Source organism: Phytobacter sp. RSE-02, assembly GCF_040578655.1.
Taxonomy (GTDB): domain Bacteria; phylum Pseudomonadota; class Gammaproteobacteria; order Enterobacterales; family Enterobacteriaceae; genus Phytobacter; species Phytobacter diazotrophicus.
The window spans coordinates 344,249-457,948 of sequence record NZ_JBEULY010000004.1; the positions used below are offsets into that span (position 1 = coordinate 344,249).

Annotated in this window: 105 protein-coding genes and 7 pseudogenes (1 of these 112 running past the window's edge); 67 read left to right on the forward strand and 45 right to left on the reverse strand. The window is 51.5% G+C overall.

Features of this window, described 5'->3' with window-relative positions; translation table 11 throughout:
* From ABU190_RS11795 to ABU190_RS11805, 3 genes are all read left to right on the forward strand, one after another.
* Nucleotides 1-141 carry the 3' portion of a nuclear transport factor 2 family protein gene (locus tag ABU190_RS11795; protein ID WP_354691390.1) on the forward strand. Its footprint begins 186 nt before the window's first position, so only the last 141 of its 327 coding nucleotides appear in the window; the start codon falls outside the window, past its left edge; it ends in the stop codon at nt 139-141.
* Complete coding sequence (locus tag ABU190_RS11800; RefSeq protein WP_354691481.1) at nt 141-920, forward strand: SDR family oxidoreductase; 780 nt, start codon at nt 141-143, stop codon at nt 918-920. Before ABU190_RS11795 ends, ABU190_RS11800 begins: the two co-directional genes overlap by 1 nt.
* A gap of 452 nt (nt 921-1,372) precedes the next feature.
* A complete protein-coding gene (locus ABU190_RS11805) occupies nt 1,373-2,062 on the forward strand; it encodes a VIT family protein (protein WP_296414649.1) in 690 nt (229 codons plus the stop codon).
* Nucleotides 2,063-2,296: 234 nt separating this feature from the next.
* On the opposite strand, the gene ABU190_RS11810 is transcribed toward ABU190_RS11805, so the two are convergent.
* From ABU190_RS11810 to gstA, 3 genes are read right to left on the reverse strand one after another with little or no spacing between them, the layout of a single operon-like run.
* Nucleotides 2,297-2,773, reverse strand: a complete 477-nt coding sequence (locus ABU190_RS11810; RefSeq protein ID WP_125124461.1) for a nuclear transport factor 2 family protein — start codon at nt 2,771-2,773, stop codon at nt 2,297-2,299.
* 51 nt (nt 2,774-2,824) lie between these two features.
* Complete coding sequence (locus ABU190_RS11815) at nt 2,825-3,400, reverse strand: TetR family transcriptional regulator (protein WP_354691391.1); 576 nt, start codon at nt 3,398-3,400, stop codon at nt 2,825-2,827.
* Nucleotides 3,401-3,452: 52 nt separating this feature from the next.
* A complete protein-coding gene (gstA, locus tag ABU190_RS11820) occupies nt 3,453-4,058 on the reverse strand; it encodes a glutathione transferase GstA (RefSeq protein WP_354691392.1) in 606 nt (201 codons plus the stop codon).
* A gap of 113 nt (nt 4,059-4,171) precedes the next feature.
* Between gstA and ABU190_RS11825 the strand changes: the two genes are divergently transcribed.
* From ABU190_RS11825 to ABU190_RS11845, 5 genes and pseudogenes are all read left to right on the forward strand, one after another.
* Entirely contained in the window at nt 4,172-5,050 is an 879-nt protein-coding gene (locus ABU190_RS11825) for a LysR family transcriptional regulator (RefSeq protein WP_354691393.1), read from the forward strand.
* A 244-nt stretch (nt 5,051-5,294) separates the two neighbouring features.
* Nucleotides 5,295-8,344, forward strand: a pseudogene (gene fdnG, locus ABU190_RS11830) (formate dehydrogenase-N subunit alpha).
* A 12-nt stretch (nt 8,345-8,356) separates the two neighbouring features.
* Complete coding sequence (gene fdxH, locus ABU190_RS11835) at nt 8,357-9,244, forward strand: formate dehydrogenase subunit beta (protein ID WP_271848899.1); 888 nt, start codon at nt 8,357-8,359, stop codon at nt 9,242-9,244.
* Nucleotides 9,237-9,890 carry a formate dehydrogenase-N subunit gamma gene (fdnI, locus tag ABU190_RS11840; protein WP_296414657.1) on the forward strand — a complete coding sequence of 218 codons (654 nt, stop codon included), beginning with the start codon at nt 9,237-9,239 and terminating at the stop codon, nt 9,888-9,890. Before fdxH ends, fdnI begins: the two co-directional genes overlap by 8 nt.
* A 191-nt stretch (nt 9,891-10,081) precedes the next feature.
* On the forward strand, nt 10,082-10,996 hold the full coding sequence (locus ABU190_RS11845; protein ID WP_354691394.1) for an ATP-grasp fold amidoligase family protein: 915 nt from the start codon (nt 10,082-10,084) through the stop codon (nt 10,994-10,996).
* A 10-nt stretch (nt 10,997-11,006) separates the two neighbouring features.
* On the opposite strand, the gene ABU190_RS11850 is transcribed toward ABU190_RS11845, so the two are convergent.
* Nucleotides 11,007-12,083, reverse strand: coding sequence for a HAMP domain-containing sensor histidine kinase (locus ABU190_RS11850; protein WP_354691395.1), 1,077 nt, complete (start codon nt 12,081-12,083; stop codon nt 11,007-11,009).
* On the reverse strand, nt 12,080-12,784 hold the full coding sequence (locus tag ABU190_RS11855) for a response regulator (protein WP_354691396.1): 705 nt from the start codon (nt 12,782-12,784) through the stop codon (nt 12,080-12,082). Before ABU190_RS11855 ends, ABU190_RS11850 begins: the two co-directional genes overlap by 4 nt.
* 376 nt (nt 12,785-13,160) lie before the next feature.
* Here ABU190_RS11855 and ABU190_RS11860 point away from each other — a divergent pair, with 376 nt between their 5' ends.
* Nucleotides 13,161-13,568 carry a transporter gene (locus tag ABU190_RS11860; protein WP_354691397.1) on the forward strand — a complete coding sequence of 136 codons (408 nt, stop codon included), beginning with the start codon at nt 13,161-13,163 and terminating at the stop codon, nt 13,566-13,568.
* Between the two features lie 194 nt (nt 13,569-13,762).
* The gene (locus ABU190_RS11865) at nt 13,763-16,879 is read left to right on the forward strand and encodes a multidrug efflux RND transporter permease subunit (protein WP_354691398.1); all 3,117 of its coding nucleotides are present in this window, start codon (nt 13,763-13,765) and stop codon (nt 16,877-16,879) included.
* A 20-nt stretch (nt 16,880-16,899) separates the two neighbouring features.
* On the opposite strand, the gene ABU190_RS11870 is transcribed toward ABU190_RS11865, so the two are convergent.
* Together ABU190_RS11870 and ABU190_RS11875 are read right to left on the reverse strand one after the other, a co-directional pair.
* Nucleotides 16,900-17,250 (reverse strand): DUF1304 domain-containing protein, encoded by a 351-nt coding sequence (locus ABU190_RS11870; protein ID WP_041851479.1) that lies wholly within the window; start codon nt 17,248-17,250, stop codon nt 16,900-16,902.
* A gap of 128 nt (nt 17,251-17,378) precedes the next feature.
* Nucleotides 17,379-17,984 carry a glutathione S-transferase gene (locus ABU190_RS11875; RefSeq protein ID WP_110295513.1) on the reverse strand — a complete coding sequence of 202 codons (606 nt, stop codon included), beginning with the start codon at nt 17,982-17,984 and terminating at the stop codon, nt 17,379-17,381.
* Nucleotides 17,985-18,269: 285 nt separating this feature from the next.
* Between ABU190_RS11875 and ABU190_RS11880 the strand changes: the two genes are divergently transcribed.
* Nucleotides 18,270-19,160 carry a LysR substrate-binding domain-containing protein gene (locus ABU190_RS11880; protein ID WP_354691399.1) on the forward strand — a complete coding sequence of 297 codons (891 nt, stop codon included), beginning with the start codon at nt 18,270-18,272 and terminating at the stop codon, nt 19,158-19,160.
* A gap of 68 nt (nt 19,161-19,228) precedes the next feature.
* Complete coding sequence (locus tag ABU190_RS11885) at nt 19,229-19,927, forward strand: RluA family pseudouridine synthase (protein WP_354691400.1); 699 nt, start codon at nt 19,229-19,231, stop codon at nt 19,925-19,927.
* 84 nt (nt 19,928-20,011) lie between these two features.
* Here the strand turns inward: ABU190_RS11885 and ABU190_RS11890 are convergent, their stop codons facing one another.
* The gene (locus tag ABU190_RS11890) at nt 20,012-20,551 is read right to left on the reverse strand and encodes a DUF2058 domain-containing protein (protein ID WP_354691401.1); all 540 of its coding nucleotides are present in this window, start codon (nt 20,549-20,551) and stop codon (nt 20,012-20,014) included.
* Between the two features lie 327 nt (nt 20,552-20,878).
* Here ABU190_RS11890 and ABU190_RS11895 point away from each other — a divergent pair, with 327 nt between their 5' ends.
* Both ABU190_RS11895 and ABU190_RS11900 read left to right on the forward strand, forming a co-directional pair.
* Nucleotides 20,879-22,090, forward strand: coding sequence for an MFS transporter (locus ABU190_RS11895; RefSeq protein ID WP_354691402.1), 1,212 nt, complete (start codon nt 20,879-20,881; stop codon nt 22,088-22,090).
* A gap of 38 nt (nt 22,091-22,128) precedes the next feature.
* Nucleotides 22,129-22,671: a GNAT family protein gene (locus ABU190_RS11900; RefSeq protein ID WP_354691403.1), complete on the forward strand. Its 543-nt coding sequence runs from the start codon at nt 22,129-22,131 to the stop codon at nt 22,669-22,671.
* Nucleotides 22,672-22,810: 139 nt separating this feature from the next.
* Here ABU190_RS11900 and ABU190_RS11905 read toward each other — a convergent pair whose 3' ends face one another.
* Complete coding sequence (locus ABU190_RS11905; RefSeq protein ID WP_354691404.1) at nt 22,811-24,373, reverse strand: methyl-accepting chemotaxis protein; 1,563 nt, start codon at nt 24,371-24,373, stop codon at nt 22,811-22,813.
* A gap of 908 nt (nt 24,374-25,281) precedes the next feature.
* Between ABU190_RS11905 and ABU190_RS11910 the strand changes: the two genes are divergently transcribed.
* Nucleotides 25,282-26,175: a PhzF family phenazine biosynthesis protein gene (locus ABU190_RS11910; protein WP_354691405.1), complete on the forward strand. Its 894-nt coding sequence runs from the start codon at nt 25,282-25,284 to the stop codon at nt 26,173-26,175.
* 98 nt (nt 26,176-26,273) lie between these two features.
* Here ABU190_RS11910 and ABU190_RS11915 read toward each other — a convergent pair whose 3' ends face one another.
* The 3 genes from ABU190_RS11915 to ABU190_RS11925 all read right to left on the reverse strand — a co-directional run bounded on the left by ABU190_RS11915 (nt 26,274) and on the right by ABU190_RS11925 (nt 27,967).
* Nucleotides 26,274-26,519 (reverse strand): YmjA family protein, encoded by a 246-nt coding sequence (locus tag ABU190_RS11915; protein WP_296414688.1) that lies wholly within the window; start codon nt 26,517-26,519, stop codon nt 26,274-26,276.
* Nucleotides 26,520-26,702: 183 nt separating this feature from the next.
* Nucleotides 26,703-27,185, reverse strand: a complete 483-nt coding sequence (locus ABU190_RS11920) for a cold shock domain-containing protein (RefSeq protein ID WP_041851468.1) — start codon at nt 27,183-27,185, stop codon at nt 26,703-26,705.
* A 224-nt stretch (nt 27,186-27,409) separates the two neighbouring features.
* Nucleotides 27,410-27,967 carry a hypothetical protein gene (locus tag ABU190_RS11925; RefSeq protein ID WP_354691406.1) on the reverse strand — a complete coding sequence of 186 codons (558 nt, stop codon included), beginning with the start codon at nt 27,965-27,967 and terminating at the stop codon, nt 27,410-27,412.
* 632 nt (nt 27,968-28,599) lie between these two features.
* Between ABU190_RS11925 and ABU190_RS11930 the strand changes: the two genes are divergently transcribed.
* Complete coding sequence (locus tag ABU190_RS11930) at nt 28,600-30,435, forward strand: M48 family metalloprotease (protein ID WP_354691407.1); 1,836 nt, start codon at nt 28,600-28,602, stop codon at nt 30,433-30,435.
* Nucleotides 30,436-30,547: 112 nt separating this feature from the next.
* On the opposite strand, the gene ABU190_RS11935 is transcribed toward ABU190_RS11930, so the two are convergent.
* Complete coding sequence (locus ABU190_RS11935; protein ID WP_354691408.1) at nt 30,548-31,297, reverse strand: SDR family oxidoreductase; 750 nt, start codon at nt 31,295-31,297, stop codon at nt 30,548-30,550.
* 349 nt (nt 31,298-31,646) lie between these two features.
* Here ABU190_RS11935 and ABU190_RS11940 point away from each other — a divergent pair, with 349 nt between their 5' ends.
* On the forward strand, nt 31,647-31,958 hold the full coding sequence (locus tag ABU190_RS11940) for a hypothetical protein (RefSeq protein WP_193793567.1): 312 nt from the start codon (nt 31,647-31,649) through the stop codon (nt 31,956-31,958).
* Between the two features lie 216 nt (nt 31,959-32,174).
* Here the strand turns inward: ABU190_RS11940 and ABU190_RS11945 are convergent, their stop codons facing one another.
* A complete protein-coding gene (locus tag ABU190_RS11945) occupies nt 32,175-32,999 on the reverse strand; it encodes a helix-turn-helix transcriptional regulator (protein ID WP_354691409.1) in 825 nt (274 codons plus the stop codon).
* A gap of 291 nt (nt 33,000-33,290) precedes the next feature.
* Between ABU190_RS11945 and ABU190_RS11950 the strand changes: the two genes are divergently transcribed.
* Nucleotides 33,291-34,469, forward strand: a complete 1,179-nt coding sequence (locus ABU190_RS11950; protein WP_354691410.1) for an alpha/beta hydrolase — start codon at nt 33,291-33,293, stop codon at nt 34,467-34,469.
* A 216-nt stretch (nt 34,470-34,685) separates the two neighbouring features.
* Here ABU190_RS11950 and ABU190_RS11955 read toward each other — a convergent pair whose 3' ends face one another.
* The gene (locus ABU190_RS11955) at nt 34,686-35,594 is read right to left on the reverse strand and encodes a LysR family transcriptional regulator (RefSeq protein ID WP_354691411.1); all 909 of its coding nucleotides are present in this window, start codon (nt 35,592-35,594) and stop codon (nt 34,686-34,688) included.
* Nucleotides 35,595-35,741: 147 nt separating this feature from the next.
* Here ABU190_RS11955 and ABU190_RS11960 point away from each other — a divergent pair, with 147 nt between their 5' ends.
* Both ABU190_RS11960 and ABU190_RS11965 read left to right on the forward strand, forming a co-directional pair.
* Nucleotides 35,742-36,749 carry an MBL fold metallo-hydrolase gene (locus ABU190_RS11960; protein WP_354691412.1) on the forward strand — a complete coding sequence of 336 codons (1,008 nt, stop codon included), beginning with the start codon at nt 35,742-35,744 and terminating at the stop codon, nt 36,747-36,749.
* Between the two features lie 499 nt (nt 36,750-37,248).
* Nucleotides 37,249-37,575 carry a hypothetical protein gene (locus ABU190_RS11965; RefSeq protein ID WP_354691413.1) on the forward strand — a complete coding sequence of 109 codons (327 nt, stop codon included), beginning with the start codon at nt 37,249-37,251 and terminating at the stop codon, nt 37,573-37,575.
* Nucleotides 37,576-37,677: 102 nt separating this feature from the next.
* Here ABU190_RS11965 and ABU190_RS11970 read toward each other — a convergent pair whose 3' ends face one another.
* On the reverse strand, nt 37,678-37,923 hold the full coding sequence (locus ABU190_RS11970) for an Imm74 family immunity protein (protein WP_354691414.1): 246 nt from the start codon (nt 37,921-37,923) through the stop codon (nt 37,678-37,680).
* A gap of 194 nt (nt 37,924-38,117) precedes the next feature.
* Here ABU190_RS11970 and ABU190_RS11975 point away from each other — a divergent pair, with 194 nt between their 5' ends.
* Nucleotides 38,118-38,498 carry a hypothetical protein gene (locus ABU190_RS11975; RefSeq protein WP_335255101.1) on the forward strand — a complete coding sequence of 127 codons (381 nt, stop codon included), beginning with the start codon at nt 38,118-38,120 and terminating at the stop codon, nt 38,496-38,498.
* A 406-nt stretch (nt 38,499-38,904) separates the two neighbouring features.
* Here ABU190_RS11975 and ABU190_RS11980 read toward each other — a convergent pair whose 3' ends face one another.
* A complete protein-coding gene (locus ABU190_RS11980) occupies nt 38,905-39,450 on the reverse strand; it encodes a hypothetical protein (RefSeq protein WP_354691490.1) in 546 nt (181 codons plus the stop codon).
* A 616-nt stretch (nt 39,451-40,066) separates the two neighbouring features.
* Between ABU190_RS11980 and ABU190_RS11985 the strand changes: the two genes are divergently transcribed.
* Together ABU190_RS11985 and ABU190_RS11990 are read left to right on the forward strand one after the other, a co-directional pair.
* Nucleotides 40,067-40,762, forward strand: a complete 696-nt coding sequence (locus tag ABU190_RS11985) for a hypothetical protein (RefSeq protein WP_354691415.1) — start codon at nt 40,067-40,069, stop codon at nt 40,760-40,762.
* 325 nt (nt 40,763-41,087) lie between these two features.
* Nucleotides 41,088-41,540, forward strand: coding sequence for a GNAT family N-acetyltransferase (locus tag ABU190_RS11990; RefSeq protein ID WP_165158480.1), 453 nt, complete (start codon nt 41,088-41,090; stop codon nt 41,538-41,540).
* Between the two features lie 114 nt (nt 41,541-41,654).
* On the opposite strand, the gene ABU190_RS11995 is transcribed toward ABU190_RS11990, so the two are convergent.
* Genes ABU190_RS11995 through ABU190_RS12015 form a run of 5 tightly spaced genes read right to left on the reverse strand, consistent with a single transcriptional unit; the run spans nt 41,655 to nt 46,585 of the window.
* A complete protein-coding gene (locus tag ABU190_RS11995) occupies nt 41,655-41,858 on the reverse strand; it encodes a hypothetical protein (protein WP_354691416.1) in 204 nt (67 codons plus the stop codon).
* A gap of 3 nt (nt 41,859-41,861) precedes the next feature.
* A complete protein-coding gene (locus ABU190_RS12000) occupies nt 41,862-43,328 on the reverse strand; it encodes an MdtP family multidrug efflux transporter outer membrane subunit (protein WP_354691417.1) in 1,467 nt (488 codons plus the stop codon).
* The gene (locus ABU190_RS12005; protein WP_354691418.1) at nt 43,325-45,268 is read right to left on the reverse strand and encodes an FUSC family protein; all 1,944 of its coding nucleotides are present in this window, start codon (nt 45,266-45,268) and stop codon (nt 43,325-43,327) included. The genes ABU190_RS12000 and ABU190_RS12005 overlap by 4 nt, the downstream gene beginning before the upstream one ends.
* Nucleotides 45,269-45,277: 9 nt before the next feature.
* Nucleotides 45,278-46,306: a multidrug transporter subunit MdtN gene (mdtN, locus tag ABU190_RS12010; protein WP_354691419.1), complete on the reverse strand. Its 1,029-nt coding sequence runs from the start codon at nt 46,304-46,306 to the stop codon at nt 45,278-45,280.
* A gap of 6 nt (nt 46,307-46,312) precedes the next feature.
* A complete protein-coding gene (locus ABU190_RS12015; RefSeq protein WP_041851459.1) occupies nt 46,313-46,585 on the reverse strand; it encodes a YtcA family lipoprotein in 273 nt (90 codons plus the stop codon).
* 255 nt (nt 46,586-46,840) lie between these two features.
* Here ABU190_RS12015 and ABU190_RS12020 point away from each other — a divergent pair, with 255 nt between their 5' ends.
* The 6 genes from ABU190_RS12020 to ABU190_RS12045 all read left to right on the forward strand — a co-directional run bounded on the left by ABU190_RS12020 (nt 46,841) and on the right by ABU190_RS12045 (nt 52,225).
* Nucleotides 46,841-47,761 (forward strand): alpha/beta fold hydrolase, encoded by a 921-nt coding sequence (locus ABU190_RS12020; RefSeq protein ID WP_354691420.1) that lies wholly within the window; start codon nt 46,841-46,843, stop codon nt 47,759-47,761.
* A 42-nt stretch (nt 47,762-47,803) separates the two neighbouring features.
* Complete coding sequence (locus ABU190_RS12025; RefSeq protein WP_354691421.1) at nt 47,804-48,013, forward strand: DUF6434 domain-containing protein; 210 nt, start codon at nt 47,804-47,806, stop codon at nt 48,011-48,013.
* Nucleotides 48,014-48,089: 76 nt separating this feature from the next.
* Complete coding sequence (locus ABU190_RS12030; protein WP_354691422.1) at nt 48,090-48,827, forward strand: ankyrin repeat domain-containing protein; 738 nt, start codon at nt 48,090-48,092, stop codon at nt 48,825-48,827.
* 666 nt (nt 48,828-49,493) lie between these two features.
* Nucleotides 49,494-50,513, forward strand: coding sequence for an iron-containing redox enzyme family protein (locus ABU190_RS12035; protein ID WP_354691482.1), 1,020 nt, complete (start codon nt 49,494-49,496; stop codon nt 50,511-50,513).
* Nucleotides 50,514-50,573: 60 nt separating this feature from the next.
* On the forward strand, nt 50,574-51,497 hold the full coding sequence (locus tag ABU190_RS12040; RefSeq protein WP_354691423.1) for a DMT family transporter: 924 nt from the start codon (nt 50,574-50,576) through the stop codon (nt 51,495-51,497).
* 191 nt (nt 51,498-51,688) lie between these two features.
* Nucleotides 51,689-52,225: a GNAT family N-acetyltransferase gene (locus ABU190_RS12045; RefSeq protein WP_354691424.1), complete on the forward strand. Its 537-nt coding sequence runs from the start codon at nt 51,689-51,691 to the stop codon at nt 52,223-52,225.
* Nucleotides 52,226-52,384: 159 nt separating this feature from the next.
* Here ABU190_RS12045 and galK read toward each other — a convergent pair whose 3' ends face one another.
* The 3 genes from galK to ugpC (ABU190_RS12060) form a co-directional block, all read right to left on the reverse strand.
* Entirely contained in the window at nt 52,385-53,533 is a 1,149-nt protein-coding gene (gene galK / locus ABU190_RS12050) for a galactokinase (protein ID WP_354691425.1), read from the reverse strand.
* A 2-nt stretch (nt 53,534-53,535) separates the two neighbouring features.
* Complete coding sequence (gene galT, locus ABU190_RS12055) at nt 53,536-54,582, reverse strand: galactose-1-phosphate uridylyltransferase (RefSeq protein WP_354691426.1); 1,047 nt, start codon at nt 54,580-54,582, stop codon at nt 53,536-53,538.
* 65 nt (nt 54,583-54,647) lie between these two features.
* Complete coding sequence (gene ugpC / locus ABU190_RS12060) at nt 54,648-55,757, reverse strand: sn-glycerol-3-phosphate ABC transporter ATP-binding protein UgpC (protein WP_354691427.1); 1,110 nt, start codon at nt 55,755-55,757, stop codon at nt 54,648-54,650.
* 353 nt (nt 55,758-56,110) lie between these two features.
* On the opposite strand from ugpC (ABU190_RS12060), the gene ABU190_RS12065 reads away from it, so the two are divergent.
* From ABU190_RS12065 to ABU190_RS12090, 6 genes are all read left to right on the forward strand, one after another.
* A complete protein-coding gene (locus ABU190_RS12065) occupies nt 56,111-57,346 on the forward strand; it encodes an extracellular solute-binding protein (RefSeq protein WP_354691428.1) in 1,236 nt (411 codons plus the stop codon).
* Nucleotides 57,347-57,402: 56 nt separating this feature from the next.
* Nucleotides 57,403-58,710: a sugar ABC transporter permease gene (locus ABU190_RS12070; protein WP_039078788.1), complete on the forward strand. Its 1,308-nt coding sequence runs from the start codon at nt 57,403-57,405 to the stop codon at nt 58,708-58,710.
* Between the two features lie 10 nt (nt 58,711-58,720).
* A complete protein-coding gene (locus tag ABU190_RS12075) occupies nt 58,721-59,572 on the forward strand; it encodes a sugar ABC transporter permease (protein ID WP_039078789.1) in 852 nt (283 codons plus the stop codon).
* A gap of 4 nt (nt 59,573-59,576) precedes the next feature.
* Entirely contained in the window at nt 59,577-60,776 is a 1,200-nt protein-coding gene (locus ABU190_RS12080; RefSeq protein WP_354035928.1) for an arabinogalactan endo-beta-1,4-galactanase, read from the forward strand.
* A gap of 31 nt (nt 60,777-60,807) precedes the next feature.
* Nucleotides 60,808-62,865 carry a beta-galactosidase gene (locus ABU190_RS12085; RefSeq protein WP_354691429.1) on the forward strand — a complete coding sequence of 686 codons (2,058 nt, stop codon included), beginning with the start codon at nt 60,808-60,810 and terminating at the stop codon, nt 62,863-62,865.
* Nucleotides 62,866-62,932: 67 nt separating this feature from the next.
* Nucleotides 62,933-63,253, forward strand: coding sequence for a PTS transporter subunit EIIB (locus ABU190_RS12090; RefSeq protein WP_354691483.1), 321 nt, complete (start codon nt 62,933-62,935; stop codon nt 63,251-63,253).
* A 246-nt stretch (nt 63,254-63,499) separates the two neighbouring features.
* Here the strand turns inward: ABU190_RS12090 and ABU190_RS12095 are convergent, their stop codons facing one another.
* Nucleotides 63,500-64,765: a maltoporin gene (locus ABU190_RS12095; protein ID WP_039078793.1), complete on the reverse strand. Its 1,266-nt coding sequence runs from the start codon at nt 64,763-64,765 to the stop codon at nt 63,500-63,502.
* Between the two features lie 268 nt (nt 64,766-65,033).
* On the opposite strand from ABU190_RS12095, the gene ABU190_RS12100 reads away from it, so the two are divergent.
* Nucleotides 65,034-66,107, forward strand: coding sequence for a LacI family DNA-binding transcriptional regulator (locus tag ABU190_RS12100; RefSeq protein ID WP_354691430.1), 1,074 nt, complete (start codon nt 65,034-65,036; stop codon nt 66,105-66,107).
* Nucleotides 66,108-66,603: 496 nt separating this feature from the next.
* Complete coding sequence (locus ABU190_RS12105; RefSeq protein ID WP_354691431.1) at nt 66,604-68,310, forward strand: penicillin-binding transpeptidase domain-containing protein; 1,707 nt, start codon at nt 66,604-66,606, stop codon at nt 68,308-68,310.
* A 156-nt stretch (nt 68,311-68,466) separates the two neighbouring features.
* On the opposite strand, the gene ABU190_RS12110 is transcribed toward ABU190_RS12105, so the two are convergent.
* A complete protein-coding gene (locus tag ABU190_RS12110) occupies nt 68,467-68,703 on the reverse strand; it encodes a tautomerase family protein (RefSeq protein WP_354691432.1) in 237 nt (78 codons plus the stop codon).
* 61 nt (nt 68,704-68,764) lie between these two features.
* Between ABU190_RS12110 and ABU190_RS12115 the strand changes: the two genes are divergently transcribed.
* On the forward strand, nt 68,765-69,223 hold the full coding sequence (locus ABU190_RS12115; RefSeq protein WP_354691433.1) for a helix-turn-helix domain-containing protein: 459 nt from the start codon (nt 68,765-68,767) through the stop codon (nt 69,221-69,223).
* 155 nt (nt 69,224-69,378) lie between these two features.
* On the opposite strand, the gene ABU190_RS12120 is transcribed toward ABU190_RS12115, so the two are convergent.
* A complete protein-coding gene (locus ABU190_RS12120; protein ID WP_354691434.1) occupies nt 69,379-70,287 on the reverse strand; it encodes a LysR family transcriptional regulator in 909 nt (302 codons plus the stop codon).
* A gap of 94 nt (nt 70,288-70,381) precedes the next feature.
* Here ABU190_RS12120 and ABU190_RS12125 point away from each other — a divergent pair, with 94 nt between their 5' ends.
* Nucleotides 70,382-71,365: an NAD-dependent epimerase/dehydratase family protein gene (locus ABU190_RS12125; protein ID WP_354691435.1), complete on the forward strand. Its 984-nt coding sequence runs from the start codon at nt 70,382-70,384 to the stop codon at nt 71,363-71,365.
* 133 nt (nt 71,366-71,498) lie between these two features.
* Here the strand turns inward: ABU190_RS12125 and ABU190_RS12130 are convergent, their stop codons facing one another.
* The 3 genes from ABU190_RS12130 to ABU190_RS12140 form a co-directional block, all read right to left on the reverse strand.
* The gene (locus ABU190_RS12130) at nt 71,499-72,044 is read right to left on the reverse strand and encodes a dihydrofolate reductase family protein (RefSeq protein WP_354691436.1); all 546 of its coding nucleotides are present in this window, start codon (nt 72,042-72,044) and stop codon (nt 71,499-71,501) included.
* A 351-nt stretch (nt 72,045-72,395) separates the two neighbouring features.
* Entirely contained in the window at nt 72,396-73,649 is a 1,254-nt protein-coding gene (locus ABU190_RS12135; RefSeq protein WP_354691437.1) for a HAMP domain-containing sensor histidine kinase, read from the reverse strand.
* Nucleotides 73,650-73,671: 22 nt separating this feature from the next.
* The gene (locus tag ABU190_RS12140; protein WP_354691438.1) at nt 73,672-74,367 is read right to left on the reverse strand and encodes a response regulator transcription factor; all 696 of its coding nucleotides are present in this window, start codon (nt 74,365-74,367) and stop codon (nt 73,672-73,674) included.
* Between the two features lie 100 nt (nt 74,368-74,467).
* Between ABU190_RS12140 and ABU190_RS12145 the strand changes: the two genes are divergently transcribed.
* Nucleotides 74,468-75,184, forward strand: coding sequence for a phosphoethanolamine transferase domain-containing protein (locus tag ABU190_RS12145; RefSeq protein ID WP_354691439.1), 717 nt, complete (start codon nt 74,468-74,470; stop codon nt 75,182-75,184).
* Nucleotides 75,185-75,294: 110 nt separating this feature from the next.
* Here the strand turns inward: ABU190_RS12145 and codA are convergent, their stop codons facing one another.
* The 5 genes and pseudogenes from codA to ABU190_RS12170 form a co-directional block, all read right to left on the reverse strand.
* A complete protein-coding gene (codA, locus tag ABU190_RS12150; RefSeq protein ID WP_354691440.1) occupies nt 75,295-76,533 on the reverse strand; it encodes a cytosine deaminase in 1,239 nt (412 codons plus the stop codon).
* Complete coding sequence (locus ABU190_RS12155; RefSeq protein ID WP_354691441.1) at nt 76,530-77,765, reverse strand: PucR family transcriptional regulator ligand-binding domain-containing protein; 1,236 nt, start codon at nt 77,763-77,765, stop codon at nt 76,530-76,532. Before ABU190_RS12155 ends, codA begins: the two co-directional genes overlap by 4 nt.
* A gap of 2 nt (nt 77,766-77,767) precedes the next feature.
* Nucleotides 77,768-79,030 carry a cytosine permease gene (gene codB / locus ABU190_RS12160; RefSeq protein ID WP_354691442.1) on the reverse strand — a complete coding sequence of 421 codons (1,263 nt, stop codon included), beginning with the start codon at nt 79,028-79,030 and terminating at the stop codon, nt 77,768-77,770.
* A gap of 391 nt (nt 79,031-79,421) precedes the next feature.
* A pseudogene (locus tag ABU190_RS12165) lies at nt 79,422-80,602 on the reverse strand (MFS transporter).
* 27 nt (nt 80,603-80,629) lie between these two features.
* A complete protein-coding gene (locus ABU190_RS12170) occupies nt 80,630-81,724 on the reverse strand; it encodes an MFS transporter (RefSeq protein ID WP_354691443.1) in 1,095 nt (364 codons plus the stop codon).
* 236 nt (nt 81,725-81,960) lie between these two features.
* On the opposite strand from ABU190_RS12170, the gene ABU190_RS12175 reads away from it, so the two are divergent.
* Nucleotides 81,961-82,548 (forward strand): TetR/AcrR family transcriptional regulator, encoded by a 588-nt coding sequence (locus tag ABU190_RS12175; protein WP_354691444.1) that lies wholly within the window; start codon nt 81,961-81,963, stop codon nt 82,546-82,548.
* A gap of 139 nt (nt 82,549-82,687) precedes the next feature.
* On the opposite strand, the pseudogene ABU190_RS12180 reads toward ABU190_RS12175, so the two are convergent.
* Nucleotides 82,688-82,954, reverse strand: a pseudogene (locus ABU190_RS12180) (MFS transporter); the annotation flags it as partial.
* 10 nt (nt 82,955-82,964) lie between these two features.
* Nucleotides 82,965-83,738 carry a helix-turn-helix transcriptional regulator gene (locus ABU190_RS12185; RefSeq protein ID WP_354691445.1) on the reverse strand — a complete coding sequence of 258 codons (774 nt, stop codon included), beginning with the start codon at nt 83,736-83,738 and terminating at the stop codon, nt 82,965-82,967.
* A 118-nt stretch (nt 83,739-83,856) separates the two neighbouring features.
* On the opposite strand from ABU190_RS12185, the gene ABU190_RS12190 reads away from it, so the two are divergent.
* The gene (locus ABU190_RS12190) at nt 83,857-84,576 is read left to right on the forward strand and encodes a type 1 glutamine amidotransferase (RefSeq protein ID WP_354691446.1); all 720 of its coding nucleotides are present in this window, start codon (nt 83,857-83,859) and stop codon (nt 84,574-84,576) included.
* A gap of 253 nt (nt 84,577-84,829) precedes the next feature.
* Here ABU190_RS12190 and ABU190_RS12195 read toward each other — a convergent pair whose 3' ends face one another.
* A complete protein-coding gene (locus tag ABU190_RS12195; RefSeq protein ID WP_354691447.1) occupies nt 84,830-85,738 on the reverse strand; it encodes a LysR family transcriptional regulator in 909 nt (302 codons plus the stop codon).
* Between the two features lie 103 nt (nt 85,739-85,841).
* Here ABU190_RS12195 and ABU190_RS12200 point away from each other — a divergent pair, with 103 nt between their 5' ends.
* Nucleotides 85,842-87,050, forward strand: coding sequence for an MFS transporter (locus tag ABU190_RS12200; protein WP_354691448.1), 1,209 nt, complete (start codon nt 85,842-85,844; stop codon nt 87,048-87,050).
* A gap of 132 nt (nt 87,051-87,182) precedes the next feature.
* Here ABU190_RS12200 and ABU190_RS12205 read toward each other — a convergent pair whose 3' ends face one another.
* A complete protein-coding gene (locus tag ABU190_RS12205; RefSeq protein WP_354691449.1) occupies nt 87,183-87,665 on the reverse strand; it encodes a glutathione peroxidase in 483 nt (160 codons plus the stop codon).
* Between the two features lie 252 nt (nt 87,666-87,917).
* On the opposite strand from ABU190_RS12205, the gene ABU190_RS12210 reads away from it, so the two are divergent.
* On the forward strand, nt 87,918-88,259 hold the full coding sequence (locus tag ABU190_RS12210; RefSeq protein WP_354691450.1) for a hypothetical protein: 342 nt from the start codon (nt 87,918-87,920) through the stop codon (nt 88,257-88,259).
* Nucleotides 88,260-88,398: 139 nt separating this feature from the next.
* Here ABU190_RS12210 and ABU190_RS12215 read toward each other — a convergent pair whose 3' ends face one another.
* Nucleotides 88,399-89,049 (reverse strand): GntR family transcriptional regulator, encoded by a 651-nt coding sequence (locus ABU190_RS12215; protein WP_354691451.1) that lies wholly within the window; start codon nt 89,047-89,049, stop codon nt 88,399-88,401.
* 85 nt (nt 89,050-89,134) lie between these two features.
* Here ABU190_RS12215 and ABU190_RS12220 point away from each other — a divergent pair, with 85 nt between their 5' ends.
* The gene (locus ABU190_RS12220; protein ID WP_354691452.1) at nt 89,135-90,337 is read left to right on the forward strand and encodes an MFS transporter; all 1,203 of its coding nucleotides are present in this window, start codon (nt 89,135-89,137) and stop codon (nt 90,335-90,337) included.
* A gap of 87 nt (nt 90,338-90,424) precedes the next feature.
* Nucleotides 90,425-90,983: pseudogene (locus ABU190_RS12225) on the forward strand (isochorismatase family cysteine hydrolase).
* 267 nt (nt 90,984-91,250) lie between these two features.
* Here the strand turns inward: ABU190_RS12225 and ABU190_RS12230 are convergent.
* The gene (locus ABU190_RS12230; RefSeq protein ID WP_354691453.1) at nt 91,251-91,559 is read right to left on the reverse strand and encodes an NIPSNAP family protein; all 309 of its coding nucleotides are present in this window, start codon (nt 91,557-91,559) and stop codon (nt 91,251-91,253) included.
* A 227-nt stretch (nt 91,560-91,786) separates the two neighbouring features.
* Here ABU190_RS12230 and ABU190_RS12235 point away from each other — a divergent pair.
* The 4 genes and pseudogenes from ABU190_RS12235 to ABU190_RS12250 all read left to right on the forward strand — a co-directional run.
* Nucleotides 91,787-91,939, forward strand: a pseudogene (locus ABU190_RS12235) (cytochrome b); the annotation flags it as partial.
* Nucleotides 91,940-92,030: 91 nt separating this feature from the next.
* Entirely contained in the window at nt 92,031-92,576 is a 546-nt protein-coding gene (locus ABU190_RS12240) for a tetratricopeptide repeat protein (protein WP_354691454.1), read from the forward strand.
* A 22-nt stretch (nt 92,577-92,598) separates the two neighbouring features.
* Nucleotides 92,599-93,114, forward strand: coding sequence for a sigma-70 family RNA polymerase sigma factor (locus tag ABU190_RS12245; RefSeq protein ID WP_354691484.1), 516 nt, complete (start codon nt 92,599-92,601; stop codon nt 93,112-93,114).
* The gene (locus ABU190_RS12250) at nt 93,111-93,911 is read left to right on the forward strand and encodes a hypothetical protein (RefSeq protein ID WP_354691455.1); all 801 of its coding nucleotides are present in this window, start codon (nt 93,111-93,113) and stop codon (nt 93,909-93,911) included. The genes ABU190_RS12245 and ABU190_RS12250 overlap by 4 nt, the downstream gene beginning before the upstream one ends.
* Nucleotides 93,912-93,956: 45 nt before the next feature.
* On the opposite strand, the gene ABU190_RS12255 is transcribed toward ABU190_RS12250, so the two are convergent.
* Nucleotides 93,957-94,535, reverse strand: coding sequence for a YceI family protein (locus ABU190_RS12255; protein ID WP_354691456.1), 579 nt, complete (start codon nt 94,533-94,535; stop codon nt 93,957-93,959).
* A gap of 282 nt (nt 94,536-94,817) precedes the next feature.
* Between ABU190_RS12255 and ABU190_RS12260 the strand changes: the two genes are divergently transcribed.
* From ABU190_RS12260 to ABU190_RS12315, 12 genes and pseudogenes are all read left to right on the forward strand, one after another.
* Nucleotides 94,818-95,381: a GNAT family protein gene (locus ABU190_RS12260; protein ID WP_354691457.1), complete on the forward strand. Its 564-nt coding sequence runs from the start codon at nt 94,818-94,820 to the stop codon at nt 95,379-95,381.
* A 414-nt stretch (nt 95,382-95,795) separates the two neighbouring features.
* Nucleotides 95,796-96,293: a DUF1003 domain-containing protein gene (locus ABU190_RS12265; protein WP_354691458.1), complete on the forward strand. Its 498-nt coding sequence runs from the start codon at nt 95,796-95,798 to the stop codon at nt 96,291-96,293.
* 91 nt (nt 96,294-96,384) lie between these two features.
* Nucleotides 96,385-96,512: pseudogene (locus tag ABU190_RS12270) on the forward strand (ArsB/NhaD family transporter); the annotation flags it as partial.
* A 7-nt stretch (nt 96,513-96,519) separates the two neighbouring features.
* Complete coding sequence (arsC, locus tag ABU190_RS12275; protein WP_354691459.1) at nt 96,520-96,945, forward strand: glutaredoxin-dependent arsenate reductase; 426 nt, start codon at nt 96,520-96,522, stop codon at nt 96,943-96,945.
* Nucleotides 96,946-97,374: 429 nt separating this feature from the next.
* A pseudogene (locus tag ABU190_RS12280) lies at nt 97,375-97,539 on the forward strand (pentapeptide repeat-containing protein); the annotation flags it as partial.
* An 84-nt stretch (nt 97,540-97,623) separates the two neighbouring features.
* Nucleotides 97,624-98,466, forward strand: a complete 843-nt coding sequence (gene wcaA, locus ABU190_RS12285; RefSeq protein ID WP_354691485.1) for a colanic acid biosynthesis glycosyltransferase WcaA — start codon at nt 97,624-97,626, stop codon at nt 98,464-98,466.
* A 465-nt stretch (nt 98,467-98,931) separates the two neighbouring features.
* The gene (locus ABU190_RS12290; protein WP_354691486.1) at nt 98,932-101,001 is read left to right on the forward strand and encodes a TonB-dependent receptor; all 2,070 of its coding nucleotides are present in this window, start codon (nt 98,932-98,934) and stop codon (nt 100,999-101,001) included.
* 33 nt (nt 101,002-101,034) lie between these two features.
* Nucleotides 101,035-101,946 carry an iron-siderophore ABC transporter substrate-binding protein gene (locus tag ABU190_RS12295; protein ID WP_354691487.1) on the forward strand — a complete coding sequence of 304 codons (912 nt, stop codon included), beginning with the start codon at nt 101,035-101,037 and terminating at the stop codon, nt 101,944-101,946.
* Entirely contained in the window at nt 101,943-102,929 is a 987-nt protein-coding gene (locus ABU190_RS12300; RefSeq protein ID WP_354691460.1) for an iron ABC transporter permease, read from the forward strand. The genes ABU190_RS12295 and ABU190_RS12300 overlap by 4 nt, the downstream gene beginning before the upstream one ends.
* A complete protein-coding gene (locus ABU190_RS12305) occupies nt 102,919-103,950 on the forward strand; it encodes an iron ABC transporter permease (protein WP_354691461.1) in 1,032 nt (343 codons plus the stop codon). The genes ABU190_RS12300 and ABU190_RS12305 overlap by 11 nt, the downstream gene beginning before the upstream one ends.
* A gap of 11 nt (nt 103,951-103,961) precedes the next feature.
* A complete protein-coding gene (locus tag ABU190_RS12310; protein WP_354691488.1) occupies nt 103,962-104,759 on the forward strand; it encodes an ABC transporter ATP-binding protein in 798 nt (265 codons plus the stop codon).
* Nucleotides 104,746-105,498: an IucA/IucC family C-terminal-domain containing protein gene (locus tag ABU190_RS12315; protein ID WP_354691462.1), complete on the forward strand. Its 753-nt coding sequence runs from the start codon at nt 104,746-104,748 to the stop codon at nt 105,496-105,498. The genes ABU190_RS12310 and ABU190_RS12315 overlap by 14 nt, the downstream gene beginning before the upstream one ends.
* A 70-nt stretch (nt 105,499-105,568) precedes the next feature.
* On the opposite strand, the gene ABU190_RS12320 is transcribed toward ABU190_RS12315, so the two are convergent.
* A complete protein-coding gene (locus tag ABU190_RS12320; protein ID WP_354691463.1) occupies nt 105,569-107,221 on the reverse strand; it encodes an EAL domain-containing protein in 1,653 nt (550 codons plus the stop codon).
* 235 nt (nt 107,222-107,456) lie between these two features.
* A complete protein-coding gene (locus ABU190_RS12325; protein WP_296415439.1) occupies nt 107,457-107,738 on the reverse strand; it encodes a flagellar transcriptional regulator FlhD in 282 nt (93 codons plus the stop codon).
* 612 nt (nt 107,739-108,350) lie between these two features.
* Here ABU190_RS12325 and ABU190_RS12330 point away from each other — a divergent pair.
* The 5 genes from ABU190_RS12330 to ugpC (ABU190_RS12350) all read left to right on the forward strand — a co-directional run bounded on the left by ABU190_RS12330 (nt 108,351) and on the right by ugpC (ABU190_RS12350) (nt 113,651).
* Entirely contained in the window at nt 108,351-109,307 is a 957-nt protein-coding gene (locus ABU190_RS12330) for a TauD/TfdA family dioxygenase (protein ID WP_354691464.1), read from the forward strand.
* Nucleotides 109,294-110,622, forward strand: a complete 1,329-nt coding sequence (locus ABU190_RS12335) for an extracellular solute-binding protein (protein ID WP_354691465.1) — start codon at nt 109,294-109,296, stop codon at nt 110,620-110,622. The genes ABU190_RS12330 and ABU190_RS12335 overlap by 14 nt, the downstream gene beginning before the upstream one ends.
* Nucleotides 110,623-110,837: 215 nt before the next feature.
* On the forward strand, nt 110,838-111,740 hold the full coding sequence (locus ABU190_RS12340; RefSeq protein ID WP_354691466.1) for a sugar ABC transporter permease: 903 nt from the start codon (nt 110,838-110,840) through the stop codon (nt 111,738-111,740).
* The gene (locus ABU190_RS12345) at nt 111,718-112,587 is read left to right on the forward strand and encodes a carbohydrate ABC transporter permease (RefSeq protein WP_052249243.1); all 870 of its coding nucleotides are present in this window, start codon (nt 111,718-111,720) and stop codon (nt 112,585-112,587) included. Before ABU190_RS12340 ends, ABU190_RS12345 begins: the two co-directional genes overlap by 23 nt.
* Before the next feature lie 2 nt (nt 112,588-112,589).
* Nucleotides 112,590-113,651: a sn-glycerol-3-phosphate ABC transporter ATP-binding protein UgpC gene (gene ugpC / locus ABU190_RS12350; protein ID WP_110296313.1), complete on the forward strand. Its 1,062-nt coding sequence runs from the start codon at nt 112,590-112,592 to the stop codon at nt 113,649-113,651.
* The last annotated feature ends 49 nt before the right edge of the window (nt 113,652-113,700 follow it).

Consider the following 113,700-nt stretch of genomic DNA (forward strand, 5'->3'; position numbering starts at 1 on the left):
GAGCCGCTTGAAATGCATAGCGAAGGCGAGTGGGTCATTGTCACTTCGAAGGTTGTCGGCAATTTTCCCGGCAGCCCGGTAACGCTCAGGCATGCTTTCGCGCTGCTGGGTGACAAAATCACTACACTGGAGATTGTATGATGGCCTTAGATCTTGATTTCCATGGCAAACGCGTGCTGGTGACCGCAGGCACCAAAGGCGTCGGTAAAGCGGTCGTCGGGCTATTAAAACAGTTGGGTGCCACAGTGTTAACCACCGCGCGTCATGTACCGACGGAATCTGTTGCCGATGCCTTCGTGGCGGCAGATCTCACCACCGTAGAAGGCTGTGCCTGCGTGGCGCAAGCTGTGCAAGTACACCTGGGGGGTGTCGACGTTATCATTCATGTGGCGGGGGGCTCTACGTCACCCGGCGGCGGGTTTGCGGCGCTGGGCGAAGAGGAGTGGCAGCAGGAACTCAACCTTAATCTGCTGCCCGCGGTACGCCTGGATCGGGCTCTGTTACCAGGGATGCTGGCGCAGGGGAGTGGCGTAATCATCCACGTCACCTCTATCCAGCGTGAGCTGCCGTTACCGGAATCGACAACTGGCTACGCGGCGGCCAAAGCGGCGCTCTCGGCGTACAGCAAAAGCCTGTCGAAAGAGGTGTCGCCAAAAGGCATTCGCGTGGTTCGCGTTGCCCCCGGCTGGATTGAAACAGAAGCCTCGGTGGCAATGGCGGAGCGACTGGCGCAGCAGGCGGGAACCGATTACGAAGGCGGAAAGCAGATAATCATGAAGGCACTCGGTGGGATCCCGCTGGGGCGCCCATCAAAGCCCCTTGAAGTGGCGAATCTTATTGCTTTTCTGGCGTCATCGTATGCCGCCGCCATCACCGGCACGGAATATGTGATAGATGGTGGCACCGTTCCGACAGTATAACCCTGGCTTAATCGGCTTGTATTCGAGCCGATTAAGACCATTCGTAAGCCGGACTTTTACGGTGTAAAAGCAAAAATTAAAGGTTCAGCCCGCCCGCGATAGTAAAACGCCGCCGGTGATATCCCTTGCGGATCGGCAAGATAAGTCACCATGGCGACACACTTCTTCGAGTGTGCCAATAAAACTTGCGCTCCTGAAAATAAACCAGCCAGCATCTTTCTAATTAAAAGAATAATTAAAAAGAACCTTTTTGTATAATCACTGAACGACTATGATATCTATTATCATTTCGCCAACAATATCCCGAATAATATGCCCCCTGGATTAACGGATAGCCATTATTCAGCGTTAATACAATCTTAAGATTGAATAGCCACAATCGTGGAATGCGCATTTTTATATATGGGCAATACTGGTGTTATTAATCTGCACATTTACTGGAAAACAGAAACATGCATCTTGAACGACACAGCATTGAAAGCGTCGGATGGTTGAGGGCTGCTGTACTGGGGGCGAATGACGGCATTGTTTCCACTGCCAGTCTTGTGCTTGGGGTGGCGTCTGCAAAGCCTGAGCCTTCAGCGATTTTACTGGCGGGTGTTGCCGGGCTGGTGGCTGGCGCGATGTCGATGGCAACCGGGGAGTATGTTTCCGTCTCCTCTCAGTCTGATACAGAAAACGCGGCGCTCGCCCAGGAAAAAAAGGAACTGGAAACAGATTATCAGGGTGAGGTGCAGGAGCTGACTTCCCTGTATATGCAACGGGGGCTGGAGCCTGTAATCGCCAGGCAGGTTGCAGAGCAGCTTATGAGGAAAGATGCGCTTGATGCCCATGCCAGGGAAGAACTTGGGCTGACAGCTACGAACTCTGCGCGGCCTTTGCAGGCGGCCCTCTTTTCGGCCGGGAGCTTTTCTGCCGGTGCGGCGTTACCCCTCATCGTTGCCTGGCTCGCTCCCGCAGCGCTGATTTCGTTCTTTATTATTCTTTCGACCCTGTTATCACTTGCTGTCCTTGGTTATATATCCTCGGCGGTGAGCAAAGCCAATCCGGTCAGGGCCATCATCAGGATTACCTTCTGGAGCACTATGGCCATGGTTTTGTCGATGGGAATAGGTCATCTTGCCGGGCAAGCCCTGTTTTAGCGCGCTTTTATGCTCTGGAAAGAGAAACAGTGTCAGTGAACCGTTGAAAACAGTTGGCGGGTCGGCAACGTTGCCGGGCAAACGTCAATCATGGGACTTCCCACAACGCGATAAGATAATTCACTTCACTGGACGGGGCTCATGATGTTTATGAACATTTACCGTTCATGTTGAATTGAGAAAAGCCCCGGTTAAAAACCTGACCGGGGTCTTCACATAAGATAAGCGATAACTTTACAGCCCCAGTTCCGAAAGACCTGGGTGATCGTCCGGGCGACGTCCCAATGGCCAGTGGAATTTGCGCTCACTCTCTTTAATCGGCATATCGTTGATACAGGCGAAACGGCGGCGCATCAGGCCATCGGCTTCAAATTCCCAGTTTTCGTTGCCGTAAGAGCGGAACCAGTTACCCGAATCATCATGCCATTCATAGGCGTACCGCACGGCGATACGGTTGTCAGTAAACGCCCATAACTCCTTAATCAGGCGATACTCCAGCTCTTTTTTCCATTTGCGGCTGAGAAATTCTTTGGCCTCTTCACGATTATTGGCAAATTCAGCGCGGTTACGCCATTGCGTATCCAGCGAGTAGGCCAGCGCTACTTTTTCGGCATCGCGGCTGTTCCAGCCATCTTCTGCGAGGCGCACTTTTTCAATCGCCGATTCGCGCGTGAAAGGAGGAAGGGGCGGGCGAGGTTGAATATCGGGCATGCTTACGTCTCCTGCAAATGTGGATATTTCAAAAGAAAGCGTTTTTGTTACTCAGGCCTTATGCAGGGCCTGCTCCAGCAAAAGTTTCGCAACATCCCTTGCATTGTCGGCGGCGCTGTTATCCCCCATCACATAGGCGAGGGTGATGGCGCCTTCCATCAGAATCAGCAGTTGTCTGGCCAGCGCGGCCGGTTGTTCAATGTTTAGTTGTGTAGTGAGTTCGAGTGTGTAATCGAGCAATTTTTGTTTATGCCGTTTTGCTATCTGGCGGACGGGATCGTCAGGGTCACCCACTTCTCCGGCCGTGTTGATAAATGCACAACCGCGAAAACCGTCAGACTCAAACCAGCTCTTGAGCACGCTGAACATATTCAGAATGCGAGCCTGAGGCGTATCGCCTTTATCAGATTCTGTTCTGAACCACTGCATCCAGCGTTCATCACGCGCATTCAACGCGGCGGCTGCCACGTCATCCTTGGTCGCGAAATAGCGATAAATACTTTTCCTTGCTACGCCTGAGGTCTTAACCAGAAGGTCCATGCCGGTGGCGTGGATACCGTTCTGATAGATCAACTGTTCAGCGGTAGTCAGGATTTTTTCTCGGGTAGTGCCTGGCGTCTTGTTCATGTGATAAAGGTAGAACGATCGTTCTACCTGGTCAACACTTATCTGTAAAAAGTTACTGAGCCGCTTCGGCGCGTAAAGCCGCCTGCACGGAAGGCCGCCTTTCAATCCGCACCATAAAGGCTGCCAGCGCAGGCCAACGGTGTAAGTCAATCGAAAAAAGGGCGCACCAGCCCAGTACGGTGAACAGATAAGCATCTGCCACGCAGAAAGCGCGGCCTATCAGGTAGTCTGTTGTACTCAGGCTGGTCTCAAGGTATGCGAAGCGTCTGAACAACTTTTCGTGGATTATCTGCCGGGCATCCTCGGGCAATGCGGCATTGAACAGCGGTGCTGAACCGGCGTGAATTTCGCTGGTGATAAAATTCAGCCACTCCTGCAGGCGCACCCGCGCCCGGCTACCGTTGGCGGGTGTGAGTCCGCTTTCCGGCTTCATATCCGCAAGGTACTGCACGATAACCGGCCCTTCGGTCAGGATTTCCCCGTCGTCCAGTTCCAGTGCCGCGACATACCCCTTGGGGTTAATGGTGAGGAAATCGCGACCATCGGCAGTTCGCTTTGTGGTGTTGTTAACCTTGATGAGTTCGAAGGGCAAATCGAGTTCGCGCAACACGATATGTGGGGACAGCGAGCAGGTATTGGGGGCGTAGTAAAGCTTCATAGCGACTCCGAAACGTTGAAGAATAAGGGGGCGGTAAATCACTGTGCGTGTTGTGCCTGTTTCTGTAAAATTAATGCTTCATTTATTTGCTATTAGCTGAGCTACTGATAACCATGATGAACCTTCTGCACTGGCGGCTGCTGGTTGCCGTCGCCGATGCCAACAATATCTCTCGTGGTGCAGAAAGCGTGGGGATCACGCAATCTGGCGCCAGTCAGGCCATTGCCCAGTTAGAAGCGTCGCTGGGGTTTCTTATATTCAACCGCGAGCGCAGATATATCGGCGTGACGGCGCTGGGTAAGCAGGTGGTTGATCATGCGCGGGTTATGCTGGCGCAACTGGATGCGATACGCACCCTGGCCGATGACAGCCGTGGCCTGAACGGCGGGCGCATCCGCCTGGCGAGCTTTCCTTCCGTTATGTCTGCACTGCTGCCCGCCCTGCTACGGGATTTCCGCCGTTTACATCCGGGAATTGAACTGGTGGCGCTGGAAGGCACGGACGAGGAAGTGGAGGAGTGGCTGGCTGCCGATACCGTCGATCTGGGCGTCGTGCTGAACCCCGCGCCCGAACGCGCCGAGGTAATAGTAGGGCGGGATGCATGGGTTGCCGTGCTGCCCGTCAGCCACCCTCTCGCGCGGCGCGCCACAGCACGTGGCATTACCCTTGAAGCGCTCGCTAACCAGCCCTTTATTCTGGCGACCGGCGGTTGCTCCGTGAACGGTAAAAGTCTGATGGAACAGGCCGGTCTGACACTCACCGATGTGCGGGTGACCGTGCGAGACTGGATGAGTGCCAGTGTACTGGTGCGCGAAGGGATGGGGGTGGCGCTGTTGCCTGAGTCCACCTTACCCGAAGAACAACGCGGCCTGTGCGTATTGCCGCTGATGCCCGCCATCTGGCGCGAATTTGGCCTGGTCTGTTCGCAAGCCGGAGCCGCTTCCCGGCCAACGCAGACGCTGCTTGCCGTGCTGCGCAACGCAGGTCACTGATACCACCCGGCGACGCCTTTCTTTGCCGGGTACAGTCGCTTCCTGCATTGATCTTTTTAAAAAGCGATAAGGCGAAACAGGCGTTTAACCACGCAAATAACCCGTTGCGATCAGTTTCCCTTTTCTTCAATACAATCAAAAAATTGACCTGTATCAATAACCACATAAGAGTAATGGTTTCCCGCTTCGATTGACCCTATAATCTCCGTCCCTTTTCATGTCTTAAGTTTAAGCTGGAGGATACATGGAGCTCAGCCGGAGGCAGTTCTTTCGAATCTGCGCGGGCGGTATGGCAGGAACCACTGTTGCATCTCTCGGATTTTTATCATCTTTTTCCGTTCATGCGGAAACACGTCAATACAAACTCTTAAAAGCAAAAGAGACGCGTAATAACTGTACCTACTGCTCAGTCGGTTGCGGCATGCTGATGTACAGCCTTGGCGATACGGCCAAAAACGTTAAAGAAAGCATTTACCATATTGAAGGCGACCCGGATCACCCGGTAAGCCGGGGTTCATTGTGTCCGAAAGGGGCAGGCGTGCTGGATTATATTCACAGCGAAACGCGCCTGAAATACCCTGAATACCGTGCGCCAGGCTCGGATAAATGGGTGCGTATCAGTTGGGATGACGCCATTAACCGCATTGCGCGGTTAATGAAAGATGACCGTGACGCGAACTTTGTCGAAAAAAATGCGCAGGGGCAGACTGTCAACCGCTGGACCACCACCGGCATGCTCTGCTCCTCGGCCGCCAGTAATGAGACCGGCATTCTCGACGGCAAATTTACCCGCAGCCTCGGGATGGTCGCTATCGATTGCCAGGCGCGTCTGTGCCACGGGCCGACCGTCTCCGCGCTGGCACCCACCTTTGGTCGCGGTGCGATGACCAACAACTGGGTGGATATTAAAAATGCCAACGTGGTGCTGATCATGGGCGGCAACGCCGCCGAGGCTCACCCGGTGGGCTTTAAGTGGGTCGTTGAAGCACAAACGAAAAATGACGCCACCGTGGTGGTGGTCGATCCGCGCTTTAACCGCAGTGCCGCCGTGGCCGATCTCTATGCGCCCATCCGTGCGGGGTCGGACACCGCGTTCCTGTTGGGCGTCATCCGTTATCTGCTGGAAAACGATCGCATTCAACACGACTACGTGCGCCATTACACCAACGCCAGCCTGCTTATCCGCGACGACTATCAGTTTGAAGATGGCGTGTTCAGCGGCTATGACGCGAAAAAACGCCAGTACGATAAATCGAGCTGGTTCTATCAGTTGGATGAAAAAGGCAACCCGCTGCGTGACGAGACGTTAAGCCATCCGCGCTGCGTCTGGAACCTGCTGAAAAAACACGTCGAACGCTACACGCCGGAAATGGTAAACCGCCTGTGCGGCACCTCGCTGGCCGATTTCAACCGCATTTGCGAGATCCTTGCCAGCACCAGCGTGCCGGATCGCACCGCGACCATCCTCTATGCGCTGGGCTGGACACACCACAGCGCCGGGGCGCAAATCATCCGCGCCGCAGCCATGCTACAACTGCTGCTCGGGAATATCGGTATGGCGGGCGGCGGCGTCAACGCGCTACGTGGTCACTCCAACATTCAGGGTTATACCGACCTTGGCCTGCTGTCGACCAATCTTCCCGGCTACATGCCGCTGCCGTCGGAAAAACAGCCGGATTATCAGACCTATATTTCGCAAATCACCCCGCCTGCGCTGGGGGTGAACGAAGTGAACTACTGGCAAAACACACCGAAATTCTTTATCAGCATGATGAAGAGTTTCTGGGGCGAGCATGCGACGGCAGAGAACAACTGGGGTTATGACTGGCTGCCGAAGTGGGATCGCCTCTATGACGTGATGACCCAGGCCGAGCTGATGCTGGAAGGGAAGATTAACGGTTACATTGTGCAGGGTTTTAACCCGCTGGCGGCGTTTCCGGATAAAAACAAATCCTCCCGCGCGCTCTCAAAGCTGAAATACATGGTAGTGATTGACCCGCTGGTAACGGAATCGTCGAATTTCTGGCAGCACCACGGGGAGATGAATGACGTCAATCCTGCGGATATCCAAACGGAAATCTTCCGTCTGCCGTCATCCTGTTTTGCCGAAGAAAACGGTTCGATTGCCAACTCCGGACGCTGGCTACAGTGGCACTGGGCGGCGGCGGAGCCACCAGGCGAAGCGTTGCACGATGGCAAGATCCTCGGGCGTTTGTTTATGCGCCTGCGTGAGCTTTATCAGCAGGAAGGGGGCGCAAACCCGGCACCGCTGATGAACATCAACTGGAACTATAAAGACCCGTACGATCCGCATCCGGAAGAGATTGCCCGTGAAGCGAACGGAATGGCGCTGGCCGATCTTTATGACGACAAGGGGCAACTGATTGCCAAAAAAGGCCAGCAGCTCAGCAGTTTTGCCCAGCTTCGTGACGACGGTACCACCAGCAGCTTTTGCTGGGTGTACTGCGGGTGCTGGACAGAGCAGGGCAACCAGATGGCCAACCGCGACAATAGCGATCCGTATGGCCTTGGCTGTACGCCGGGCTGGGCGTGGTCGTGGCCGGCGAACCGCCGTATCCTCTATAACCGCGCCTCTGCCGACCCGGCAGGGAAACCGTGGGACGCCAAACGTGCATTGCTGCACTGGGATGGCAAAAAGTGGAGCGGGATGGACGTGGCGGATTACAGCCAGGCCGCACCGGGCAGTCATGTCGGGCCGTTTATCATGAACCCGGAAGGGGTGGCGCGCTGTTCTCCCTGGACAAAATGAACGACGGGCCGTTCCCGGAACATTACGAACCGATTGAGTCGCCGATTGGCACTAACCCGCTGCATCCGGCGGTGGTTTCCAGCCCGGTGGCGCGTATTTTCCATGATGATATCGCCAATATGGGCAAAGCGGACGCCTTCCCGTATGTCGCGACTACCTATTCCATTACCGAACTGTTCCGCCACTGGACCAAACACGCGCGTCTCAACGCCATCGCTCAGCCCGATCAGTTCATCGAAATTGGTGAAGCGCTGGCACAGAAAAAAGGCATTGCGGCAGGCGATACGGTGAAAGTGAGTTCGAAACGCGGCTTTATCAAAGCGAAAGCGGTGGTGACGAAACGTCTGCAGACGCTGACCATAGACGGTAAGTCGGTGGATACGATCGGCATACCCTGTCACTGGGGTTTTGAAGGGGCAACGCGCAAAGGTTTCCTTGCCAACACGCTGACGCCATCGGTCGGTGATGCCAACTCGCAAACGCCGGAGTACAAGGCGTTTCTGGTTAACATCGAGCGCGTGTAAAGGAGGGAACCTATGGCTATGCAATCACAAGATGTTATCAAGCGCTCTGCAACCAACGGGCTGACGCCGCCGCCTCAGGCGCGGGACTTCCGCGCGGAAGTGGCAAAACTTATCGATGTCAGCGTCTGTATTGGTTGTAAAGGCTGCCAGGTCGCCTGTTCTGAATGGAACGATATTCGCGACGAGGTGGGCTACTGCAACGGCGTGTATGACAACCCAACCGACCTGAGCGCGAAGTCCTGGACGGTGATGCGTTTTAGCGAAACCACGCAGAACGACAAACTGGAATGGCTTATTCGCAAAGATGGCTGTATGCACTGCGCGGATCCTGGCTGTCTTAAGGCCTGCCCGTCTGCCGGGGCGATCGTTCAGTACGCCAACGGGATTGTGGATTTTCAGTCCGAGCACTGTATTGGCTGCGGCTACTGCATTGCTGGCTGTCCGTTTAACATCCCACGGCTGAACCCGGACGATAACCGTGTCTATAAATGCACACTTTGCGTTGACAGGGTCAGCGTCGGCCAGGAACCGGCGTGCGTGAAAACGTGCCCGACCGGGGCGATTCAGTTTGGCACCAAACAAGAGATGCTGAACGTGGCCGAAAGCCGCGTGGAGCAGCTTAAAAAGCGCGGATACGACAACGCGGGCGTCTATAACCCGCAAGGCGTGGGTGGTACGCACGTGATGTATGTTCTGCATCATGCGGACCAGCCTGCGCTGTATCACAACCTGCCAAACGACCCGCAGATTTCCACACCGGTCAATTTATGGAAAGGCGTTCTCAAACCGCTCTCCGCTGCCGGGTTTATCGCCACCTTTGCCGGGCTGATTTACCACTATGTGGGAATAGGGCCGAACAAAGAGACGGATGACGACGAAGAGGAAAACGGCCATGAGTAAAAGCAAAATGATCCTGCGCACAAAGTTTATTGACCGCGCCTGTCACTGGACGGTGGTGATCAGTTTCTTTCTGGTGTCGCTTTCCGGCATCGCGCTCTTTTTTCCCACCCTGCAATGGTTAACCGAAACCTTCGGGACGCCGCAGGTAGGGCGCATTTTGCATCCCTTCTTCGGCGTACTGATTTTCGTTCTGCTGATGTTTATGTTTGTCCGTTTTGTGCATCACAACATTCCTGATAAGCAGGATATTCCGTGGTTTAAAGGGATTATTGAGGTACTGAAAGGTAACGAGCATAAAGTGGCGGATGTCGGGAAATATAACGCCGGGCAGAAGATGATGTTCTGGAGCATCATGAGCCTGATTTTTGTGCTGCTGATCACTGGCGTTATTATCTGGCGACCCTATTTTGCCCATTATTTCTCCATCACCTTTGTGCGCTGGAGTTTATTAATCCACGCGACGGCCGCGATTGTGCTGATTCACGCCATTCTGATCCATATGTATATGGCATTCTGGGTGAAAGGCTCGATTAAAGGCATGATTGAAGGCAAAGTCAGCCGCCGCTGGGCGAAGAAACATCACCCGCGCTGGTATCGTGACGTTGAAGCGGCCGAAAATAAGGCGCAAGAGGGTAAATCTTTATAATGTCATGGCGACCACTGCGCTGCGGTGGTCGCTGTTGTAAGGCATTGCGTTTGACCTCAGAAAACCCGCAGGTTTTGGCATTTAAATAGACACGTATGATTTATCCCCGCGTGCTCCATACTCTCTCCATTAACTGAACAATATAAATCAATCATCCTCCGACAAAATATCGACTGTGCCCAGGAGGAACCATGAATAAACTTAATTACATTCTCAAATACGCTGAATATTTAATCCGAAAAAGCAGGGTGTTTGTTACTACGGATCTGTACTTTCATACAGCCGCGCTCAACAAAGTTTCCGAACGCCCGTCAAACCTGATGAAGCCCGTGACATTGAGTGAGAAAATTTGTCATCGTCTGGTATTTGATCGCAACCCTCTTTATACATTACTGGCGGATAAACTCGCCGTTAGAGAATATGTCCATGCCAGAACTAAACGGGTTAAAACCATCCCCTTGATTGGCGTCTATCACAGTGTGGAAGATATTGACTTTAGCCAGTTACCCGAACGTTTTGTGTTAAAATGTAATCATGACAGTGGAAGTGCGATAATTTGTACCGATAAAGGCAGTTTTGAGCCTGCGAAAGCATTAAATAAATTGAAACTTGCACTCAATAAAAATATGTATTACACCACCAGAGAATGGCAGTACAAATCTATAACACCGGTTATTCTCTGCGAAGAGTATATCGATATTTTTTTTGGGGCAGTGAAAAAACAGACGCCTGAAATGTTAAGAATACACTGCTTTCATGGTGTGGCTTGTTTTGTTGAAGCCGATTTTACCGATGAAAACGGCAATGAGTACATTAATGTTTATGACAGATCATGGAAGCTACAACCTTTCCAGATGGAATACCCAAACACACCTGATGCCATTGAGGAGCCACCATTATTCTATAACGCTATTATTGCGGCTCAGGAACTGGCAGGAGAGATTGACTATGGTCGTGTCGATTTGATGTTGCAAGGGGATGAAATCTATTTTAGTGAAATAACATTAAGCCCCAGGCGCGGGAAGCTAAAGATCACACCTGCAAGCTGGAACGTAAAATTAGGGGAGATGTGGGATCTGACGCTGTGTAAAAACAGGCTCAATTGAGCCTGCGCGGTTATTTTTGGTCCTGGCTCACCGGCCACGACAGTGTAAAAATTGAGTGATTTTCTGGTGTCAGGGTGTAAGTTGCATTCCCGCCGTGGGCGAGCATGATCGCTCTGACCACCGATAATCCTAAGCCACACCCCTGAGGGTGACTCTTTCTTGCATATTCTCCACGTTGAAAAGGCTGAAATAAGAGACTGTGGAGTTCCTCAGGAATGCCAGGGCCGCTGTCTTCAACGAGGATGACGTTCTCTTTCCCGACAATGCCATTTTTTACCCGTAGCGATCGTGACGATGAGTATTTTAAGGCATTATCAAAAAGCACGGTCAGGCATTGCATAATGCGCATAGGGTCACAGCAACAGCGCTGGTGCTCAAGTTCGGTTGCGATAGTAAAGTGTTCGCGCTGAAATTCCGGCGAAAAGTTATCCAGCACACTGGTAATCGTTACCTCAAGATCGGTCTCACTGAGGGTTAGCGTATATCCGGCTCCGCCGTAAGAACTAACAACCCGCAGATCTTCGATTAAATGCGCCAGGCCTTCGGTTTGCTTAAGCAGGTTTTGGAACAGTACGGGCGCGGGCTCGAACACACCGTCAACCAGTCCTTGCAGCCGTCCTCGCAGAATAGTCACCGGGGTTCTAAGTTCATGAGCGATGGCCGAATTCCATAAATTGCGCTGAATATCCAGTGTCTGCAGTTTTTCTGCCATTTCGTTGAAATCATTGACCAGATTATTCATCTCTCCCAACTGAGAACTCGTACAGGTTGCCCTTGCGTCAAGATTGCCCTGTGAAATCTGTTTCAGGCTATACGCTACCGCATTTAGCGGCGTCAAAATCCTTGAAGAGAGTTTCACCGTAAAGAAGAGAGAAACGACCAGACTGGTCAGCGAAGCAATCATGATCCACAGCCAGTCCACCAGGGTCATCTCATCTTCATTTCCTGTCAGGGCCCCCCCCGGCAGATAGTAAATTAAGAAACTATAAAATAAATAAGAGCCCAGGACGGCGATAGCAATAATAATGAAGGTGAGCGACACCATATAGGTCAATATTTGACGGCTAAGAATAGGGTCTTTTTTCATTTATTCTCACCCAGGCGGTAACCCAGCCCTCTGATACTCTCCGGGATCCCTTTGAGCCCCGCATTCTCAAGCTTTTTGCGCAGCTTACTCATGTGGCTGTCCACGGTTCTGTCCAGTGAATCACCTTCTGGCAGGCAGGCATCAAGTAACTCTTCGCGTGAGCATACCTTGCGTGGATTGCGCGCCAGATAGGTGAGAAGTTTAAATTCCGTCGTCGTCAACACCGGCGTGACGACCTCATCCGTGACGGTTATCTCAACATAAAAATCATCAGGATAAATGGTCAGGCAAGGCGTTCTTATCGGCCTTGTATTTGCAACCTCTGTGTTTACTTTGGTTCTGCGCAGTACAGCTTCAACCCTTGCAATAACCTCCGAAGGGTTAAACGGTTTTATCACATAATCGTCAGCCCCGAGCCGCAGCCCCATCAGTTTATCGACATCCTGATCAAGTGCCGTCACCATGATAACCGGTACGTTACTCTCTTTGCGCAAGGTTGTAAGAACATTCCATCCGTCAAAAACAGGCAGATGGATATCAAGTAAGATGAGGTCTGGCTTGTGCAGGCGAGTAAAATTAATTGCCTGCTCACCATCCCTGGCCCGGAAGGTTTTCATACCCGCGCGTTGTAAATAGCTTATCAGTATGTCGGCAATTTCATCGTCGTCTTCAGCGACAATGATCAGGTTATCTTTGTTCATTTTATCTTCCATCAGTACCGATGATAGAAATTACTCTATCTTAAAAGATCTTATGTCGTAATTGTTTAAAGGTTATTGAATACAATATGCGTAAAGTTTGTATGCCTGATATTACTCCCTGTTAAGAACAATCTGACAGTCGCAATTCGAAAAAGTTTCATTTTCATGTCTTTTTCCGAAAGATCTAGAGTATGTGAGGGCTTCTCCATACTGGCTACACAATCCCGAAATAAACAATCAACAATCTGATGCAATCATTTTCATCTGGAGAAACCCGGCCAGACGCCGATTGCTATTCATTTTCAAAATTTATAACGTCTAAAGCCAGTGCTTTATGCGTAATTTATGCGTGCCAGATTGTGTCAGGGAAAACAATATGAAAGACGTTGAGCGTATTTTTCAAAAGGTAATTTGGGACTCTTTTTTATATTTTCTGGTGTCATGCGTATTGCTGTTTCCATGGTTGTTTGTTGCGCACGCTATTGAAGAAAAAACGGATATGGCGGTTCTCTCGTTACCTCTGGCGCTTGCGTGTGTCGTCATCGCTTTTTTCTTTTTTATCATCCAAAAGAAAACGGGGGCATTAAAGGAGTTAGCCGTCATAACGTTCTATGTCATTGTTGTCTTTATTTATACTATTCTGGTGTTCAATTTACTTCTCAATATCATGCCGGGTCTGGATGATTTTATATTTTATTATGGGTGTTTTTTGAGCGTCTTTTTCTTCGGTACGCCAGTGTATTTATTGATACGGATGATTTGGACTTTTTTCACAATGAAGTAATGGACTAATACATACATGTAGAACAATGTCTGGCTCCACACTTTTTCCATAAACCTGCCATACGTGGTCAATATCAACTTCTTATCATTGGCATACATTTTTGGCAGATGACTTTGCGCCGGGTGGCGTGGAGCAGGCTAGTGAGTCGCTTTATTTTTTATGAACATTATGTCAGTTGACTGGAATTATTTCTGATGCCGCATTTTTTTATTGAAAGACCCATTTTTGCCTGGGTGATCGCGCTGTTTATTGTGCTGACCGGCATATTGTCAATCCCCCGACTGCCCGTCGCACAATATCCGGCGGTCGCACCGCCTGGTATTATCATCTCGCTCAGTTATCCCGGCGCCAGCCCGGATGTCATGAACACCTCTGTCGTTTCGCTTATTGAACGCGAGATCTCAGGGGTGGATAACTTACTCTATTTTGAATCGTCCAGTGATACCACCGGCATGGCTTCGATCACGGTAACATTCAGGCCAGGTACAGACATTAAACTCGCCCAGATGGACCTGCAAAATCAGATAAAGATTGTGGAGCCGCGTTTACCGCAGGCTGTGCGGCAAAATGGTATTAATGTTGAGGCCGCTAATTCCGGGTTTCTGATGATGGTGGGTTTAAAATCCCCCACCGGCGAATATCAGGAAGCGGATTTAAGCGACTATTTCGCCAGAAATTTGACGGATGAACTGCGACGTGTGCCGGGCGTGGGGAAAGTCCAGCTCTTTGGCGGTGAAAAAGCGCTGCGAATCTGGCTTGATCCCATGAAATTACACAGTTACGGGCTCTCTGTTACGGACGTGCTCACCGCCGTGAGTCAGCAAAATGTGATTGTTTCACCCGGCAGAACGGGAGACGAGCCTGCGGTCTCGGGTCAGACCGTTACCTATCCGATCACCGTCAGAGGGCAACTTACCTCGGTTGAGGCGTTTCGTAATATTACTCTTAAGTCGGCGATCTCCGGTGCGCGTCTGACACTGGCCGATATTGCCCGCGTTGAATCCGGGTTACAAAGCTATACCTTTGGTATACGTGAAAATGGCGTACCCGCAACGGCGGCCGCTATCCAGCTTTCACCCGGTGCAAATGCTATTAACACGGCGTCCGGTGTCCGCGCGCGGCTGGCTGAGCTGTCAGGTGTACTGCCTGAGGGAATGGAATTTACGGTTCCTTTTGATACGGCACCTTTCGTTAAACTTTCCATAATGAAGGTGGTGGAGACATTCGTTGAAGCGATGGTTCTGGTCTTCCTCGTCATGCTGCTTTTCCTGCATAAAATCCGCTGCACGCTGATTCCTGCCATCGTGGCACCCGTGGCGCTGCTGGGCACCTTTACGGTGATGCTATTAAGCGGTTATTCCATCAACATTCTGACCATGTTTGGCATGGTGCTGGCTATCGGCATTATCGTTGATGACGCCATTGTCGTGGTCGAGAACGTCGAACGCCTGATGGAAGAAAAGGGGCTCTCCCCGAAGGAAGCCACGCGGCAAGCTATGCATGAAATCACGCCCGCAATCATTGGTATTACCCTGGTGCTTACGGCGGTATTTATCCCGATGGCATTTGCCGGAGGGTCTGTCGGAATTATTTATCGGCAGTTCTGCATCTCTATGGCAGTCTCTATTTTACTGTCCGCCTTTCTGGCCCTGACGCTCACGCCAGCACTCTGCGCAACGATATTAAAGCCCCATCATCAAGCCTCCCGCAAAGGCCGCGCGTTTTCCGCGTGGTTCAACGGTCGGTTTCATGCGCTTACTGCGTTTTACGCATCCGGTCTCGGATTTGCTCTGAAACGGACCGGACGGATGATGGTGCTCTATGCCGCGCTGTGCATGGCGCTTTTTTGGGGTCTCTCTTCATTGCCGTCGTCGTTTTTACCGGATGAAGATCAAGGCTACTTTATGTCGTCCATCCAGCTTCCTTCAGACGCGACGATGCAGCGTACGCTTAAAGTGGTTCAAAAATTTGAAGAGGAAATCGCCAGCCAACCGGCGATTGAAAGCAACATCATGATCCTCGGATTTGGGTTTTCGGGCTCTGGTCAGAACTCGGCGATGGCTTTTACCACACTCAAGGACTGGAAACACCGCGAAGGGACAAGCGCACAGGATGAAGCTGACCATATTCAATCAAGAATGGAGAGTGTGTCCGACGCGGTAACCATGAGTCTGCTTCCTCCGGCTATTTCTGATATGGGGACCTCATCCGGGTTCACTTATTATGTGCAAGACCGGGGAGGGAAGGGCTATCAGGCGCTAAAAAAGGTAGCGGATGAACTCGTCCAGCGCGCCAATAAGAACCCGTATTTGAGCGATGTCTATATTGATGGCCTGCCGGAGGGATCAACACTTGCCCTGAACATTGACAGGGAAAAAGCCGAAGCCATGGGGGTCTCGTTTGATGAAATCAATCAAACCCTTTCTGTCGCAACGGGGTCTAACTATGTCAATGATTACATCAATAATGGGCGGGTTCAGCAGGTCATTGTTCAGGCTGATGCGCCGTTCCGTATGCAGCCGGAACAGCTATTGCGTTTATCGGTTAAAAACCGCCAGGGGGAGATGCTGCCAGTGTCCACGTTTGTGACGCTTGCCTGGCATGTCTCGCCGCAGCAACTGAATCGCTACCAGGGTTATCCTGCCATTCGAATTACCGGAAGTGCATCCTCTGGTGAATCTACAGGCACCGCAATGGTGGCAATGGAGGAACTTGCAAAAAACTTACCGTCGGGTTTTGCGGGCGAGTGGGCAGGCAGTTCATTACAGGAAAAGGCCTCTGCATCGCAGCTTCCGGGGCTCATTGTACTGTCGATGCTAGTGGTATTTATGGTGCTCGCCGCGCTTTATGAAAGCTGGTCTGTTCCCTTCGCGGTTATGCTGGTTGTTCCGCTGGGGCTGCTCGGCGCCGTTCTGGCGGTCATCGTCGCACAGATGACGAACGACGTCTTTTTTAAAGTCGGTCTGATAACCCTGATTGGGCTCTCCGCCAAGAACGCCATTCTAATCATTGAGTTTGCGAGACAATTAATGCACCAGGGCAAAAACGTCATCGAAGCGACCCTCATCGCCTCCGGACAGCGTTTGCGCCCGATACTCATGACCTCTTTAGCGTTCACATTGGGCGTGGTGCCCCTGATGCTTGCCAAAGGGGCAAGTGACAGCACGCAACATGCCATCGGAACAGGGGTGTTCGGCGGAATGATCAGTGCAACGCTACTCGCTGTTTTCTTTGTTCCCGTCTTTTTCGTCGTGATTGTCCGCTTTCTTGAAACGCGAAACCTGGAACACAAGAAGACCCGGAACGATTAATCTCCGCCCTCGTTCGTCCTTTATTGCATCAATAGCGCGACCATCGCGATAAGCGCCGGTAGCGCCTGAACATAGAGGATTTTCTTGCTGGCGGTTGCCGCGCCAAACACCCCGGCGATCAACACGCATGCCAGGAAGAAAAGCTTGACCTGAAACCCGGCATCGCCCAGCCATAACCCCCACAGTAAACCGGCGGCTAAAAAGCCGTTATACAGCCCCTGATTGGCGGCCAGTACGCGGGTGTCGCGGGCAAAATCGGCGCTCAGGTTAAACGCCTTGCGGCCGGTTTTGGTATCCCACAAAAACATTTCGAGAACCAGAATGTAGACATGGATCGCGGCGACAAGCGCGATGAGGATAGTTGCTAACACAAGAAACCTTAACGGATAAGAGCAGGGTATCTGGAGTATAGATAACGGCATAAAAAAACGAAGAAAAATCACTGCGTTTTATCGGGCGGATGCGGGTTAATGAATCATGTCATTAACCCGCCCTGTGTTTAGCAGAAGGGATATTTTTTAAAGGCGGGCAACGCCTCACAGGAACGGGCAAGTGAGGCAATATTTTTAAAATCGTCGGCCAGCACCACATTCGGGATCATCGATTGTATAAAGGTCCACACCACCGTGCTGGTGACGGTAACCTGATCGGGGCGCCGGGCGGCAGCGCGGCCTGCCAGTAGCGTATCCCATTCCCTGCAGGCGGCTAACAATTGCTGGGTCACGCGCGCGACCCACGGCTGATGCTGCTTTTCTTCCGGTCTGAGATTGTGTTCGTAAATGTTTTGCACCGCTTTTTCGCAGGCGGCAAGCGCCAACCCCAGCAGGCGAAGATCCTGTGCCAGCGCGCCAGGCTCCGCAGGGAGTAATTTCTGGTCTGCGTCTGCCTGGGCCTCGAAATAATGCAAAATAAGAGATGAGTCCATTAACTGCACGCCGTTATCCAGCAGCAGTGTCGGCGCTTTGACGACCGGGTTAATGCGGGCGAACGCCTCAAATGAGCGAAAAACTGACAGCGGCATACTTTCAAATTCGATGCCATAGATTTCCAGGGTTACCGCAACACGCCTGACGTAAGGCGAGTCCATCATGCCAATGAGTTTCATCGTAACTCCTGCCCATACACAGCAATAGCCGTTAAGTGATTGACCGCGACACCTGCCCCGGTAACGAAAACAGAAAGACCTTACCGTAAATCGTCGTGGGCGAATATCACGGGTTTCTAACCTTATGTGTTAGTTTTTCTAACATTTTGCACGGTTATCGCATAGCCTGTAGACGGCGTTAAAATTAACGGGCATAACACCATGCCGGGTTATCAGTGGCCGCTGTAATAACGTCAGTTGGGTAGTAACGTTAACCTGGTGGCCCCTGTGTTTGAGGAAAGCACAATGTCGGATTTCCCCCCTATCGCCAGCCTGCGAAGCTTTGAGGCGGTTGCACGCCTGGGTAGCGTGACGCTGGCAGCAAAAGAGATGAACGTGACCCATTCCGCCATCAGCCAGCAAATCAAAATCCTTGAGGCGCTGGTTGGCGTAAAACTGTTTATCCGTCACGGGCGCGGGGTGCAGATTAACGAAGAGGGGCGGCTCTATGCGCTACAGATACGCGAGGCGTTGAACCATATCTCGGAGGCCACCCGGCTGGTACAGGTAAAGCCGCGCACGATGGAACTGACGCTGGCGACGGTGCCGTCTTTTGGCAATCACTGGTTGCTGCCGCGCCTGATGCGCTTTCGCGAAAAATATCCCCTAATTTCATTACGTTTGCAGGCCAGCCTGACGGTCACCAGCCTGCAACAGGAGGGCATCGATATTGCTATCCGTATGGGGCAGGGCGACTGGGAAGGCATGGAGAGCCGCTTTCTTTTTTCTGATGAGCTGATTGTCGTTGCGGCACCTGGCTACAACAAGGGCAACTTACCCGCCACGCCGCAAGAGGTGGCGAAGAGTGCCATTATCTTTTCGACGGAGTCGTGGAAAAGCTGGTGTCTGAATGCCGGGCTGGAAAAAGAGATTATGCCCGCGGGATTGCGCATCAATGATTCGAACCTGGTCCTTGAAGCCGTGCGGCTGGGACGCGGTATTGCGCTGGAGCGCCGCTCTCTGGTCCGGGACGCTATCGCGCGGGGTGAGCTGGTACAGATAACGGCGTTCACAGCGCCGTATCCCTGGCACTACTGGCTGGTGACCTCTCCACAGGTGGAGAAAGCGCGGGAAATCTCGCTTTTCATCGCCTGGCTTGATGAAGAGATCGCCCTGTGGCGCGAACAGGTGCAGTAAAGCCCGGATTCGCCAGGCGGCGGAGAATTCGCTATTATCCACTCTCACTTTTTTTGCCGGGCAGCCTGATGTCTGAGATTATCGATACCTTTATTGCCCCGCCGTGCCATGACGAGATAGAGATCCTCTGGCAGGACGAACATCTGGTGCTCATCAATAAACCCGCCGGGCTGCTCAGCCTCTCCGGGAAAAACCCGCAAAACCTCGACTCGGTACATCACCGGCTGGTTAACATATTCCCCGGCTGTACCCTGGTCCACCGCCTGGATTTTGGCACCTCCGGGTTGATGGTGGTGGCACGCAACAAAGCGATAAATGCCGCGATTTGCCACCAGTTCAGCCAGCGCACGGTAAGCAAGGTCTACACCGCGTTGCTGTATGGGCATCTGGCCGATGACGACGGAGTGATCGACGCACCGATCGGCAAAGATCCGGCGCTCTTTCCGCTGATGTCGATTTGCGCTGTTCACGGCAAACCTGCACGCTCCCGCTATCGGGTCGTGGAGCGTTTTTATCAGCAAGGGGACGACGGGGCGTTACTGCCACTGACGCGGGTTGCACTCATCCCGGAGACCGGGCGCACCCATCAGTTGCGTATCCACTGCCAGTACCTGGGCCATCCGATTCTGGGCTGCGATCTGTATGGCGGCCTGACGCTACCGGGCACGGCGCGAACTCCCCGACTGATGTTGCACGCCAGCGAACTGCATTTTGTGCATCCGGTCAGCGCAGCACCGATCAACGCCTGCCACGCCAGCCCGTTCTGAACAGGAAAGATCCGGATGAGGCGCCGGGAGGATGCCCGGCGCGCTACATAAGTGCGGTGGGAAAGGGGTACTAAACGTTGCGGATTACCACATCAAATCGTCAGGAATTTTGAAATCGGCGTACGGATCGTCTTCGTCCTGCACTTCTTCGCTCAGCGCGCTGTTTAAGACAATGTAACTCTCATCGCGCTGGGCAATTTTATCCGCAACGACGGCGGGGATGATCGCGTATTCGCTGTCGCCGTTGCTGTTGGTCACCAGACGCGCGATGGCGAGACGGCCATTAATCAGTTGTGTCTGCGTCGTCTTATCTACCACGACCTTTTTGATAAGGTTATTGTCGGTGAAGTTGAAATCGATATTGCCTTTGGCAATCACAATCCGGTTCATCTCAATAAGCTGCTTCACCTGCGCTTTATACTCTTTTGATAACGCCGCCTGCTTTTGTTGCTCGCTCAGTTGCTTATCGCGCTCGATCTGGGCTTTTTTATTCTCTTCTACTGCCTCTCTTGCCTCACGAGCCTGAACGCGTGATTTCTTGGCCGTTCTCTGGACTTTGGCCATCTTCTTGCTGGTCACTAAGCCTGCTTTCAGCATCTGCTCTTGTAAGGTGAGTTTTGTCATCGTCGTTTCTAACCTGGTAAAGAATTTGCGTGATTATAACGATAATTGTCGCGGATGTAACAGGTGCACCCGCGCCCGTGACGTTACGCGCCCTAAACCAGACGCTGACATAAAAAAGCCCAGCGGAATCAATTGTTACATTTATGTATCATGCTACTGACTTGAAAACTCGCTACTCTCTCTTCTTGCGAGTATTACGCGACACGCAGGTTTTTAACCTGCTGATTTTAAAATGGAATGCGTGAAGGGCCGCATGCAAACAACGGCACCTATTTCCGTTCTGTGAATGCGAGACCATCGCTGGATTGCCACGTAAGAAGAGGTTTCATGTCTTTACGATCGCTACAGGCACTGTGTTTAGTGAATTTTTTCATGGCGGATGTCAGGGACGGTCTTGGCCCTTTTTTAGGGATCTTCCTCACTGAGCATCACTGGCAAACCGACCGTATTGGCTGGATGATGACACTTGGTGGTCTGGCAGGGCTGCTTGCCACGATGCCCTCCGGGCTGGTTGCTGATGCGTCACGGCATAAGCGGGCAATACTTATTACCTGCGGTCTGCTTATCACCGCCGCGACGCTGCTGCTCTGGGTATTCCCGACACTCTATATCGTCGGCTTTTCTCAGCTCGTCACGGGCGTGTCAGCGGCTTTTATTGCCCCTTTGCTAACTGGCATCACGCTTGGGTTAACCGGCTCATCCGGCTTTAACCATCAAATGGGCAGAAACGAGGCGTTTAACCACGGCGGAAATATGAGCGCCGCAATACTGGCGGGTGTGCTGGTGTTCTACTTTGGCACAGATGCCGTGTTCATTTTGATGACCGGTATGGCGATTTGCGCCACGATGGCGGTGTTTGCTATTCGCCATGAGGATATTGATAACCGCGTCGCTCGTGGATTAAGCGCCAGCGCGGATCCTGCGGCGCTTCCCAAATTGTCCGTTATTATCACGCACCCTGCGGTCATTACCCTCGGGGTCACGCTACTGCTTTTTCATCTGGCTAACGCCGCGCTGCTGCCGATGCTCAGTATGCGCGTGGCATCGGCGCCGGGCGGGGAGATAAGCGCGGGCGTGTATGCGGCGGCGACGGTTGTCATTTCGCAACTGGTGATGATCCCCGTGGCCTTATTCGCGGCAGCCAGAGCGGAAAAATATGGCTACCCGCTACTGATTGCGGCGGCATTAATAGTGCTGCCGCTGCGAGCGGCGCTGGCCTGCACCTCAGCCGACCCGCTCTTTATGATACCGGTACAGATTATGGATGGCGTGGCGGCAGGCCTTCTGGGGGTGGCGGTTCCGGGCTACATCGTCAAGTTGCTGGAAGGCAGCGGCCATACTAATGCCGGGCAGAGCTTTGTCATGCTGTTGCAGGGTGCTGGTGCGGCATTCAGTCCGGGCCTTGCGGGTACCATTGCGGCAAAATACTCCTACAGCGTGGCCTTTGCGGTGCTGGGAGCCATTGCGTTACTGGCGCTGCTTATCTGGACTCTGCGCCGCTTTTTTTATGGAACCCGCGAAGAGCGACGATCTTATTGAGGCGGCGCGAAAGGGAAAATAATGAACAGGGGAGTGAGATGATTTTGACGACCATGCCAGGGCTTATTATTCGGCGTTTTCACCGTAAAGACGCGGCTGCGTTTTTTGCTTATATGGCATCGCCGCGCGTGCCCTGTTTTTATGATGAGAAAATGCGTTCTCTGGCAGAAGCCGAAGAAGAGGTGGCCAAACGCGCCAGCGATGAGACTCAGTTCGCGGTGTGCCTTAAAGAAACTGACGCGCTTGTGGGGCATCTTTTTGCCGATAACAGCGGCGAGCCCGATCCGCATACCTGGAGTGTAGGCTGGCACTTCAACCCGCAGTATGAAGGGCAGGGATTTGCCACCGCGTCGGTGAGCGCGCTGTTTACTTATCTGTTTACGCAAAAAGAGGCCCGGCGCCTGTATGCCTATGTGGAAGACTATAACCTGCCGTCGCAAAAACTCTGTGCCCGTCTGCATATGCGACAGGAAGGCTGCTTTAAGGAGTTTGTCTCGTTCACAGATGAACAGGGCGAAGAACGGTACGACTCTACGTTTGTCTATGCGCTGCTTAAAAAAGAGTGGCAAGCAAGGGGCTGAGGTCGGCGATGTTGCCCGGCAGTGCGCTGGCTCAACTGTCAGGTTTCCTTCGCGATAAATAAGACAATCCGGTAACCGCGTTAATGTATTACCGGATTGTCTGGTCATTAACTATAAATAACAGATGTTATACGGGCATTCAGGCCATTTTAAATACGCTGACCAGATCTTTAAGCACTCTGGCCTGTTCATTAAGCATTTCTGATGCCGCCACAGACTCTTCAACCAGGGCCGCATTTTGCTGGGTCGTGGTATCAATCTGACCGATGGCGATATTAATTTGATGTACCCCTTCGCTTTGTTCCAGGCTCGCCTGTTCGATCTCTTTAAGAATACTTGAGACACTATCGACGTTTTGCACCAGCCCATCCATTTTGCCGCTCACCTGGCGCACCATATCCAGGCCGCGGGAACTTTGCTGCATGGAATTTTCAATCAGAGAGCGAATATCTTTTGATGAATTTGCGGTTTTTTGCGCGAGAACGCGAACTTCCTGGGCCACGACCGCAAATCCTTTTCCGTGTTCACCTGCGCGGGCGGCTTCGACCGCTGCGTTAAGTGCCAGAATATTGGTCTGGAAAGCGATAGAGTCGATCAGACTAATAATGTCAGACATTTTGTCTGCTGAGTTGGTGATATTGTGGATCTCATGGGTGAGAGATGACATTAACTTTTCATTATCTTTGGCCGTGATGCTGGCATTTTCTGAGAGGAGGGAAGCATTCGCCGTATTGCTGCCGGTATTTTTCACCGTCACGGAAATTTGCTCCATCGACGCGGCGGTTTGTTCAACCGAGCTGGCTTGTTCCTCCGTTCGCGCTGACAAATCCCGCGTGCCAGCCATGATTTGAGAGGCGCCCGTCGCGATATTTTCCGCACCGCTACGAATTTCCGTCACGATTTTGCGTAATTCTTGCTGCATATGGGCAATCGCCCCTGTCAGAATTCCCGTTTCATCTTTAGAGGTAATGACAATATCGGTACCCAGATCGCCCTCAGCAATACGGGTTGCTGCGTTTACGGCATGATTGATAGGGCGGACAATAGCACGCGAAATCAGAATAGCCATGATGATACCAAGGGCCAGGCAGATCAGTGAAACAACGATCATTGTCGCTTTGCTCACTGCATAGTCACCGAGAAAACCAGTATAGGATGTCTGCATTTCATTACGTTGCAGATCGATAAATTCCATTATTTTCCCCTGATATTGACTTTCATAAGCGCGGGTGTGAGTGGCGTACTCACTGACGGCGGCCTCAGGATCGGTTTTAAGATTTTTTATCACTAAAGCGCGTGACTGAATGTAAGCTGAGCGAAATTCAGATATTTTATTTAATAATAATTGTGAGGGCTCATCGTCTGCTTTTTCCTTTAGCTGTTCATACAACGCCGTTACGTCTTTGCTTTTAGCATCCAACGCCTGCAAAAGCTGATCTTTCCTCTCCGGTTGTTGTTCAATAATTGCATTTAGTAATAACGTCGTCGCGCTATTGACTTCTCTTATGACATTATTGCCAAGGGCTGTTGTTGGATAATCTTCCGTTACGATTTTGGATATTTTATCTTTGGCTTCATTGAGCCGAAAAAGAGAGTTTGCTGAAATAAAAACCATCAAAAGCAATATCACACTAAATGCCAGCAATATTTTATTTTTGATACTTAAACCTTGTGTTTGACTGTTGGTCTTAACCTTTTTCATTATTCTTTCCTTGTTAAATTTGAAGTTATGCCTCTCTGCTCCTGCAGAGGGCATTTAATACACATCGGCATGGAGGCGATTATTCTTAGCTATCGATCGTTAAAAACTAAAAAAATTACATTATTGATAGTTTATGTCTATTGGAATTAATTCAATTGATCGATGGAATGTTGCATAAATTTAATGCAACAAATTTATTGAACGATTTGTGCTATTATTCGCAATCTGAATTGAAAAGGAGGAAGTTGGCTTTTAACCGCCGAATTGTTAAGGCAATTTAAAAAGAGGCGAACAGAGGTATGAGAGGAAGCCTGACGAATGACACAAAGAGTTAACGTGCAGGACATAAGCAATTCTTGATTATCGCAGTCGATCTGACAGTGCATTGGCCTGCGTTTCGTGCTTTTCTCTCTCTTTTCTAAAATTACCTTATAAAACGCTTCTGTCAGGCGAAGCGGCTAACGCCGCAATTGGCTTTTGAACTTATTCACTATAGTCAGATTAAGTTATAAGAAATACTTCCGTAGACATTATTATCGTGTCAGAAAGCCCTTTTGTTATTGTGCCAGTAAAAATATAAAAACTTATCTTCTGATATCTATTTTTGGATAAGGTTAGTGCGGTGGTAATAAAGTCATTTATAAATTTTTTTTGTGTCACTGCCTGTTTGTGTATAAGCAGAGATTGCGTGGTAAAATATCGAAAAGTGAATAGTTGTAATGAAATAAAAGGCAGTAAAAACCATGGTCTTTTATAAGTTATTTCATTTCTTTTTTACATTAGGCAAGAGTTGGCTCTGCTCCGGATGACTTTTTACCCGATGAATCTGGCAGGTGTTCGTGACTGTAAAATTGTGATACTCCTGGTTATGTACATTGTTAAATAGTCTATGGAATTCAGGGCAGAGAATGAAAAGACGTTATGTCATTGCAGATGTTTTTACGGATACCCCGTTTGTTGGCAACCCCGTCGCCGTCGTCTTAGATGCACAGGGGATGAGCTCCGGGCAAATGCAGCAGATTGCCGCTGAGTTCGGCTACAGCGAAACGACGTTTGTGCTGCCGCCAGACGACAGGGCAAACACGGCGCATGTGCGCATTTTTACCCCCACGCGGGAAATTCCTTTCGCCGGGCATCCCAATGTCGGCACTGCCTTTGTACTGGCAAGCTATGCGGCGGCGAACGGCGAGACGCTGCCTGAGATATTGCAGTTTGAAGAAGCGGCGGGTCTGGTACCCGTTCGTCTGCTCAAAGACAATGGCGTGGTGAGCGGGGCCGAACTGCGGGTGCCGGAGCCGTTATCCTGCCGTTCCGAAGTGAGCCCGGAACAGGTCGCCGCCTGTCTGTCGCTGGAGACAGACTGCATCAGCACGGCTGTGCATCAGCCGCTGGTGGCTTCGGTGGGGCTGCCATTTCTGATTGTGGAACTCGCCTCCCGCGATGCGCTACGCCGCTGCGTACCGAATTTACAAGGTTTCCGGGCTGTTCTGCCACTGGACGGCGCAGTGTCCATTTATGCCTATACCCTGGACACAACACAGGAAGAGGATTGTGATTTGCAGGCGCGGATGTTCACGCCGAGGATGACCGAAGACCCGGCGACAGGCAGTGCGACGGCTGCAGTGACGGCGCTGCTGGCGTCGCTTAATGCTAAGACGACGCTCTCTTTGCGCGTAAGGCAGGGAGTGGATATGGGGCGTGCCAGCCTGCTGTTGGCAGAGTATGACGCCTCGCAGGGCACACCGGCTGTGCGGGTGGGCGGCAGCAGTGTGATCACGATGGAAGGGGCGTTTACGCTGTGAGGTCATATCCGCCTGCCATGAGTGCGCCAGGCAGACGCTAAGCGAGAAGGGGACAGTCACCGCAGGCTGCCGCCTTCCCGATACAGACTGATGGGGCGTTACTCGTTGCCCCATTGATTAAGGAAATTCGCGACGTCATCGATACGCTTTTCACTGATACCGGCTTCGCGGGCCATCTCTTGCTGCGCTTCTTCGCTGATCTCTTCATTATTCATTAAACGGGTGATCAGCAACTGGAAATAGTGCGCCAGGGGATCGCGTTCTTGCTCGCTCACCGGCTTCTCGCTTTCCGTCGAATACTCATCCACGATGTCATAAAATTTAAGCGGTATTTCGTTGTTCATAAGTCTTTCCCTAAGGTCTGAGCCAGTTGATGCTGCCGATGTGGTTTAGATAATAGCAGTCTTATTTTACTGCCCGAGGGAAAATTGCCGGATTAATACGGCAACATCCAAAAGGGCAGAAATCGTGCCGACAGGTGGCGAATGGACCGCGTACGAGGTCGGCACAGGGTCAGCCTGATGATGTCAGACTTTGAGCATTTTCACCGTGGCTTCAACGTCAATTTCATCTTCCGAGAAGATTAATGTCGTGCCCTGGAAGGTGGTGATCGCCAGTTTTTTTACCGAGCGCATTTCGCCAGGTTTCTGTGCGGATTTCGGCTTGATGTTGTTCATCAGAAGCCCCACCGACAGCACCGCATTTTCTTTATCGATCCCGGTTTCAACGGGTACTTCTTCGCTGAACACCACGAAAGACTTAATCGAGGCGAGTTTCAGGCGCTCACCTGCAATATAGATGTACTTGCTTTCCGGGATGACTTTGACCGCATACGCGGACAACCCTTTGTTGTTGGTGGTCGGTTCGAAGGTCACTGCGGCATCTTTCTTGATAAGATCAGGGTTGGCGACCTTAATCACATGAAAGTACCGGTTTTCGCCGTTTTCATCTTTGATAAATCCAAAACCTTTATCTTTAAACCACGTTGTGATTGTTCCGTTCATCGCCATTACCGCCTGATTAATCGTTTATCTACTCAATTTTTGCAGCGCGCAGTGTAAAGCACAATGCCCGCGCAGACTACGTCTTTGGATTAAGTGTGAGTGATAAAGTTGGGGGATGTCGAGGTGATGCGCTAAAGCCTGCGAGCGTGCACGTTCGGTTACCTTGACCCTCCGGGGCTGAGGGTGAGGGGAACAGACGCCCGCGGGCCTTACCGGGCGCGCCTGTCAAATCATTTGCCAAGAATATTGTTTACCGCTGCGATGTGGCCCGGTTTATCTTTCTGGTTCGAAATGACCTGAATAATGGTGAATTTTTTGTTGGCGACAGCAATTAAGGTTGCCTGAAACACGTCAGTACCGTCCATATTGCTGGTGGCTTCAATGTGATAAACCTTCAATCCCTTCACGTTCTCCGTTTTTTCACTAACAACCTTATAAGAGGGAGAGGATTGCTTCTGCTGATCTTTAATGGATTTCAGACCCGTGAGAAAATCATCTTCACTGGCAGCACGGGCCGCCAACGGAATTTCTTCTTCGCCAATAATGAGCACACGTTTAGCCTGTTTATTGACATACATTTTCCCAGGCGCACCGCCTGGAACAGGCTGAACCTCATAGCCCTGTAATTGGAATTCCTGCTTTCCATCCAGAAGAGAGATTGTTTCAGTCGTGGCAGCTTTTTGTTCCGTCGTCTGCAATTCGGCGGCTGATGCCACATTAACTGTGCAACCCAGCGTTACGGTAAAGAATATTGCGGCTGACAGGTTAGATATATTCTTGAACTTCATTGCGAGCTCCTCATGGTGTTATTTCCTTTTTTTGAAAATGCAGGGGTTACAGCGTAGAAGCTAAGTAAGCAGGCAGCAAGGCGGGATAGCATATTCCATTTCGAATTCCTTTTTTATGCCCGATAATGCAGACAAAACCACACAAATAATGGGTGGGAACATAAAGGCAGAGTCTCCTTATCCTTATTGATATGAAAAATAATAATGCAAATTACGAATTATCCTATTGCGCACGAGTAGGCGTTGTTGATCAAGGGGGTGATTTGTTACTTGTTGTTTTTATTGGGGTTAATATAGTTTATCGCATGAATTATCCCTGCACTTACTCAGCAATGTCACGGTTAAACAAGATATTTTCCTGATTTTTTCAGAAGCCTTAATTTAATAAAGCAACCATTGTGCCCATCCCAAACTGAAATTGCTGCTGAAAATAACTTTGCCGTTTCCATTACTAACAAAGGTAGGTTTACAATCAGAATGTACCATTTGTAAAATAGTGTAAGCATAGCAAGAGGGCACTTTCCTCTTTAACTTGTACAGTAAACTCCTTCCGGTAATCTCCGCGAAAGCAGTTTTTCCCATTATAAACAGTGGATGAGTTAATAACGTTGAAAAGCATAACGGAATTGAAAATGGGTTATACAAAAGTACTCTTTTGGTTACTGTTAACCCTGTTTCTTATACCAGCGATCACACTAGGTTTTGCTGAGTACGGGAATAGATCACTCAATCAGGAATACACGCAATTCTTTATTGAGGATGCACAAAAACAACACCAGGATGCCGGGAAACTTGCCGGGTTCCTGCAAGAGAATCCACCTTCAAGCGTTTGCGGCCCGGTTACCGAAGATCTGCTCAACTATAAAAAGGCGGTCTGCGCACCAGGTTCCGAACTCTGGCAGTTCTACATGATGGACAACGTTGCATCCTGGACGTTGATTGCCGGCTGTTTTGTACTGCTGATGATCGTGCTATTCAGCGCGCTGGCCTTTAGAAACCGTAAGAGCCAGTTGTTAAGCCTGATGCTGGCACGGCCATTCCTGATGTTAGCAGGTTCACTTGAAGTGATTGTTCAAGGGGCGATGCTGGTCTGGCTCTCTTTCTGGGGAACCGCCTTCTTCACGCAAACCTACTATCCAAAACTGGTTATATTAGTCGGATTGATGGTGCTGGCGGGTATCTACTACATCATCAAAGGCATCTTTAAAAAGCTCCCGCCTGAGGAGAATATCGAAGGCGAAGTCGTGAGTCGCGAAGCCGCCCCTGCACTGTGGTCACGGATTGATGCGCTGGCTGCCAGAGTAGGAACAACCCCGCCGGACCATGTTATTGCTGGTATCGACACCAATTTCTACGTAACAGAAGCACCGCTGCGCGTTAATGACCATCTGCTAAAGGGCCGCAAGCTCTATGTCAGTATTCCGCTGTTGCGCCAACTGACGCTTGCGCAGGCTGATGGCGTCATGGTTCATGAACTGACTCACCTGCATGAAGGCGACACGGCATCGGGCGCGTTACTGGGGCCGAAGCTCCACCGTTTCGATCTCTATATTGCCCTGATGAGCGAGAATGTGGCCACGCTCATCGTCTACTATCCGCTGTATTTGTATCGCATGCTGTTTGAACTGGCATGGCAACGCAACAGCCGTGAACGTGAGTTCGTTGCCGATCGCAATGCCTCCGCGCTCATTTCACCTGCCGCGATCATCGAATCCCTGATCAAAATTTCAGCGTATGCGAGTTATCGCTATGAAGTTGAAAGGGATCTGTTTGCCAATAACGCGCTGCATGAGAGTGAACTGGGGATCCGCAAAACCATCGCAGCCGGTTTGCCTGCACATGTAAATTCGCCCGGTTTTATCAGTGCCATGCGTGAACATAATGTGCCGCATCCCTTTGATTCACACCCACCGCTGACTGAGAGGATGCGTAACGTTGGTTTTTCCGTCGAAGAAACCGCCTATGCCGCGGTGGCAGCGGAACTCCCGACGGAGAGTTGGGTTGATTTAATGCCCGTTGCCGACAACATCGAACAGCAGCTTTGGCAGAAATATGAGCGTGATTTCTCGTCTACGCATGAAGAGAGTCTGGCCTGGCGCTATCAGCCCACGGGAGAAGAAGAGACCGCGCTGGTCCTTAAGTATTTCCCGAATGTTCCCTTTACGCTGAAAGACGGTTCACAGGTCGAAATCACCTGGCAGGGCATTGTGTTGCCGAAAACGGCTGAACTGCTGGACTGGGATAATGTTAAAAATATCAACGTTCTCAGAAATTTTGGCCGGGATACCCTGCACGTACAACATGTGCAGCCGAACGCCAACGGCAAAAAACGCAGCAAAATTCCTCTGCCGGGCCTGAAGAAAGAGATTGAGAGATTCAAGCAAGTGCTGGCCTGGTACTGGCACCGCCATCAGACGGTACGGTCGCTGCTGCAACAACCCGAAACGGTGACTCAGCACGACGCATAAATAAGCAGTAGCTCAACCCTGTGACAGGGGTTGAGCTACAACTTTTATTCACCATTATTAATGAGCTTTTCGCTGCGTGATTAGGCAAGGCTGTCATGGGAAAAGCTGAGCCTCAGGCGTTTGACCTGCCACTCAGGTCCTCGCGAGTTGGACCTTGAAAGTAGATGCTACTGATATGGCAACTGCGCGGTTGAGTCAGCACGAAACGAATCGTTTCCCAGACCGATCGTCCATTCATCAGACGTTCCCCCATTCTGGATTGCTCATCGACAAACGTCTCTAACCCCGTAAGTTCAAAATCCGGCGGATACAACCCGGTAACACGGATATTTTCTTCAGACAACTGCTGCGACAGTTTAGTTGTAAACCCGCTAAGCCCATGTTTGCTGGCGAAAAAAGCGGGATGCGCAATTGAGTCCGTAAAATTCGGGACGCCACATGAAGATATTATTGAGATGATATCCGCACTGTCTGAACGTCTTAATCTAGGCAGCAACGCCTGAGTCAACAGGATCGAACCTGTCAGACCTGAACTGACGGTATTAATAATTTCTGTGTCAGGCTGATCGTCTAAGCTCCCTGACAACCACTGAGCGGCATTGAGAATTAAAATGTCTATGGGCTTGTCTGAGGTTAAAAGCTGTGAAGAAAACTGAGAAACGGATTCAGGTCGGGCTAAATCACAGATATACCCTTTTGCAATGCCGCTTTCAGCAGTGATGATGCGGCAGGTTTTTTGAATATCCTCAGCCCGCCGCGCGCAAAAATCCACCTCAACACCCTCTCGGGCCAGCCACACGCACAGCGCCTGGCCAAATCCTCCACCTCCACCGGTAATAACCGCTCTTTTACCTCTGAGCATCTCCATGCCTCCCTTTCGTAATGACTCTGTGTGGATGTAGATATACAGGAGGAGGGGGAGTGACATCTTTCCGTTCGTGCCATTTGTACAGGAGGAAGATGAATGAGCCGCACCGTAAACGGGTTAATGGCGTGCCTGGGGGAGTAGCAACGTCCGCGGTTGGCGCGGAGCGGTCAAACTGACTGATCTGAAGGTTTGCTATGAGCGAGGAGCGGACATACAAGAAGAGGGAAGCTGGCTTATCCCAATAATGAGCTTTTGAGTGACGAGGCATACTCATCGGAAAATACGCCATAAAGTGACTTTCGATGGTATGGTTACATTCTTACCACGAAAAGAGGAAACACTAATGATTGTAAGGACCTGGCACGGTTGTGTTCCGCTAAAACATGCTGAAGCTTTTGCGAAACACCTTGAGAATACTGGTGTAAAGCATTCAAAGAGCATATCTGGGAACAGAGGCGCTTTTGTGCGTAGAGAAACCCAGGGGGATTGGGAGCATTTTTTCCTGGCGACTTACTGGCAGGATCTGCAGTCGGTTAAGGCATTTGCCGGAGAAAGCTATCACGTAGCGGTGACGTACCCGAGTGACGAAGAATTTGAACTACTTTCCGATCCCTACGTTTTCCAGCATGTAGTGGAGAACGTTGCACCGCTTTAGCTTCGTTTCCGGGGCAACCTGTCGGTTATCCGAATTTTTTAAAATATCCATACTCATTTAATGCCCTTAGGGCCGCTCCTGGCCCAAAGCAGTCATCTCAACTATTGGATATTCCTGATGAGCTTCCGATTAGACAACCCTAATGAGCTTTGACAATAAAGTCGGGATGCCAGCGAAACCAGCCTGTAATGGATGAAACTCGCGCCACAGATCTGCTCAGCGCTTCATTGATTGTGCATCCCGGTGGCGTTCTGCCATGTAACGCCCCGGAGATGTTCCCAGTAATTTGCGAAAAAGGGTTGTAAAGCTCGGTACGCTCTCGTAGCCGAGCGAACCGGCAACCTGCTGGATCGATACTCCCTTTGCAAGCCATTCGACAGCGAGCATGATCGTGAGTTGCTGTCGCCAGCGGCCAAAACTCATACCGGTCTGTCGGCTTATCAGACGCGCAAGCGTTCGCTCGCTGAAGCCAAGCCGCTTTGCCCAGTCGCTCAATGTTCCTCTTTCTGCTGGCGATTGAAGCATCAGGTCCGCCATCCGGCGCAGACGCGCATCGACAGGCATTGGTAAGTGAAGGTTCTCGGGCGGGGCAGTGGTGAGCTCATCGATCATCACATCAAAAAGACGGGTTTCAGCGCCACCCTGTTGGTAAAAAGCGGGAAGGTGAGCAGAGCGGATCAATAATTCGCGCAGCAGAGGCGTCACCGATATGGCACAGCACGTCGCAGGCAAGCCCGCCGCTAAGTCTGACGCAATGAACGTGTTGTACCCCTCCAGGCCACCCGCAGCCTTGAGACTGTGAGCGATCTCTCCGGGTATCCACATCGCGCTGCCCGGCGGCACAATCCATAGTCCTCCGGCAACCTCACAGCTCAGCGCGCCCTTTTGCACAAACATGACCTGCCCTTTCTGGTGGGCATGCGCTTCCAGCTCAAACCCATTCAGGTCAGTGAGGAGAAAGCCCATTGTCACAATTGGGCGAGGGAGCGTATCCGGGTCGATCCAGTCGGCACCGGCCAGCGACTGATTAAGTATTGGCATCCCACCATTATGCTCAGACGTCTCGCCATGTGGCAAGATTGAATAATAATTTGTCATTTCTTCGCAATGACGACCGGTTGCCAGTTCCTTATAGTCCCTTTTGTCGCAGACGCATTTTCTCTCCGGAGGAAATCCCGTAAGCAAATGCTGGCCAGCCGGTGATCAGAATGATGGACTCACTAAACAAATCGACGCACGTGAAACGGTTCGTCAGCGGCCTCACTTTTCCAGATTATCCAAAACAGCGCCGTCGCCACACGATCTACTCCGATCCAAAAAGGAACAACCATCATGACCGAACAAAACAGCACGTTACGCAGCGACTACTCGACGGCGCGTCTTACCCAGCGTTACCGCTTTGCCGATCCGAATATGGATTTGTTCTTCCTCGGTGCGCTGGGCTGGGGGCCGACGGGCGGGCTTTCGGTGGGCGAAGCCTTTCATATTGCGTCACACATTGAGGACGGTAACCCTGACACCTGGACACAGGCCTTCGAGCGGCAAGGTGAGGTGCTCGCGACACAGGCAGAGCGCTGGGCCGGACAGGGCGTAATGCGCGCAGCCGGTGAAACCCGTCTTAAAGCGTTTGCCTGCTACCGTTCAGCGTGGCAGTTCGTCCTGCCGGGCGCATATTTTTCGGCTTTGTTTCGCAAAGGCCAGGAGTTGTTCGATCAGGCCATGCAAGAGTTGGGCTTACCGACAACGCGCTTTGAGGTCGCTTATTCCGGCGGCAAATTGCCGGGCCATTTTTTCCCTGCAAACGACCAGGCAGCACCGACAATCCTGATTATCGGTGGCGCGGATACCTGCCACGAGGACCGTTTTCTGTCACAGGGGCGCTATTATCTGGAACGCGGCTATGCGGTTGCTCTGGTCGATCTGCCGGGGCAGGGGTTGGTGGCAGAACAGAGCTTGTACTGGGAAGCTGAAATCGAACGACCGATCGGTGCAGTGATCGATACTCTGGTTGCCCGTTTCGGCGTGAATACACAGAAGCTGGCTATGCTCGGCATGAGCCTTGGAGGCTATTTCGCCTGCCGTGCGGCAGCGGAAGAGCCACGTCTTGCGGCCATTGTCGCGACACCCGCGCTCTCACGTCCCGAAGAATTATTCCTTGCCGCCGCCGGAGCAACGAAGAAAGAAATGCACGCTCCATCGGAAGCAGCCCACCGCAATATGCAAGTTCTGCTCTGGAAGGCTGGCGTCGATAACCTGACAGCCCTGGCCGATAAGTGGCAAAGCGCCGCCGCCGCTCCCGCGAAAGTTAATGTTCCCTTTCTCACCGTTGTTGGCGGCCAGGAGGGTGCCGTATGGAAGCAGCAGAGCATCGAATGGCACAACGCCATTCCGTCGGCGAATAAGCGATTAACGATGCTGGATGCAGAAACGGGCGCTGACGCCCATTGTCAGGGCAACAATCCCCTGCGCCTTGTGCAGGAGGTGGATGCCTGGTTGCGTGAGGTTTTGTGACAGCAAACTTGCCGGGGGCCACAACCAGAAAAAGGCAGATGACCAGGGAAGGATGCCGTTACCTGGTAAACGAGGGATATCAGGTCTATCTGCGCGTAGTTAGTGTAAAAACGAGATATTGGAACGGCGGCTCTGAGCGAGGAGCGGAAGTTCGCGGCTGCTTTCCGCTGACGAAGGCTTGGTACATAAGTGAAATGAGGACCAGTCAGATGCATTTTATGAATAATTGCTATTATTTTTCATTCTCAGGCGTTCTATAAATAATCTGAACGCTGCGGAATTGTTTTTCCGCTCTGGATAGAAGATATGGTAACCCGGAAAACTTTGACACCACTCTTCTAACATGCGCACAAGCTTGCCTGCGTTCACTAACTCTCTGGCCTGGGCTTCGGTAAGACAGGCTATCCCCGCACCCTGTACTACTGCCTCAATGATCAGATCGGTATCATTGAAAGTAAGCTGTCCATCAACTCTTACGTTGACTTTTTTTCTTCCGTCGTCAAACTCCCAGATATAATTTCCTCCATTTGTTGGCAGTCTGAAATTAATGCAATTATGAGCTGCCAGCTCAGCCGGATGTTTCGGTAATCCGTAGCGTTCAATATACGTGTGGGAAGCAACTACTGACATTCTCATATCCGGGCTTATGCGAAGTGCAACCATATTCGTTGCGACTAATTCGCCAAGGCGGATCCCCGCATCAAACCTTTCGGATATGATATCCCTGAATCCGGAATCAACGCTGATATCAAATTTTACGTCAGGATAATCTTCGTTGAACGTCCTGATAACAGGAAACAGAATTTGCCTCGCTGCATAGGGCGGAGCAGTAATACGAATAGATCCTGACGGTTTTTCCCTTAACGCTCCGACTTCGTTGAGACCCAGAGCGATGCTCTCAAAAGCGGGCTGCAGAGTGTTATAAAGCTGTTCTCCGGCCTGAGTCAGGGAAACCTGGCGGGTTGAACGTGTAAAAAGCCGTACGCCCAGACGCATTTCAAGCCGTTTAAGGGCATGACTCAAAGCAGACTGTGATGTTTCCAGTCGCACCGACGCTTTTGTAAAACTGAGCTCCTCAGCAAGAGTGATGAAAGTATTTAAGTCAGTTAAATCAATCTTATTCATGATGAATTATTCAGGATTTATTAATTTTCAGTATAACCATTATACTGGTTTATGTCTTAATTTCATTTTTCTGTTCATTTATAGTTCAGTTTCTGCCGTAGTTAAACACAAAGCCTCGCAATGCAGGGCAAAGGACAGGTACAGAAAATGAACAGCATCTCACGACGTACTCTTCTGGCGGGTTCCGCCTCAATTGCAGCGATATCATCCCTTACGGGCATCCCTTCATTCGCCGCAGTGAATAAAGACCCGAAAACGGGGACCACTCCTTACTCTCCCAATGCCGGCATTTATCGCCACACGCTGGGGTCGGCAGAGCTTTATTCAATCACAGATGGTTCAAACAGTTTTCCGCGCAGGGATAACTTTGTCTTGAATGCCAGCCCACAGGTTGTCGCATCGGAACTTACAAACAATTTTTTAGATCCGGACACAATCACGCTGACCTTTACTCCTGTGCTCCTTAAAACAAAAGGTCAAACGGTAGTGATTGACACGGGGCTGGGGGAAAATGCGTTTCAACAAAGTAAGGGCATCGGGGGGCAGTTCCACCGGAACCTTTCGGCAGCAGGATTCAGTACAAAACAGATTGATAAAGTTTTAATTACGCATTTTCATGCTGACCACATCGGAGGCTTAATTACGGCTGATAATAAGCCAGCATTTCCGGACTCACAGATTTATGTTCCGGCAGCAGAATATGCGTTCTGGATGAGTGACAGCAATATGAAAAATGCCGCCACAGAAGGAATAAAAACGAACTTTGAACGTGCCAGACATATATTTGGCATAATTGGAACCTACCTGCATAAATTCGAACCCGATGAAGAGGTTGCCCCGGGGGTAACGTCTATTGCAACCCCCGGCCACACCCCGGGCCACTCTTCATTTATAATCAGTTCTGAAAATCACACCGCCATTGTTCAGGGGGACGTGACAACGCATCCGGCTCTGTTTATACGCCATCCTGAATGGCATGGATGGTCAGATATGGATCCTGATTTGGCTGAAAAAACTCGTCGACAACTTTATGACCGGATTGTGAAAGATAAGATCCTTCTTCAGGGTTTTCATTTTTCATTCCCCTCGATGGGACATGTAGTTAAACCTGATGATGGTTACCAGTTTGTACCTTTAATGTGGGATCCATCGTGACAGAACGGGCATCATCATGAATGCCAGTACAGATACATTTATCTACTGGCAAGTCAGGATCTCGTAAACGTAACGAACTACATTTTCATGAAATATCGGACTGACTATAAAGAGCCTTGGTTAATCCGGCTCTTTAATTAAAGAAGAGGAGAAATTCATTTCAAGCCAGAAGGTGTGAAAGCGGGAAATATAAGTGTAAGGAGGCTATCGGGTGTTTCGATAGTAATGTTACATGAGGTATTAATGATGTTACTTTTTCCCGTTATCACTACATCATTGTCTCGCTCTGTTTTAACCGGAATGAAAAAGCAGCGATCACTTTTTCTCCGGGGCAACGATGTTGATGGTGTCCGCTTCTGGCACGAAGCGGAATAGCCGTGGGGGGCAGCAGTGAGCGAAGAGCGGGAGTTGACAATTGTAAACACCGTCAAGGTGGACATTACTGGTATTCACGTGTGTTAATAAACGGGAAGCAGGCTACAATTATGAGGCCATTTTGATGAAGCTAACTGATGAAGAACGTTTTGTATTACTGTTTACTCTGCAAAGCGATATCACTGTTTTAAATGCGGCACTTTCTACGGATGAAGTAGTGGAGAGAAAAAGAACAGGTGTTGGCTTTTTTTCAACCGTAAAGGTGTCTATGACAACTGAGTTTCAAAAAAGCAAAGAACGTTATTGGGAGCAAGGTTTTAATCATCAAAAACTCCCATATGGAGGATGTTTCATGATCTCTGTAGGAAACGAAAACTGTCTGGAAATTGAAGCTATTGCATATGAAAGTGAATGGCCAGAGCCTTTCATTGAAAATGAATTCTCATCATAGTTCTAGTTACTGTTGATAACCTTCCTTAAGGTAAAATAAAATCAGTTAATTATTGATTTTTGACACAATGCAAAGATAGAAACACGTGCGAAAATGCTGCCGTCACTCAACATAATGTAACGTATGCCCGCCCTTGGAAAAATCGGACTGAATATCAGCAATAACCATATCGACATCATCAACAGTCATATCCTGATTTTGGTTAGGCGCATCCCAAAACCTCAAGTCCCCCTTGTACAACACAAAGCCAATTTTATCGTTACCGGGAAAGAACATCTCACCTTGAACGGTCACCGTTCTATCTCCAATTTTTACTTGGATATGACCCCGAGAGACTTCAAGAATCATAGCTGCCCCCTCATAGTTAATAAACTAGCAGTAATAACGTTCGCTTTTGGCACCCAGCAGACAAGCACATAACACAGAAGATCTGCTATGAGCGAGGAGCGGTCCTTTAAGCCAGTTTATATCAGATGACGGACTAACACCGGCATGTGATAATCAACGGGGAGCAGGCCAATGAAAGTAAGTCGGAATAAAGAATGAGTCTTGACTTCGTGCTGGTAAAAGCAAAGGGTGTAGTGAATTCGATCGGTGAACTCGAGCAGGACAGTTCCTTCTCACGAGCAAACTACAAGGCATACGCCGAACAACTATTCCCTGGACTTATATGGCAGGCGGATGACACCGCCATCGTCGGTGGAGCGGGTATGTTTATTGAAGTGTCCCTCTCGGATGCGACGTTACACCTTGGTCTTAGAGGCCGCGGTGACATCCTGACAGCCATTAGCAAGATTGCCGTTGAAGCTGCAATGGCGGGCATCGTAGTAATTGACGTACAAACGTCAGATATCCTCACAGTTGAGGCTCTGCGCTCTTCAGACTATCTTTCTTGGTATCGATCTATCTTTGGAGTCAACTAGCTTTAGCAACCTGCGTTTATAAATGCCAAACCCACATTTAGACGTTCTACGTCGGCCCCCCTTATAGCGAAAGTAATTTTTCAATAAATTCTTTATCACTTTTTTGAAATACAATTTCTAACTGATGACCTGCTCCCCTTTATTTAACAAAGGATGATGTTGGCCACGTCCGCCCTTAGCACATAGCTGCCCAAAGGCAGGGCTTAAAGGGCAGATGTGAGTGAGGAACGGACATTGCTAACAGCATTCTGTGCGAATCAACAGGAAGCGGGTCAGCATTTCCAGAGTTTACCTCTGTGGAAGGCAAAAAATGGAATATGCTGATCCAGAACCGGCGGCTGGAAATGCGTCGTTTCATTATCGAGTTCGGTGACCGCCTGAGCGCTCACCTTAAACGAGTGGGCAGTTACACTGAATTACTGACAGACTCCTGCCAAAATGTCAGACAAACCCCATATTCATCCAGAAGGTCGTCAGCGATTTCAAACTGAAACACCTTATCCGGGAAAGCCTCTGCTAACGCGCGCTTCCAATATCTAGTTATCTGCTCGGCAAATAAATGACAAAGACGATAATCCTCTTTTGACAGACCTACTTTAAATGCGGGTCGGTCCGGTGCATCTTCCCACTTTGGAAAAAACTGATTTATTGAAAAAATATTTCTGTATCGTTCAACGTCTCTGCGCGATGTACTTTGTACTAATACACTAGATTTACTCTCTACTAGCCCAAGCAAATGAAACCTTTTCGGGTCGTATTGCTGAGCGTTAGGTAGCCAGAAAATATGCCCCTGGATCTCAATAAAATCAGGAGAGAGCAAACCCAGCACAGAAATTGCTTGCTCTAGTGAAACCAAGTGCCCTACATATGAAAAAAATTCTCCGGAGCCAATATCTGAAACAAACAGGCTTAATGACTCTTTAGAAATATTACCCTGATAAACTTTCATCATTTCAATCCTAAACTATCAAGAACCGACTGAGGAACATTTCCCTCAAAAGCTTTTGTATCACTTCCCTTCTTGGGGAAATATGTTCCATTCGGAGCTTGGTTCCACTCGACCACCTTAATCCGAGAGTTAGACACATCATATAGTGCGCGCCCTCAGGTGACCTGCTCCCCATAAATTAACATATCTCAACGTAATCAACGTCTGCTTTTGGCACAAAGCGGACAGGCTTCGTGACCATCATGTCTGCTGTGAGCGAGGAGCGGAAGTTCCCGATTGTTCTCATAGAGAAGGAAGGTGCTCATCATACCGGGGAGGCGTATAAACTATCACAGACAGTTTCAGTCTCGCAAAGTAAGATCGTTATGGAGATCCTGATTTCGAGCCTTTTGGTCCTGAAATTCAACGGATGTTAGCTTATAATGGTGTAGTTTTGGTCACGGGAACCTGAAGCAATCCCGCAATAAAAAATATTGGGAAAGTAGCTACAAGAAATGAATATAGATTAACTGAGAAAAAATTTTGCAAAGCTTAGTTGATATTTAATCAGATAGTGCAACGCTAATTAATAATGAAACTGTAACTTAATATAGTTCCAAAGTGAATGATAGGAGCCGCAATGAATTACAATATCAATATTACTGAGGGATATCCATCCTTGCTTAACCTGGATAATACCTCTGGGTTGTATTCTTACTTTGCGATAGATCCCATTTGTGGGAATGACAAGATCGTTGTGAGTGCAAAATATCTAGAAATAAATGCTGATAAAGATCTTTGGTGTTGCCAGGCCATTGATGAAAACCCTCATGGAATAATTGCGAAAGTTGCTGATAGATTTGTTTCTGAAAATTCATTAGCATCATTTTTGTTGAGAAGGGCTAAAATAGTTGCCGAAGGGGATGTTACATATTGTATGTGTCTCAATAATGTAAAGGAAAAAATCTTTCATTCCCTTCCCATATCTTTCACTATTGGGAGTAAATATATTTGGCTATCAGGAAAGAGTTTATATTATGCAGATTTCAATATAGGGTTGTATATCTTTTTCTCGGGTAGTTTATATCTTCATTTTGAGGATAGAGATGTTATATTGCAGATGGAGAATTTTAAAAGCAACTTGAATATGGAAGAAGTTCAAATCATTAATAAGTCGGAAGATATATTCAACAGAAAGAGAAATATGTTCATTGGACATGATGACTTTAATAATAAAAAATCACCTTTTTTTGATTTCGATTTTCTAACGAGCTACTTTGTGCATACAGAATATACAAATTTAGCATTAAGAGATTTTCGAGATGATTTTAATTAATCAATCCTTCTTAATTTTATATGCGTGCCCGCTGATTTCTATAATTAAAACAGAAGGTAATACATGATCTAACGCTGGCATGACCCATGGCCTCCTTCATTGTGATCAGAGTGCAAATACACCACCCAGGCGGATCATATGCTTTTCGATATTTGTCCAGTTCACACCGTAACCTTCGCGTGACCTGCTCCCCATAAATTAACATATCTCAATGTTATCAATGTCTGCTGTTGGCACACAGGGGACATCCGGGCACGGCAGATTTCCCCTGGACGCGCTGTCAATTCTGCCCAAGCTATGCAAACCGAAATCATTGGAACGGCTCATGAATATCCAATTCACAAACATTACCCCGGCCAGCCCAGGGTTTACGGAGTTAAAATTAAAGAGCATGGCTGAAGGATTTAACATGCTATACCGACTGGAAGAAAATTGGTTAAACGGACAGAACCGCTTTGACAGGCCCGGAGAAAAACTGCTTGGGGCTTATGCTGATGATTTAATTGTTGGCGTGTGCGGACTTAACATCGATCCCTTTACGGAAATAACTGGCACCGGACGTCTGCGGCATCTCTATGTAGACACGGCATGGAGAAGAAATCATGTTGGCAGCGGTTTGCTCAGTGAAATACTTAAAGATGCTGGCCTCTGGTTTGATTTTATCAACACCAACGCACCATCATCGGCATTCACTTTTTATGAACGAGCCGGCTTTGTTGCTTTATGTGATATGGATAAAGTTACACACCACTTTTGCCTGAGAAAGCAAGCACGGTAGAACATTCTCGTTTTGGACACAGCGCCGATTGTGTCCTGTGTCAGATGGCCAGGGCATCTTCTTTGTATTGACGATTTTTTCAAGAAAACTCAGTTCAATTTGCATATTTAGTCCTTAAAATAGCGCCGGGAAATCGTCGAGCGTATATTGCTTTAAAATCAGGTGCTCTTTTTCAAGCTGTGGCGCTTGCTGTATCAGCATGGTTTTCCCTTTATTCTTAGTTTTATGATTTATCAAATTTACCGCCATGAGCGCATTGGTTCCAAAAATCGGCAATTCCTGCTGATAAAAACACGCGCTGAACGTCTCTGTTTCCATTTTTCACTGTCTGGCAGACTGTGGACCGCGGTAATCGCCGCCCAGGGCTTTAATCAAGGTGATATCGGTGCTGAGCCGCTGGGCCTCGATATCCAGCAGCAAAAGCTGCTGCGCGATGGCCGGACGACGCGCCTCCTGCGCCGCATAGTAGCTGACCAGTCCGCGCTGATGGTGCGCGCTGGCGCTGCGGGTGGTCATCATCGCCGCCGCGACTTTCTGCTGCTGCAGCGCGGCCTGCTGGTTCAAATCGTTCAACTGGCTGGAGCTAATCGCCACGTCGCGCACCGCATCCAGCACCGCCTGGTTGTACTGCTTAATTAAAATATTGCTCGCCGTACGCGTCGATTTCAGGCTGGCGTTTAAGCGCCCGCCGTCAAACAGCGGCAAATAGAGCCCCGGCAGCAGGTTGACCTGCTGGAATGAGGACTTAAACAGATCGCCGACGCTCAGCGCGTTGTAGCCCCAGAAGGCTTTGATATCGAAGTGCGGGTAAAACGCCGCTTTTGCCGCGTCCACCTGGTTCATCGAAGCGCTGACGTAGCCGCGCAGCGCCTGCAGATCCGGGCGACGGGCCAGCAGTTCAAACGAAAGCGAATCCGGGAGCGTTTCCTGCAGCGCCGGCAGCGCCACGGGATGAATCTCCGGCATGCTATGCGCATCGGCGCCGATCAGCGCCCGCAGCGTTTCCCGATACTGCGTCAGCGTCCCCTGCGCCGTAATCACCTGCTGCTGCGCCGCCAGCAGCTCCGCCTGGGCGTTGGCGACATCGACGCTATCCTCCACGCCGCGCGCGGTACGATGCTCATGCGCCTGCACCGAGAGCCTGGCGATGGCCTCCAGCTGATTAAGTAATGCGATTTTCTGGAAAGTTGCCTGCATCGCGAAATAGAGCTGGGCCACGCTGCTGGCAAGATCCAGCTCGATGCCGGCGGTCTCCGCCTGGCGGGCGTTCTTTTCGCCAATCGCGGCGGCAACGCGGGCGCGGTCGGCGCCCCATAAATCGATATTCAGCGTCGCCCCGACGCCAACCGTATTCAGCGTGTACCAAGGGCCGTTTTTATCCACCGGCAGGGAGAAGGAGTAGGGCCAGGTGAACTGTTTATTGGTGACCCGCAGACGGTTTTGCGCCGCCACGGCGGTGGCCTGCACGCCCATTGCCGACTGCGCCAGCTCGACCGTGGACTGCGATTGCGAAATACGCAGCCGCGCCGCCTGCATGGTGGGGGAGTTCTGCAGCGCGCGATTGACCAGCATATTTAGCTGCGGATCCTGATAGCCTTCCCACCAGCGCGCCGTCGGCCAGCCACTATTCGCCAGATGGATCACCTGCGCCAGCTCGGCCTGCTGCGGATTGACCAGCGGAACCTGGCCGGGATCGTCCTGAATTAATGCGCACCCGGTTAACAGCGTCAGGGCGAAGGCAAACACCGGGGATCGCGCGGCGCGCGGGAGAGTAGAGGTTTTAATCATGATTGCATTGCCTGTCGCGGAATATCGGAAGACGCAAATGGCCACGCCGGCAGGGCGGCCAGCGCGTTGACCAGCGGTGCGCCAAATGGATTCGCCGGGTCCGGGAGAAGCGCCTGAGGGCGTTCTGTTGCAGTTTGCTGCGCGTCGATACCGGCAGCGTAGCCTTCAAGCCGCCGGGCGCAGCGGGGTAAAAAAGTATCCTCCGGCGCGGCGTACAGACGATAGCCTTCGCTGAGGCGCAGGATCTCTTCCGCCTGATGGAACGTCGCCCGCACCGGCCAGTTTTTGGCTTCCGGCCACGGGTGGGCGTAGGTTCCCAGCGGCTCGGCGGCTACCCGGTTGATTAAGGTTTCGCTCTCGGTCAGCGCGGCAAAGAGCGGCACCAGTTGAACCTCATCGTCGCTTGAGGAGAGGGTCTGCGCCAGTTGGCGATAAAGCTGCGCCAGACGCGCTTTGAGCTGCGGGGCTTCGCTATCCGGCCATAAATAGAGATGTACAATCGAGGAGACCAGCACGCCGAGCAGGATACCGATAACCCGGTCGCGCAGTTCGGTAAGGTTGCTGAGCGGGCCAAACCAGCTCAGGAACGCCAACGCAAAGGTGAAACCTATCTGGATCCCGGCGTAGGCGATGCGCTCTGAGCCTGCCGCAATCCACGCGGCCAGCGCGAACACCGGCAGGGTCATCGCCAGCAGGCCGCTCAGCGAGTCGGTCCAGGGCTGCACAAAGACGATCAGGAGCAGCGCAATCAGCGTCGCCAGCAGTGCGCCGCCGATGCGCAGCCACGTTTTCTGCAGGGTAGCGCCCAGACCCGGCTGGGCGACAATGACGCAGCTCAGCATAATGGTGTGGATGCCCTGCCAGTCGGCGGCGGTATAGAAAACGTAGCACAGCAGCGTCGCCAGCAGCGTTTTCAGGGCAAAGTGCAGATAGACCGGATTGGACCACGCGTCCGGCAGCAGCAGCGGCGCTTTTTCCACTTCACCCTGCGGTAACGCGATGGTTTCGCCGCGCGCCAGCCGCGCCAGCACCCCGGCGATCTCCTGCAAAATGGCGCTGTTATCGCTATCGCGTGGGACCATCAACGGCTCAATATCCGCCGCCGTGGGGCTGGGCAGATTATCCGCCAGCGCGTTCAGCGCGCGGGCTATTCGCTGGCGCGCATCGGAATGGTCGCGGCCCGGTTGTAGCAGCGCCGTTAAATGGTAGCAGCGCAGCGCGGCGGCCATCAGCGATTGCCAGGCCTGCGGGCTGGCGGCAATCTCCGGCGTGGCGCGGGCGGCTTGCTGGTACAGGGACTGCAACTGGTTAAACTGGCCGGCGATCTCTTTAAAGGAGGGTTGCGGCGCCCCGCCATCCGGTTGGCTAAGAATCCGCGCCGTCTGGCGCAGCATGACCACCAGCCGGGCTTTAAACTGATAGCCGGGGAACGCCTGTTGGAAACAGGCGTTGACCAGCAGCGTCACCAGAATGGCGGTGTTAATCGCCACCCATAGCCACAGCAGCAGGCGTACCAGAATTTCGCTCTGGCTGGTCATCGACGGGAAGGTCTGGGCGTAGATGACTGCCAGCGCCACCACGAAAAACGCCAGCCCCAGCTTGCCGAGGACCCGCATCAGGTAAATCGCACAGAAGAACAGGATCACCGAGGCAACCAGGCGAATTAGCGGATAGTCATAGGTCCACTTGATAATCAGCAGTACGCCGCCCAGGGCGACGCTGACGGTCACCACGAAAACCACGCTGACCAGCTTAATCATCAGGACGTTAGGCTGGCTGACGTAAAACACCACGATCAGCGCCACGGCGAGGAAGGGAATATGCAGCGTCATAAACAGCACAATCAGCACCGCACAACTGAGCGTCAGGCGCAGGGTATAGTTCGCCCGCCCCGGCGCATCGCGGAGTTCCCGGGTCAGAAACGGCCACAAGCTTTGCATGCCGTCTCCTTATTGCGGCTGGAGAACGGCGCTGGCGGAAGCGCCCATGCGAAACAGGTTCGGGTCGGGATCTTTGACGGCGATTTTAACCGGGAAGCGCTGGGAGACATGGACCCAGTTGATGCTCTTCTGAATGACCGGCAGGCCTTCAATGACGCTGCCGCCGTCGGGCAGAACGCCGGTGCCGACCGAGTCGACTACGCCCTCGAAGGTACGGCCATGGTTGGTCATTACGGTAATTCTGGCCGGAACGCCGGGCCGAACACTCTGCAAGTCGGTTTCGCGGAAGTTTGCCACCACGTACCAGTGGTCGTCATCCAGCAGGGTAAAGACCGGCTTAAGGGCTGAGGCGTACTGGCCGATCGTCGTCTTCAGCGCCACCACCACGCCGTTAAACGGCGCGCGCACTTCGGTAAATTCGAGATGCAGCTCGGCCAGCGCAATTTGCGCCAGGATCCCCGCGCGCTGCGCCACCATGGCATCAACGCCGGTCACGGCCGCGGAAGCCTGTTTCGCCTGCAACAGGGTGGCCTCCAGTTCGGCGCGCGCCGCTTTTTCGGCTGTTCGCGCCTGATCCAGATCTTCTTGTGAGGCAAACCCCTGCGGTACCAGTGGCTCAAGGCGTATGCGTGAAGAGGTGGTCTGCTTAACCAGCGCTTTAGCGCGTTCAACGGCGGCGCTGACCGACTGCGCGTTGTACTCCTGCGCTTTGATCGTGCGCTGGGTCAGCATAATCTGCGCATCAAGCGTGGTCAGTCGCGCCTTGGCATCATCAAGCATCGCCTGGTAGGGACGCGGGTCGATGCGGAACAGCAGATCGCCTTTTTTCACCCGCTGATTGTCGCGAATCGGCATTTCAACGATCCGCCCGCTTACTTCCGGCACCACGTCGATGGTGTCGGCATAAACGTAGGCATCGTTGGTTTCCGGCGAGGTTTGTAGCTGCCAGATAACCATAATCAGCGCCACGATAGCGGCGAGAACGAGTGCCAGCAGGGGCCATTTTTTGCGGATAACGCTTGAGCGGGATTGGGTCATAGGGATCTAGTTTACGAAGAACAGGAACCACAGAATCGTGGCGAACAGGAACATCAGCGCCAGATAGCTGAAGACCAGTGGAGAAAATCGCGATTGCCATCCTTGACGCACAATCAGGATATGGCAGGGAATAAGTAACAGCGCGGCGCCTAATAAGCAGAAGAACCAGCCGGGAAATGCTGCGCCTAAAACCGGAATCGCCGGGGATAATGAGCAGCCGGAGAGCGTAAATAGCGAAAATAAGAGCGCAGGGCACGCCAGCTTAACAATGCGATTCAAGACGAAATACCTGAGTGCTCGGATTAAGGTGAAATGAGTTTAATCTCCTTGATTGTGAAAGAAAAGAAACTCATCAGGTATCTCAAACAGAAAGTCTCTTTTCCTCTGGTTACATTGTTTTGTGATCATCTTGCATCGCCACAAATATAAAAGTAAAACTATATGGATTGTCTGCATTTTAATTCCTATATTCAAAGCATTACAAAAAATGCCGTTAGCATTTTTACCCCCTTACTTTATATGGCTCACCTGGTTATGCATAACACCATATATGAAACATTGCTGGAAGCACCCGGCCCGCAAGGCTCTCTCAAAGGCACCTTGCTTAGCCCCTGTCCGAAGCCAGAACAGGTCATTCTGATAATTCCCGGATCTGGGCCAACGGACCGCGATGGTAATAATCCGCTTGGGGTTAATGCGTCAACGTATCGGCTTCTGGCGGAAAATCTGGCATTGAAAGGTATCGCAACGTTGCGGGTGGATAAGCGTGGAATGTTTGCCAGTTCAGCGGCGATAACGGACGCCAATGCCGTGACAATCAGTGATTATGTAGAAGACGTACGTTCCTGGATAACGGTATTGCAACAGCGTCTGGAAAACTCCTGTATCTGGCTTCTCGGGCACAGTGAGGGGGGGATCGTGGCATTGGCGGCGGCGCAGGAACCTGATGTCTATGGTTTAATGCTGGTCGCAACACCTTCGCGCCCGCTGGGGGATGTATTAAGAGAACAGCTTAAAGCCAATCCGCAAAACGCAATTCTGCTGGACGATGCGCTTTTTGTTATTAACGAACTGGAGCAGGGTAGATATGTTAATGTTCAGAACAGGCATCCTGCTGTGCAACATTTATTTTATCCGGCGGTGCAGGGATTTCTTATAGACATTTTTTCCTTTAATCCAGTTCATTTGATCGCGCGTATTACTAAACCTGTACTGGTATTACAGGGGCAACGCGATCTCCAGGTAACGGAATATGATGCCCGACAGTTTAAGGCAGCCAACCCGAAAGCAACCCTTGTTCTTTTACCGGATGTAAACCATGTTCTTAAAGCGGTGAATTCTGATGACAGGGAAGAGAATAATGCGGCTTATACAAACGCATCGCTTCCCCTGGCGGCCGGGGTGGTTGAGGCCATTGCGCAGTTTCTGACGCAGAACGGTAACCCCAAAAGCTAAGTTGCCACTCTTTAATTAATAGACAATCCGGGAGTTGGGACGTTGAAAATTGACTGGCATAGCGCATTGCTCACCCGTTCCACAGCCATAGATAAACACTACAAAAACACGCAAAACGTTCGTCGTTTCATGATCGAACAGTGCGGGGAAAACTTCCGTTTCGACCGTAATTTCATGGCCTGGATCCGCAATGATATCCCCAAAAATCTGGGCGATGTGATCGACGAGTGGAAACGCAGACAAGGTTTATAAAAGAAAATTTTTTATTCGCCTCAAGCAGACAGACTGGAGAATTGTCAGGTCTGTTATGAGCATAGTAGGGGTTAGCATGAAAAAACGTGTATCCGTAATTATGCTTTCTTTTCTGTGTGTGCTGTTATCGGCGTGCAATGATATGAAAAAGATAGAACCTGAAAAATATTTCACCGGTCCTCAGCTTGTTCTGGCTAAGGCTATCCAGGCGGCAGATAGTGAATCTGTTATCCGTCTGTCAAAAACAACCGATCTGAACACACCGGGAAACGAGCATTTTACACTGCTGCTTTTTGCTCTGAATGAGGTTATGTATAACGGCAATCCTCAAAAAAGGTTAGATATTGTCACGGAACTTGTACGCGCAGGTGCGGATCCCCAACAAGCACAACCGAATGCACGCGGCACACCGGCTCAAATGATGGCAATGGGTGATAAAGATATATGGCTTAAAGCGCTTCTCGACGGCGGACTTGATCCTAATTCCCGGGATAAATTACTCAATGTTCCTCTTATCTTTTCAGCGCTAAGTGCAAAAAATACAGCCACGCTTGCGCTTTTGATTGAACGGGGAGCCGATATAAATACGCGGGATACCCTGGGTGAGACGCCACTTGTTGACGCTTTTTTCCGCACTGATTTTGATAAGGTCTATTTCTTACTTGAGCATGGTGCGAACCCTAATCCAGTAAATAAGCAAGGCCGTTCTTTCAGTCAGATGCTGGACAGGAACCTTCAACAGGTTAAGCAAGGTACTGAGTACTATGATCATGTGGTGAAATTAAAAGAAAAAATAGACAGCATGTCTCAATGATGTATTGGAAAGCGTGTTAAGAGGCTATATAAGGCTCTGGAACTTAAAGGACAGAGCCTGCGCCACATGAACTCAGGCCGTGTCCGGGAAATGCCAGTTAAGGGATAATGCGCGCGGCTCTGAATTGTCTGAACAAATTGAAGAACATGGTTCGTTTCAGGTGATAGAACAGTCACTTTCGCAGATGACAGAAATTTGCTGATGGCCGCTAAAGCAGGCTTCTGCTTCATTCTGTACAGCAGAAATTTTATATCCGTTTTGGCGCGAAGCGGCCAGCATAAAGTGATGTGCTTGAAATCATCTGTCTATTTAGCATAGTCGTTCTTTTACGATCGGAATTGAATAACGTAGTGCTGATGTTGTTATTTTGCCATTAATTACAATCAAAATTTGGCTCATCAAATTGTGAAATTCCCTTCGAGCTTTAAGCGGTTATTTTATTCTGCCTTTAGCGATAAATTATAAGCATCATAAAACAATGGCTCTGCCACCTGGTGACAAGAATATTATTATTTGCTGAATTTTTCATTAAAAACAATACCAGATAAGTGGCAACCTAAAAGGCTTTTATTGTTAAAATATATGCTTTTTAATGTGATCTGCGTCACAAAATTCATTTCGCTGATAACCACAAAATTAGTGCGCCTAATAACAAAGGAAATCAGCATGTTTAATATCCGTAGGATCGAACCGGCTTTTAAAGAAGATATGTATGGTTTCACGCAGAGCCTGCTCAGCTATATCAATGGTGAAACGAATAAAACACCAGATAGCGAAAAACTGCGTGACATAACGCACCGGGCCTATCATCAGGGTGCAGTTGCGGACCAGAAAATTGCCCAGCATGCCCTTTTTATTATTTACCAGAGTGTTCTGGCTCATCCGCTCTCCGCCCCTGCATCCCGGCAGTACGACCCGGCGCTGCTGGAAATTAAAAGAACCATCGAGAATGAATGGCTGGAACATGAGTTCGGGCAACTTTCTCTACCCGAAGAGGTAAATTCAGCCCCGCATTATGGTGATTTTTTAAAAACGGTGTGGCATGCACATAATGCCTCGCATCATCCCCTTTTTGAGTTTCTGGAAAAGGATGCTTCAACGGAGCAACTCTATTATTTCTTCAAAAGCGACAGCGCACTCAATTTGATTTTCTTTGATCTGGTTGCCTATACGCTGATTGGCTCCCAGCCGGAAACCCGCGGTACTATCAGTGAAAACCTGTGGGATGAAATAGGGCATGGTGACAATGTGTTTACGCATGTCAATCTCTATAAGGATGTGCTGGCGCGGCAGGATATAAAACTGCCAGAAAACCATTATATCGACATGTACGGGGCAGAAGCACTGGCCGGACACAATGCCTTCATGATCGGTTCTGTTAACCGCAGCCACTATTACAAACTGCTTGGGGTAATGGCTATGACGGAGGTGCTGGATCCGCCCCAGTATGAAAAACTGGTAAATGGATGTCTGCGTCTGGGCCTTATCGATCGTGATGTGAAATATTATACGGAACACATCACCATTGATATCAAACACGGTGATGACTGGCTTTATAACGTCATTGATGTGATTGCCGGGAAGTACCCTGAGACCCGCCGGGAGTTCTATCTCGGTTGTTTACTGAGGCTACGGACCGCGGAGCGCTATTACGATCAACTGATGCAGAAATTGATGCAACTCTGATGATGATATCGGCCCGGAGGGATCTCCGGGTTTTTGATTATGCTAAACAGGAGTGGATGTGTGGCTTACTTACTGCTGGCGCTGGCCGCCATTTTCTGGGGTGGAAACTATGTTGTGGGGCATATACTGGTTCAGTACGTTGACCCCTACGGGCTGAGTCTGATCCGCTGGGGAGGGACAACCCTGCTGATGCTTTCGTTTTACTGGAAGCGATTCCGCGTCGATTTCGCCTCGATGCGAAAGCATATTCGCATAAACATTCTCCTCTCTTTCCTGGGGCAGGTCTGTTTCCCGCTCAGTTTATACATAGGCCTTCAGTACACAACTTCCCTTAACGCAGCTATCTATATTTCCAGCACACCCTGCCTCGTTCTGCTTATTAACCATTTTCTTTTCCGTGAATACATATCAGCGCGCAATATTGCGGGTGTCGTGGCCAGTACGGCGGGGGTGCTGTACCTCGCATTTTCCAGTGCCAGCGGTAACGGGCGGATGCAGGCTTTTGGCCTGGGGGATGTGCTGACCATTATTTCCGCGTTGAGCTGGGCGTTTTACTGCGCATTTCTGCGTTTTAAAGACACCACGGTAACAAATACATCCTTTGTCGCTTTCAGTTCCCTGTTGGGCACTTTAATACTCGTACCGATGTTTATTCTCCATGCCGCGTTTGCAGAGGCGTATCGGGGCGTTATTTATAGTGTGTCACCCTCTGTTCTCATCGGTATCCTTTATCTGATTATCTTCCCGTCATGGCTGTCGTATGTGTTCTGGAATAAAGGCGTATCGCTGATTGGTACTACCCGAAGTGAGATTTACACCCATCTTATCCCTGTCTCCGGCGGTATTATGGGCGTCGTGTTTCTGGGTAATGAACTACACAGCTACCATATCGTCACACTGGTTCTGATTGTCTCCGGTATCGTCTGCTGTTCGTCCCGACATTCCGTCAATAACCGCCCCGAACAACAGAGTGAGCGCTCATAAGATTGCAGCGCCACCGATATGCCGGGCACGTCCTGGCACGAAGCAGACAGGCCGAAGCGCGGTCTGGTCTGCTATGAGCGAATTGCGAACATATCCAGCCCCGCATCAATGCGATAACGTCAAAACAAAAGTGTGCTTAAATCAGAGATCCCTAAGTCAGAGTACTCGCAGTGATATCTCAGGAGTCTAATGTGCACGTTGAAACATCCCGCTTATCCCTTCGTCCTGTCCTGGCATCAGATGTCGCCGATCTGTTCAGGATTTATGGTGATCCGGCGACGAATATATTTAACCCCGCCGGGCCATACCCGGACATTGACTATGCAAAAGCGGTGCTCATTCGCTGGCTCGACCATTGGCACACTCACGGGTTCGGAAACTGGGCAATATCACTGCGCGATCATCCTGAAACAATCATTGGTTTTGGCGGGCTGAGCATTCGAAGTTACGACGATATTATGATTAATAACCTGGGCTATCGATTCTCAACTGACGCATGGGGAAAAGGCCTGGCCACAGAATTTGCAACCTATGCGCTGAGATACGGATTTGAAAATATCACGTTCACCGAGATTTCCGCTGTCGTAAGACAAAACCATCTGGCGTCGCGCAAGGTGCTCGAGAAAGCAGGGCTACGCTATATCAAAGACATTTATGATGTTAACGATGCGCCGCCAAGCCTTCTGTTTTCACTCACCGTGGATGAATGGCTGAGTAATTCAAAATAGTCTGGATTAACGCCTGCTTAGAGTGTGACGCGGGGGCCGACGACGCCTGAGGAATGCCTTCCGGGAATACTTCCCGAAAGGCTGCAAAGATGATGATTGCATATCTCCCTGAATACGCTTGTACGTATCAAAAGATACCAATCCTTTCGCTGCGCGTTTTTAAGCCAGTCCTGCGCCCGCCAAAGGCTTACAGACATAGACGGTTTCTTTAATGCCGGTTTTAGCTTCGTACTGTGCCGCAACGGCCTCTTTCACCGCAGGCACCAGCGCTTCCGGCACCAGCGCGACCACGCAGCCGCCAAATCCGCCGCCGGTCATGCGCACGCCGCCTTTATCGCGGATGGTGTTTTTCACGATCTCCACCAGAGTGTCGATGTGCGGTACGGTGATTTCGAAATCATCACGCATGGAGGCATGGGATTCCGCCATCAGGACGCCCATACGCTGCAGGTCGCCTTTTTCCAGCGCGCTGGCGGCTTCCACGGTACGCGCATTCTCGGTCAGCACATGGCGGACGCGGCGGGCAACCACCGGATCTAGTTCGTGCGCGACGGCGTTGAACTGATCGATATTCACGTCACGCAGCGCTTTTTGCTGGAAGAAACGCGCGCCGGTTTCGCACTGCTCGCGACGGGTGTTGTACTCGCTGCCCACCAGGGTGCGTTTGAAGTTACTGTTAATGATGACGATGGAGACGCCCTCCGGCATGGAGACCGCCCTGCTGCCCAGCGAGCGGCAGTCGATCAGCAGCGCGCTGCCTTTTTTACCCAGCGCCGAGATGAGCTGGTCCATAATGCCGCAGTTACAGCCGACAAACTGGTTTTCCGCTTCCTGGCCGTTCAGGGCGATTTGCGTACCGTCCAGTGGCAGGTGGTACAACTGCTGAAACACGGTGCCGACTGCCACTTCCAGTGAGGCGGACGAGCTCAGGCCCGCGCCCTGTGGCACGTTACCGCTGATCACCAGATCCGCGCCGCCAAAGCTGTTGTCACGTTTTTGCAGATGTTTCACCACGCCACGCACATAGTCTGACCACTGCTGTGAAGGGTGGGTCACAATGGGGGCATCGAGTGAGAATTCATCCTGCTGGTTGTCGTAATCGGCGGCGATAACGCGCACGGTACGATCCTGACGCGGTGAACAACTGATCACGGTCTGGTAATCGATGGCACAGGGCAGCACAAACCCGTCGTTATAATCGGTATGTTCGCCGATCAGGTTTACGCGCCCCGGCGCCTGGATGGTATGGGTGGCAGGGTAGCCAAATTTTTCAGCAAACAGGGACTGTGTTTTCTCTTTCAGACTCATGGTTAAACTCCGGATTCGCGGAAATGAATATCGCTGACCGCGCGCAGACGTTCGGCCGCCTGTTCTGCCGTCAGGTCACGCTGCGTCTCAGCCAGCATTTCATAACCGACCATAAACTTACGTACCGTGGCGGAGCGTAATAACGGCGGGTAAAAATGCGCGTGCAACTGCCAGTGGCTCTGATCCTGCCGGGTGAAGGGCGCCCCGTGCCAGCCCATCGAGTAGGGGAAGGAGCACTGAAACAGGTTATCGTAGCGGCTGGTCAGTTGCTTAAGGGCCAGCGCCAGGTCGCCACGCTGTGCGTCGGTTAAGTCGGTGATCCGCAGGATATGCGCTTTGGGTAATAGCAGCGTTTCAAACGGCCAGGCCGCCCAGTAGGGCACCACCGCCAGCCAGTGTTCGGTTTCAACGACGGTGCGGCTGCCGTCCTGGCGCTCGCGTTCAGCGTAATCCACCAGCATGGGGGAGCCGTACTGGCGGAAATAGGCGTTCTGCAGACGGTCTTCGCGTTCGGCTTCATTGGGCAGAAAGCTGTTGGCCCACACCTGACCATGCGGGTGCGGGTTCGAGCAGCCCATTGCCGCGCCTTTGTTCTCAAAAACCTGAACCCACGGGTAAGTGCGGCCCAGATCGGCGGTCTGTTCCTGCCAGGTTTTCACCACCGCTTCCAGCGCGCTCAGGCTCAGCTCCGGCAGCGTTTTGCTGTGATCCGGCGAGAAGCAGATAACGCGGCTGGTGCCGCGCGCGCTCTGGCTGCGCATCAGCGGATCGCTGCTTTGCGGCGCATCCGGCGTGTCGGTCATCAGTGCCGCAAAGTCATTGGTGAAGACATAGGTGCCGGGGTAATCGGGGTTTTTATCGCCGGTGACGCGCGTGTTCCCCGGACACAAAAAGCAGTCGGGATCGTGGGCCGGCAGGGTCTGTTTCGCCGGGGTTTCCTGCGCCCCCTGCCAGGGGCGTTTGGCGCGGTGTGGCGACACCAGAACCCATTGATCGGTCAGCGGGTTGTAACGGCGATGCGGATGATCGACCGGATTAAATTGCATCATGATTGACCTTGTTTAAAAGCCCCCTCAGATGAGGGGTAACCGGCTGTGCGGATGTTGCCGTGTGTTTATTCATGGTTTGGCAGGGCAATATCTTTGCTGACACGCAGTCCGTCACTGTCAAAAATCATGCAGTGCTGGCTGTCAAACGCGAGTGTGATTTTTTGCCATGGGCGGAAGTGCACATCGCCGGGGAGGAGGATTTTAATGTTGTCGTGACCATAGCACTGGCCGAAGAGATAGGTATTGTTGCCAAGTCGCTCCACCACTTCGCACTGGAACTCCAGTTGCGTGCCGCGCGTGACATCCGTAGAGAGATGTTCCGGGCGGATCCCCAGCGTGACTTCCGCGCCAGGTTCAAGAGGCGACGTAGTGATTGCCAGCGTTAATGTGTGCCCCTGAGCGAGCGTCACCGTCAGCTCGCCCGGTTGCCACGCTTGTACTGTCGAAGGCAGGAAATTCATTTTCGGCGAGCCGATAAACCCGGCGACAAAGCGGTTTTTCGGGTTGTAATAGAGCGCCATTGGCGAGCCCATCTGCTCAATATTGCCGTAATTCATCACCACGATTTTATCGGCCAGCGTCATCGCTTCTACCTGATCGTGGGTGACATACACCATGGTGGTTTTCAGCTCCTGATGCAGGCGGGCGATATGCAGACGCATCTCGACGCGCAGCTCGGCATCGAGGTTAGAGAGCGGTTCATCAAACATAAACACGCGCGGGTTGCGCACAATCGCGCGACCAATCGCCACGCGCTGGCGTTGACCGCCGGAGAGCTGTTTCGGTTTTCTGTCCAGCAGATGGCTGAGTTGTAAGGTTGTGGCGACCATCTCCACCTGACGGCGAATTTCCTCCTTCGGGACTTTATTGACCTTCAGGCCGTAACCCATGTTTTCCGCCACGGTCATATGTGGATAGAGCGCGTAAGACTGGAATACCATCGACACGCCGCGATGGGCGGGGGCGACATCGTTCATCACCTCGTCGCCAATCAGGACTTCCCCTTCGCTGACCTCTTCCAGGCCAGCAATCATGCGCAGCATGGTCGATTTCCCGCAGCCGGAAGGGCCGACAAACACGGCAAACTCACCGTCTTCAATCGACAGATTCACATTGTTCAGCGTCACCGTGTCGCCAAAGCGCTTGGTGACATTCCTCAGTCGTATATTGGACATCAACGTTCCCCGAAATTAGTAGCCGTTATGTGCAGCGATAAGCGCGTTGTCGAATGCTTTTGTTTTACGTATAACAATCAGGCGACAGGCTTGCTCAACCGCGAAAATTCATGCTCAGACTATAACTTCCAGTGTTTTAGCGCCCTATATCGAATTTCCATTTCTGTTGTGTCTGTCACACAACTGACAGTTAATTCTCGTTTTGTGAGCCACTCAAGCGTAACGTATAACAAATCGAATTGAGCGCATGAATACGTTTTAACCCCAGTGATATCAGGTGATTTTAACGTTGTCTCATCGGGTGTCACACCATGAAAACCACTAAAATGTTATACCTTGACATGAGGGTGATAATGAAAAAGAGAACACTTACCGCACTGATCCTCTCTGCACTGTCTGCCGGCCAGTTTATTAGCCTGTCGGCGCATGCGGCAACAAAACAGCTTAACGTCTGGGAAGACATTAAAAAGTCCGTTGGTATCCAGGACGCCGTCAAAGACTTTGAGCAAAAGTACGACGTTAAAGTGAATGTTCAGGAGATGCCCTACGCGCAGCAACTGGAAAAATTACGCCTGGATGGCCCGGCGGGCATCGGGCCGGATGTGCTGGTCATCCCCAATGATCAATTGGGTGGCGCGGTTGTGCAAGGGCTGCTGGCCCCCCTGAATCTGGACAAAGAAAAGGTTGACGCCTTTACCCCGGCTTCCATCAACGCCTTCCGTCTGGACAACACGCTGTATGGCGTACCGAAAGCGGTCGAAACGCTGGTGCTGATTTACAACAAAGACCTGATCGACAAACCGCTGCAAAGCCTGCCGGAGTGGCTCGACTACTCGAAGAAACAGCGTGAGCAGAACAAATACGGTCTGTTGGCCAAGTTTGACCAAATCTATTACAGCTGGGGCGCTATCGGTCCGATGGGCGGCTACCTGTTCGGGAAAAACGACAAGGGCGGCTTCAACCCGAAAGATATCGGTCTGAATAAACCCGGCGCGGTGGAAGCGGTCACTTTCCTGAAAAAATTCTACAGCGAAGGGGTCTTCCCATCGGGGATCCTCGGTGATAACGGGCTGAACGCCATTGATTCACTGTTTACCGAGAAAAAGGCTGCGGCGGTGATTAACGGCCCGTGGGCTTTCCAGCCGTATGAGGCCGCTGGCGTTAACTACGGCGTGGTGCCGCTGCCAAATCTGCCGGATGGCAAACCCATGAGCTCCTTCCTGGGCGTGAAAGGCTATGTGGTCTCCACCTGGAGCAAAGATAAGCAACTGGCGCAGCAATTTCTCGAATTTATCAACCAGCCGCAGTACGTGAAAACGCGCTATATCGCTACCCGCGAGATCCCGGCGCAGAAAGCGATGATTGACGATCCGATGATCAAAAACGACGAGAAAGCCAGTGCGGTCGCGGTGCAGGCCGCGCGTGCAACGGCCATGCCGGGCATCCCGGAGATGGGCGAAGTCTGGGGGCCGGCAAACGCGGCGCTGGAGCTGAGCCTGACCGGCAAGCAGGAGCCGCAGGCCGCCCTCGATGCCGCCACCAAACAGATCCATATGCAAGTTGAAGCCATGCAGGCCAGTAACCAGTAACCGCTTGTTGTAGCAGAACGGGAGGGCAACCTCCCGTTGTCGAAAAGGAGTCGTACGTGATTATCAGTCCCAGCGAGAATTTTGCCAAAACGCAAGGTGCAGGCCGTCATGCATGGTGCGGGCTGCTGCTGGCCATCGTGCCGGGCTTTGGTCAGTTCTATCACCGTCAGTGGTTAAAAGGCCTTATCTTCCTTGTACTGTTGAGCAGTTTTACCGGCATTTTCTATGATTTTCTGCGCGAAGGACTCTGGGGGCTATATACTCTTGGCGAAGAGGTGCCGCGCGATAACTCCATCTTTTTACTGGCGGAAGGGATCATCAGCCTGTTGATCATCGCCTTTGGCGTGATGGTCTGGTATCTGTCGCTGCGCGATGCATGGATTAACGGTAAAAAGCGCGATGAAGGTAAGCCGCTTAACAGCGTGCGCAAGCAGTATCAAATGCTGCTCAGCGATGGGTTTCCCTATCTGATGATCACCCCCGGCTTTATTCTGCTGGTGTTTGTGGTGATTTTCCCGATTCTGTTCGGCTTCTCCATTGCCTTTACCAATTACAACCTCTACCACACGCCGCCCGCCAAACTGGTGGACTGGGTGGGATTAAAGAATTTCGTCAATATCTTTACCCTCTCGATCTGGCGCTCGACGTTTCTTGATGTGTTGCAGTGGACGGTGGTCTGGACGCTGCTGGCAACCACTCTGCAATGTACCGTTGGCGTACTGCTGGCGATTCTGGTCAATCAGAAAGATCTGCGGTTTAAGCCCCTGGTGCGCACCATTTTTATTCTGCCGTGGGCGGTGCCGGGTTTTGTCACCATTCTGGTCTTTGCCGGGATGTTCAACGACTCCTTTGGCGTGATTAACAACGCTATTCTGGCTTTCTTTGGTATTGCGCCGAAAGCGTGGCTTACCGATCCCTTCTGGACGAAGACGGCGCTGATCATGATGCAAACCTGGCTCGGTTTTCCGTTTGTCTTTGCCATGACCACCGGGGTATTGCAGGCCATTCCTGACGATCTGTACGAGGCGGCGAAGATGGACGGCGCCAGCACCTGGACCCGGTTACGCACGATTACGCTGCCGCTGGTGCTCTATTCGATCGCGCCAATCATCATCACCCAGTACACCTTTAACTTTAATAATTTCAACATTATCTACCTGTTTAACAACGGCGGCCCGGCGGTGGCAGGGGCAAACGCCGGGGGCACCGATATCCTGGTGTCGTGGATCTACAAGCTGACGATGTCCTCATCGCAGTATGCGATTGCCGCGACCATCACCATTTTGCTGTCGATTTTTGTCGTCGGCCTGGCGTTGTGGCAGTTCCGTGCCACCAAATCCTTTAAAAACGACGACATGGCATAAGGGAAGAAAAATGGCTAAATCACAAAGTATCCGCCGCGAAAAGTGGATCCGCCTGTCGCTCTCCTGGCTGGTTATTGTGCTGGTATCGCTTGTCATTATCTATCCGCTGGTGTGGACGGTCGGTGCCTCGCTGAACGCCGGTAACAGCCTGCTCAGCACATCGATAATCCCGGAGAACCTCTCGTTCCAGCACTATGCCGATCTGTTTAACGGCCAGGTGAACTACCTGACCTGGTACTGGAATTCAATGAAGATCAGCCTGCTGACGATGATATTGACCTTAATCAGTGTCAGCTTTACCGCGTACGCCTTTTCGCGCTTTCGTTTTAAAGGGCGTCAGAATGGCCTGATGCTGTTTTTGCTGTTGCAGATGATCCCGCAGTTCTCTGCGCTCATCGCCATCTTTGTGCTGTCGCAACTGCTGGGGCTGATTAACAGTCATATGGCGTTGGTGCTGATCTACGTTGCCGGGATGATCCCGATGAATACTTATCTGATGAAGGGCTATCTTGATGCCATTCCGCGCGATCTGGACGAATCGGCCCGCATGGACGGGGCCAGCAACTTCCGCATCTTTATCGAGATAATCATGCCGCTGTCAAAGCCGATTGTGGCGGTCGTGGCGCTGTTCTCCTTCACCGGGCCGCTGGGGGATTTCATTCTCTCCAGCACCATTTTACGCACCCCGGACAAATACACGCTGCCGATTGGTCTGTACAACCTGGTGGCACAAAAAATGGGTGCCAGTTACACCACCTATGCGGCGGGCGCGGTGTTGATCGCCGTGCCGGTGGCCATTCTCTACCTTGCCTTACAAAAATACTTCGTCTCCGGCCTGACCTCCGGCAGCACTAAAGGATAACCACATGAAAAGATTCACACCCGCTCTGCTTGCTGTTTGTCTCTGTAGTTTGTCCGCCAGTTCGTTTGCCGCCGACGCGTTAAAGACGCGCCCGTTTAGCGGCATGCCCGCCGATTTTATCAAAGGGGCGGATATCTCAACGCTGCTGGACGCCGAAAAGCACGGGGCGAAGTTTTATAACGACAAGAATCAGCCGCAGGATGCGCTCGCTATCCTGAAAGCCAATGGCGTGAACTATGTGCGCCTGCGTTTGTGGGTCGATCCGAAGGACGCTAAAGGCCAGGCATACGGCGGGGGCGATAACGATTTGGCGACCACGCTCGCGCTGGCAAAACGCGCGAAAGCACAGGGCATGAAGTTGCTGCTCGATTTCCACTACAGTGATTTCTGGACCGATCCCGGCAAACAATTCAAACCGAAAGCCTGGGAAAAAATGGATTATCCGCAGCTAAAAACCGCGATCCATGACTATACCCGCGACACCATTGCCCGCTTTAAACAGGAGGGCGTGTTGCCGGATATGGTGCAAATCGGCAATGAAATTAACTCCGGTATCCTCTGGCCGGAAGGCAAAAGCTGGGGGCAGGGCGGCGGTGAGTTTGACCGGCTGGCAGGGCTACTTAATTCCGCCATTGACGGGCTCAAGGAGAATCTGAAAAACGGTGAACAGGTGAAGATTATGCTGCACCTGGCCGAAGGCACCAAAAACGATACCTTCCGCTGGTGGTTTGATGAAATCACGAAACGCAATGTGTCGTTCGATGTGATTGGCCTGTCGATGTACACCTACTGGAACGGGCCGATCAGCGCATTGCAGGCCAATATGGACGACATCAGCAAACGCTACAACAAAGATGTGATTGTGGTGGAAGCGGCTTACGCCTATACGCTGGCCAACTGCGATAACGCCGAAAATAGCTTCCAGGAAAAAGAAGAGAAAGCGGGCGGCTACCCCGGCACCGTGCAGGGGCAATATGACTATATCCACGATTTAATGCAGTCGGTTATCAATGTTCAGGGCCATCGCGGCAAGGGTATTTTTTATTGGGAGCCGACCTGGATTGCGGTCCCCGGAAATACCTGGGCGACGCAGGCGGGAATGAACTATATCAACGACAAATGGAAAGAGGGAAATGCACGGGAAAACCAGGCATTATTTGATTGTCAGGGAAAAGTGCTGCCTTCGGTAAAAGTATTTAATTAACTCTGGTGTTGTAAATTTCAGGACCTTTAATATGAATAAATTTGCGCCTTTAAGCCCGAAGGTTGTCTCGCTATTGCATGGCGCGGACTATAACCCGGAGCAATGGGAGAATTACCCCGGTATTATCGATGACGATATTGCCATGATGAAACAAGCAAAATGCAATGTCATGTCGGTCGGGATATTTAGCTGGTCAAAACTGGAGCCTCGGGAAGGGGAATTTAATTTCGGCTGGCTGGATTCGGTTATTGAGAAGTTATATGCGGCGGGAATTCATATTTTCCTCGCCACACCGAGCGGCGCCCGGCCTGCCTGGATGTCGCAGAAATACCCGGAAGTGCTGCGCGTCGGGCGCGATCGCGTCCCGGCACTGCACGGCGGGCGGCATAATCACTGCATGACCTCTCCGGTCTACCGGGAGAAAACGCTCAAAATCAATACGCTGCTAGCAGAGCGCTATGCGCAGCATCCAGCGGTACTCGGCTGGCATATTTCCAACGAGTACGGCGGTGAATGTCACTGCGATTTGTGCCAGCAAAAATTCCGTGACTGGCTGAAAGCGCGTTACCAGACGCTGGAAAACCTTAACCACGCCTGGTGGAGCGATTTCTGGAGCCACACCTATTCCGACTGGTCGCAAATTCAGTCGCCGTCGCCGCAGGGCGAAGTGTCCATCCATGGGCTGAATCTGGACTGGCGACGTTTTAACACCGCGCAGGTCACTGATTTCTGCCGCCATGAAATTGCCCCGTTGAAAGCGGCGAATGCGCAACTTCCGGTGACCACCAACTTTATGGAGTATTTCTACGATTACGACTACTGGCAGCTTGCGCCAGCGATCGATTTTATCTCCTGGGACAGCTACCCCATGTGGCACCGGGACAAAGATGAGACGCAGCTCGCCTGTTACACCGCGATGTACCACGACATGATGCGCTCGCTAAAAGGAGGCAAGCCGTTTGTGTTGATGGAGTCAACGCCGAGCGTCACCAACTGGCAGCCAACCAGCAAAGTGAAAAAGCCGGGGATGCATATCTTATCCTCGTTGCAGGCGGTGGCGCACGGCGCGGATTCGGTGCAGTACTTCCAGTGGCGTAAAAGCCGCGGTTCGGTAGAGAAGTTCCATGGTGCGATCATCGATCATGTTGGTCACCTTGATACCCGTGTCGGGCGTGAAGTGTGCGCGCTGGGCAACATGCTTGAAAAACTCACCCCGGTGATGGGATGTCGCACCGATGCGCGTGTGGCGGTCATCTTTGACCAGCAAAACCGCTGGGCGCTGGACGATGCCCAGGGGCCGCGCAATAAAGGCATGGAGTATGAAAAAACAGTAAATGAACACTACCGCCCGTTCTGGGAAAAAGGCATTGCGGTAGATGTCATTAACGCCGATGCGGATCTCAGCCGTTATCAACTGGTGATCGCGCCCATGCTTTACATGGTTCGTGAGGGGTTTGCGCAGCGCGCCGAAGCATTTGTCGCGGCGGGCGGGCATCTGGTTACCTCTTACTGGACCGGCGTGGTGAATGAGAGCGACCTCTGTTATCTCGGTGGTTTCCCAGGCCCGCTGCGCAAATTGATTGGCGTCTGGGCCGAGGAGATCGACTGCCTGGACGACAATGAGCGCAATCTGGTGCAGGGGCTGGCAGGGAACGATGCCGGATTACAGGGGCCGTATCAGGTGCGCCATCTGTGTGAACTGATTCATGCCGAGAGCGCCAAACCGCTGGCTACTTATCGGGATGACTTCTATGCCGGCCGCCCGGCGGTGACGGTCAATCAATTTGGCAAGGGTAAAGCATGGCACGTTGCTTCACGCAACGACCTGGCGTTCCAGCGCGATTTCTTTGCCAGCCTTATTGATGAACTGGCCTTGCCGCGTGCCGTTGAGCAGGATTTCCCGCCGGGGGGTGTGGCAACGGCGCGTACCGACGGGGAAAGCACGTTTGTTTTTATTCAGAACTTTAGCGCCCAGCAGCAGACGATCACCCTGCCACAGGGCTATCAGGACTGCCTGTCCGCCGCGTCCGTCAGTGGTTCGCTGGTGCTGACGCCGTGGGATTGCCGTGTTGTTCGCCGTCAGGCGTAATGTCTGACTTATACGCCTGCCCATTCGGGCAGGCTTTTTTTTATCTGTTGAAAATCAGGAGTCGATGATGGTGAGTCTTAAATCTTTCCTGCACTACTTCTCTGAACCGAAAAATACCGCGGCAGTGCCCATCAGCGAAGCTGAGCTGCAATTGATCCAGCGGCTGGCAAAGGCATTTGGCGGTGCGGAGAACATTGAGACCGTAGATGCCTGTCTGACCCGTTTACGGGTGACAGTGAAAGATCTGTCCGTTGTGGATCCGCAGGGGCTGCAACATGAAGGGGCGCTGGGGGTGATTATTCTCGGTCAGCAAGTCCATGCGATATTTGGCAAACAGTCAGATGCGCTGCGAAAATTACTGGATGAACATTTCTTTTCCCGCACATAAATAAAAAGGGATACCCGTGAGGGTATCCCGAAATACAAAAAAGAAAAGCCAAGGCAATATAAATACTGTCAGGTAATAACCCGGCAGTTCTCGGAGATAAATAACGAGGGTAATGCATTAATAAACAAAATCATCTCGCGTTATATCGCGACGGCAGCACTGGACATAACCACGGGCTTATACATGTAAGCAACCGGTATTAACAGATGTGGCCAATTAAGCGATAACGGGAGTGACAATGTTTATTTACCACCAGGCTTCAACCTGTACGCCAAAGTTCCAGGTGTTATTTTTGGTGCCATCTTCAAATGATTTGCCATTTTCTGAATCATTTAAATAGGAAGCAAAGACACGTAGCTCAGGGCGTGACATAAATTCCGGTCCATCTGCCAGACCCACCGCGAAGGTGTATTTTTCGCCGCTCTGTTTGTAGTGGGTACCGTTTTTGTAGTCATCTTTCTGGTAGAAGCCACCAACTTCACCGATCAGGCGCACGTAGTTGGTCATCTGATACTGCGCGCGGCCCACCAGTGAAACCAGACGGGTTTTGTCGGTATATTCCGTAATGTCGTTAGCAGAGCCGTAGGTCAGCACGTGGTTCAGCGAGAACTTACTGGTAATCGGAATGAGCCCGGTGTTGATCACACGGTAACCACTGGCGTCGTTCACATAATGCCACATGTCATACCAGCCGCCGCCCTGCGATACCATGTTCTGCGCCAGCCCTTTGTTGGCATATTGCAGCACCAGTTTGTTGTAGCCGCCAAACATATCCTGACTGATTTCGCCGGTCACCATCACACCGTCATCCGCTTCGTATAAGCCACCGTACTCTTTCTGCTTTTTCGTCGGATTTGGCATCGCGTAGTCAATGCCGAACTCGGTCCAGGCGCCTGACCACGGCTTCCAGCCCGCATAGCGAACGTCGATATAGTTGATATTGACGTCATTGTCATTATCGACGCGGTAATCAACGTCATTGGCATCACCCCGGATCCAGGCTACCGAGACCGCACCCGGCCCGACGCTGTAGTTTTCAATCCCCGCGCCGGAACCGGAGATGTTCCAGTACTTGGTATCGATGATGTGCAGGTCGTGACGCTGGTAGTAACGCTTACCGCCCCAGATGACCGCATTGGGATCGTTGGGGATAAGCCCTTTAATTTGCAGGTTCAACTGGCGCAAGCCGAATTGCGCATCGTCGCCAATGGTGGTTTCGTTGTCGTTAGAACCGTCGGAAACCATGCTGACCATACTGTCGAGGTAAAAACTCACGTCATCTTTTTTATAGACTTCTGAACCCAGTTCCAGCTCACCGTAGGTATCGGTTTCGTTACCCAGACGACCCAGTTTGTTCTTTTGCCACTCAACCTGTCCGCCATCGCCGGACACGCCTACACCGCCGCGCAGGTAACCGTGAAAGTCGATAGGGACAGATGTCGCAGCCAGCAAAGATGTTGAAGTCAGCGCAGTGGCTAACGCAAGAGAGAGCGTGCGTAGCGTAGTGTTCATATCATTCCTCTTATTGTTTTGTATTACGTTCACATAAACAGTGTCATAAAATGCCTAAATGTAAAAACAGGCAAACTAACGATTGTGAATATGTGATTAACTGCAAATAAATCAGCGTTTTTTGTTACCGTTAGCGAATCTGTTCACAATGTTGGAGGTTGTGAGCGTCATACTTATTTTGTTAAAATGAGGCGAGGGGATGCGTGGTGAGCGTTTTTTCAGGCCGCCCCTGTTACACTTGGCGTATAACAACATAAGGAACCGGACCATGAAGTCTAAAAGTGCAACGCTGGAAGACGTAGCCCGTCATGCGGGTGTCTCCTACCAGACCGTGTCCAGGGTACTCAACAAATCTGCCAATGTATCCGAAACCACGCGTTTAAAAGTGGAGAAATCCATAGAGTTATTGCGTTATGTACCGAACCGGCTTGCGCAGCAGTTAGTGGGTAAGCAAAGCCAGACCGTCGGTCTGGTGACCACCTCTCTGGCACTCCATGCCCCTTCGCAGGTGGCGGCGGCGGTGAAACGCTACGCCAATCTCGATGGCTACCAGGTGTTGATTTCAATGATCGATGAGAACGTCAATCAAGACATTCAATCCGCCATCAACGAACTCAAATCACAACTGGTAGATAAAGTGATTATCAACGTGCCGCTGGAAACCGAAGAGGCCCAGCGCATCGCGGCTGACAACGATGACATCGTTTGCCTGTTCCTCGATGTCGATCCCTACAGTTCCGTGTTTAACGTTTCGTTTAACCCGGCTGACGGCACCCGTGCCAGCGTCAAACACCTTTATGAACTGGGTCATCGGGAGATTGCGCTACTGGCCGGGCCGGAAACCTCCGTGTCAGCCAATCTGCGGCTCAAAAGTTGGATCGATACGCTTAACAGTTATGGCCTGAAACCGGTGACTGTTTTTCATGGCTCCTGGGATGCGCAAAGCGGTTACGCGGGCGCGTTACAGATGTTACGTGAAACACCGAATTTCACCGCCGTGCTGGTGGGGAACGATCAGATGGCGCTCGGCGTGCTGAGCGCATTCCATCAGCATCAGGTCGCCATTCCGGGGGAGAAATCAGTCGTGGGGTATGACGGGACCTACGAAAGTTCGTTCTTCCATCCGGCGTTGACCACCGTTTCGCTGGATCTCGATTTGCAGGGCAAGGAAGCGGTGCGTCGTCTGCTTGATAGCGGCCACGGCGATTCAGCGCGCAGTTCGTCTGTGTTGCCAGCAAAGCTTATCGTCCGCCACTCCACCGGGGCAGTGCAGGAGCAGGGGATTAACCTGCAGGATATCGCCCAGCAATTGCAGGAAATTGCGCATAAGTTGTGGAAGTAACGTTCAGGCGTCTGACGCTGAGGCGTTCCATAGCAAAAGCCCGCCGCGTTTTGCTGAATCCATTTGAACAGTGCTAATACGCTATGGATTCGCAAAACGCTCTGTTTATTGCCTTAGAGAAGCGTTGGCTGTCCGTGCTGTTATTGTTTTATCTTACCTCGCTAACCGCTCGATAATGAGCCCTGGATTACATTCCAGGTAGGGCACTTTTAAATATATTCATTCAGGAATGTAAAATTGCGGATAAAAAGTAACCCGAGCCTGGCTGCAAAAACTTTTCACCATATTTAACCATGCGTTCTTTTACACATGAAATACAAAATCTGTTTTTTGAAACCCTGCATTTGATTAAAAAATAAAGTCAGTTGTTCAAACTCACAGTCAAGTTTTTTAATGGGCCAGTGAGTGGAGACGATGATTTCACATGGCTATTTAATTATTGTTTAAATGTTAAATGATACATTAACAGTTTATGATGAAAGAACGGCATAAATAAATGCATGGATTACCGAGAAAAGAAACAAACGGAAACACTCAGAAACACTATAACCCATTCAGAATAAAAATACTGTATCTTTGTATCTTCCTCTGCCTTTTACTTTTAATCATAAGGCTCGCAGATATTCAAATAATAAACCGTGACATGCTTGAACATCAGGCAGACATGCGTTCTTTACGAACTGTCACTATTGCAACAGTTCGCGGGACTATTACCGATCGCGATGGTAATCCTCTGGCAGTCAGTGTACCCACCAGAGATATCGTTGCCGACCCGGTAAAAATTATTAAACTATCAGAAAATATGAATAATCCGGAATGGCAGGAACTGTCATCTCTTATTGATACTTCACCTGAAAATTTACAACGAACTATCACAATGCACCCGGACAAAAAGTTTCTGTTAATTAAACGGGGTATTGATTTTCAAACGGCAACCGCCATTACAAACCTTCATCTGCCAGGGATAAGTGAGCAATTTGCTGAAAGGCGGTTTTATCCGCAACGTGAGACAGCGGCTTCGCTGATTGGGTTTGTTGGTTCTGGAAATTACGGTTTAACGGGATTAGAGAATAGCTATAATAAAATCCTGCAAGGTGTGTCGGGGAAAAAAAATGTACGCCTGGACTCTTTTGGCCATCCAGTATCCGTTAGCCAGTATACAGAACCTCAGCAGGCTCCGAAGGTACAACTGAGCATAGACAGTTATGATCAATTCTCTGCCTATAATGCATTAAAAATGGGTGTATTGCAGAATAAAGCAGATTCAGGGGCCGCTGTTCTTGTCAGAATAGATACCGGCGAAATACTGGCTATGGTGTCATACCCGTCCTTTAACCCCAATAATTTATCTGATGTGACACCCTCGGAAATGCGAAATATTTCAGTTAATGACAGTTTCGAACCCGGTTCGACAGTCAAACCTTTTGTGATTCTGGCTGGTCTTGAGAATAACATTATTAAGCCAGATTCATTATTAGTTACCACTCCTTACCGTGTAAATGGGCACCTGATCCGTGATGTAGGGCGATGGGATAAACTCTCAATCACCGGGATTTTGCAAAAATCGAGCGATATCGGTGTTTCCCACATTGCTCTTGCTATGCCGGCTGCGGTACTTGTCAGGATGTACAATAGCTTTGGCCTCGGAAAAGCGACCGGATTGGGTTTACCGGGAGAAAGCATAGGCTATTTCCCCCTCCATCGGCGCTCATGGAGCGACATTGAGCGTGCGACTTTTTCATTTGGTTATGGTCTACGGGTAACCCCACTTCAGATTGCGAGAGCCTATGCCACATTAGGCGATCAGGGAATATACAAGAATTTATCTATCACGAAAGTTACACCTCCCGTTGAAGGAACGCGTGTGGCCGATCCTGGTCTGACCCAGACTGTCCTTCATATGATGGAAAGTGATGTCCTGCCTGGAGGAACAGGTGTAAAAGCGGCGGTGCCGGGATACTGCCTCGCGACCAAAACGGGAACAGCGGAGAAATTAGGTAAAGAGGGTAAATACAATGCCGGATATATTAACTACATGGCTGGCGTTGCTCCTGCAACACATCCGTTGGTCGCTTTAGTGGTTTTAATCAATAATCCTACCGCCGGGTCGCATTATGGTGGGGCGGTTGCCGCTCCCGTATTCGGTAATATTTTAAAGTCTGTTCTTCCGCATCTGAATGCCCAACCGGATTGCATAAAATAACATATCCGGATTGCCTTACAGGAGTCACAAGCTTGCTTCTGACACAGCGCTGTCTTTTTACACCTGCAATTCAATGATGCGGGTGTCATGCGCAAAGAGAATTACACCGGGAAGTGACTATCGGCAGGCATGAAGCCTGCCGGCTTTTACTTATCACTATGACCGCTGCGGTGAACCAAATTTTGCAGCAATCATTTCCGATGTGGGTTGTATTCCCCCAAGATTCCACTGTTCCGGTTCATGCTCGTCAATTCGGACCCATACCGAACGCCGAAACTCAGGATCGCCTTTTCCCTCAATTTCAACAATAAGGTCAGTCATGCGACGTAGAAGTTCATTTTTTTGCTCCGGGCTCAAAATCCCTTTGATGGTTTGCACATTTACGAAGGGCATTGTATTCTCCTTAATTAGCTAGGTCTTAAAATCATACTTAGGTTAAGAGGCAAATCTACACATGTCAAAAGATAATTCATTACCGTACCTGTTACCTGAACTTTGCGGGCTTGCTGCGGCAGCAGAACTCCTTGGCGATCAATGGGTTTTGTTAATTCTAAGAGAGGCTTTTTACGGGGTGACGCGCTTTGAAACGATGCGCGCACATACAAAAATTGCAAAACAGACACTGGCAAACCGATTAAAAAAAATGACTGAACTCGGTCTGCTTTGCAAAATCCCTTATCAGGAAGAAGGGACACGTGAACGCTATGAATATGTTCTCACACCCAAAAGCCGATCGCTGGCACCGCTGCTTATTTCCCTGATGGAGTGGGGGCATAAAAATATATTGCATGATGAGCCACATATTTCCTTAGTGGATAAACGTACGGGGGATGTCGTACACAGTGCCTTCGTGTCAACAAAAGGTGATGTCGTTGAGGCTAAAAATCTGCAGATAGTGCCTTTAAAACGTTAATTTGCCTGTTAACGTTGTTGCCGCGGTTTTTGAGGGTGAATTAAAAACTCACATTTTACTTCCATCTCAGGGACTGCTCAGAAAAGCCTGGCGGAGGGGCTACCAGGCGCGAGAAGCCGAGATTCCGTCATCTGCTGACGCTAACGTGGCCGTCTTCATGTCCTCACATGATTGATATAAGCCTGTAAGCCTTCTGCGAGAATATCGAACACTGTTTTACAGGCCTTGCTATGGCGCAAGTCCTCATGCATCACCAGCCAGGAATCAAGATGAAACGCAAAGAAATCAGGCATCACTCTCTTTAACGGAACAGGGAAATCGGCCAGTTGAACCTGACACATGCCTATACCCGCACCGGCGCGGATAAGGTTCAGTTGCGCCACATCATTGTCAGTGCGCACGGTAAAGCGTTCACGATTTAACTGAGGAAAATGTTTTAGTGCCTGTAAAATAAAGGGCGTCGTTTTATCAAAGCCCACAAGCGTATGGGTGAACAACGCGTCAATACTCTCCGGTGCGGCGTGGCGTGCCAGATAGGACGGCGAGGCATGCAGACCAATTTCAATACTGCCTAACCGACGCGCAATCAGTTGTTCCTGCACCGGTGTGCTCATGCGTACCGCAATATCCGCTTCCCGGTTCAATAAATCCTGCATTCGGTTAGACAGCACCAGTTCAACGGTAAGTTGCGGATAATCTTCTTTAATTCGCGCAATCAGGGGTGGTAGCACCTCAGTGCCGATGATTTCGCTCGCCGAAACGCGAACCACGCCATGTAAGCCGGCGGAGTGGGCACTGAAGCTGGCAGCCGAACGCGCAATCATACTGGCGGTGTTTTCCATCGCTTGCGCATGGCCTTGCAGCGCGGCTGCCGCATCCGTGGGTTGTAGACCCGTTTGCGAACGTGTAAACAAAACCAGACCAAGGGCGGATTCCAGTGCCGCTATGTGACGCCCCGCCGTGGGCTGGGTGATGGAAAGCATGCGCGCTGCCCCCGAGAGGGAGCCTTCTTTCATCACCGCCAGGAAGGTTCGATACCATTCCCATGGAATATTTAGCTTCATACAAAAATGCATACCTGCTGTCTGATGTTATGCAATTACATTTAGCTCGCACAGGCACTACGATGTCAAGCAGACATCCGGCAGAGGTAAGACAATGAAAAACCCAAACAAGGTACTCATCCTGGGCGCAACAGGCGGAATCGGTGGCGAAATCGCCCGTAAACTCATCCGCGAAAAATGGGACGTCCATGCGTTGCGTCGCAGCGCCCCGCAGAATGAAGAGCAAGGGAGCATGACGTGGATAAAGGGTGATGCGCTGAATGCTGAGCAGGTCGCGGCTGCCGCGTCAGAGTGCAGTGTGATAGTCCATGCTGTTAATCCGCCAGGTTATCGAAACTGGGAACAACTGGTTTTGCCAATGTTACAGAACACCATCAGTGCCGCAGAGAGAAATGGTGCATTAATCGTTCTCCCCGGTACCGTTTACAACTACGGTCCGGACGCCTTTCCACTCTTGCGGGAAGACTCTCCCCAACATCCAGTCACCCGAAAAGGGGCAATACGGGTGCAAATGGAGAAGGCCTTATTCGCTTACGCGCAGCGTGGCGGAAAGGTGCTGATTCTGCGCGCCGGTGACTTCTTTGGCCCTGACGCAGGCAACAACTGGTTTTCGCAGGGATTGATCAAACCGGGGCAACACCCGCGGATAATTAAAAACCCTGGCAAAGCCGGGACAGGCCATCAGTGGGCCTATCTGCCGGATGTCGCCGAAACGCTGGTTGCGCTGTTGGCGCGTCGCGATCAACTCGACTCTTTTGCCTGTTTTCATATGCGAGGACACTGGGATGCCGATGGTACGGCAATGGCCGGAGCCATACAGCGTGTCGCGCAGCTTGCGGGTGTTAACGCGAAGGTAAAAACATTTCCCTGGTGGCTCATCTCGGCGATGGCGCCTTTCAACACCACGCTGCATGAAATGCAGGAGATGCGCTATTTATGGGAACAGACAATACAGATGGACAACGCAAAACTGATCGCTTTTTTAGGCCACGAACCGCATACCCCGCTTATTGAGGCTGTGCGTAGCACTTTAATCGGCCAGGGCTGCATCGATCAGGCGTTATTCACACGGTCGTGAGCGGATCTCTTGCGTCTGGCGGCCAGGTCTGCCGACGCAACACTGCCGGGCTGGTTGATAATATCGCTCAGTTGAACAGTTCCAGTCGCAGCAGGGCGGTGATCCCGCTTTGGCGCAGGCCGCCGCTAAGTTTCTATACCGTTTGTGGCGTCAGCCGATAGTGTGACTGTACCAGACCCGACGGGAAGCTGCGGCTTGATAACAGCGTCAAATCGATATCCTGGGGCAGGGATCCGAACAGCGGTTTTCCCGAACCGAGCAGGACAGGGACGGTAGTGATAACAATATCGGCGACCAGCCCTTCGCGCAGGAATGACTGGATCACCTGCCCGCCATCGATATAGACGCGATGTGCGTTCTGCGCTGCCAGGTCAGCAATGACCTCCTTTGGCGTGCGGCATGAGAACTGCACTTTGCCCTTTAGCGCCTCGGGCACCGGCGTATCGGTTAGCTGTCTGGAGAGCACCAGCACGGGGTGATCATAAGGCCACTGGTCAAAGGTCAGCACCTTCTCATAGCTCCCTCGACCCATCACGATCCAATCTTTGTCCGCGATGAACGCCGCATAACCATGATCTTCTGTCGGGTCATCGCGCTGCAACAGCCAGTCGATATTTCCATCCTCTCGGGCGATGTAACCATCAAGACTGACTGCGATAAAAACGTGTATGCTGACCATCAAGTGCTCCCTGTTCAGGCTGTATATATCGCGTTGAGTGACGTTGGCATCATACAGCAAATACATTGCTACCAAAATTGCCTTGCCCGCCTCAAATATAGCCATGAAACCAATGTCATGGTCGTTATTAATGGCAATGGTTTAGTATTTATATTAACTGAGTGCCGCGCTGTTGTGTTAATTGCGAAATGAACATTAAATTCAAAAAATTACATATGATGAGTAAAACTCACAATAATCGTGATTTTAAACAGTTTTCAGCCCCACAGGGATATTTTGCGAACTGGCTGAGATCAAATAAGCGCATGCGCAAATTATTCCTCGAAAGAGGATACTCTGTGATACGCAGACTTATTCCTGGGTATCGTCTGGCGAGACAAGACGATGCATGACCAGTGTAAAAGAGCAGCCTTGTTGCGAACTGTCGACCGACATGTGCCAGCACAGATGTTCGACAATGCGCTGAACAATCGATAATCCAAGCCCTTCGCCATGTTGAGGAGAGCCAGACTGAAAGCGCTGAAAATGGTGAGGTGAAATGCTGGACGGCAGCCCTGGACCGGTATCCGTGACCGTTAACGTGGCGCCGCGTAATGTCAAAAGAACTTCGCCTTCAACGGTGTACTGGCACGCATTGCGCAGCAGGTTCCATATGACACTGCGTGCCAGTTCAGCGTTGGTCGCCAGATGGGTTTCCTGCGGCGCGTCCAGCCTGAGTTCGACTTTTTTTCGTGCCAGCCAGGGCTGGCAACGCGCCATGCACTCTTCGATTAAGGGGCGTAGCGAGACATTGGCGATGGGAAGCGTATGCGGATCCCGCGAGAGTAAAAGCAGGCATGTCAGTTGCCGCTCCATTTCCTGCGTGGTGCGCACGGCGCGCTCGGCGACGGGCACTAAATGACTGTCAGCAGGCAATTGATGCACCAGCGTTTCTGCGGCACCACCAATGATAGCCAGCGGTGTGCGTAATTCATGGCTGGCATCGCCCGCAAAACATCGCTCACGGTGCAAGAACCGCTCAAGTTCATCACTGTGTTGGGCAAATGCGCGCGCCAACACGCCGATTTCATCATTAGAATCCATGAAAGGTAGGGGCTTCTGGTTAAGTTGTACTGCGTTCGCCAGCCGGGTTATCGGAACGGTAACGCGTGCTGAGGTGAGGCGTCCCATCCAGAATGCACCCAGGATACACACCGCAATGACAAGCGGTGCGAAACCGTCGATCAGCAACTCAAGCCCGGCGTAGGGTTCGCCATCCTGCAGAAAATAGAAGCGCTGTGCATTGCGTTCAAAGACCAGCAGGTGGCGGTAGGACGACGCTTCCAACAGGTGGTAGCCCGGTGCGTACCGGAGCAAAGCATCGGGGGCGGTTTGGGCGTCATACAGCAGGCTACCGGCGGGCAGGGTTGGCACTACGCCACTGGCAACCTCTTCTTTCAGATGCGGTGCCGCCTCGTCGAGGTTTTCTGTCATTGCCCAGGCTCTGAGCTCATCGTAGTCAAGCTGTTCGGCTACGACAAGAACCGCCATGACGGCTACCATCAGCAGGACAAACGAAACAGTAATACGCGTTTTGAGCGTCATCTGACGGTAAAGGGATTTCATGATTACTGGGCTGCCCTGGTCGTTATTCTTGAGAAGCCTCGAAAGGCCTGTGCAGGCGAAAACCGATGCCATGAACTGTTTCTATCAGTGCAGGTGTGAAGTTTTTGTCAATACGCTGGCGCAAATCATGAATATGTGTGCGTAACGCACCGCTTTCCGGCGGCTCATCGCCCCAGAGCAGGTACTCCATCTCATGCTTTTTAACCACACCCGGTGCCGCACGCATCAGACATAACAGCAATTTATGTGTGCTGGGTGTCAAATTGATGATTTGTCCCTGGCGCCATGCCTGCGGTGCGCTGGCGTCCACGAGCAGATCTTCCCATTTTAGTGTCCCCTGAACTTGTCGGCCCTGAGCCCGGCGGACCAGAGCCTGGATGCGGGCATCCAGTTCCCTGAGAGAAAAGGGTTTAATGAGGTAATCGTCAGCCCCAAGCGCAAACCCCTGCACACGGTCATCAACGGGATCGCGTGCGGTCAACATCAGCACTGGCACCGGGTTTTGATAGTCGCAGCGAAGTTTGCTACAGAGTGTCATGCCATCCATACGCGGCAGCATCAGATCCAGAAGAATAGCGTCGTAGTTATTCTGTGTTGCCATACGCAGACCTGTGACACCGTCACGCGCATCATCCAGCACATAACCCAACGGCTCGAAAAAATCATAGAGATTGGCAATCAGTTCGGGGTTATCTTCGATAATAAGCAGGCGAGTCATAAGAAAATTGACGTATTCATAAATGGGCCGAATACCTTAACAACTTCCTGACACTGACTTATTGATACTCAGCACATTTCTAACACGCTGAGAACAGAGCATGTTTCTTCGTCTTTCATCGTTTCGGCTCAACCCGGTACAACTGACCTGGGTCGCAGCCCTGTTTTTTACGACCCTGGGTAATATTTCGCTGTGGCTAACATTGTGGTCGCATGTTGAGTTCACCTGTGTTCAGCAGGTGCTGTTCTTTCTCAGCCTGCCGGTTTCCCTTTTCTGCTGCATAAACCTTTTCCTTACACCGGTTATGATGTTGCCGTATTTACGTAAGCCCTTGTTAGCCGGGCTGGTGGTTATCAGCGCGGGTTGTACTTACGTCATGCTTCGCTACGACATACTTATCGACCACAGCCGGGTGCAGGATTTCTTTGAAGGCGCGCCGACGGCTGAACTCATCGCATCTTTCTCTCTGCCTCTGGCGCTCTGCCTGCTTTTTCTGGGTCTCTTACCTGCGGCGGCGATGATGTTTATACCGACGAAAAAAACAGGGAATCCCGCAGATACCCTTTTTTGGTGGCTGAGCCATATTCTGATGAACCTGACGCTTCTTGCGGCAGTGCTACTCGCGCTTAACAAGGATTACGCGTCGCTGCTGCGTGATAACAGACATATGAAAGATCAGGTCGTGCCGTTTAACGTTGTCACCAACACCCATCACTACCGGAAACAGAAATCGGGCGTAAAAATTCACCCTTTACGGGCCATGGCGAAAAGGGCTACCCGTATTGTTATGATGTCAGACGCAAAAGCCGATGAGTGACTGTCTGGCAGGCGAGCCGCGTGATCCTTATCTGCGCGATGATGAAAACCAGCGGCTGTGGTGATGGTTACCAGGCCCGACAGATTAACCGGCCGGGCGAGGGGAACGTGTCAGACCGGGTAGCAAATCTCTTCCGGATGGCGCTGCATGATGACTTTACCGTGACGAACAGAGGTCAGCACTTTGGCCTGGCGGCACACCGCATCGTAGTCATTTTCCGCATCCAGGATAAGCAGGTTCGCCGGGCGCCCTTCGGCAATGCCGTAGTTATCACCTAAGCACAGCGCACGGGCACTGTTATCGGTAATCAGATCGAGGCAGCGCTGCAAATCCTCATATCCCAGCATGTGGCAAATATGCAGACCGGCATCGAGAATACGCATGATGTTGCCGTTGCCCACCGGATACCACGGATCCTGAATGGAGTCCTGCGCAAAACAGACGTTGATCCCGGCGCGGTCCAGCTCTGCCACCCGTGTTACGCCGCGACGTTTCGGCCAGGTGTCGAAGCGCCCTTGCAGGTGGATGCTTTCGGTCGGGCAGGAGATAAAGTTGATGCCCGACGCTTTAAGCAGGCGGAACAGTTTCGAGCAGTAGGCGTTGTCGTAAGAGCCCATGGCGCAGGTATGGCTGGCGGTAACCTGTGCACCCATCCCACGCACCCGGGCTTCTTCCGCCAGCACTTCCAGGAAGCGTGATTGTGGGTCGTCGATTTCATCACAGTGCACATCGACCAGACAGCCATGGCGCTGAGCCAGATCCATCAAAAAGCCCAGCGAGCTGACGCCTTTATCGCGGGTATTTTCGTAGTGCGGAATGCCGCCCACCACATCGGCGCCCATCTCGATAGCGCGCGTCATCAGCTCGCGGCCGCCGGGGAAGGATTCAATGCCTTCTTGCGGAAAGGCAACGATTTGCAGGTCGATAAGGTGGGCCGTCTCCTTTTTCACTGCCAGCATCGCCTCAAGCGCCGTCAGGGAAGGATCGGTCACATCAATATGGGTGCGCACGTGCTGTACGCCGTTATCGCGCAGCATTCCGATGGTTTTCAGCGCCCGCTGGCGCGTATCTTCAACCGTTACGCTCGCTTTGCGCTGGCTCCAGCGGGCGATCCCCTCAAACAGTGTGCCGCTCATATTCCACTCCGGCTCGCCCGCGGTCAGGGCGGCATCAAGATGGATATGCGGCTCGACGAACGGCGGGATAACCAGCTTTTGTTGCGCGTCGATATCGCTGGCGTCAGCCGTCCGCACGGCGGCCTGCAGGGTGATGCTCTTGATCACGCCGTCATGTAAGTCGAGGGTATAAAGCGCGTCTTTATGGCGCAGGCGTGCGTTGATAATTTTCATGAGTATTCCCGTAAATGGTTTTGTGACATACGCCAGATCGTTAACGCGACCGAGGCGTTGAGGTGGAATTGCGGATGGTTAATCGGATAGCTGGTCAGCTTTTCAATACGTTGGATGCGTTGATGTAACGTGTTGCGGTGAATGCCAAGCCGCCCGGCGGCTCTGACCACGTTTCCGTTCTCCTGGAGCAGTGTTTCCAGCGTCTCCATTAACAGCCACGGACTTTTGCGATCGCGTTCTATCAGGCAGCCAAGGGTGTCGTGCATAAAATCGCTCAGCAGCGCAGGGTCGCCGATGGCAGAGAGGAGCTTGATAAATCCCAGTTGTTGATAGTCGGTAATGCGCTGGGCCGGGCGCAAAGTATCGCTAAGGTCCAGGGCCTGACGCGCCTGCGACAGCGCGCGCTGATAGTCCTGTAATTGCTGCACCCGAGCGGAGAGGCCACACAGTAGCGACAGCCTGTCGTCACCTTCCGCCAGCGCGAGCAGCCACTGTGCTAACCACTTTTTCTGCTGATAAAACTCACCGTCCTCATCCGGCAGCAGGAAGATAAACATATTGCTGCGCTCGACCAGCGGAAAGGGGTTCTCCTGCTGATTAAGCTGCTGCTGCAACCGCTGACGGATGATACGTCGCGCCTGCTGTAACCAGGCCTCGGCCTGCCCGGGTGGAAACTGGCGAAACAGGTTTTGTATCCCCTCAAGACGCAATGCCACCACCCGCAGGGGGCGGCTAAAATCCAGTTGTTGGTGGATAGCGCGTTGCTGCAGGATGTGCAGATCGGGAAAATCGCCGGTTAACAGTTGCAACAGAATATCGCGCTGCGATTGCAGGGCATTTTCACTACGCACCAGCGCGGTACCGATGCGTTCGGTGACAATCACCATCTTTAACAGATAGGGCTGTTCGATCAGCGGAATGCCCAGCTCGTCGGCCAGTGCGATCAGGCGAGGGGGGATCGCCTGAATATACGCATCGCCGGTGAGGATCACCATCCCGGCTATCCCGCGCTGTTTGCCTTCCATCAGTAAATGGATCAGGTTGTCTTCATCGCGGGGATGGTTGATGCCGGTGATAAAGACCAGTTCCCCACCCATGATCCATTCGGCGATATTTTCATTTTCCGCCACGTAGTACCAGCGAACCGCCAGTTGCAGCCCCTGTTTACCGGCACGCAGGCGCATGGGGGTGAGTTCCTCCAGGGCGAGGATTTCGCTGACCGTCAGGCTCATAACTACTGCTCCGCGACCGAATCAGCGGCGGGCTGACGTTTGCTCAGACGCGTCAGGGCGATGTAGAGCAGCGCGGAGACGGTAATGCCGACCAATGGGGCGATCCACGGCGACAGATACGCCACCACTGCGCCCACGGCATAGGCACCCAGTCCCAACCAGTTAAAGCGCGGCAAACGGGCCGTTTGCAGCAGAGGATAACGACCGCCGCGATAAAACCAGTAGTCGGCAAGGATCACGCCGCCAATGGGCGGAATGATACTGCCCAGGAGAACGAGGAAAGGGATCAGCATTTCATACATACCGCCAATCGCCAGCACAATGCCGACGCCAGCGGCGACCACGGTCAGAGTACGGCGGCGCTCGCTGCGCAGCAGATGGCAGGCGGCGGCCGAGACGTTATAAATCGTCGGCCCCTGAATAGTCAGCAGGTTGAGGCACAGCATCACCACCGCGGCGACCGATAGCCCCTGCAAAATCAGCACTTCCACAATATCGGCCTGCTGATAGACGATAGCGCACCACGCTCCGGCAACAATCATCAGCCCGTTACCGATGAGAAAGCTACTCATACTGGCAACGATAGCGGTGCGGCTGGAATTGGCCAACCGGGTCCAGTTTGTTGCCTGGGTCGCGCCGCTGGCGAAGGTGCCAAAGACCATGGTGATAGCCGCAGACCAGGTCATGGTTTCGCCCGGTTCAATTTTGGTCATCGCCTGCCAGCCACCGGCGTGATGGGCGGCCAGGTACATCGACACCACCAGCAGAATAAACATCAGCGGCACCGACACACGAGACAGCGCGTCCAGCCCTTTGTAACCCACCAGCGCAGTGACGCAGAACAGGATGCCGAACAGGATCATCAGCGGGATGGTCATGATGGCGGGCAGGGCGAGGATTTTGACCAGTGAGATGGCGACCGTTGCGGTCCCCCAGGCGTACCAGCCCAGTTCGGCAAAGCCGAGAATAAAATCGGCGAGCTTGCTGCCGATCTCTCCGAAGCAAAAGCGGCCCATCAGTACGGTATTCAGCCCGCTACGGGCGGCAATCCAGCCGAGCGAAGCGGCGTAGAGGGCCAGCAAAAAGTTCCCGATAACCGCAATCCATAAAAGATTAACGATAGAAAAGGAGACGCCAAGTTTGCCGCCTGCGAACATCGTGCCGGTAAAAAAAGTAAAGCTGAACAAAACCATGGAGATCGAAAATACGCCTTTACGTCCGGAGGCGGGCGCTTCGACGAGCGGAAAATCATTGCTGTTTGACATTGTGAAACCTCTGAGTGGCTATCTGTATGGCTATGCAAGAATTAGCAAGAGGTATGCCAAAAATTGCCGGGCAGAGGTAACACAATGAAGTGTGCAAATTGCACATAAACGTTGAGTGTTCGGCAGGGTATTGTCAGGAGAGTGTGCATGGTGCAATTTTTCGCACCATAACAGAGCAGCGGTGCAGACACCTGTTTCGTTATACCTCCACCCGGAAAGAGAGATATGGGGTGCGCCCGGAAACGGGGAAATGTGCCGCTCCGGGCTGTGATTCAGGTTGTGGTGAGTATGACGTTCACGGTTAGAGGCTGTTCATGCTAATGATCAAAGCAATACGTAAATTGAGGTGTCTTAATCAACGGGACAGAACGGTTAAAAGGCGGCGCCGACATCATCCTGTTCGGGTCGAAGTGAAGCCCGCCATTACTGTTAGCAGCAGCGCGGCTATCGCTAACCCGCTGGCCAGCCAGAGTGGGGCAGTCAGTGTTAACGTGTCGACGAGCTTTCCTCCGGCCCATGCGCCTGTGGCAATTCCTGTGTTAAAAATCCCGACATAAAGCGCTGCGGCGATTTCCACGGCCCGAGGCGCCGCTTTCATCATCCAGGTCATCAGCCCCACTGACAGCCCACCGTATGCCAGCCCCCAGAAAATCAAAATAGCGCCGCCACCCATGACAGTTTGCCCTTTACTCAGAAACAGCATCGGTGTCGCTACCAGCCCGGTAGCGACAACCATTAGGGTGAGCGCGTACGATGGGCTGCGTAGATGCCCACAAGAAAGTTACCCATAATTCCCGCGATACCGTAAGCGAAGAGGATCGCCCCAATCCATTGGGTATTGAATCCTGACACGGAAATCAACAGCGGGCGTACGAAGGTAAAAGCTGCAAAGTGGCTGGTGACAAGCAACAGCGTCAGGAGCAATCCTGCCAGTAATTTGCGGTTAGCCAGTTGTGCAAAGAACTGGCCGATATTGGCACAGACAGCCACAGGCAGCGTCGGGATAACGGCAAGATGGAGCACCAGTATGAGTGCGCTGAAAAGCGCCATGCAACCAAATGCCCAGCGCCATCCAATCGCATCGCCAATAAACGCCCCCAGCGGCACACCCAGTACCGATGCGGCCGCAACGCCGCCGAATATAATGGATGTCGCCAGACCCACCGCGCTTTCCGGTACCAGACGCGCCGCCAGACCGCCCGCGATCGCCCATATTCCGCCCATGCAGAAACCAACAAGTGCCCGCGCTATCAGCATAATGGTCAGGTTGGGCGCCAGCGCCGAGGTAAGATTGGCCATCACTAAGATCACCAGAAGGCCACACAGTATCACGCGGCGATCTATACCCCCCGATGCGATAACCACAAACGGCGCGAATAACGCGGCAAGGAGTGCTGGTAAAGAAATCATCAGCCCCGCGTTTCCTGTCGTGACAGAGAGCGTCCCGGCGATGGCTGTCAGCAACCCCACTGGCAGCATTTCCGTCGTCACCACAGAAAATGTCGCCAGACCGACGGCAAGGACCGGTGTCCATAAACCGCGAGCCGTTGTCGCGCCAGATAATATATTCATTAATCAGTTCCTTGTGTGAACAGCGTATCAGGCACAATTAGCCTGACGACGAAGAGTAAAATGGCTCAGAAATGCGATGAGCAGCACAGTGACGCCAGCGCAGAGCGCAACGGAGAACCCGAACCGCGCTCCGCTGTTATCAACGACCTGACCGGCTATCGCCGCGCCCAGCGCAACTCCCACATTCAGCCCGGCCAGTAGCCAGGTCATGCCCTCAGTTAATTGATGTTCATCCACCTGGCGTTCAACGAGCGACATGGCGACGATCATCGTTGGGGAAAAAAAGAGGCCAGCCACCAGCACGGCGAGGGTCAATGCGCTGAGGTGGGTGACAAGGATCAGAGGAACCGTGGTGGCTGCGGTTGCCAGCCCCCCCAGCCACAACAGTCGACTGAGTGGGGTTTTTAACCTGAATGAACCAAACAGCAACCCAGCCAGGCACGAACCGATGGCGTAGGCGGCTAAAATCAGGCTGGCCGCCGCCGGATATCCCCACTCTCTGGCGTAAGCGACGCTCACGATATCCACCGTGCCGACAATCATGCCCATCCCGACCATAAGCAGCGCCAGAAGCCGTACACTTTTCATCCCCATCACCGATCCCCGGTTCGCCGTGGCGCGCGTGGCTGTCACCGTTGGCGGTTCCGTACCCCGCTGTATCACCAGGGCAAAAACCCCCGAGATGAGCAAAAGGACTGCCAGCAGCAGGCCCGCTTGCGGAAACAGCGTAATGGAGAGGCTAATAGAGAGCGGTGCCCCCATGATAAACGTCAGTTCATCAAGTACCGTTTCGAGCGAATAAGCGGTTTGCAGACGGGGATCTCCTCGATAGAGCGCCGTCCAGCGCGCTCGTACCATGGCTGATATGCTGGGCATAAACCCGGCCAGGAAGGCGCCCGCAAAGAGGATCCAACGGGCGACATCCCAGTGAGAACCGGCTATCAGGATGAGAAAACCGAAGATACTGACCGTGGTCGCCGCAGGCAAAACGCGCGACTGTCCATAGCGATCCACATAGCGAGAGATCTGCGGCGACAGCAGGGCGTAGGCCAGCACAAAGGTGGCCGAAATCGCCCCCGCCAGGCCATAGGCTCCCTGTTTTTGCGAAAAGAGCGTGATCATTCCGATTCCGGCCATGGGCAATGGGAGTCGTGCCAGCAGGCCGGCAGCGGTAAACCGCCCAGTGCCGGGTGCAGAAAAAAGGTCTCGATAGAGCGTTGCCATCTCATTCTCCAGTCACATTTGCTTGCCACAGCGCGGTGGCGCAGCGACAATTCATACAGGGCGTATGAATGTAATCCTATATTCATACGCTGCGTATGTAAATAATCATTCACTGCGTATGTAAAGGAAAAATCATGGTTCGCCGTACCCGTGCTGAGATGGAAGAGACTAGAGCGACATTGCTGGCGACTGGCCGTCAATTTTTTAAAGAATTTGGTTACGCTGAAACCTCGATGGATGATCTGACGTTGCAGGCAGGGCTGACGCGTGGCGCGCTCTATTATCACTTCGGCGATAAAAAAGGCTTGCTGGCCGCGGTGGTGGACCAGATCGATAACGAAATGGATCAACGCCTGCAGGCGATTTCCAGTACTGCAACAGATCCGTGGGAAGGTTTTTGCAACCGTTGCAGGGCTTGCCTTGAGATGGCGCTGGAGCCTGAATATCAACGCATTATGTTGCGCGATGCAAAAGCGGTACTGGGCGGTTTCTCACCTGAATCACAGCGTCATTGCGTGCATTCAATGCAGTCCCTGATTCGCGATCTGATCGAGCAGGGCATTATTGAAGAGGCCGACCCGCAAGGGCTGGCATCATTGATTTACGGAAGCCTGGCAGAAGCCGCGTTCTGGATTGCCGACGGTGATGAAAGCGATAAGCGCCTTGCACAGGGCATTGCCGCGCTGAATTTGCTCCTTCGCGGATTACGACCTGCTGGATAAAGCGCCTGGCGTGAGGTGTTGTTAATCCTGTCTGCGTTGTTTTGATGCAAAGGGAGGGCTGGTACCGGTCAGAAGTACAGCGCACCCCCGTCGTGTTAAGGCTGGACATCGTTATGTCTATTCCAGCCTGTTGGTCCCATTAATGATGTCTGGCCCCTGGCCTGAAAGCATGTTTTTTGGCGAAATACGCGCAGAGAAATGCGGCAGCCATAAATGCCAGGAGCGCCCATGGAAATGATGCTGCACCTGCATTATCAAGAAGCAGGATAAGGCCGATTTGCGAGGTCAGGCCCGATAGTGTCAGAAAGGGGCCGATAAACGTATAAAGAATGTTGTGTGCTGTCATCCAGAGAAAAATGACCGCCAGAACCGGGCGAACGCCGGGCATCAGGAAGACGTTCCACACGGAAAATGGATTAAGGTAAAAAATCGCGTGGCGTTGAATCCAGGATGGCGCGAAAAGCGGCTGTAAATGCAGCCGGGCATGAGAAGCCAAGCTGATAAGCGACCTGTTTGATTGAGACGCCATTGGCGAGAAGATCTAACGAAGCACAAATCCTGGCTCTCTGCTTCCATGTTCTAAAACTAAATCCAGTATCTTTAATAAATAATCGCGAGAATGTACGTTCGGACATGGTGGCGATAAAAGACAGATCGCTAAGCGATGCATCCCAACGGTGGTTAACCAATAATTCTCTGGCCGCACAGGCTAATCGCTCATCACGCGGCATTGGAAGCTCCGCAGCTAAGGGGGGCGCCTCGCTGAGAATCTCCAGAAGTAACAGAGCCATTTTCCGTTGGCTCGGTTTGTTGTAGTCACCACTAAAGAGCCCGGCTATCAGCTCTTTCACCAGTGCTGTAGCTGTAATCACATGCACCTGGTTACTCTTGGTAAAATTCGCGCATTCTGCGATAAGGCTGCGGCTGAAATAGATGGCCCGTAGGTCAGTATGTGAAAGCAGGTTGTAACTATGGATCTGAAGAGGCGGTAGCCATAATGCACGCTGAGGCGGTATTACCCACCGGTCATTCTCTGTTTCAACCAGCATAACTCCCCTGCTGGCAAACAGCAGTTGCCCCTCAATATGATGATGGGGAGGGTCAGTCTCTCCACGCTGATAGCTTATCGCGGTGCTTGACCATCCTGTGGCTTCATCATGTCTTGGCGCTTTATCTATACTACCTGGCATTTCAGATTTAGCTCCTGCACTTATGATATCGACTCTGGAACCATCCGAAGTAAGCCTTAATGGATGGGCGAGTTATTTTTAATGCAGATTATCATAGGTATTACAGGAGCCTATCCTAATGCGAGTACACTTTATCGTACATGAAACTTTTGAAGCCCCAGGCGCATATGAAACATGGGCCAGAAGCCACGGTCATGATGTGACTTTTTCACGCGTATACGCAGGAGATGTGTTGCCATCTGACGCAGAAGGCATCGATTTCCTGATTGTTATGGGCGGCCCGCAAGATCCAGCCACAACAGTGGAAGAATGTCCGCACTTCGATTCTAAAGCCGAGCAGGCGCTCATTTATTCTGCTGTTAATACCGGTAAGGTGGTTATCGGCATCTGCCTTGGCTCACAGTTGATCGGTGAAGCCCTGGGCGCGTCGTTCGCACACAGCCCTGAAAAAGAGATAGGTAAATTCCCGATCATGCTGACAGAAGACGGTAGCAACGATGAGATGTTCTCTCACTTTGCGAAGACGCTCGAAGTCGGCCACTGGCATAACGATATGCCGGGTCTGACGACAGATGCGAAAATCATCGCTTACAGTGAGGGGTGCCCACGTCAGATCGTTTCATACACAGATCGTGTCATTGGTTTCCAGTGCCACATGGAGCTGACGCCGGATATTGTAGAAAAGCTGATCGAACATTCTGCGCAAGATCTGGACCGCGCCGCAGAATATCGCTTCGTTAATACACCAGAAGAACTGCGTGCGCATGATTACAGCGAAATGAACCAGGTACTGGTTGATTTTCTGGACAAGCTGGAAGCACGTTACAAATCTGCTTAACCACAGAATAAAGCCTGGCGATGCTTTTCTCCGGGCTTATTTTAAGTTTTGCTATGAGTAAGACACAGTGCTCTTACCGATATGCCCGGTAATCAACATCAACTTTGCGCCGTCAGAATCCCCGCCTGGAATGCGAAAATTCTGCAAGATAATTCAACTTCCGCCTCTGGCACTAAGCGAATATTCTGTGTTACGAAGCTATTTATTATGCCAATGGGACGTTCAGTGGCGATTCAATACCGCCTTATATTGCTCAGGATATCTTGCTTAATTTCTGATGCATGAAATCAATGAGCGCTCTTGTTTTAGCAGGCAAAAAACGCCGATCTGAATAAAGCGCGAATAATTGCAATGGCGCTGCTGATTGCTCAAACTCAACCTCGATTAACCGGCCATCGCTAATATAAGGTTGGCAGGCTTGTTTCGCCAGAATTGCAAAACCGACACCTGCTATAGCGGCTCGTCCTGCCATCTCTCCGCTGTTGACCCGATAATGCCCGTTAACCTTAATTGTCTCGAATCCCCCCTTTTTATCGACAAACTGCCATGGCGCGCCTTTCAGCGCGCTGACCGTTGTAATACAGGGTAACCCTTCAAATTGCTGTATATGAGAAGGGGTGCCATAACGCTGAATGACGGCGGGGGCGGCAACAACGGTACAAGGGATGGTCATCAGATGACGGGCGATGTAGTCACTGTCATCCATCTGACCACGGGTAACAATGACAGCTAAATCCAGATCATCGCGAAGGGATTCTAAACCTGACAAATTTGTGACGCAGCTGATCTCCAGCTCCGGGTACTGACAGGCGAAATCGGCAATAACAGAACCCAGCAATGCAGGACCTATTTCATTGGGAATACAAATACGTAATGGGCCTTTGAGTTGCATCTGCCGCAACGTTAATTCTGTCTCAGTTTGCTCAAGCGCTTCCAGTAATGGCTTCGCCCGGATGTAGAGTAGATGCCCCGCCTGGGTGAGTTTCATATGGCGGGTGCTGCGCTCAATGAGCTGAAGATTCAGTTTTTCTTCTAACTGAGAAATACAACGACTCACGTTGGATGTCGGCATTTCAAGGACTTTCGCTGCCCCCACAAAACTCTCTCTTTCAACCACAGCAATGAACACTTTCAGGCTGGTAAAATCCAGGGCCGCACGCATCAATTATCCCATTATTGATAACAATAAGTGCCATTTTTACCACCTAATGCACAGCATTGATAGCCGTTAAACTCGGATATCTTTCATCCACAGGTTGCTTGCTATGTCTCAGGCCATACAGACGTTTAATCATAAAGCCCTCATGCGTATTGCTATTGTAATGGCTTGTATCCAGTTCACGAATGCGCTGGAATATATGATGTTCAATCCTATTTTTGCCTTTATGGCAGCAGACTTTGCAGTTCCCGTATCCTTCTCAGGTTATGTGTCCGGTATGTATACATTGGGGGCAGTCATTTCGGGCGTTATCGCTTTTTACTGGATTGGTCGTTTCAATAAGAAACGGTTTTTAATTGCCAATATGGCACTATTAGGCTTGCTGACACTTTTGACGACATTTACCTCCAGTTTTAGTCTTCTGCTTATACTACGATTCTGCGCAGGGTTGGTGGGCGGTACGACAATGGGGGTGGGGACAAGTCTATTGATAAATAATGCACCGGCGCATTTGCGCGGAAAAATGTTGGCGACGGTGATTGCGTCATTTTCGATGGTAAGCATTGTAGGAATGCCCGTTATATTATTTTTGTGCTCGCACTATGCATGGCATTCCGCGCTGTGGTTAATCAGTTGTTTTTGCCTGGTCTCTTTACCCTTGATAGCCTTTATCATCCCCAGGGATGCGGTCTCATCAGGCGTAAAGACCAGACTGTCTATTGATACGCAAACCTTATTATTTGCCTCTTGTACGGCTCTGGCACAATTTAGTCCAATGCTGATTATTCCCATAATAACGCCATTAATGACGCAATATATGGGAGCACAACAAAACCTGTTGCCCGTATTGTTCTTAAGTGGCGGGATTGCAGGTTATCTGTCTACAAAAATAACAGGTGTTCTAACAGCGCGTTTATCCACGCTACTGCTGGCAACACTATCAACGCTGTTCTTTGTGGCAAGTTTGCTGATTCCTGCGGTGGGTTATCATAATGCAGGTCTCTTTATCACCTTATTTCTTGGCGCCTCATATAGCCGACTTGTTTGCGCTTCGGTGGTGGTTGTCCAGTATCCTGATGATGAACAACGAGCCGGTTTTTCTTCATTACAGACAGCTATTATGTTCCTGATAACCACTCTCGCATTCTTTCTGTCTTCTTTATTATTACCTGACCAGGGATTAACCACGCAAAATCTGAACAGACTGTTGGTTGTTAGTGCATTAGCCGCATCTGGATTTCCTGTAATGGTCATACTGTTTCAAAAGAAACTGGCTAAGCGTATTACCCAGTCTGACCACCGCATCATTGATTAGCACAACGTTCGTTGCTGGCACGAATCTGCCACTAAAAGAATCATCAGAACGCTACTTGCTGTTTAAGCAAAAGTTTGACGGTATGTTGATCCTCTTTTTGCATAAAGCGCTAAAAATGAATGTGCGAAAGATTCAGTTTTTAAGTGCCGCAAGGATTGCGTTTTCCATTTTCTGCGGGGTGGTGAAGGGCGCAAAACGCTTGAGCGGTTTACCGTCGCGTCCGATTAGGAACTTCGTGAAGTTCCACTTGATTCGCCCACCCAGCACGCCGGGTAATTCGTGTTTCAAATAACGAAACACCGGGTGCGCTGCGCCTCCGTTGACTTCTATTTTCTCGAACATCGGGAAGCTCACACCGTAGTTAATCTGACAGGTCTGCGCGATTTCCTCGGCGCCACCGGGTTCCTGTTTACCGAACTGGTTGCAGGGGAAACCCAATACCACCAAACCCTGGGCAGCGTATTTTTTGTAGAGCGCTTCAAGGCCGCCGTATTGTGGCGTGAAGCCGCAATGGCTGGCGGTATTAACGACCAGGACCACCTTATCCGCGTAGTCGGCCATAGAGATAAGCTGGCCGCCCAGACTGGTGGCTGACAGTTGGTAAAAGGTAGTCATAGCGAAATCCTCAAAGCAGAACCAGTTCGATGTCGACATTGCCACGTAGCGCGTACTGTCGGGGCAGGGCATAGAGGGAAGAGCCTGCTCCTGAGCGCGTGGCAGGTGCGGGATCATGTGTGATACATCTTTGCAAAGTTGAACAAAAAGAACAACAAACAGGCGACTTTTGTGCTTTGTGTGGGTTTACATTCGTATAGAATAGGGCACTACGTTAGTTTGTGATAATTATTTCACTGTTTAGGGGATGCTATGGGTGTTGAATTTCACATAACAAGAGCTGAATTCTGGGCAGATAATGATGATGCGCAGATAACTGCTGATGAATGGCTTGACTACATTAATAGTGATAAGGAATTAAGCAAACATATTATAAATGGCGATCACCACGCCTTGTGGTCAGGCCCTTCATTGTACGCAGAACCCTGGCTCGACTGGAGCGCAGGTAATATTTATACCCAATGGCCAGACACATATCTGTACAGAAAGATGTTGGAGATTGCAAAGCACCTCAATGCACAGGTAATGGATGATGACGGTACGATTTACAGTGATGAATCACAGTGGGAGTACGATCCGTCAACGAACAGTTAACGTTCGTTACTGGCAGACAGGGGACGTTCGGATCCAGCCGATCGCCCCTGTAGGATGGCCTTCATTTTGAGGCAACGGAATGGCTGCTTAGAGCGAAAAGCGGACCTTTGTCATTTTGTCGTAAAATCTCGCCACTTAATCAGGATATAGCAATACCTCTCGCCCTCAGGCTACGTCTGCTTGAATTGATTGTCTCAAGGAGGCGGAGGCGGCTTTCACTGAGATGAACGGCGAGTAATTCTGCTGCTTTTTCCGTCTCCTGTGACCTAAGCGCCGCGATTATTTCACGATGATCATCCCAGGCGGGGTTCGATGGTGCCTTGTCGAGCCATCGTGCCCGTGAAAGTCGGCGCAGGGCATCGCTTACCCCTTCGATGATAAAAGCATTCTGACAAAGACGGGTCAGCTGTAGATGGAATCGTGTCCCGGCATCGTCCATCACCTCTTCCGTCGTATCAGCAGCATTCGCTGTGAGCAGGTTTTCCAGATCGTTGAGCTGTTCTTCCGTCATCTGGCTGGCTGAAAGTTTCAGTGCCGCCACTTCCAGTACTTCCCGGTAAATACACAGCTGTTCAACTTCACCGACATCGATCGGTGCGACCAACCAGCGTATCCCGTCACGACATACCAGCCCTTCTGATTCCAGCTTTTGTAATGCGGCTCGCACAGGTGTCCGGGACGCCTTAAACGTCGCTTCAGCCCAGCGCTCCGTCAACCGTTCTCCCGGCCCCAGTTCCATGCTGAGAATTTGTTCTCGTAACTGGTTTTCAACCTCTGATGCCTGACTCATGACGGCAATGTTCTCCCGAAAATTGACAGTAAAATGCATACTCTATATGGTATACCAACTTGGTATACCAAGAAAGAGCGCTTTTATGACCCAATTCTATAACAGCTTTTGGCAGCGAAATCTGATCGTTTGCTTCATTGGCTCGTTCTCAACCGTCTTCGCAATGACTCTGATGCTGCCATTCCTCCCTTTGTATGTTGAAGAGCTTGGTGTAAACGGGCATGCCGCAGTTATTCAATGGTCTGGTGTGGCATTCAGCTCAACGTTTATTACTGCCGGGTTGATTGCCCCGGTCTGGGGAAGACTGGGTGACAGATATGGACGCAAGTCGATGCTCGTGAGAGCCAGTCTGGGCATGGCGGTTACGGTTTCTCTTATGGGGCTGGTGACAAATATCTGGCAACTTGTCGGTCTGAGGTTGTTGGTTGGACTGGCTGGCGGATATTCATCCGGTGCAACAATTCTTATTGCGGTCCAGGCTCCCAGAGAACGTGCAGCGTGGGCGCTGGGGATCGTTTCATCCGGTGTAATGGCAGGTAATCTTGCCGGTCCGCTTGCCGGGGGCTGGTTACCTGGCCTGATTGGAATTCGATCCACATTTCTTTGTGCCGGCGCGCTGATATTTTTTGCCTTCCTCATGACACTTATTCTTATCCGGGAAGAGGTGAAAAAACCTGCGGATGTAGCCACCCAATCCCGGGTTGGCTGGTCGCAGATACCCGCACGCTCTGTAATTGTCTGCATGCTTTGCACCGGCCTGCTGCTGATGCTGGCTAACATGTCAATAGAGCCCATTATCACGGTCTATGTTCGAACCCTCGTCAGTGACGCGTCCCAGATAATTAAAGTGGCAGGATATGTGATGGCGGCAGCGGCATTGGGAAGCATTATTTCCGCCTCCTGGCTTGGGAAGCTGGCAGACAGGATAGGGCATTTGCGCATTATCGCTCTTGCGTTAGCTGCGGCTGGTTTGTTGCTGATCCTCCAGGCATTTGTCACCTCCGGGTGGCAACTGATTGCCCTGCGTTTCCTGATGGGACTGGCGCTTGGCGGCTTGTTGCCTTGTATTGCGGCAGTGATACGTCACCGCGTACCAGAAGGAATGGTGGGCAGCATCCTTGGTTATTCCGTCGCTGCGCAGTTTGCCGGACAGTTCATCGGGCCGCTGATTGGAGGTTTTGTCGGCGGGCATATCGGGATGCGAGCCGTTTTCCTGGCAACCAGTTGCATCCTGCTGCTCGGAGCGGCGTGGAACCTCAATATACAACGCCAGCCAGTGACACGCTGACTGGCTGCATTACCCTTCACCGGCAAATTCGGAGATTTTATGTCAAATCAACTCAGTAATATCAATAAAAACAGCGCGCTGCTGGTAATGGACTTTCAGGCGATTATTCTCAACAACTTCCTACCGCATGAGAGTGCTGGAGAAGTTATTCGTAACACGGCCTCGCTGATATCATCCGCACGCGCAGCAGGTGTACCCGTTATCTACGTGAGTGTAGGATTCCGCAAGGGTTACCCTGAGGTCAGCCAAAACAACACGATTTTCTCGTCAATTAAAGAGAATGGAATTTTTAAGGCTGATAACGAGAGCACGGAGATTCATGCCGATGTCGCTCCGGCAGAGAATGAGGCCGTCATTGTTAAGCGCAGAGTCGGCGCTTTTTCTTTTACCGAACTTGATATGATTCTTCGTGCACAAGGCATCGAAACCCTTATTCTTACGGGCGTGACGACCAGTGGTGTGGTGCTTTCTACCGTCGGGCAAGCTTTTGACCTTGATTACCGTCTGGTCGTTGTGAGTGATTGCTGCGCCGATCCAGATCATGAAACCAATGTGTTTTTACTTGAAAAAATCATACCTCAACATGCTTTTGTTACCAGCTCATCTGAAATATCAGAAGTCTGGGCATAAAAATATGAATTTCTGACGTAGTGGGCGAAGAGGACCGGGTATGCCCGGTCATTTGAACGTCAGCTTCTGGCACAAGGCGGCCCTCTAATCTCCGTTTTGCACGTTAGAACGAACCGATATACGCGGCGCGATGAGATTCGCTTCTGCCCATTGCTCAGTCGTATGAACCCTTATCGGGTGTGTCAAGGTTTGAAGAAATCCGTTTCTTGCTACCTTTATCAGTCCCGTTATGTAGGACAATTATGGCTAATATGCTTTGATTTCATAAGGTTGAAATTGATCCTCACGCGATGTCGCCCGACATGACAACACGGTGGCTTTCCTGGATCATGCTTATGATTTCGCTTCGCGGCCCCTCGCGCCAGCGTGAGTCCGCATAAAATTGCGCAAGAACGGCCTCCATTTTTGCTAAATTTTGAAACTCGCGGACGAGGTAATAGTTATCGTTGTCATGGAGTGAGTTACCAAATCTCAGGACGTTGATGCCGCAAGATGTATGGAGGGGGACGCTCTGGCACTTCATTATCGAGTGAAATGCATCACCGGTTCCGGGTTTTAAGGTGTACTGAAGAACTTCAATAACGTTTGGCATAATGTCCATATCCGCGATTTAACATTCTGTTATGGCTCAGAGAATACTACATATTACGCTCATGAAACCGTGGGTTTCTCTTCTTTGATGTACCGCGCCATCGGCATTTCTATTTTCCGGCCCTGAACTGCGCGTCGGGATAAAAACGAAAAAAACGCTTTTTTTATCGAATAGATTCAGAGGGCGTGGCGTTTATCCATCATCAACACACTGATGGAATCATATTTATGACTGCAACAACGCCGCCGCCGCTAAGACAGCGCTACGATAGCTTTACCCTGGCACTGCACTGGGTCACTGGAGCCAGTGTCATTTTCCTGTTTGCAAGCGCACATATCTGGGAGCAACTGGAGCGGGGGACGCCACTGAGAAAAGGCTTGCTGGCCGCGCTTTTTCATCACTATCTGTTACGGGACAGCATACTGCGTCGTATGCTGCCTGGCCGTGCTTTTCATTAATCCGGAGCTCACTATGAACCTGTCTTCGTTATTACATTCCGCATTTATTCAACGTCTGGTGCCTGTGGTGTTTGTTGTGCTAAGTACGCCGGTTTTTGCCGCAGGTGACGATAATACCAACAGCAAAACGCCCGATTGCCCCACAGGGCAGGTCTATGACAGCGCAAGAAAACAATGCGTACCCGAGAAAACAAGCCAGATCAGCGATGAAGATAAAACGCGTTATGCGTACCATCTGGCAAAAAAAGGGGAGTATCAGGCGGCCCTGGATCTGCTCAACACGCTGAAAAACGGCGATACTGCAGAGGCCTGGAATTACCGGGGGTATGCCACGCGTAAGCTGGGGCGTACTGATGAAGGTATCGGCTATTATCAGCGCTCCATCGCCCTCGATCCGACCTATGCCAAAGTACGTGAATACCTGGGTGAAGCATGGCTGGTGAAAGGACGTCCTGATCTGGCAAAAGCTCAATTGAAAACCATTGCCACACTTTGCGGCCAGCGTTGCGAGGAGTACAGGGATCTCCAGGCCGCTATCGACGGTCATCCTGAATCCTGAGTAATGGTACGAGGATAAAAAAATCACTACCAGTGACGTCCGTCAGCATCTTGCTGAACATCTGACACGCCTGTGGCGTTATGGGCTGGTTCTGTCGCGTAACCGCGAGGTTGCCGAAGAACTGGTTCAGTCTACCTGTGTCCGCGCGCTTGAAAAAAGCGCGCAGTTTACCCCCGGCACACGCATCGACAGTTGGTTATTCACTATCCTGCATTCCATCTGGATTTCAGAGGTGCGCGCCCGCCGGGTGCGCCTGGGGCAGGGGTTCGTCGAAAGCGATGAATTACTGGCACCGGATACGAATGAACAGGATGAGGCTCGCCTGCACTATGGGAAAATTATGCAGTACGTGAGCGCCTTGCCGGAAGCACAGCGCAATGCGGTATTTCTGGTGTATGTCGAAGGTTTTACCTATCAGGAAGCGGCGGACACCTTGTCTGTCCCGATTGGCACTATCATGAGCCGGCTGGCTACGGCAAGAGCGAAAATCGCCCAGCTTATTCACACGCCGCACCCTGTTCAGGAGAAGCGATATTGAAATCAATGAGATTTACAGCACCGTACAGCGATGAGGCGATAGTGGCCTGGCTGGATGGCGAAATGCATGCAAGTGATGCAGAGCGCTTTGAGGTCGCGCTTGGTCAGGATGAACAACTGGCTGCACGAACCGAAATGTTAAGGCTTAACCAGACAGATATTGCCAGTGCCTTCGCGCCACTCCTGAATGAGGCTCCGCACTCTCGCCTTGAGGCGCAACTGGCCAGCGTGCTCGCCCAGCCACCGGCAACCGCAGTCAGGGCCACGGGCGTCAGCCGACGTGCGTTAATCGCAGCTTCGCTCAGTTTTCTGGTAATCGGCTCAGGGCTGGGCTATCTGGCACGTCCGGCAACGCGGGAGCAGGGGGAGAGCGAAAAAATTCGTGACCTTGAGGCACAGTATATGTCTTTGTACAGTGCGGAAACGTTGCTGGATGCGGACAGTTCCCCATCAGCCTTGCAGCGTGGATTAACGCGTACTGCGCAAGATATAGGTTTGCAGGCGAATGAGCAGCAACTTGTGTTGAGCGGGGCAGAGCTGAAAATGGTGCGAATGCTGCGCTATGACAGCACCGCGATCGCGCAAATTGCCTGGATGCACGCCGATTACGGCCCGATGGCGCTGTGTATTTCACCGGATGGCAACAAGCCCGCCAGCCCGGAATTGAATCACGAGCAGCGCCATAAGATGAATATCGTCTGGTGGCACTCCGGAAGATACCAGTTTGTGTTGATTGGCCGTAACCCTGCTTCCCAGTTGAAACAAAACGCACTGACGTTGCAGGCTGCGCTTTCATAGCAAAAGAGAGACGCCGGCATGCCAGTAAAGGGCTGCCGGGTATGCTTATACCGCCTGATGTGGGCGGGCCTGAATCTCAATATTGATTGTCACGCTGTCATCTACCAGCGTGGCGAAACTGTCCATATTGAATGCTGAGCGGGAAATCGTCGTTGAGGCATGCAGGAAAAGGTTATCCGCCCCGGTGAGTCCGCTGTTCTTGCCTGGCATTGAAGCATCCAGAATTACCGGGCGCGAAACGTTCTTCACCGCCAGTGTGCCAAAAATGCGAAAATGGCCCTGTCCCAGAGCCACCACGCGGCTGCTGATGAACGTGATGTTCGGATAGCGTCCGGCGTCAAAAAAAAGGCTGCTTTTCATCTGCCAGGTTAACAGCCGGTTAGACGCCTTTAGCGTCGCCACGGGAATGGAAACACTGATATTGTCGCCCTCTTCGTTTTCGCCATTGAGTGCAATATTCCCGCTCACATCTCCGAGGCTGGCCTCAGAAGTATCCCCAAAGGCATGCCAGGAGAGGGTGATCGTCGTTTTCTGCGTGTTGATACTGTAGTTAGCCGGGCTGGCACAAACTGAAAAGGAACTGATGAATAATACGAGAGCGAAACAAGGCACGATACGCGTCATGTTGATGATCCTTGATGTGTTTAGCGAGTAAACGCACCAGCCGTGTTTTTTATTCGATTCCAGAGCCACCGTTATTGTGAAAAAATGTTAACGTGACCGGCTCTGTCATTGATTAACCCGGGCTGAGGCATGCGTTTTTCCTCAAAGGCAGTCTCTCTGAACATGTGAACCCGGCAGGTTTGTTTCAATAAAACGATGGGCAGGTATGTTAACTTTCACGGGTAGGTAAAGGTGGTGGCGTTACCTCTCATTCTTGATGTCAGGTCTTATGGAGTTTGCGCTATGAGTTCTAAAGTAATTGAGCCTCTGATGTCAGATTTATATTTTCTGGAACCTTTGGATAAGTCCCATGCACATAAAATGTATGCAGGCTTATGTATTATTGATGATTATAAGTATATACCGACCAACCCACCTGCAAGTCTGGATGAGTTGACGGCTCGTTATGAGAAAATATCTCAGCGTCACTCCCCAGATAAAAGCGAAATATGGCTAAACTGGGTCATTATACATCGTAAATCTGGTGCGTATCTGGGGTATGTCCAGTCAACCATTATGGTTGATAAAGGGTGGGCATATATTGCTTATCATGTGTTTGGGATATATCAAAAAAAAGGAATCGCAAAACAATGTGTACGGATGTTAATAGATTTTCTCTTTAATAATTACAAGTTATCTCATGTTGATGCCCTGATTGACTCTCGTAATCTGGCCTCAATTGGTTTAGTGGAATCTTTGAAGCTTAAAAAAATTAATGAGTTAAAAGATGCGGATTTTTTCAAAGGATCTACAAGCACCGAGTTTCATTACAGGATTTTTGCTAATGAATGGACTAGGGAGGTGTGAGTTTAGTTTATAAGCATTATTAATTGGAGTATGAAAGATAATGTATCGGCAAAAAGGTATGAGATGTTCAACAACTTATTATTTGTTGAAATTTATAGCCATTCAGATAATGAAATATTGCTATTCGCTATGCCATTTTCCTCTGTCACGCGGTTTCATATAAAACCCGACTCATGAGTCGCCAGGGATTGAAGCCATGCGCAAAACCAGAACCTACGCCGACATAAGAAAAACATCAGACGTGATGACCTGAAAGGGATAATGTGGACGGCGTTAATGGCCAGGTATGCTTTATGAAGTCGCTTTAGCTAACGTATAACATACCTGGCGTATATTTTCGTATGCCAGGGCATCAGAGCCCACGGCAAATATTTTCGGCGATCCTGGCAACGTCTCCCACAGGAAGTTTTTGATATGCATACAGATAAAAAATTTCGGCTATATCGTCCCCTTAAGGGTATTACGCATACGTTTGGCGACGAGTGGTTTGCATTGAAAGCAGAAGCCTTCGCGCGTTTTTTCGGCACACCGACATTTCTGATTGGGCAGACATTCGCGGTGATCGTGTGGATTGTTCTGAACGTGGCAGGCGTCGTGAAGTTTGATCCTTATCCCTTTATTTTGCTAAACCTGGCGTTCAGTATTCAGGCTGCTTATGCCGCTCCGTTGATTCTGCTGGCACAAACCCGTCAGGCGGAGCGCGATCAGGCGCATGCGCTGGCAGATGCTCAACACCGCGAAGATCTGGACGAGGCAATGACGAAGCGCCAGATACTCGCCGAGGAACAGTCGGCGCAACTGCTGGAATTGCTCAAACAAAATACCGAGTTGACCGAGTTGACCCGGGAAATGGCCGAGCGTATCGAAGCACTCGCCTTGCAGCTTGCACAGCGTGAGCTTCACAAGCCGTAGCCGTGGGTAGCCCCGGTAAGCGAGGCGCATCGGGGAGCCCCGGATGGAGGCGTGGGCGCCTTATCCGGGCAACGCCCCTGCGCAGCGTGCGATTCATTCGCAGAAGACTATGACCATCACCTGGGGGTATTATTTCCGCACCGGGATCATCATGACTCTGCCTGTGCTTTTGTAACGCCAGCAGCGCTGGCGCTGCGCCTCTCTTTTACTTTGCAATGAGACTGATATGAGCAACATCACCATTTATCACAATCCGGCCTGTGGCACGTCGCGTAACACGCTGGAGATGATCCGCAATAGCGGTACTGAACCGACCGTTATTCAATATCTTGAGACTCCACCGTCACGCGATGAACTTGTCAAACTCATTGCGGATATGGGGATCGCGGTACGGGAACTGCTGCGTAAAAATGTTGAGCCGTATGAAGAACTGGGACTTGCGGAAGATAAATTTACTGACGAGCAGTTAATCGACTTTATGTTGCAGCATCCGATCCTGATTAATCGTCCCATTGTGGTAACACCGCTGGGGACGAAACTGTGCCGTCCCTCAGAAGTGGTGCTGGATATTCTCCCGGATGCGCAAAAAGGGGCGTTTGCTAAAGAAGATGGCGAGAAGGTCATTGATGGGGCAGGTCAGCGTCTGAAATAAATCTCAAAGGGGGCGGACGTCCCCTTATGATGGCTTCGCCATTCCTTCCTGCCGCTCTTTTCAGGACGGCTCATCGCGTCAGTGTTCTGGCACTATTACCGCGCAAACTGTTTCTGGCAGCTTAATACTCTGCAATGAAATCACATTATATTAAGCTGGCTTAATTTGTTGATAAAAAAAGATAAAATTAATATCCGCACTGTGTGTTAATAAGGAAATTCTTAAAAGGAATTATAAATTGTAAAATTTATTCATCGCTTAAAAATGGCTTGATATGCTGTTGCTCTCTGGGAGAGAACAAGACAGGAAAAAATCATGCTTTTAAATGAAAAAGCTGCCCCTTATGAAAAAGAATATAGGGTTAAGCGGCATGGCAATAAGAGCATTAAAAATATATTCCTTAAAAGCGATCATCGTTTTAAGAATTATATGGGGCTAAATTTTAGAAACGCTGATTTTACTGGTGAAGATCTGTCATTTAGTGATCTGAGAAATGCCGATTTTTCATATGCATGTTTACGCGGAGCAAATCTTAGCTATTGCTCTTTGAAAGGGGCAATCTTTGATTATGCCAACTGCTATGGTGTGAACTTTACGGAAAGCGATCCTGAAAATGCGAGCTTTTACAAAACGGTTTCCGAGTCAGATGCGTTATCTGATTCCGTAGTAAAACCCAATCTGCTGGTTTCAATCTATATGCCCACGTGGAACAGAGAGGAATTAGCAAAGCGCGCTGTTGAATCGATCCTGAAACAGGAATACGAGAACTGGGAGTTGATCATTGTTGATGACTTCTCTCCGAATTTCCTTAAACTTCAAGGGTTTATTGATGGTCTGGCGGACCCTCGTATAAAATATATCAGAAATGATTATAACTCCGGCGCTTGTGCTGTGAGAAATCAGGCTATTAAGCTTGCGAATGGTTATTTTATCACTGGCATTGACGATGATGATGAGTGGTTGCCAAACCGTCTAACATCCTTTCTCAAAGAACAACACAAACTGAATCAGCATGCATTTTTATATGCCGATGATTATATTTGTGATGCGTCAGGTTATCTCTCGCTGGAGAGTTTAAGGCTTTATCCAAAACCAGATTATAACCAGCAATTATTTAACAAAAAGAATATTGTCGGAAATCAGGTTTTCACCTTAACATCGCGTTTGCAAACTGTCCTTTTTGATACGCAGCTTGCCGCGGCGCAGGATTATGATGCGTTTTACCGACTGGCAGAGCAATATGGCGGACCGTTTAAACTGAATCTTGCCACGCAAATTCTTTATGTAAACCACGGTGAAGTAAGAATAACTGCCTCCAGGAAGAAATTTTCGGGCTATTTCTCTTTTTATAAAAAACATAGCGATAAGTTCGACAAGACAAGCAAAAAATACCAACTTTTCACCCTTTACTATATTCGCAAAAAACCGATGTCTTTTCGGGTTTTTAGAAGCTTACTATGCTTACGCAACGTTAAGCGTTACATGATGCTGCAAACTGTGTTTAAGGATAAGAAATTCTAAAACGTTACGGGCAACCCGTTGCGTATGATCAGTCAGCATCTTCAGCTCAAGCTTATTGGGGCTTAACAACCACGATCACCGTTTTCTGGATGAGCGCCTCAGCAGGGACGCTATTCTCAATATCTCATTCACGCCGGATGTCGCGACCCGCTATTGCGGGTCACGCTGTTGTCCGCCATTGAGCGTCACCGGATCCTCAACCTGCAGAAAAACCTTTTTAGCGCAGCGCAGGTAATGCAGCGGTGCTGGCCGCCAGTGAGTCGTCATATCCGCCTGCGTAATGGGTTAACCGTGCATTGCGCAAAAATTCGCATCTCTGCTTTACATTTCATTCATGATATTGATAATCATTATCAAAATATTTCTTATTGTTGTTATTTGTTTCTCTTACGGAATGATCCCCAAAAAGATGGGGAATAATGATTGAGGGTTGTTTGCATGAGATTTTCCCCTTTATACGGCGCGATGGCTCTGGTCTTCACGTCGCCGCTTTATGCGCAGGATGCGACAAGTAGTGATGATGAACTGATTGTTAGCGCGACACGTACGGAGGGGTCACGTAATGATTCCCCGCAGGTCATTAAGGTAATAAGCGAAAAAGAAATTGCCCAGCAACGGCAAATCACCTCGGACACCTCACAGATCCTCAGCAATTTACTGCCGTCATTTTCGCCTCCACGGCAGAAAATGTCCGGCAGTGGAGAGACGCTTCGCGGGCGTATGCCGCTGGTGATGATTGACGGTATTCCACAGTCAAACCCGCTGCGCCCGACAGGGCGTGAAATGCACACCATTGACTCATCGATGATTGAGCGCATTGAGGTGATCAAAGGGGCGAACGCCAGCAACGGCGTCGGCGCCACGGGCGGGGTGATAAATATCATCACGAAACGCGCGCAGCCGGGTACCGTAAACCAACATTTCAGCGTGGAAACCACCACCCCGACGGCGGAATTTGACCGTGATACCCAGGCATATAAAACCAACTACAGCATCAATGGCAGCGAAGAGTATATCGATTACCTTTTCTCACTGAGCTATGAAGATCAGGGCCTGTTTAAGGATGCGAATAATCACGCCATTGGCGTTGATAATACGCAGGGCGACCTGATGGATTCCCGCGCATGGGACATGCTGGCCAAGGTGGGGTACTGGCTGGATAACGATCAGCGCATACAGTTGAGCCTCAACCGTTATCGCCTGAAAAACAAAGATAACTACGTCAGTGTGAGGGGTGACCGCGACGCTGGCGTGCTCACCACCTCGGTGAAGGGCAACCCGGAAGGCAGCGCCCCCCACAACGATGTCTGGACCGTGGGCACAACCTACGATAACCATAACCTTGCGGGCATGAAGCTGACGGCGCTCGCTTACTATCAGCGCTATGAAGCGTTGTTTGGCGCAACCAACTCCTCTTCTTTCCAGGATCCTGCCATTGCGCCCATTGGCACTCTCTACGATCAGAGCCGGGCCTATACCGAAAAGTACGGCAGTAAAATTGCGCTGACCAGGGACGATATCTGGGATGATCGCATCAAAGCGACGCTGGGTTTCGATACCCTGTTTGATAACTCGAAACAGGATTTGTGGTCTACCGGGCGCACCTATGTACCGGAAATTAATTACACCGATCTGTCTCCTTTCCTGCAAATGGAGTTTTCGCCTGTTGAATCGGTGAAATTAAGCGGCGGTGTGCGTTATGAGTACGCGCGTCTGAACATCGACAGCTATCAGACGGTGTGGGCGAATGACCGTGTGAAAGTGGAGGGCGGAACCCCGTCCTTCGACAAGACGCTCTATAACGCGGGTGTGGTGTGGACCCCCATTGAGCCGCTCAGCCTGTTTGCCAGCTACAGCGAAGGCTTTACCGTGCCGGATGTGGGGCGCGTACTGCGTGGCATCGATACACCGGGGGTAAAACTCAATGACTACAGCGGCCTGCAACCCATCGTCACGAAAAACAGTGAAGTCGGGTTCCGGGTGCAGCAAGCCCCGTTTGACCTCGAAGCCAGTTATTACAAATCTACCTCGAAGCTGGGGAGTCGCGTGGAACTGGTCAATGATGCGTTTGTTGCCCGTCGCGAAAAAACAGAAATTGATGGCGTCGAAATTAGCGCGGGCTACAGCCCTAATGCGGACCACAAGCTGACGTTAGCCTGGTCGCACATGCGCGGTCGTTATGACAGCGATGACAACGGCAGCCTGGATGCGAAACTCGATGGTCTGAATATTTCCCCGGATCGTATCATCGCCAGTTGGTCGGCCAACTGGAATGCCGAATTGAGCACGTTCCTGCAGGCTAACTGGGCGTTAAGTAAAGCGTTCGACGACGCGGAGAAAGACTTTTCGGGCTATGCGCTGGTGGATGCTGCCGTGGGTTACAAACTGCCTTACGGTAAGCTGAATCTCGGTATCTCTAACCTGCTGAATAAGCAGTACGTCACCTACTATTCCCAGAGCGCTTCTGTTGATCCGGACCGCTATTTCGCCGGACGCGGGCGCACAGCCACGCTCGGCTACGGTATTGATTTTTGACTCAGACCGCCCCTTTCCGGGGCGGTATCAATGATGATGAAAAACACATTCTCATTTTCTCTGACGCGCCGCCGCGCGCTCCAGTCGCTGTTGCTGGGTGCTATCTCACCGACGCTGTTTGCCCGTCAACCGGCCGCGCTGCGCGCCGTGTCACTTTTCCAGGGAGCGACCGACAGCCTGGCTGCGCTGGGTGTCACACCCGCTGGCATTGTTGAGTCCTGGACGGAGAAACCGGTTTATCGTTATTTGCGCCCGCAGTTCTCCGGCGTACCACAGCTCGGGCTTGAGACGCAGCCTGCGCTGGAAAAAATCGTATTGCTCAACCCGGACATTATTTTTGCCTCCCGCTTCCGTCACCAGGATATCGCGCCGCTGTTGCAAAAAATTGCCCCTGTTGCGCTGCTTGATGATGTCTTTGAGTTCAAAAAAACACTGCGGGTCGTGGCAGAAAAGCTGGCGATGAAAAGCGCCGCGGCACAACGGCTTGAGCGCTGGGATGCGCGCGTTGCCACGCTGCGTAATCTTATCCGGACGCGATTTGATACGGCGAACGGCCCGCAGGTTTCGGTGATTGAGGTGCGCCCTGATCATATTCGTAGCTACGTTGCGCGAAGCTTTCCGGGCTCGGTGATGTCCGAACTGGGTTTTGCCTGGAGTGAACAGGCGATGCAGGCGCAAAGCGCTTCGTTACGTTTCTCCGGCATGGAGAATATTCCTTTGCTGGACGCCGATATCTTTTTCATTTTACTGCGCGCTAACAGTCCGGCGATCGCCCGGCAGTATCAAACACTCACGGCACATCCGCTCTGGCAGCAACTGTGGGCGGTGAAAGCGGGACAATTATGGGTCGTGGACAGCGTGCCCTGGAGTTTGTCCGGCGGCATTCTGGGGGCGAATCAAATCCTCAACGATGTGGAGTACGCGCTACTCAGGGGGCGAGCATGAGAGGGCGATTTCTGCTCTGTGGCCTGTTGCTGGTGGTGATGGCGGTGGTCAGTATGATGACAGGCACCCGCTTTTATACCTTCGCGCAGTTAACAAATGCACTGTTACATGCGGATCCGACCAGCGCTGTGGATACCATTATTCGCACCTCACGTTTGCCGCGTACCCTGCTGGCGATGGGGGTAGGGGCCTTTCTGGCGGTGGCGGGGGGCTTGATGCAGGCTTTGACCCGCAACCCGTTAGCCGCACCGGGGCTGTTTGGCGTTAATGCCGGTGCGGCGTTGATGATTGTGCTGGTGGGCAGTTTTTTCGCCATTAGCTCCCCCTGGGTCACATTGTGTCTGGCGTTTACCGGCGCGTGTGCCACCGGCACGCTGGTCTGGTTGACCAGCCGCATTAGCAAAGGCCAGCTCAATCCACTGCGCCTGGTGCTGGCAGGTGTTGCCATTACCGCGCTGTGTAACGCCTTTACTCAGGCGATACTCGTTATCGACCAGGAAACGCTCGATACCATGCTGTTCTGGCTGGCGGGCAGTCTTGCGGGTAATGATCTTGTGCATCTGTACCCGGTACTGCTTCCTGGCGTGCTGTTGGTGGTCGCTGCCTGCCTGTTCGCCGGGCAAATGAACGTGCTGAACGCTGGCGAAGAGATTGCCCGTGGGCTCGGGCTCAACATCGCACTGGTACGGTTGCTGGCAAGCGTTCTGGTGGTTGGGCTGGCGGGCTGCGCGGTGGCGCTGGCGGGCAACATCGGCTTTGTCGGGCTTATTGTGCCGCATATCGCCCGCCAGTTGTTTGGTAGCGATCTGCGCCAGTCGCTCCCGGCCAGTGCCGTGCTCGGTGCTTTGCTGCTACTGGTTGCAGACATTGCCGCCCGGGTTGTGATTTTGCCGCAGGAAGTCCCGGTTGGGGTGATGACGGCACTCATGGGCGCGCCGTTCTTTATTTTGCTGGCGCAGCGCAGGGGGAACCATGCCGAATAGCCAACTTTTCCGTGTGGGGCCCTTTTCACGCCAGTTCTCGCCGCGTTTGCTGCCAGTATTACTGGCTTGTTTACTCATCACCATGCTCGTCACCCTTGTGGCGCTGAGTATCGGCGATGTAGCGATTTCGCTGCCGCAAACCTTTTGGCTCCTGTTCCAGCCTGACGCCCGTCCGCAGAGTTTTATTCTGCATGAGTTACGTTTACCGCGCGTGGCGCTGGCGCTACTGGCCGGAGGCGGGTTAGGAATGGCCGGGCTCATCATGCAAACGCTGGTACGTAACCCGCTGGCCTCGCCGGATACCCTGGGCGTAACGACCGGAGCAAGCGCCGGTGCGCTGATATGGCTCTCCTTTTTCAGCCTGCAATACGGCAGCGCAGGGATGCCCTGGGCGGCGATGGCAGGCGCGGCCTGCGCTGTTGGGCTGATTTTCCTGCTCTCATGGCGTAAAGGCCTCACGCCGCTGCGCCTGATCCTGACCGGTGTGGGTGTCTCGGCGCTGGCAGGGGCGGTCGTCACGTTAGTTCTGGTCTTCAGCCCGCTTACCACCACCTTTTCCGCCTGGGTGTGGCTAAGCGGCAGCGTCTATGCCGCGACCTGGGAGAAGGTGCTAAGGCTGCTGACGATTTATCTCTGGGCACTTCCGGTGGTGATTTTTTTGCTGCGCTACCTGAAAACGTTGCAATTGCATGATGAGCTGGCGGCCGGACTCGGCGTGCGAGTACATCCCCTGCGGGTGCTGCTGTTGTTCGGCTGCGTGGTGCTCTCCGGCGGGGCGATTGCGCTGGTGGGGGCAATGGCTTTTGTCGGTCTGATAGCGCCGCACATTGCCAGGCGGGTGGTACGTCAGGGCTTTTTTGGCCAGGCCTTTGTCACCGTTTGCTGTGGAGGCTGCATGGTGACCACCGCCGATCTGCTGGCCCGAACCCTGTTTCGGCCCGCTGATATTCCGGCCGGGGTTTTTGTGGCGCTGGCCGGTGCGCCGTTCTTTTTATGGCTGCTTATTCGGCAGCGAACGTAACCGATGAGGAAATCGTGTCTCTCACAACGCAAAAGCTGAGCATCAGCTACCACCAGCAACAGGTGATCGATTCGCTGGATTTAGCCCTGCCAGCGGCAAAAGTGTCGGTGCTGATTGGCAGCAACGGCTGCGGTAAAAGCACGCTGCTCAAAGCCATGGCGCGACTGCTGACGCCACAGTCAGGGACGGTCATTCTTGATGGCGCGGACATTCACGCCAGCAATACGGCGCAGATTGCCCGCCAACTGGCCATCTTGCCGCAAACCCCCGTCGCACCGGAGGGAATCACCGTGCGTCAACTGGTCAGCCTCGGGCGTTTTCCTTACCAGAACTGGCTGCGACAGTGGTCAGCGGAAGATGAACAGCAGGTGGAGGAGGCGTTACGCCTGACGGGAACCACCGCTCTGCAACATCGCCCGGTGGATGCGTTATCCGGCGGGCAGCGTCAACGGGTGTGGATTGCCATGACGCTGGCTCAGGCGACAAACACCGTGTTACTGGACGAGCCCACAACCTACCTTGACCTGGCGCATCAGATTGAGATTCTGGAACTGTTGCGCGGCCTCAATCAGCAGCAGGGCAAAACCATTGTGATGGTACTGCACGATCTGAACCTGGCCTGTCGTTATGCCGATCACCTGGTGGCCGTACATCAAGGCCGGGTGTATGCGCAAGGGGCGCCAAAGCAGATCATGACGGAAGCCCTGGTGAACAAAGTGTTTAATTTGCGCTGTCGGATTATTGACGATCCTTTCTTCCATACGCCGTTGTGCATTCCTTTTCCGGGAGAGTCCCATGCTGACGATTGAGGAACATACGTACCTGCAAACCGTGTTTCGCCTGCGTTCACTCGCACAGGCAGACTGGCGAAGCGTGCCGGGCGAGGCACTGCGGGATGCGCAAACCTGTCGGGAGGTACTTGCGCGCGTGATGCCGCTTATCGGTGCGCCGGACCTGGCGATTGCCGCGTCACTTTTCGCCAAAAGAGTGGCATTTCTCGCATCCGGGAGTGTGCTTTACGCGATGAGTGTGTTTGATAAAGGCCTGCCGTTATCACTCACGGCGTGTCGACTGGAATATGCGCACGATAACGGTTTGTGGACATCGTCGTTGCCCGCCGATATTACGGCGACGGGGTACGCCCCGGGTGCGCGTGATGCGTGGCGTGAAACCGTTGTCAGTACCTTATTCAGAACGTTTTTCGCGCCGCTGTGGCAAAGCTTGTCACAGGTGAGCGGTTTGCCGGAGCACATTCTCTGGGAAAATACCGCTGTGCGGGTCTACTCCTTATATCAGGGGCGGATGGAGGGGCTTAGCGCCGATCAGGAGAAGCGCCAGCAGGCGGATTTTGCCTGGCTGCTGGAAGAGGCTGACTCGTCACTGTTTGGCCTGCCATGGAACCCGCTCACACGTTTTCGTCGACCCCTGCAAAAAGACGTGGCGGGAAACAGGGTGCGCTTTCGCCGCACCTGCTGTTTTTATTACAAAACGGTGCAACCTGTGGAGTATTGTCACAATTGCCCGCTGTGCAAGGCAACGTCGTTCTGATTGTGTGCGCAGCGATTGAGGGCGGGAGCTTATCGGTGTCATACAGCGCGGGCCCGCCAGGGCGAAAAACTCAGGCAGGCAATGAGCCGCAGGGACTTGCAAGGACGCTACGGAGTTCGCTTAAAGGAACCGCTTTTGCAAAGTACCACCCCTGCGCGCAGCCTCCAGGTACGTTATCTTTCAGAAACTGATACTGTATGTCTGTCTCAACCCCTTCAAAGACCACTATTTTAGGTATGTTTTTAAACATCTCTATCAGACCAGGAAGAATATCTTTATTGGTGGACTCTGTTCCTATTGAATCCGTTATCGACTTATCAATCTTAATTTCGCCCACGTCAAGCAAGGAAAGCCAGTTCAGATTTGAATAACCGGTTCCGAAATCGTCGAGGGCAAACATAATACCGGTCCCCTTAAACAGGTCCATTGAGCGTTTAATATCTTCTGTACCGGAACTTTGTCTTTCTGTAATTTCAAGAATAATCGATTCGCCTGCAACGTTTTCATCTTTTAACGTGCTGAGTAGTTTTTCACGAAACACCTCGGAACAGATATCCGCGCAACTGACGTTGATGCTAAGGGTGATATCGCTGTTCAGCAGTACCGGAGCACACTCTTTGATGGAATGCTCAACCACATACAGGCTAATCTTATTTATTAAGCCATTTTTTTCCGCGAGAGGAATAAATATATCCGGGCCGATACGTCCGATTTGAGGGTCCGTCCAGCGTAACAGTACCTCGACGCCGGTTATTTGGCGGTCTTTAAGCCTGTAGATGGGTTGATAGACAAAATGCAACTCGCGGTTTTCGATTGCGTGTTTCAGTCGGGAAAGTAAAGACTCTTTATGTGACACGTTATTAACGTACAGCGCGCCAATCAACAGACCGATGATAAGCGATGCACTAAACAGAGAAATCAGGATATACAAATTGTTTTTGAAAAATAAAGGGAGTGATGTCCCGGCAATAACGCAAATGTCATTCGTACTATTACAGGCATGCTCCGTAAAATACAACCAGGAATGCTCTCTGTTATGTTCTACCGACTCCAGTAATTGTGTGTTTTTTCCAATCATGAAAAAATGATTTTCATGTTTGAAATCACCTATGATGGCATCAAAATCCATCTTGTTGGCTTCCTCCCAGAAACGCTGGAAGGCAAAAGGTGACACCGTTATGGCGAAGTTGCTGGTATAAAAGACGTCTGCCGTAATGTTTTCTTCAATTTGCGCATCAAAGACCCACGTATAGCTTCCCCGGTTGACCTTATTTCTGAACATATTCAACGAAAGCGGCGCGCTCAGTTTTCCCCACAGGGCCGAACAGACAATTTTCTCATCCTCAACATAGGCGATATCTTTGATAAGTGGGTAAGGCCAGAGCCGTTTACGTAGCACCTGCTGGTATTGATCACTGCATGGCGCATAGACTGCAAACTCCTGTCGCAGTCCGTCAATCAGTTTGACTTGCGAGATAAGGCTGTTGCTGCGCGCCAGAATGGATTCAGCATAATCTTCTAGTTTTTCATGGGTATAGATATAGTATACCCCCAGGCCTGCGCCATACAGGGCACCGAAGGTTAACACTATCGATAATGCGTAAATGCCGATCCTGTGGTGGAGAGTTCTCAGTATTTGCAGTGGCATTGTTGACAACATTCCCCTGTCGTTATGGTTATCCGGCGCGCACGCTTTGTACAGTATTAACTCTATCCCAGTCATGCACTCCGACCTGAGAGGTAAAGCGTACTTATTGTGATTATCGGCCACACTGCTCGGGACTTTATCTGTTATCGCTGTGCATTCCCTCGAGCGTCGTCAACGCCAGTGACCAGGCACAATAAATTGCAAAAAAAAGCACAGTTTCAAAGAGGATTTTTTAAAAGAGTGGCTCCCGTAAAAAGTCACGGAACAATAAAATATTCCACACCTGTAAATATTTAGAAAGAGAAATACCCTAAAGCCGACGCTGAGATTGACCGTGAATGGCCTGAGCCCCTGTCGGTTCAGCAAGGGGGGTGATCAGGTTTGGTTTGACTTTAATGATGCACTGATTTGTCTGCGCCAGTGCGAGTATTTGCGTGGCGGTCAGTTGCTTAACCGTCTGAATTAACTCAATGTCCATGTTTAAAAAGCTTTCGGCTTGTTTGACATCTTCAGCGGCTACGCGTTGAGCCAGTAAAAGATATGACAAATTAAGGTTGTGAATTTCTTTAAGGACAGAAACTTGTGTGGTCATTTATACGCCGGGTTAAAAAACGGAAGAAAGAGGTGTGCAGCAGGAGAAAACCGCTACCTGATATGATACATGCAAAATACAACTTTCGTGTGAAAATTTACATACTTTTCACAATGCGTTTATAGGTACCGCAAAATATTGTCGGTATACCATTCTGAGAATGAGTTAATAATGAAAGTCATTCGCGTTGGCGTTACGGAAATTATGTTCCTGCAACAGAGAAAGTCTGATGGCCGACAATATATCATTACCTGTTTTACGCGGCATCTACGCTGCCCTGGCAGTTGCCCACATCACTAAGGCTCATCCGCGCACCAGAAACTCACTATTTTCATCCGGCACATATTAATATTGCACCCTGCAACGCCTCTATTCCCATATTTCGCATATACGAAAGCGAGGTGGTATGAACCCTTAATCTGACCAGGATCAAAAACCATTTCCCCAAATTAATATAAAAAGACAGTGTATTTCACCAGCAATGCCTCTAATTGCATTTTCCAGCTTAGCTTATGCGTAAGCGGTTAATATATTTATTACCAAAAAGTCTTTTTAGTCACACTTCGTTTATTACTAGAGTTGATTTCCGGACAATTTTGAAGGAAAACAACCATGACCTCAACCCAGCGCATTGCCCGTCACGATACTGATTTACTGGATATTCACCCCGTTGCCGGAAATATTGGTGCGGAGATACGCAATATTTCGCTTTCGGCTGACCTCGATGATAACCATATTCAGCAAATTGAAAATGCACTCGTAAAATATAAGGTTTTATTCTTCCGTAAACAGCATCATTTGACCGACGAAGCCCATCAGGCCTTCGGTGCGCGTCTGGGTAAGATCGTGGCGCATCCTACGGTGCCGTCGCCTGCGGGCACCAAATTGTTCGAGCTGGATGCCTCAAAAGGCGGTGGGCGGGCAGACTCCTGGCACACCGATGTCACCTTTGTGGATGCTTTCCCGAAAATATCCATTCTGCGCGGTGTCACCATCCCGGAATATGGCGGTAATACCGTCTGGGCGAATACCGCATTAGCCTATGAATTATTGCCGGAATCGTTAAAACAATTTGTCGGCACACTGCGCGCTATTCACAGTAATAATTACGATTACGGCGCAGAACGTATTGTCACCGAAGAACATCGCCTTAATCACCATAAAAATGTTTTTGTCTCTTCCGTATGGGAAGCGGAACATCCGGTGGTGCATGTTCATCCAGTAACCGGCGAGCGCGCCTTATTACTTGGTCACTTTGTGAAAAAGCTGGTCGGCTTTAACAGCCGTGAATCGGCGCAGCTTTTTGAATTACTGCAAAACCGCATTACCCGCCTGGAAAATACCGTGCGCTGGCAGTGGCAGCAGGACGATGTGGTTATCTGGGATAACCGCAGCACTCAGCATTACGCCGTTAATGATTATGGCAACCAGCCACGTCTGGTCCGTCGCGTCACCATTGAAGGCGAACCTGCCGTCGCCATTGACGGCAGCCGTAGCCGCACCGTAACCCGTCCGCAGGATGCCGTAAACGATACCCCAGACAGGGAAGTGAACTATGCAGCGTCGTGATTTACTCAAAGCCATGGCGGCGTTCGGGGTCTACAGCATGATCCCGGCTATCGCGCGGGGGGCAAATGTGGCCCGCAAATATGATGGCGTGACGCTCAATGTCTCCACGTTCAGTACCGCCTGGCCGCAACTGATTCGCCAGTGGCTGCCGGAATTTGAAGCCCTGACCGGGGCAAAAGTGCAGCTCGATACGCCCGCCTTTCCGGTTTACAACCAGCGTGCCGACCTCGAACTGTCGACACGCGGGTCGGCCTATGACGTGGTCAACGTTACCTTTATCTACACCAGCCGCTGGATCAACGCGGGTTGGCTGACCCCGCTGGATGAGTTTGTCGCTAATCCCAATCTCACGCCGGCTGACTGGGGGTTACAGGATTTTTTGCCTGCTACCCTGGCGGCGGAAACCGGGCGCGATGGCAAACTGTACGGCATCCCTTATGTGGTGGAAGCCATGTTGACCGGGGCCTCACGCTATGACCTGATTCAACAGGCCGGGCTGGCATTCCCGAAAACCACCGATGATCTGGTGACGGTTCTACAGGCGGTGAACAAGAAAGAGCGCGTCGCCGGGTATGTCACCGACAACCACTATGGTTGGACCTTTATTCCCTATCTGCAGGCCTTTGGCGGCAACGTGTTCCGCGCGCCGCCGGATGACCTGTTCCCGACGCTGGATACCCCGGAAGCGGTGCAGGCGGCTGACTATTTTGCCCGCCTTATTCGCGAGTTTGGCCCGAACGGCGGCATCACCTATACCGCCGACCAGTCCTTGCAGGCGCTAAAACAGGGAAGGGTGAACGTCTCTGACGCCAGCCAGACCTACCTTGCACAACTGGGCAACGCGGAAAGCTCGCGCACCCTGAACACGGCTCATTTTGGCCCAATGGTCAACGGGCCAAAAGGGTGGTTCCCCGGCATGGCGACCCATGCGCTGGGTATCCCGGCAGGTTCGAAAAATAAAGAGGCGGCGTGGGCGTTTATCCAGTGGGCGCTTTCGAAACAGAACACGGCACGCACGCTGGCCGCCGGATACGGTTCACCGACTCGCCGTAGTGATATCGACTCGCCGGTGTTCCGTTCTAAGCAGGTGATCAACGGCGTGGATCTGGCGCAGCTTTCCATTGATGCCATCGACCAGGCGGGCAGGGGCGGTTACATGAAATACCGCACCGTGGAGTTTTATCCGCAGGTTGACCAGCAATTGAACAAAGCCATTGCGCTGATTGCCTCCGGCCAGCTTTCGGCAAAAGAGGCGATGGCCCAGGCGCAGGCCGGGACGATTGCGGATTTAAAACGCGCCGGGGCGAAGATTTAGAGCCTGAATACAGGCTATTTTATTTGCCATTTTGGCCCTGGGCAGTGCTCACACAAAACGCATAGCGTTTTGAACGCCCGTTAGGGCGGCCCGGAGGGTGTGCGAAGCTAATAATCCTCACGTACTTCAAGTACGCTCCGGTTGTTCCGCGCTGTCCGGGTCCAAACTGCCTGCAACAATTACGCCTGTAGTTCAGGCTCTATGGAATTGAAACGATGGCACAAGTCAAAAGCTGGCGTCAGCGCCAGCATTACGCATGGCTGCTCGGGTTATCGCCGTCGCTTGTGGTGCTGACGCTGTTAACCCTGGTTCCGGCAGCGGCGCTGCTGGTCACCAGCCTCACGCCGTTCAGCCTGACTAATCCGGAAGCGACATTCACCTTTCGCAACCCACTGGTGAATTATCAGCAGTTGCTGCATGACGACCGCTTTCTCAACTCGCTGGTGACGCAGCTTAAGCTATCGGTGGTGAGCGTCTTCTTCCAGGTGCTGATCGGACTGCTGCTGGCGCTGCTGCTGAATGGCTCATCGCGGCTGCTCAACGGGGTGCGTACCTTGTTGCTCATTCCTATGGTGCTGCCGCCGATTATCGTGGCGCTGATCTGGAAAATTATCTACACCCCGGACATCAGCCCGCTGCACCAGATTCTGGAGCGCATCAACCTGCCGCTGAACTCGCTTATCGCCAACCCGGACACCGCGCTGTGGGCGATAGTTGTAGCGGATGTCTGGCAGTGGTTTCCGTTCACCATGCTGATGGTACTGGCGGCCCTGCAAATGGTACCCAGTGAACCGCGTGAAGCGGCAAGCCTCGATGGTGCCTCGTCGTTCAACATCTTCCGCTACATCGTATTGCCGCACCTCAAACCGGTGTTGGCGGTGTGCATTCTGTTTCGTCTGATCGACAGTTTCAAAGCTTTTCCGCTGATTTACATCCTCACGGACGGCGGACCGGGCTCGGTGACAGAAGTCACTAACTACTACGGTTTTATTCAGGCCTTTAACTTTTCCTGGTGGGGATACGGCAGCGCCATCGCGGTGGTGATCCTGGTTGGGGTGTTTATTTTAAGCTGGCTGATTGGCCGTGCGGGGTGGAATGATGACAGTACAGCACACTGATGAACGCCGTCCGCTCGCGTTCACCGTTACGCGGCGCAAAAAGTGGCGTTTCAAAGGCAAGCGCACGCTGGCGGCGTTACTGCTGCTGGTGTTGTTTCTCGCACCTTTCCTGTGGATGGTCATCATGTCGTTGCGCCCGTCGATGGATGCGTTCGACCTGACGCTGTTTTTCACGCCCACGCTGGAGGCGTATCGCCAGTTGATTGCCGGGAATTTCCTGCAGCCGTTTGGCAACAGCCTGATGGTCAGCGTGATTTCCACGGTATTTTCGCTCCTGCTCGGCGTGCCAGCCGCCTGGGTGCTGACGCGCTGGCGCTTTCGCGCCCGTCGTTATGTGGCGCTGTGGATCCTGGTGACGCGCATGGCGCCACCCATCGCCTTTACCATTCCGTTCTTTCTCGCCTTTCGCTGGCTTGGCCTGCAGGACACCATCATCGGACTGGCGATTGTCTATCTCACCTTTAACCTGGCGGTCGTTATCTGGCTGATGCAGACCTTCTTTGCCGCCATTCCGGTCACGCTGGAAGAGGCGGCGTGGATGGATGGCTGCTCCCTGTGGGGCAGTTTCTGGCGGGTGTCGCTGCCGCTGGTCAAACCGGGCCTCGCGGCGACTGCCATTCTCTGTTTCATCTTCTCGTGGAACGACTTTTTCTACGCCCTGATTTTAACCCGTACTAACGCCATTACCGCCCCGGTCGCCATTGTGAATTTCCTGCAATACGAAGGGTGGGAGTGGAGCAAAATCGCCGCCAGCGGCACGCTGGTGATGTTGCCGGTGGTTGCCTTCACCCTACTGGTGCGGCGCTATCTGGTACAGGGCTTAACCGCTGGTGGACTTAAGGATTAATAATGGCAACCCTGACACTCAACAACATCGCAAAACGTTTTAACGGGCAGACCATTATCCCTGGTCTGGATTTGACCATTCACCACGGCGAATTTATTGCCCTGGTGGGGCCGTCCGGCTGTGGAAAGTCAACGCTGCTGCGTATGATTGCCGGGCTGGAGGGTATCGACGGCGGCGAGCTGATTCTGGACGGCGAGGTGATTAACGATCTCTCGCCACAGGAGCGTAACATGGCGATGGTCTTTCAGAACTACGCGCTCTATCCGCACATGACGGTGGCGGATAACCTCGGTTTCTCGCTCAAAATGCAGGGCGTGGCGAAGGCGAAAATTGACAGCCAGGTGCGACAGGCCGCCGACACGTTAGGGCTGACGCCGCTGCTGGCGCGCAAACCGTCGCAGCTTTCCGGCGGGCAGCGCCAGCGCGTGGCAATGGGCCGCGCGATCCTGCGCCATCCGCGTCTGTTCCTGTTTGATGAGCCGCTCTCTAACCTCGACGCCAAACTGCGCGTGGAGCTGCGCACTGAAATCAAGGCGCTGCATCAGCGGCTTAACACCACCATGATTTACGTCACCCACGATCAGATTGAGGCCATGACCATGGCCGACCGTATCGTGGTGCTGCGCGACGGGCATATTGAGCAGGTGGGCACACCGCTGGAGTTGTACGACCGCCCGGCCAACGCCTTTGTAGCGAGCTTTATCGGTTCGCCGTCAATGAACCTGTTCACCGGACACGTAGAGCGGCCTGGCATCGTGATGACCGATGACGGCATTGCCCTGCCGGTAGCCCAGACGCCGGGGCTGGATATCGGGCAGCGAGTGCTCTATGGGGTACGACCGCAGCACTTTGTGCTGACGCCGGGGGCGTCGATCGATGCCCATGTCAACGTAGTGGAACCCACCGGTTCGGAAACGCAGATCCTGCTCAATATCGGCCAGCAAAAAGTGACCACGCTGTTTCATCAGCGCGTGGCGGCACTGCCGGGTGAAACGCTGAAAATCCTGCCGGATGCCCGTCATGCCCATCTGTTTGATGCCGCAAGCGGCGTGCGACTCAATTAACGCTGAGGGAGGTAATGAACAGGAAAGCGATTGTCTTTGGCGTTGATGG

Excerpts from the sequence above, each read along its gene's own strand:
- ABU190_RS11800 (WP_354691481.1), top strand. The coding sequence starts at position 141 with ATGGCCTTAGATCTTGATTTCCATGGCAAACGCGTGCTGGTGACCGCA.
- ABU190_RS11805 (WP_296414649.1), top strand. The coding sequence starts at position 1,373 with ATGCATCTTGAACGACACAGCATTGAAAGCGTCGGATGGTTGAGGGCT.
- ABU190_RS11810 (WP_125124461.1), bottom strand. The coding sequence starts at position 2,773 with ATGCCCGATATTCAACCTCGCCCGCCCCTTCCTCCTTTCACGCGCGAA.
- ABU190_RS11815 (WP_354691391.1), bottom strand. The coding sequence starts at position 3,400 with ATGAACAAGACGCCAGGCACTACCCGAGAAAAAATCCTGACTACCGCT.
- gstA (WP_354691392.1), bottom strand. The coding sequence starts at position 4,058 with ATGAAGCTTTACTACGCCCCCAATACCTGCTCGCTGTCCCCACATATC.
- ABU190_RS11825 (WP_354691393.1), top strand. The coding sequence starts at position 4,172 with ATGATGAACCTTCTGCACTGGCGGCTGCTGGTTGCCGTCGCCGATGCC.
- fdxH (WP_271848899.1), top strand. The coding sequence starts at position 8,357 with ATGGCTATGCAATCACAAGATGTTATCAAGCGCTCTGCAACCAACGGG.
- fdnI (WP_296414657.1), top strand. The coding sequence starts at position 9,237 with ATGAGTAAAAGCAAAATGATCCTGCGCACAAAGTTTATTGACCGCGCC.
- ABU190_RS11845 (WP_354691394.1), top strand. The coding sequence starts at position 10,082 with ATGAATAAACTTAATTACATTCTCAAATACGCTGAATATTTAATCCGA.
- ABU190_RS11850 (WP_354691395.1), bottom strand. The coding sequence starts at position 12,083 with ATGAAAAAAGACCCTATTCTTAGCCGTCAAATATTGACCTATATGGTG.
- ABU190_RS11855 (WP_354691396.1), bottom strand. The coding sequence starts at position 12,784 with ATGAACAAAGATAACCTGATCATTGTCGCTGAAGACGACGATGAAATT.
- ABU190_RS11860 (WP_354691397.1), top strand. The coding sequence starts at position 13,161 with ATGAAAGACGTTGAGCGTATTTTTCAAAAGGTAATTTGGGACTCTTTT.
- ABU190_RS11865 (WP_354691398.1), top strand. The coding sequence starts at position 13,763 with ATGCCGCATTTTTTTATTGAAAGACCCATTTTTGCCTGGGTGATCGCG.
- ABU190_RS11875 (WP_110295513.1), bottom strand. The coding sequence starts at position 17,984 with ATGAAACTCATTGGCATGATGGACTCGCCTTACGTCAGGCGTGTTGCG.
- ABU190_RS11880 (WP_354691399.1), top strand. The coding sequence starts at position 18,270 with ATGTCGGATTTCCCCCCTATCGCCAGCCTGCGAAGCTTTGAGGCGGTT.
- ABU190_RS11885 (WP_354691400.1), top strand. The coding sequence starts at position 19,229 with ATGTCTGAGATTATCGATACCTTTATTGCCCCGCCGTGCCATGACGAG.
- ABU190_RS11890 (WP_354691401.1), bottom strand. The coding sequence starts at position 20,551 with ATGACAAAACTCACCTTACAAGAGCAGATGCTGAAAGCAGGCTTAGTG.
- ABU190_RS11895 (WP_354691402.1), top strand. The coding sequence starts at position 20,879 with ATGTCTTTACGATCGCTACAGGCACTGTGTTTAGTGAATTTTTTCATG.
- ABU190_RS11900 (WP_354691403.1), top strand. The coding sequence starts at position 22,129 with ATGATTTTGACGACCATGCCAGGGCTTATTATTCGGCGTTTTCACCGT.
- ABU190_RS11905 (WP_354691404.1), bottom strand. The coding sequence starts at position 24,373 with ATGAAAAAGGTTAAGACCAACAGTCAAACACAAGGTTTAAGTATCAAA.
- ABU190_RS11910 (WP_354691405.1), top strand. The coding sequence starts at position 25,282 with ATGAAAAGACGTTATGTCATTGCAGATGTTTTTACGGATACCCCGTTT.
- ABU190_RS11915 (WP_296414688.1), bottom strand. The coding sequence starts at position 26,519 with ATGAACAACGAAATACCGCTTAAATTTTATGACATCGTGGATGAGTAT.
- ABU190_RS11920 (WP_041851468.1), bottom strand. The coding sequence starts at position 27,185 with ATGGCGATGAACGGAACAATCACAACGTGGTTTAAAGATAAAGGTTTT.
- ABU190_RS11925 (WP_354691406.1), bottom strand. The coding sequence starts at position 27,967 with ATGAAGTTCAAGAATATATCTAACCTGTCAGCCGCAATATTCTTTACC.
- ABU190_RS11930 (WP_354691407.1), top strand. The coding sequence starts at position 28,600 with ATGGGTTATACAAAAGTACTCTTTTGGTTACTGTTAACCCTGTTTCTT.
- ABU190_RS11935 (WP_354691408.1), bottom strand. The coding sequence starts at position 31,297 with ATGCTCAGAGGTAAAAGAGCGGTTATTACCGGTGGAGGTGGAGGATTT.
- ABU190_RS11940 (WP_193793567.1), top strand. The coding sequence starts at position 31,647 with ATGATTGTAAGGACCTGGCACGGTTGTGTTCCGCTAAAACATGCTGAA.
- ABU190_RS11945 (WP_354691409.1), bottom strand. The coding sequence starts at position 32,999 with ATGCCAATACTTAATCAGTCGCTGGCCGGTGCCGACTGGATCGACCCG.
- ABU190_RS11950 (WP_354691410.1), top strand. The coding sequence starts at position 33,291 with ATGACCGAACAAAACAGCACGTTACGCAGCGACTACTCGACGGCGCGT.
- ABU190_RS11955 (WP_354691411.1), bottom strand. The coding sequence starts at position 35,594 with ATGAATAAGATTGATTTAACTGACTTAAATACTTTCATCACTCTTGCT.
- ABU190_RS11960 (WP_354691412.1), top strand. The coding sequence starts at position 35,742 with ATGAACAGCATCTCACGACGTACTCTTCTGGCGGGTTCCGCCTCAATT.
- ABU190_RS11965 (WP_354691413.1), top strand. The coding sequence starts at position 37,249 with ATGAAGCTAACTGATGAAGAACGTTTTGTATTACTGTTTACTCTGCAA.
- ABU190_RS11970 (WP_354691414.1), bottom strand. The coding sequence starts at position 37,923 with ATGATTCTTGAAGTCTCTCGGGGTCATATCCAAGTAAAAATTGGAGAT.
- ABU190_RS11975 (WP_335255101.1), top strand. The coding sequence starts at position 38,118 with ATGAGTCTTGACTTCGTGCTGGTAAAAGCAAAGGGTGTAGTGAATTCG.
- ABU190_RS11980 (WP_354691490.1), bottom strand. The coding sequence starts at position 39,450 with ATGATGAAAGTTTATCAGGGTAATATTTCTAAAGAGTCATTAAGCCTG.
- ABU190_RS11985 (WP_354691415.1), top strand. The coding sequence starts at position 40,067 with ATGAATTACAATATCAATATTACTGAGGGATATCCATCCTTGCTTAAC.
- ABU190_RS11990 (WP_165158480.1), top strand. The coding sequence starts at position 41,088 with ATGAATATCCAATTCACAAACATTACCCCGGCCAGCCCAGGGTTTACG.
- ABU190_RS11995 (WP_354691416.1), bottom strand. The coding sequence starts at position 41,858 with ATGGAAACAGAGACGTTCAGCGCGTGTTTTTATCAGCAGGAATTGCCG.
- ABU190_RS12000 (WP_354691417.1), bottom strand. The coding sequence starts at position 43,328 with ATGATTAAAACCTCTACTCTCCCGCGCGCCGCGCGATCCCCGGTGTTT.
- ABU190_RS12005 (WP_354691418.1), bottom strand. The coding sequence starts at position 45,268 with ATGCAAAGCTTGTGGCCGTTTCTGACCCGGGAACTCCGCGATGCGCCG.
- mdtN (WP_354691419.1), bottom strand. The coding sequence starts at position 46,306 with ATGACCCAATCCCGCTCAAGCGTTATCCGCAAAAAATGGCCCCTGCTG.
- ABU190_RS12020 (WP_354691420.1), top strand. The coding sequence starts at position 46,841 with ATGCATAACACCATATATGAAACATTGCTGGAAGCACCCGGCCCGCAA.
- ABU190_RS12030 (WP_354691422.1), top strand. The coding sequence starts at position 48,090 with ATGAAAAAACGTGTATCCGTAATTATGCTTTCTTTTCTGTGTGTGCTG.
- ABU190_RS12035 (WP_354691482.1), top strand. The coding sequence starts at position 49,494 with ATGTTTAATATCCGTAGGATCGAACCGGCTTTTAAAGAAGATATGTAT.
- galK (WP_354691425.1), bottom strand. The coding sequence starts at position 53,533 with ATGAGTCTGAAAGAGAAAACACAGTCCCTGTTTGCTGAAAAATTTGGC.
- galT (WP_354691426.1), bottom strand. The coding sequence starts at position 54,582 with ATGATGCAATTTAATCCGGTCGATCATCCGCATCGCCGTTACAACCCG.
- ugpC (WP_354691427.1), bottom strand. The coding sequence starts at position 55,757 with ATGTCCAATATACGACTGAGGAATGTCACCAAGCGCTTTGGCGACACG.
- ABU190_RS12065 (WP_354691428.1), top strand. The coding sequence starts at position 56,111 with ATGAAAAAGAGAACACTTACCGCACTGATCCTCTCTGCACTGTCTGCC.
- ABU190_RS12075 (WP_039078789.1), top strand. The coding sequence starts at position 58,721 with ATGGCTAAATCACAAAGTATCCGCCGCGAAAAGTGGATCCGCCTGTCG.
- ABU190_RS12080 (WP_354035928.1), top strand. The coding sequence starts at position 59,577 with ATGAAAAGATTCACACCCGCTCTGCTTGCTGTTTGTCTCTGTAGTTTG.
- ABU190_RS12085 (WP_354691429.1), top strand. The coding sequence starts at position 60,808 with ATGAATAAATTTGCGCCTTTAAGCCCGAAGGTTGTCTCGCTATTGCAT.
- ABU190_RS12090 (WP_354691483.1), top strand. The coding sequence starts at position 62,933 with ATGGTGAGTCTTAAATCTTTCCTGCACTACTTCTCTGAACCGAAAAAT.
- ABU190_RS12095 (WP_039078793.1), bottom strand. The coding sequence starts at position 64,765 with ATGAACACTACGCTACGCACGCTCTCTCTTGCGTTAGCCACTGCGCTG.
- ABU190_RS12100 (WP_354691430.1), top strand. The coding sequence starts at position 65,034 with ATGAAGTCTAAAAGTGCAACGCTGGAAGACGTAGCCCGTCATGCGGGT.
- ABU190_RS12105 (WP_354691431.1), top strand. The coding sequence starts at position 66,604 with ATGCATGGATTACCGAGAAAAGAAACAAACGGAAACACTCAGAAACAC.
- ABU190_RS12110 (WP_354691432.1), bottom strand. The coding sequence starts at position 68,703 with ATGCCCTTCGTAAATGTGCAAACCATCAAAGGGATTTTGAGCCCGGAG.
- ABU190_RS12115 (WP_354691433.1), top strand. The coding sequence starts at position 68,765 with ATGTCAAAAGATAATTCATTACCGTACCTGTTACCTGAACTTTGCGGG.
- ABU190_RS12120 (WP_354691434.1), bottom strand. The coding sequence starts at position 70,287 with ATGAAGCTAAATATTCCATGGGAATGGTATCGAACCTTCCTGGCGGTG.
- ABU190_RS12125 (WP_354691435.1), top strand. The coding sequence starts at position 70,382 with ATGAAAAACCCAAACAAGGTACTCATCCTGGGCGCAACAGGCGGAATC.
- ABU190_RS12130 (WP_354691436.1), bottom strand. The coding sequence starts at position 72,044 with ATGGTCAGCATACACGTTTTTATCGCAGTCAGTCTTGATGGTTACATC.
- ABU190_RS12135 (WP_354691437.1), bottom strand. The coding sequence starts at position 73,649 with ATGAAATCCCTTTACCGTCAGATGACGCTCAAAACGCGTATTACTGTT.
- ABU190_RS12140 (WP_354691438.1), bottom strand. The coding sequence starts at position 74,367 with ATGACTCGCCTGCTTATTATCGAAGATAACCCCGAACTGATTGCCAAT.
- ABU190_RS12145 (WP_354691439.1), top strand. The coding sequence starts at position 74,468 with ATGTTTCTTCGTCTTTCATCGTTTCGGCTCAACCCGGTACAACTGACC.
- codA (WP_354691440.1), bottom strand. The coding sequence starts at position 76,533 with ATGAAAATTATCAACGCACGCCTGCGCCATAAAGACGCGCTTTATACC.
- ABU190_RS12155 (WP_354691441.1), bottom strand. The coding sequence starts at position 77,765 with ATGAGCCTGACGGTCAGCGAAATCCTCGCCCTGGAGGAACTCACCCCC.
- codB (WP_354691442.1), bottom strand. The coding sequence starts at position 79,030 with ATGTCAAACAGCAATGATTTTCCGCTCGTCGAAGCGCCCGCCTCCGGA.
- ABU190_RS12170 (WP_354691443.1), bottom strand. The coding sequence starts at position 81,724 with ATGATCACGCTCTTTTCGCAAAAACAGGGAGCCTATGGCCTGGCGGGG.
- ABU190_RS12175 (WP_354691444.1), top strand. The coding sequence starts at position 81,961 with ATGGTTCGCCGTACCCGTGCTGAGATGGAAGAGACTAGAGCGACATTG.
- ABU190_RS12185 (WP_354691445.1), bottom strand. The coding sequence starts at position 83,738 with ATGCCAGGTAGTATAGATAAAGCGCCAAGACATGATGAAGCCACAGGA.
- ABU190_RS12190 (WP_354691446.1), top strand. The coding sequence starts at position 83,857 with ATGCGAGTACACTTTATCGTACATGAAACTTTTGAAGCCCCAGGCGCA.
- ABU190_RS12195 (WP_354691447.1), bottom strand. The coding sequence starts at position 85,738 with ATGCGTGCGGCCCTGGATTTTACCAGCCTGAAAGTGTTCATTGCTGTG.
- ABU190_RS12200 (WP_354691448.1), top strand. The coding sequence starts at position 85,842 with ATGTCTCAGGCCATACAGACGTTTAATCATAAAGCCCTCATGCGTATT.
- ABU190_RS12205 (WP_354691449.1), bottom strand. The coding sequence starts at position 87,665 with ATGACTACCTTTTACCAACTGTCAGCCACCAGTCTGGGCGGCCAGCTT.
- ABU190_RS12210 (WP_354691450.1), top strand. The coding sequence starts at position 87,918 with ATGGGTGTTGAATTTCACATAACAAGAGCTGAATTCTGGGCAGATAAT.
- ABU190_RS12215 (WP_354691451.1), bottom strand. The coding sequence starts at position 89,049 with ATGAGTCAGGCATCAGAGGTTGAAAACCAGTTACGAGAACAAATTCTC.
- ABU190_RS12220 (WP_354691452.1), top strand. The coding sequence starts at position 89,135 with ATGACCCAATTCTATAACAGCTTTTGGCAGCGAAATCTGATCGTTTGC.
- ABU190_RS12230 (WP_354691453.1), bottom strand. The coding sequence starts at position 91,559 with ATGCCAAACGTTATTGAAGTTCTTCAGTACACCTTAAAACCCGGAACC.
- ABU190_RS12240 (WP_354691454.1), top strand. The coding sequence starts at position 92,031 with ATGAACCTGTCTTCGTTATTACATTCCGCATTTATTCAACGTCTGGTG.
- ABU190_RS12255 (WP_354691456.1), bottom strand. The coding sequence starts at position 94,535 with ATGACGCGTATCGTGCCTTGTTTCGCTCTCGTATTATTCATCAGTTCC.
- ABU190_RS12260 (WP_354691457.1), top strand. The coding sequence starts at position 94,818 with ATGAGTTCTAAAGTAATTGAGCCTCTGATGTCAGATTTATATTTTCTG.
- ABU190_RS12265 (WP_354691458.1), top strand. The coding sequence starts at position 95,796 with ATGCATACAGATAAAAAATTTCGGCTATATCGTCCCCTTAAGGGTATT.
- arsC (WP_354691459.1), top strand. The coding sequence starts at position 96,520 with ATGAGCAACATCACCATTTATCACAATCCGGCCTGTGGCACGTCGCGT.
- ABU190_RS12290 (WP_354691486.1), top strand. The coding sequence starts at position 98,932 with ATGGCTCTGGTCTTCACGTCGCCGCTTTATGCGCAGGATGCGACAAGT.
- ABU190_RS12295 (WP_354691487.1), top strand. The coding sequence starts at position 101,035 with ATGATGAAAAACACATTCTCATTTTCTCTGACGCGCCGCCGCGCGCTC.
- ABU190_RS12300 (WP_354691460.1), top strand. The coding sequence starts at position 101,943 with ATGAGAGGGCGATTTCTGCTCTGTGGCCTGTTGCTGGTGGTGATGGCG.
- ABU190_RS12305 (WP_354691461.1), top strand. The coding sequence starts at position 102,919 with ATGCCGAATAGCCAACTTTTCCGTGTGGGGCCCTTTTCACGCCAGTTC.
- ABU190_RS12315 (WP_354691462.1), top strand. The coding sequence starts at position 104,746 with ATGCTGACGATTGAGGAACATACGTACCTGCAAACCGTGTTTCGCCTG.
- ABU190_RS12320 (WP_354691463.1), bottom strand. The coding sequence starts at position 107,221 with ATGACTGGGATAGAGTTAATACTGTACAAAGCGTGCGCGCCGGATAAC.
- ABU190_RS12325 (WP_296415439.1), bottom strand. The coding sequence starts at position 107,738 with ATGACCACACAAGTTTCTGTCCTTAAAGAAATTCACAACCTTAATTTG.
- ABU190_RS12330 (WP_354691464.1), top strand. The coding sequence starts at position 108,351 with ATGACCTCAACCCAGCGCATTGCCCGTCACGATACTGATTTACTGGAT.
- ABU190_RS12335 (WP_354691465.1), top strand. The coding sequence starts at position 109,294 with ATGCAGCGTCGTGATTTACTCAAAGCCATGGCGGCGTTCGGGGTCTAC.
- ABU190_RS12340 (WP_354691466.1), top strand. The coding sequence starts at position 110,838 with ATGGCACAAGTCAAAAGCTGGCGTCAGCGCCAGCATTACGCATGGCTG.
- ABU190_RS12345 (WP_052249243.1), top strand. The coding sequence starts at position 111,718 with ATGATGACAGTACAGCACACTGATGAACGCCGTCCGCTCGCGTTCACC.
- ugpC (WP_110296313.1), top strand. The coding sequence starts at position 112,590 with ATGGCAACCCTGACACTCAACAACATCGCAAAACGTTTTAACGGGCAG.